Origin of the sequence: Klebsiella sp. WP8-S18-ESBL-06 (assembly GCF_014169755.1) — a bacterium.
GTDB classification, from domain to species: domain Bacteria; phylum Pseudomonadota; class Gammaproteobacteria; order Enterobacterales; family Enterobacteriaceae; genus Kluyvera; species Kluyvera ascorbata_B.
Genome location: NZ_AP022256.1, coordinates 1,440,679 through 1,556,021, shown reverse-complemented (window position 1 = coordinate 1,556,021; position 115,343 = coordinate 1,440,679). Strand labels below are relative to the sequence as shown.

Annotated in this window: 105 protein-coding genes, 7 tRNA genes and 3 pseudogenes (1 of these 115 running past the window's edge); 46 read left to right on the top strand and 69 right to left on the bottom strand. The window is 54.9% G+C overall.

Going from position 1 to position 115,343, the window contains the following annotated elements:
* Positions 1-264 precede the first annotated feature (264 nt).
* The 7 genes from dedD to pdxB all read right to left on the bottom strand — a co-directional run bounded on the left by dedD (position 265) and on the right by pdxB (position 7,079).
* A complete protein-coding gene (gene dedD, locus H7R76_RS07405) occupies positions 265-939 on the bottom strand; it encodes a cell division protein DedD (protein WP_182930240.1) in 675 nt (224 codons plus the stop codon).
* The gene (gene folC / locus H7R76_RS07400; protein ID WP_106924244.1) at positions 929-2,197 is read right to left on the bottom strand and encodes a bifunctional tetrahydrofolate synthase/dihydrofolate synthase; all 1,269 of its coding nucleotides are present in this window, start codon (positions 2,195-2,197) and stop codon (positions 929-931) included. The genes dedD and folC overlap by 11 nt, the downstream gene beginning before the upstream one ends.
* A 70-nt stretch (positions 2,198-2,267) precedes the next feature.
* Complete coding sequence (gene accD, locus H7R76_RS07395) at positions 2,268-3,182, bottom strand: acetyl-CoA carboxylase, carboxyltransferase subunit beta (protein WP_106924243.1); 915 nt, start codon at positions 3,180-3,182, stop codon at positions 2,268-2,270.
* Between the two features lie 196 nt (positions 3,183-3,378).
* Positions 3,379-4,038, bottom strand: coding sequence for a DedA family protein (locus H7R76_RS07390; RefSeq protein WP_106924242.1), 660 nt, complete (start codon positions 4,036-4,038; stop codon positions 3,379-3,381).
* Positions 4,039-4,062: 24 nt separating this feature from the next.
* The gene (truA, locus tag H7R76_RS07385; protein ID WP_106924241.1) at positions 4,063-4,875 is read right to left on the bottom strand and encodes a tRNA pseudouridine(38-40) synthase TruA; all 813 of its coding nucleotides are present in this window, start codon (positions 4,873-4,875) and stop codon (positions 4,063-4,065) included.
* On the bottom strand, positions 4,875-5,888 hold the full coding sequence (locus H7R76_RS07380) for an aspartate-semialdehyde dehydrogenase (protein WP_106924240.1): 1,014 nt from the start codon (positions 5,886-5,888) through the stop codon (positions 4,875-4,877). The genes truA and H7R76_RS07380 overlap by 1 nt, the downstream gene beginning before the upstream one ends.
* A gap of 63 nt (positions 5,889-5,951) precedes the next feature.
* Positions 5,952-7,079, bottom strand: a complete 1,128-nt coding sequence (gene pdxB, locus H7R76_RS07375) for a 4-phosphoerythronate dehydrogenase PdxB (RefSeq protein WP_182967376.1) — start codon at positions 7,077-7,079, stop codon at positions 5,952-5,954.
* Between the two features lie 108 nt (positions 7,080-7,187).
* Here pdxB and flk point away from each other — a divergent pair, with 108 nt between their 5' ends.
* Positions 7,188-8,204 (top strand): flagella biosynthesis regulator Flk, encoded by a 1,017-nt coding sequence (gene flk, locus H7R76_RS07370; protein ID WP_106924238.1) that lies wholly within the window; start codon positions 7,188-7,190, stop codon positions 8,202-8,204.
* On the opposite strand, the gene H7R76_RS07365 is transcribed toward flk, so the two are convergent.
* From H7R76_RS07365 to H7R76_RS07355, 3 genes are all read right to left on the bottom strand, one after another.
* Positions 8,184-8,993: a Cof-type HAD-IIB family hydrolase gene (locus tag H7R76_RS07365; RefSeq protein ID WP_182967374.1), complete on the bottom strand. Its 810-nt coding sequence runs from the start codon at positions 8,991-8,993 to the stop codon at positions 8,184-8,186. The genes flk and H7R76_RS07365 overlap by 21 nt on opposite strands.
* A 76-nt stretch (positions 8,994-9,069) precedes the next feature.
* Positions 9,070-10,401, bottom strand: a complete 1,332-nt coding sequence (locus H7R76_RS07360) for a PTS sugar transporter subunit IIC (protein ID WP_182967372.1) — start codon at positions 10,399-10,401, stop codon at positions 9,070-9,072.
* 39 nt (positions 10,402-10,440) lie between these two features.
* Positions 10,441-10,749, bottom strand: coding sequence for a PTS sugar transporter subunit IIB (locus H7R76_RS07355; protein WP_106924235.1), 309 nt, complete (start codon positions 10,747-10,749; stop codon positions 10,441-10,443).
* Between the two features lie 281 nt (positions 10,750-11,030).
* Between H7R76_RS07355 and H7R76_RS07350 the strand changes: the two genes are divergently transcribed.
* Together H7R76_RS07350 and H7R76_RS07345 are read left to right on the top strand one after the other, a co-directional pair.
* The gene (locus H7R76_RS07350) at positions 11,031-11,999 is read left to right on the top strand and encodes an IS5-like element IS903B family transposase (protein WP_000654804.1); all 969 of its coding nucleotides are present in this window, start codon (positions 11,031-11,033) and stop codon (positions 11,997-11,999) included.
* Positions 11,996-12,748 carry a GntR family transcriptional regulator gene (locus H7R76_RS07345; protein ID WP_182967911.1) on the top strand — a complete coding sequence of 251 codons (753 nt, stop codon included), beginning with the start codon at positions 11,996-11,998 and terminating at the stop codon, positions 12,746-12,748. Before H7R76_RS07350 ends, H7R76_RS07345 begins: the two co-directional genes overlap by 4 nt.
* A 3-nt stretch (positions 12,749-12,751) precedes the next feature.
* Here the strand turns inward: H7R76_RS07345 and H7R76_RS07340 are convergent, their stop codons facing one another.
* Entirely contained in the window at positions 12,752-13,927 is a 1,176-nt protein-coding gene (locus H7R76_RS07340) for an MFS transporter (protein ID WP_106924233.1), read from the bottom strand.
* Between the two features lie 209 nt (positions 13,928-14,136).
* Positions 14,137-15,348: a beta-ketoacyl-ACP synthase I gene (fabB, locus tag H7R76_RS07335; RefSeq protein WP_035895077.1), complete on the bottom strand. Its 1,212-nt coding sequence runs from the start codon at positions 15,346-15,348 to the stop codon at positions 14,137-14,139.
* A gap of 160 nt (positions 15,349-15,508) precedes the next feature.
* Between fabB and mnmC the strand changes: the two genes are divergently transcribed.
* Positions 15,509-17,509 (top strand): bifunctional tRNA (5-methylaminomethyl-2-thiouridine)(34)-methyltransferase MnmC2/FAD-dependent 5-carboxymethylaminomethyl-2-thiouridine(34) oxidoreductase MnmC1, encoded by a 2,001-nt coding sequence (gene mnmC / locus H7R76_RS07330; protein WP_182967370.1) that lies wholly within the window; start codon positions 15,509-15,511, stop codon positions 17,507-17,509.
* 40 nt (positions 17,510-17,549) lie between these two features.
* Here the strand turns inward: mnmC and H7R76_RS07325 are convergent, their stop codons facing one another.
* The 6 genes from H7R76_RS07325 to prmB are packed head-to-tail and all read right to left on the bottom strand — an operon-like array spanning position 17,550 to position 22,096.
* Positions 17,550-17,825, bottom strand: a complete 276-nt coding sequence (locus tag H7R76_RS07325) for a YfcL family protein (protein WP_106924231.1) — start codon at positions 17,823-17,825, stop codon at positions 17,550-17,552.
* Between the two features lie 26 nt (positions 17,826-17,851).
* The gene (locus tag H7R76_RS07320; protein WP_106924230.1) at positions 17,852-18,397 is read right to left on the bottom strand and encodes an elongation factor P hydroxylase; all 546 of its coding nucleotides are present in this window, start codon (positions 18,395-18,397) and stop codon (positions 17,852-17,854) included.
* Complete coding sequence (locus H7R76_RS07315; RefSeq protein WP_106924229.1) at positions 18,397-19,206, bottom strand: sulfite exporter TauE/SafE family protein; 810 nt, start codon at positions 19,204-19,206, stop codon at positions 18,397-18,399. The genes H7R76_RS07320 and H7R76_RS07315 overlap by 1 nt, the downstream gene beginning before the upstream one ends.
* Entirely contained in the window at positions 19,206-20,030 is an 825-nt protein-coding gene (mepA, locus tag H7R76_RS07310; RefSeq protein WP_182967368.1) for a penicillin-insensitive murein endopeptidase, read from the bottom strand. The genes H7R76_RS07315 and mepA overlap by 1 nt, the downstream gene beginning before the upstream one ends.
* A gap of 2 nt (positions 20,031-20,032) precedes the next feature.
* A complete protein-coding gene (aroC, locus tag H7R76_RS07305; protein ID WP_106924227.1) occupies positions 20,033-21,118 on the bottom strand; it encodes a chorismate synthase in 1,086 nt (361 codons plus the stop codon).
* 45 nt (positions 21,119-21,163) lie between these two features.
* A complete protein-coding gene (gene prmB, locus H7R76_RS07300; protein ID WP_106924437.1) occupies positions 21,164-22,096 on the bottom strand; it encodes a 50S ribosomal protein L3 N(5)-glutamine methyltransferase in 933 nt (310 codons plus the stop codon).
* Positions 22,097-22,260: 164 nt separating this feature from the next.
* On the opposite strand from prmB, the gene smrB reads away from it, so the two are divergent.
* Complete coding sequence (gene smrB, locus H7R76_RS07295; protein ID WP_106924226.1) at positions 22,261-22,812, top strand: endonuclease SmrB; 552 nt, start codon at positions 22,261-22,263, stop codon at positions 22,810-22,812.
* A gap of 144 nt (positions 22,813-22,956) precedes the next feature.
* Here smrB and sixA read toward each other — a convergent pair whose 3' ends face one another.
* The 4 genes from sixA to H7R76_RS07275 form a co-directional block, all read right to left on the bottom strand.
* Positions 22,957-23,442 (bottom strand): phosphohistidine phosphatase SixA, encoded by a 486-nt coding sequence (gene sixA, locus H7R76_RS07290; protein WP_106924225.1) that lies wholly within the window; start codon positions 23,440-23,442, stop codon positions 22,957-22,959.
* Positions 23,443-23,629: 187 nt separating this feature from the next.
* Positions 23,630-25,774, bottom strand: a complete 2,145-nt coding sequence (fadJ, locus tag H7R76_RS07285) for a fatty acid oxidation complex subunit alpha FadJ (RefSeq protein ID WP_420258607.1) — start codon at positions 25,772-25,774, stop codon at positions 23,630-23,632.
* 8 nt (positions 25,775-25,782) lie between these two features.
* A complete protein-coding gene (fadI, locus tag H7R76_RS07280) occupies positions 25,783-27,093 on the bottom strand; it encodes an acetyl-CoA C-acyltransferase FadI (RefSeq protein WP_182967364.1) in 1,311 nt (436 codons plus the stop codon).
* A 185-nt stretch (positions 27,094-27,278) separates the two neighbouring features.
* Entirely contained in the window at positions 27,279-27,563 is a 285-nt protein-coding gene (locus H7R76_RS07275) for a YfcZ/YiiS family protein (protein ID WP_106924222.1), read from the bottom strand.
* A 366-nt stretch (positions 27,564-27,929) separates the two neighbouring features.
* Between H7R76_RS07275 and fadL the strand changes: the two genes are divergently transcribed.
* Positions 27,930-29,252 carry a long-chain fatty acid transporter FadL gene (gene fadL / locus H7R76_RS07270; RefSeq protein WP_106924221.1) on the top strand — a complete coding sequence of 441 codons (1,323 nt, stop codon included), beginning with the start codon at positions 27,930-27,932 and terminating at the stop codon, positions 29,250-29,252.
* A 62-nt stretch (positions 29,253-29,314) separates the two neighbouring features.
* On the opposite strand, the gene mlaA is transcribed toward fadL, so the two are convergent.
* Positions 29,315-30,070, bottom strand: a complete 756-nt coding sequence (gene mlaA / locus H7R76_RS07265) for a phospholipid-binding lipoprotein MlaA (protein WP_106924220.1) — start codon at positions 30,068-30,070, stop codon at positions 29,315-29,317.
* A gap of 285 nt (positions 30,071-30,355) precedes the next feature.
* Between mlaA and H7R76_RS07260 the strand changes: the two genes are divergently transcribed.
* Positions 30,356-31,264 (top strand): formate/nitrite transporter family protein, encoded by a 909-nt coding sequence (locus tag H7R76_RS07260; RefSeq protein WP_106924219.1) that lies wholly within the window; start codon positions 30,356-30,358, stop codon positions 31,262-31,264.
* A 75-nt stretch (positions 31,265-31,339) separates the two neighbouring features.
* Positions 31,340-31,414, top strand: a tRNA-Arg gene (locus H7R76_RS07255).
* Positions 31,415-31,763: 349 nt separating this feature from the next.
* Here the strand turns inward: H7R76_RS07255 and H7R76_RS07250 are convergent.
* The 3 genes from H7R76_RS07250 to H7R76_RS07240 all read right to left on the bottom strand — a co-directional run bounded on the left by H7R76_RS07250 (position 31,764) and on the right by H7R76_RS07240 (position 36,105).
* Positions 31,764-32,150, bottom strand: a complete 387-nt coding sequence (locus H7R76_RS07250) for a hypothetical protein (protein ID WP_106924218.1) — start codon at positions 32,148-32,150, stop codon at positions 31,764-31,766.
* Between the two features lie 313 nt (positions 32,151-32,463).
* Positions 32,464-34,608, bottom strand: a complete 2,145-nt coding sequence (gene pqqU / locus H7R76_RS07245; RefSeq protein ID WP_182967362.1) for a TonB-dependent receptor PqqU — start codon at positions 34,606-34,608, stop codon at positions 32,464-32,466.
* Positions 34,609-34,677: 69 nt separating this feature from the next.
* Positions 34,678-36,105 (bottom strand): glucose/sorbosone family PQQ-dependent dehydrogenase, encoded by a 1,428-nt coding sequence (locus H7R76_RS07240; protein WP_106924216.1) that lies wholly within the window; start codon positions 36,103-36,105, stop codon positions 34,678-34,680.
* A gap of 705 nt (positions 36,106-36,810) precedes the next feature.
* Between H7R76_RS07240 and H7R76_RS07235 the strand changes: the two genes are divergently transcribed.
* The gene (locus H7R76_RS07235; protein WP_182967360.1) at positions 36,811-38,337 is read left to right on the top strand and encodes an EAL domain-containing protein; all 1,527 of its coding nucleotides are present in this window, start codon (positions 36,811-36,813) and stop codon (positions 38,335-38,337) included.
* A 65-nt stretch (positions 38,338-38,402) separates the two neighbouring features.
* Here H7R76_RS07235 and yedF read toward each other — a convergent pair whose 3' ends face one another.
* The 5 genes and pseudogenes from yedF to H7R76_RS07210 form a co-directional block, all read right to left on the bottom strand.
* Positions 38,403-38,636, bottom strand: coding sequence for a sulfurtransferase-like selenium metabolism protein YedF (gene yedF, locus H7R76_RS07230; protein ID WP_106924214.1), 234 nt, complete (start codon positions 38,634-38,636; stop codon positions 38,403-38,405).
* Positions 38,633-39,853 carry a selenium metabolism membrane protein YedE/FdhT gene (gene yedE / locus H7R76_RS07225; RefSeq protein ID WP_182967358.1) on the bottom strand — a complete coding sequence of 407 codons (1,221 nt, stop codon included), beginning with the start codon at positions 39,851-39,853 and terminating at the stop codon, positions 38,633-38,635. Before yedE ends, yedF begins: the two co-directional genes overlap by 4 nt.
* A gap of 213 nt (positions 39,854-40,066) precedes the next feature.
* Positions 40,067-40,480 (bottom strand): annotated as a pseudogene (locus H7R76_RS07220) (GGDEF domain-containing protein); the annotation flags it as partial.
* Between the two features lie 152 nt (positions 40,481-40,632).
* Positions 40,633-41,613, bottom strand: coding sequence for an IS5-like element ISKpn26 family transposase (locus H7R76_RS07215; protein WP_182930037.1), 981 nt, complete (start codon positions 41,611-41,613; stop codon positions 40,633-40,635).
* Positions 41,614-41,686: 73 nt separating this feature from the next.
* Positions 41,687-42,652 (bottom strand): annotated as a pseudogene (locus H7R76_RS07210) (protoglobin domain-containing protein); the annotation flags it as partial.
* A 178-nt stretch (positions 42,653-42,830) separates the two neighbouring features.
* Here H7R76_RS07210 and H7R76_RS07205 point away from each other — a divergent pair.
* Complete coding sequence (locus tag H7R76_RS07205) at positions 42,831-43,307, top strand: WbuC family cupin fold metalloprotein (RefSeq protein ID WP_106924211.1); 477 nt, start codon at positions 42,831-42,833, stop codon at positions 43,305-43,307.
* Between the two features lie 56 nt (positions 43,308-43,363).
* Here H7R76_RS07205 and H7R76_RS07200 read toward each other — a convergent pair whose 3' ends face one another.
* From H7R76_RS07200 to H7R76_RS07190, 3 genes are all read right to left on the bottom strand, one after another.
* The gene (locus tag H7R76_RS07200) at positions 43,364-43,702 is read right to left on the bottom strand and encodes a hypothetical protein (protein WP_106924210.1); all 339 of its coding nucleotides are present in this window, start codon (positions 43,700-43,702) and stop codon (positions 43,364-43,366) included.
* Between the two features lie 561 nt (positions 43,703-44,263).
* On the bottom strand, positions 44,264-44,893 hold the full coding sequence (locus H7R76_RS07195) for a helix-turn-helix transcriptional regulator (protein ID WP_024266332.1): 630 nt from the start codon (positions 44,891-44,893) through the stop codon (positions 44,264-44,266).
* A gap of 463 nt (positions 44,894-45,356) precedes the next feature.
* Complete coding sequence (locus H7R76_RS07190; RefSeq protein WP_032489927.1) at positions 45,357-46,232, bottom strand: extended-spectrum class A beta-lactamase CTX-M-13; 876 nt, start codon at positions 46,230-46,232, stop codon at positions 45,357-45,359.
* Positions 46,233-46,740: 508 nt separating this feature from the next.
* Here H7R76_RS07190 and ypdK point away from each other — a divergent pair.
* The gene (gene ypdK, locus H7R76_RS07185) at positions 46,741-46,812 is read left to right on the top strand and encodes a membrane protein YpdK (RefSeq protein WP_100249902.1); all 72 of its coding nucleotides are present in this window, start codon (positions 46,741-46,743) and stop codon (positions 46,810-46,812) included.
* Positions 46,813-46,876: 64 nt separating this feature from the next.
* Here the strand turns inward: ypdK and alaC are convergent, their stop codons facing one another.
* Positions 46,877-48,103, bottom strand: coding sequence for an alanine transaminase (gene alaC, locus H7R76_RS07180; protein ID WP_182967354.1), 1,227 nt, complete (start codon positions 48,101-48,103; stop codon positions 46,877-46,879).
* Between the two features lie 389 nt (positions 48,104-48,492).
* Between alaC and H7R76_RS07175 the strand changes: the two genes are divergently transcribed.
* From H7R76_RS07175 to H7R76_RS07165, 3 genes are read left to right on the top strand one after another with little or no spacing between them, the layout of a single operon-like run.
* Complete coding sequence (locus H7R76_RS07175; RefSeq protein WP_182930230.1) at positions 48,493-50,190, top strand: sensor histidine kinase; 1,698 nt, start codon at positions 48,493-48,495, stop codon at positions 50,188-50,190.
* 12 nt (positions 50,191-50,202) lie between these two features.
* Positions 50,203-50,937: a LytR/AlgR family response regulator transcription factor gene (locus H7R76_RS07170; protein ID WP_106924206.1), complete on the top strand. Its 735-nt coding sequence runs from the start codon at positions 50,203-50,205 to the stop codon at positions 50,935-50,937.
* A 56-nt stretch (positions 50,938-50,993) separates the two neighbouring features.
* Positions 50,994-51,260: a hypothetical protein gene (locus H7R76_RS07165; RefSeq protein WP_106924205.1), complete on the top strand. Its 267-nt coding sequence runs from the start codon at positions 50,994-50,996 to the stop codon at positions 51,258-51,260.
* A 50-nt stretch (positions 51,261-51,310) separates the two neighbouring features.
* Here the strand turns inward: H7R76_RS07165 and glk are convergent, their stop codons facing one another.
* Positions 51,311-52,276, bottom strand: coding sequence for a glucokinase (glk, locus tag H7R76_RS07160; RefSeq protein ID WP_106924204.1), 966 nt, complete (start codon positions 52,274-52,276; stop codon positions 51,311-51,313).
* 245 nt (positions 52,277-52,521) lie between these two features.
* Between glk and H7R76_RS07155 the strand changes: the two genes are divergently transcribed.
* A complete protein-coding gene (locus tag H7R76_RS07155) occupies positions 52,522-53,760 on the top strand; it encodes an ion channel protein (RefSeq protein ID WP_106924203.1) in 1,239 nt (412 codons plus the stop codon).
* Here the strand turns inward: H7R76_RS07155 and H7R76_RS07150 are convergent.
* Positions 53,757-55,415, bottom strand: coding sequence for an alpha-keto acid decarboxylase family protein (locus tag H7R76_RS07150; RefSeq protein WP_182967352.1), 1,659 nt, complete (start codon positions 55,413-55,415; stop codon positions 53,757-53,759). The genes H7R76_RS07155 and H7R76_RS07150 overlap by 4 nt on opposite strands.
* Positions 55,416-55,588: 173 nt before the next feature.
* Here H7R76_RS07150 and mgrA point away from each other — a divergent pair, with 173 nt between their 5' ends.
* From mgrA to H7R76_RS07125, 5 genes are all read left to right on the top strand, one after another.
* Positions 55,589-56,587: an L-glyceraldehyde 3-phosphate reductase gene (gene mgrA, locus H7R76_RS07145; protein WP_182930226.1), complete on the top strand. Its 999-nt coding sequence runs from the start codon at positions 55,589-55,591 to the stop codon at positions 56,585-56,587.
* A 125-nt stretch (positions 56,588-56,712) separates the two neighbouring features.
* A complete protein-coding gene (locus H7R76_RS07140; protein ID WP_106924200.1) occupies positions 56,713-57,033 on the top strand; it encodes a DUF2502 domain-containing protein in 321 nt (106 codons plus the stop codon).
* 209 nt (positions 57,034-57,242) lie between these two features.
* On the top strand, positions 57,243-58,802 hold the full coding sequence (locus H7R76_RS07135) for a PTS transporter subunit EIIC (RefSeq protein WP_106924199.1): 1,560 nt from the start codon (positions 57,243-57,245) through the stop codon (positions 58,800-58,802).
* 17 nt (positions 58,803-58,819) lie between these two features.
* On the top strand, positions 58,820-60,172 hold the full coding sequence (locus tag H7R76_RS07130; RefSeq protein WP_182930224.1) for a class-II fumarase/aspartase family protein: 1,353 nt from the start codon (positions 58,820-58,822) through the stop codon (positions 60,170-60,172).
* The gene (locus H7R76_RS07125) at positions 60,165-61,376 is read left to right on the top strand and encodes an N-acetylglucosamine-6-phosphate deacetylase (RefSeq protein ID WP_182930223.1); all 1,212 of its coding nucleotides are present in this window, start codon (positions 60,165-60,167) and stop codon (positions 61,374-61,376) included. Before H7R76_RS07130 ends, H7R76_RS07125 begins: the two co-directional genes overlap by 8 nt.
* Here H7R76_RS07125 and H7R76_RS07120 read toward each other — a convergent pair.
* Complete coding sequence (locus tag H7R76_RS07120; protein WP_182930222.1) at positions 61,369-62,916, bottom strand: BglG family transcription antiterminator; 1,548 nt, start codon at positions 62,914-62,916, stop codon at positions 61,369-61,371. The two genes, H7R76_RS07125 and H7R76_RS07120, sit on opposite strands and share 8 nt — an antisense overlap.
* 90 nt (positions 62,917-63,006) lie before the next feature.
* Complete coding sequence (locus H7R76_RS07115) at positions 63,007-64,242, bottom strand: Nramp family divalent metal transporter (protein ID WP_182967350.1); 1,236 nt, start codon at positions 64,240-64,242, stop codon at positions 63,007-63,009.
* A 334-nt stretch (positions 64,243-64,576) separates the two neighbouring features.
* Between H7R76_RS07115 and nupC the strand changes: the two genes are divergently transcribed.
* Positions 64,577-65,779 carry a nucleoside permease NupC gene (nupC, locus tag H7R76_RS07110; protein WP_106924194.1) on the top strand — a complete coding sequence of 401 codons (1,203 nt, stop codon included), beginning with the start codon at positions 64,577-64,579 and terminating at the stop codon, positions 65,777-65,779.
* Between the two features lie 35 nt (positions 65,780-65,814).
* Here the strand turns inward: nupC and H7R76_RS07105 are convergent, their stop codons facing one another.
* From H7R76_RS07105 to H7R76_RS07095, 3 genes are all read right to left on the bottom strand, one after another.
* Positions 65,815-68,016 (bottom strand): sensor domain-containing phosphodiesterase, encoded by a 2,202-nt coding sequence (locus H7R76_RS07105; protein WP_106924193.1) that lies wholly within the window; start codon positions 68,014-68,016, stop codon positions 65,815-65,817.
* Positions 68,017-68,202: 186 nt separating this feature from the next.
* Positions 68,203-68,278 (bottom strand) — tRNA-Ala (locus tag H7R76_RS07100).
* A gap of 40 nt (positions 68,279-68,318) precedes the next feature.
* A tRNA-Ala gene (locus tag H7R76_RS07095) sits at positions 68,319-68,394 on the bottom strand.
* A 216-nt stretch (positions 68,395-68,610) separates the two neighbouring features.
* Here H7R76_RS07095 and H7R76_RS07090 point away from each other — a divergent pair.
* On the top strand, positions 68,611-68,958 hold the full coding sequence (locus tag H7R76_RS07090; RefSeq protein WP_106924192.1) for a YfeC-like transcriptional regulator: 348 nt from the start codon (positions 68,611-68,613) through the stop codon (positions 68,956-68,958).
* Between the two features lie 9 nt (positions 68,959-68,967).
* Positions 68,968-69,363, top strand: a complete 396-nt coding sequence (locus H7R76_RS07085; protein ID WP_182967348.1) for a YfeC-like transcriptional regulator — start codon at positions 68,968-68,970, stop codon at positions 69,361-69,363.
* Positions 69,364-69,404: 41 nt separating this feature from the next.
* Here the strand turns inward: H7R76_RS07085 and gltX are convergent, their stop codons facing one another.
* Positions 69,405-70,820: a glutamate--tRNA ligase gene (gene gltX / locus H7R76_RS07080; protein WP_182967345.1), complete on the bottom strand. Its 1,416-nt coding sequence runs from the start codon at positions 70,818-70,820 to the stop codon at positions 69,405-69,407.
* Between the two features lie 248 nt (positions 70,821-71,068).
* Here gltX and H7R76_RS07075 point away from each other — a divergent pair.
* The 4 genes from H7R76_RS07075 (at position 71,069) to H7R76_RS07060 (ending at position 71,468) form a co-directional block, all read left to right on the top strand.
* Positions 71,069-71,144: transfer RNA gene (locus tag H7R76_RS07075), tRNA-Val, on the top strand.
* A 46-nt stretch (positions 71,145-71,190) separates the two neighbouring features.
* Positions 71,191-71,266: transfer RNA gene (locus H7R76_RS07070), tRNA-Val, on the top strand.
* 46 nt (positions 71,267-71,312) lie between these two features.
* Positions 71,313-71,388 (top strand) — tRNA-Val (locus tag H7R76_RS07065).
* Positions 71,389-71,392: 4 nt separating this feature from the next.
* A tRNA-Lys gene (locus tag H7R76_RS07060) sits at positions 71,393-71,468 on the top strand.
* Positions 71,469-71,531: 63 nt separating this feature from the next.
* Here the strand turns inward: H7R76_RS07060 and H7R76_RS07055 are convergent.
* Genes H7R76_RS07055 through xapA form a run of 4 tightly spaced genes read right to left on the bottom strand, consistent with a single transcriptional unit; the run spans position 71,532 to position 74,835 of the window.
* Positions 71,532-72,425, bottom strand: coding sequence for a LysR family transcriptional regulator (locus tag H7R76_RS07055; protein WP_182967909.1), 894 nt, complete (start codon positions 72,423-72,425; stop codon positions 71,532-71,534).
* Between the two features lie 50 nt (positions 72,426-72,475).
* Positions 72,476-72,634, bottom strand: a complete 159-nt coding sequence (locus H7R76_RS07050) for a DUF1427 family protein (protein ID WP_182930219.1) — start codon at positions 72,632-72,634, stop codon at positions 72,476-72,478.
* Positions 72,635-72,691: 57 nt separating this feature from the next.
* Positions 72,692-73,948 (bottom strand): nucleoside permease, encoded by a 1,257-nt coding sequence (locus H7R76_RS07045; RefSeq protein ID WP_106924187.1) that lies wholly within the window; start codon positions 73,946-73,948, stop codon positions 72,692-72,694.
* 53 nt (positions 73,949-74,001) lie between these two features.
* Positions 74,002-74,835: a xanthosine phosphorylase gene (gene xapA, locus H7R76_RS07040; protein WP_182930218.1), complete on the bottom strand. Its 834-nt coding sequence runs from the start codon at positions 74,833-74,835 to the stop codon at positions 74,002-74,004.
* A 229-nt stretch (positions 74,836-75,064) separates the two neighbouring features.
* On the opposite strand from xapA, the gene H7R76_RS07035 reads away from it, so the two are divergent.
* On the top strand, positions 75,065-75,829 hold the full coding sequence (locus H7R76_RS07035; RefSeq protein WP_182967343.1) for a nucleoside-specific channel-forming Tsx family protein: 765 nt from the start codon (positions 75,065-75,067) through the stop codon (positions 75,827-75,829).
* An 81-nt stretch (positions 75,830-75,910) separates the two neighbouring features.
* On the top strand, positions 75,911-76,252 hold the full coding sequence (locus H7R76_RS07030) for a FlxA-like family protein (protein ID WP_106924184.1): 342 nt from the start codon (positions 75,911-75,913) through the stop codon (positions 76,250-76,252).
* Here H7R76_RS07030 and H7R76_RS07025 read toward each other — a convergent pair.
* Positions 76,243-77,169, bottom strand: a complete 927-nt coding sequence (locus tag H7R76_RS07025; protein ID WP_182967341.1) for a LysR family transcriptional regulator — start codon at positions 77,167-77,169, stop codon at positions 76,243-76,245. The two genes, H7R76_RS07030 and H7R76_RS07025, sit on opposite strands and share 10 nt — an antisense overlap.
* A gap of 89 nt (positions 77,170-77,258) precedes the next feature.
* Here H7R76_RS07025 and H7R76_RS07020 point away from each other — a divergent pair, with 89 nt between their 5' ends.
* Positions 77,259-78,248 (top strand): bile acid:sodium symporter family protein, encoded by a 990-nt coding sequence (locus tag H7R76_RS07020; protein ID WP_106924182.1) that lies wholly within the window; start codon positions 77,259-77,261, stop codon positions 78,246-78,248.
* 2 nt (positions 78,249-78,250) lie between these two features.
* Here H7R76_RS07020 and H7R76_RS07015 read toward each other — a convergent pair whose 3' ends face one another.
* From H7R76_RS07015 to zipA, 3 genes are all read right to left on the bottom strand, one after another.
* Positions 78,251-78,463 (bottom strand): DUF3820 family protein, encoded by a 213-nt coding sequence (locus H7R76_RS07015; RefSeq protein WP_106924181.1) that lies wholly within the window; start codon positions 78,461-78,463, stop codon positions 78,251-78,253.
* Between the two features lies 1 nt (position 78,464).
* Positions 78,465-80,480 carry an NAD-dependent DNA ligase LigA gene (gene ligA / locus H7R76_RS07010; protein ID WP_106924180.1) on the bottom strand — a complete coding sequence of 672 codons (2,016 nt, stop codon included), beginning with the start codon at positions 80,478-80,480 and terminating at the stop codon, positions 78,465-78,467.
* A 71-nt stretch (positions 80,481-80,551) separates the two neighbouring features.
* Positions 80,552-81,577, bottom strand: a complete 1,026-nt coding sequence (zipA, locus tag H7R76_RS07005; protein ID WP_182967339.1) for a cell division protein ZipA — start codon at positions 81,575-81,577, stop codon at positions 80,552-80,554.
* A 230-nt stretch (positions 81,578-81,807) separates the two neighbouring features.
* Here zipA and cysZ point away from each other — a divergent pair, with 230 nt between their 5' ends.
* Positions 81,808-82,569, top strand: a complete 762-nt coding sequence (cysZ, locus tag H7R76_RS07000; protein WP_182967337.1) for a sulfate transporter CysZ — start codon at positions 81,808-81,810, stop codon at positions 82,567-82,569.
* Here the strand turns inward: cysZ and H7R76_RS06995 are convergent.
* Positions 82,493-83,362 (bottom strand): helix-turn-helix domain-containing protein, encoded by an 870-nt coding sequence (locus H7R76_RS06995; protein WP_182967335.1) that lies wholly within the window; start codon positions 83,360-83,362, stop codon positions 82,493-82,495. The two genes, cysZ and H7R76_RS06995, sit on opposite strands and share 77 nt — an antisense overlap.
* A 285-nt stretch (positions 83,363-83,647) precedes the next feature.
* Here H7R76_RS06995 and H7R76_RS06990 point away from each other — a divergent pair, with 285 nt between their 5' ends.
* The 5 genes from H7R76_RS06990 to crr all read left to right on the top strand — a co-directional run bounded on the left by H7R76_RS06990 (position 83,648) and on the right by crr (position 89,007).
* Positions 83,648-84,901 carry an oligosaccharide MFS transporter gene (locus tag H7R76_RS06990; protein ID WP_182930215.1) on the top strand — a complete coding sequence of 418 codons (1,254 nt, stop codon included), beginning with the start codon at positions 83,648-83,650 and terminating at the stop codon, positions 84,899-84,901.
* 169 nt (positions 84,902-85,070) lie between these two features.
* Positions 85,071-86,042 carry a cysteine synthase A gene (cysK, locus tag H7R76_RS06985; RefSeq protein ID WP_106924178.1) on the top strand — a complete coding sequence of 324 codons (972 nt, stop codon included), beginning with the start codon at positions 85,071-85,073 and terminating at the stop codon, positions 86,040-86,042.
* 384 nt (positions 86,043-86,426) lie between these two features.
* Positions 86,427-86,684 (top strand): phosphocarrier protein Hpr, encoded by a 258-nt coding sequence (ptsH, locus tag H7R76_RS06980; RefSeq protein WP_002913505.1) that lies wholly within the window; start codon positions 86,427-86,429, stop codon positions 86,682-86,684.
* 45 nt (positions 86,685-86,729) lie between these two features.
* Positions 86,730-88,457, top strand: coding sequence for a phosphoenolpyruvate-protein phosphotransferase PtsI (gene ptsI / locus H7R76_RS06975; protein ID WP_182967333.1), 1,728 nt, complete (start codon positions 86,730-86,732; stop codon positions 88,455-88,457).
* A gap of 40 nt (positions 88,458-88,497) precedes the next feature.
* On the top strand, positions 88,498-89,007 hold the full coding sequence (gene crr / locus H7R76_RS06970; RefSeq protein WP_052282364.1) for a PTS glucose transporter subunit IIA: 510 nt from the start codon (positions 88,498-88,500) through the stop codon (positions 89,005-89,007).
* Between the two features lie 95 nt (positions 89,008-89,102).
* Here crr and H7R76_RS06965 read toward each other — a convergent pair whose 3' ends face one another.
* Together H7R76_RS06965 and pdxK are read right to left on the bottom strand one after the other, a co-directional pair.
* Positions 89,103-89,342, bottom strand: a complete 240-nt coding sequence (locus H7R76_RS06965) for a cytoplasmic protein (RefSeq protein ID WP_106924176.1) — start codon at positions 89,340-89,342, stop codon at positions 89,103-89,105.
* The gene (pdxK, locus tag H7R76_RS06960) at positions 89,342-90,205 is read right to left on the bottom strand and encodes a pyridoxine/pyridoxal/pyridoxamine kinase (RefSeq protein ID WP_182967331.1); all 864 of its coding nucleotides are present in this window, start codon (positions 90,203-90,205) and stop codon (positions 89,342-89,344) included. Before pdxK ends, H7R76_RS06965 begins: the two co-directional genes overlap by 1 nt.
* An 85-nt stretch (positions 90,206-90,290) precedes the next feature.
* Here pdxK and ptsJ point away from each other — a divergent pair, with 85 nt between their 5' ends.
* From ptsJ to H7R76_RS06945, 3 genes are read left to right on the top strand one after another with little or no spacing between them, the layout of a single operon-like run.
* Positions 90,291-91,595: a MocR-like B6 salvage transcription factor PtsJ gene (ptsJ, locus tag H7R76_RS06955; RefSeq protein WP_182967329.1), complete on the top strand. Its 1,305-nt coding sequence runs from the start codon at positions 90,291-90,293 to the stop codon at positions 91,593-91,595.
* A 4-nt stretch (positions 91,596-91,599) separates the two neighbouring features.
* Complete coding sequence (locus tag H7R76_RS06950; RefSeq protein WP_106924173.1) at positions 91,600-92,304, top strand: type 1 glutamine amidotransferase; 705 nt, start codon at positions 91,600-91,602, stop codon at positions 92,302-92,304.
* A 28-nt stretch (positions 92,305-92,332) separates the two neighbouring features.
* A complete protein-coding gene (locus H7R76_RS06945; RefSeq protein WP_182967327.1) occupies positions 92,333-92,734 on the top strand; it encodes a YybH family protein in 402 nt (133 codons plus the stop codon).
* On the opposite strand, the gene cysM is transcribed toward H7R76_RS06945, so the two are convergent.
* The 5 genes from cysM to H7R76_RS06920 all read right to left on the bottom strand — a co-directional run bounded on the left by cysM (position 92,731) and on the right by H7R76_RS06920 (position 97,564).
* Positions 92,731-93,642: a cysteine synthase CysM gene (gene cysM / locus H7R76_RS06940; RefSeq protein ID WP_106924171.1), complete on the bottom strand. Its 912-nt coding sequence runs from the start codon at positions 93,640-93,642 to the stop codon at positions 92,731-92,733. The genes H7R76_RS06945 and cysM overlap by 4 nt on opposite strands.
* Before the next feature lie 113 nt (positions 93,643-93,755).
* Positions 93,756-94,850, bottom strand: a complete 1,095-nt coding sequence (gene cysA, locus H7R76_RS06935) for a sulfate/thiosulfate ABC transporter ATP-binding protein CysA (RefSeq protein ID WP_035897287.1) — start codon at positions 94,848-94,850, stop codon at positions 93,756-93,758.
* Positions 94,840-95,715, bottom strand: coding sequence for a sulfate/thiosulfate ABC transporter permease CysW (gene cysW / locus H7R76_RS06930; protein WP_182967325.1), 876 nt, complete (start codon positions 95,713-95,715; stop codon positions 94,840-94,842). The genes cysA and cysW overlap by 11 nt, the downstream gene beginning before the upstream one ends.
* On the bottom strand, positions 95,715-96,548 hold the full coding sequence (gene cysT / locus H7R76_RS06925; RefSeq protein WP_182967323.1) for a sulfate/thiosulfate ABC transporter permease CysT: 834 nt from the start codon (positions 96,546-96,548) through the stop codon (positions 95,715-95,717). The genes cysW and cysT overlap by 1 nt, the downstream gene beginning before the upstream one ends.
* Complete coding sequence (locus tag H7R76_RS06920; protein WP_106924167.1) at positions 96,548-97,564, bottom strand: sulfate ABC transporter substrate-binding protein; 1,017 nt, start codon at positions 97,562-97,564, stop codon at positions 96,548-96,550. The genes cysT and H7R76_RS06920 overlap by 1 nt, the downstream gene beginning before the upstream one ends.
* 246 nt (positions 97,565-97,810) lie before the next feature.
* On the opposite strand from H7R76_RS06920, the gene yefM reads away from it, so the two are divergent.
* Both yefM and H7R76_RS06910 read left to right on the top strand, forming a co-directional pair.
* Entirely contained in the window at positions 97,811-98,062 is a 252-nt protein-coding gene (gene yefM, locus H7R76_RS06915; protein WP_182967321.1) for a YoeB-YefM toxin-antitoxin system antitoxin YefM, read from the top strand.
* Positions 98,059-98,310 (top strand): annotated as a pseudogene (locus tag H7R76_RS06910) (Txe/YoeB family addiction module toxin); the annotation flags it as partial. The gene yefM and the pseudogene H7R76_RS06910, both read left to right, overlap by 4 nt.
* A 38-nt stretch (positions 98,311-98,348) precedes the next feature.
* Here the strand turns inward: H7R76_RS06910 and H7R76_RS06905 are convergent.
* From H7R76_RS06905 to H7R76_RS06890, 4 genes are all read right to left on the bottom strand, one after another.
* Positions 98,349-99,248: a Dyp-type peroxidase gene (locus tag H7R76_RS06905; RefSeq protein ID WP_106924164.1), complete on the bottom strand. Its 900-nt coding sequence runs from the start codon at positions 99,246-99,248 to the stop codon at positions 98,349-98,351.
* Between the two features lie 97 nt (positions 99,249-99,345).
* Positions 99,346-99,921, bottom strand: coding sequence for an RpoE-regulated lipoprotein (locus H7R76_RS06900; protein WP_182967317.1), 576 nt, complete (start codon positions 99,919-99,921; stop codon positions 99,346-99,348).
* A gap of 61 nt (positions 99,922-99,982) precedes the next feature.
* Positions 99,983-100,432, bottom strand: a complete 450-nt coding sequence (locus H7R76_RS06895; RefSeq protein ID WP_182967315.1) for a DUF2919 domain-containing protein — start codon at positions 100,430-100,432, stop codon at positions 99,983-99,985.
* Positions 100,419-100,844 carry a GNAT family acetyltransferase gene (locus H7R76_RS06890; protein WP_181357945.1) on the bottom strand — a complete coding sequence of 142 codons (426 nt, stop codon included), beginning with the start codon at positions 100,842-100,844 and terminating at the stop codon, positions 100,419-100,421. The genes H7R76_RS06895 and H7R76_RS06890 overlap by 14 nt, the downstream gene beginning before the upstream one ends.
* 213 nt (positions 100,845-101,057) lie before the next feature.
* Here H7R76_RS06890 and amiA point away from each other — a divergent pair, with 213 nt between their 5' ends.
* Entirely contained in the window at positions 101,058-101,927 is an 870-nt protein-coding gene (gene amiA, locus H7R76_RS06885; RefSeq protein ID WP_106924160.1) for an N-acetylmuramoyl-L-alanine amidase AmiA, read from the top strand.
* Positions 101,927-102,826, top strand: a complete 900-nt coding sequence (gene hemF, locus H7R76_RS06880; RefSeq protein ID WP_182967313.1) for an oxygen-dependent coproporphyrinogen oxidase — start codon at positions 101,927-101,929, stop codon at positions 102,824-102,826. The genes amiA and hemF overlap by 1 nt, the downstream gene beginning before the upstream one ends.
* A 35-nt stretch (positions 102,827-102,861) precedes the next feature.
* On the opposite strand, the gene maeB is transcribed toward hemF, so the two are convergent.
* The 4 genes from maeB to aegA form a co-directional block, all read right to left on the bottom strand.
* Positions 102,862-105,141, bottom strand: a complete 2,280-nt coding sequence (gene maeB, locus H7R76_RS06875; RefSeq protein WP_182967311.1) for an NADP-dependent oxaloacetate-decarboxylating malate dehydrogenase — start codon at positions 105,139-105,141, stop codon at positions 102,862-102,864.
* 403 nt (positions 105,142-105,544) lie between these two features.
* On the bottom strand, positions 105,545-106,594 hold the full coding sequence (locus H7R76_RS06870; RefSeq protein ID WP_106924157.1) for a DUF1176 domain-containing protein: 1,050 nt from the start codon (positions 106,592-106,594) through the stop codon (positions 105,545-105,547).
* Positions 106,595-106,699: 105 nt separating this feature from the next.
* Positions 106,700-107,275 (bottom strand): GDP-mannose pyrophosphatase NudK, encoded by a 576-nt coding sequence (gene nudK, locus H7R76_RS06865; protein ID WP_106924156.1) that lies wholly within the window; start codon positions 107,273-107,275, stop codon positions 106,700-106,702.
* Positions 107,276-107,333: 58 nt separating this feature from the next.
* Complete coding sequence (aegA, locus tag H7R76_RS06860) at positions 107,334-109,316, bottom strand: formate-dependent uric acid utilization protein AegA (RefSeq protein ID WP_182967309.1); 1,983 nt, start codon at positions 109,314-109,316, stop codon at positions 107,334-107,336.
* 326 nt (positions 109,317-109,642) lie between these two features.
* Here aegA and acrD point away from each other — a divergent pair, with 326 nt between their 5' ends.
* Complete coding sequence (gene acrD / locus H7R76_RS06855; RefSeq protein WP_182967307.1) at positions 109,643-112,756, top strand: multidrug efflux RND transporter permease AcrD; 3,114 nt, start codon at positions 109,643-109,645, stop codon at positions 112,754-112,756.
* Between the two features lie 158 nt (positions 112,757-112,914).
* Here acrD and ypfM read toward each other — a convergent pair whose 3' ends face one another.
* Both ypfM and H7R76_RS06845 read right to left on the bottom strand, forming a co-directional pair.
* Positions 112,915-112,983: a protein YpfM gene (ypfM, locus tag H7R76_RS25110; RefSeq protein ID WP_227673970.1), complete on the bottom strand. Its 69-nt coding sequence runs from the start codon at positions 112,981-112,983 to the stop codon at positions 112,915-112,917.
* A 123-nt stretch (positions 112,984-113,106) separates the two neighbouring features.
* Positions 113,107-114,087 (bottom strand): IS5-like element ISKpn26 family transposase, encoded by a 981-nt coding sequence (locus H7R76_RS06845; RefSeq protein ID WP_182930037.1) that lies wholly within the window; start codon positions 114,085-114,087, stop codon positions 113,107-113,109.
* A 443-nt stretch (positions 114,088-114,530) separates the two neighbouring features.
* Here H7R76_RS06845 and H7R76_RS06840 point away from each other — a divergent pair, with 443 nt between their 5' ends.
* The gene (locus tag H7R76_RS06840) at positions 114,531-114,890 is read left to right on the top strand and encodes an ArsC family reductase (protein WP_106924153.1); all 360 of its coding nucleotides are present in this window, start codon (positions 114,531-114,533) and stop codon (positions 114,888-114,890) included.
* Between the two features lie 55 nt (positions 114,891-114,945).
* Positions 114,946-115,343 carry the 5' end (the start) of a succinyl-diaminopimelate desuccinylase gene (gene dapE, locus H7R76_RS06835; RefSeq protein ID WP_106924152.1) on the top strand. 730 nt of this gene lie beyond the right edge of the window, so 398 of the gene's 1,128 nt are visible here — the first part of the coding sequence; the start codon lies at positions 114,946-114,948; its stop codon lies beyond the right edge, outside the window.

Below are 115,343 nucleotides of genomic sequence, written 5' to 3'. Positions count from 1 at the left end.
CTACGCCCTGTCATCCAGTTCGGGCGCATTCTAACAGAAAAAGAAAACGTTTGCGTAGGGATTTCCTTCCCAGGCATAAATAAAAAATGGCGCTGAAAAAACATTCAACGCCATCGTTTTTCTGGTCGTTTTCGGCGTTGTCCGGCCCCTCACCCCGACCCTCTCCCCAAAGGGGCGAGAGAGAAAATGGGTGCGAAACCTACCAACGATGCCCTAAGGTCCCTTCTCCCAAAGGAGAGAGTGTGAGGGAAAAAGCCCCACGTCTTAGTTCGGCGTATACCCCATCACCACCCCACTCAGCCCCGACAGCTGCTTCAGCTCACCGAGCGAACCTTTCAGCTTATCTTTCGAGGCGTCCGGGCCAACCAGAATGCGGGTAATTTTACCCTGAACTGGCGTCGAAGGCGACGTATAGGCGTGATAACCTGCGCCGCGCAGGCTGGCCACAATTTCGTTCACCTTATCGGCGTTCTTCAACGCGCCAAGCTGCACCACGTAAGCCTTGCCCACCGGCGCAGCCTTCTCTTCAGGTGCCGCTTTCGGCGGCGCGGTAACAGCCACCTGTTCCGTTACCGGCTGCGGTTTCGGCTTCGGTTTTTCGACCGGCTTCGGTTTCGGCAGTTCGGCGGCCGGCGGGATCTGCTCGAGATCGCCGTTACCGTTCACCGCCAGACGGCTGGAATCAAGCGACGGTGCCGCCGCATCGCCCGCGCGTACCTCTTCCGCGGCGCCTTCCGGCGGCTGAGCAGGCAGCGCCTGCGTTGCCGTCGGCAGCATATCCGGCTCATCGCGATCGCCGGGCTTAGGCACCAGCGGAATGGCCGCAAATTCATCCTGATAATGCTTTTTTTGCCCGTCAAGCAGCCCTGGCAGCACAATGACCCCCAGCGCGACCAACACTATCGTCCCGACAAGACGGTTTTGAAACTTACTTGCCACCGGCTCTCCCCGCGTCCAATACTTCCATCACGTGCGCTACCGTGTGGAACGAACCACACACCAGCACCGTATCTTCCGGCATGGCATCGGCCATCGCCGCATGCCACGCCTGCGCCACGCTGCCATACACGGCACCCGCGCGCAAATGCGCGCGCAGCTGTTCCGCCGTCGCGCCGCGCGGCCCTTCCAGCGGCGCACAGTACCAGCTGTCGACCACGCTTTCCAGACACGCCAGCGTGCCGGCAATGTCCTTATCATGCAGCATACCAATAACCGCCAGCACTCGCCCGGTTTTCGGCAGGGATTTGAGACGCCCGGCAAGGTAGCCTGCGGCATGCGGGTTATGCGCAACGTCGAGAATCACCCGCGGCGCGTACTGGATAGTCTGAAAACGCCCCGGCAGGATCGCGCTGGCGATGCCTTCACGAATCGCCTGCTCGCTCACCGCAAGCCCGCTGGCGCGCAGCGCAGCCAGCGCGGTGGCGGCATTCGGCTGCGGCACGTTAGGCAGCGGCAGATTGCGCAGTTCGCCCTGTGCGTCGCTAAAGGTCCAGCTTTCCGCCTCTACGCTATAGCGCCAGTCCACGTCACGCTGCAGCAGCAATGCGCCCTTTTCGCGCGCCACGTCAGCAATCGTCTGCGGCATCTCCGGCTCGCCGACGACCGCCGGCCGCCCACCGCGGAACACCCCCGCTTTCTCACGGCCGATGCTTTCACGGTCCGGTCCCAGCCAGTCGGTGTGGTCCAGCGCAATGCTGGTCACTACGGCAACGTTAGCATCGACGATGTTAGTCGCATCCAGTCGCCCGCCCAGGCCGACTTCCAGAATGGCCACATCAACCTGTTGCTGCTTGAACAGCCACAGCGCAGACAGCGTGCCGTATTCAAAATAGGTGAGCGATGTTTCGCCGCGCGCCGCTTCAATCGCGGCGAATGATGCCGTATGCGCGCTTTCCGCCAGCTCTTCCCCCTGCACGCGCACGCGCTCGGTATAGCGTACCAGGTGCGGCGAACTGTACACGCCCACTTTATAGCCGGCGGCCATCAGGATGGTTTCCAGCGTCCGGCAGGTGGTGCCTTTGCCGTTGGTGCCCGCGACGGTAAAGACGAACGGCGCCGGTTGCAGCACGTCGAGCGACCCTGCGACCTTGCTGACGCGCGCCAGTCCGAGGTCGATGGTTTTTGAATGGAGGTTTTCCAGATAAGAAAGCCACGTAGCCAGGGGCGACGTGGCCTGAGGAATAGAATGTTTTTCCATGATGCCCGCAACTTTCAACGGTGAATAATAGCAAAAAGGGCAGCGCCACCCGGCCCTGCCCTTTACATCATCAGGCCTCTGGCGCCTGATCCGGTACCGGCGGCACCACCACGCTTTCGCGCGGCGCGTCCGGGTTCGGCGCCGGGAGATTCATCAGCTTCGCCAGAATGCTGGCCAGCTTCAGTCGCATTTCCGGGCGACGCACGATCATGTCGATCGCGCCCTTCTCGATGAGAAACTCACTGCGCTGGAAACCCGGCGGCAGTTTTTCACGCACGGTCTGTTCGATAACACGCGGACCGGCAAAACCGATCAGTGCTTTCGGTTCAGCAATGTTCAGATCGCCCAGCATCGCAAAACTTGCGGAAACGCCGCCCATGGTCGGGTCGGTCAGCACGGAAATATACGGCAAGCCGCGTTCCTGCATTTTCGCCAGCGCAGCGGAGGTTTTCGCCATCTGCATCAGGGACATCAGCGCTTCCTGCATGCGCGCACCGCCGGAGGCAGAGAAGCAGATCAGCGGACAGTTGTCTTCCAGCGCCTGCTCAACGGCACGCACAAAGCGCGCGCCCACGACAGAACCCATTGAACCGCCCATAAAGGAAAATTCAAAGGCCGCGGCGACAACCGGCATATCATGCAGGGTACCCTTCATGACCACCAGCGCGTCTTTCTCACCCGTCTCTTTCTGCGCGGATGCCAGACGGTCTTTATACTTTTTAGAGTCACGGAACTTCAGCACGTCTTTCGGCTCAAGTTCACTGCCCAGTTCTACCAGGGACCCTTCATCCAACAAGCTATGCAGGCGATTACGCGCTGACATACGCATGTGGTGATCGCACTTCGGGCAAACCTCGAGGTTACGCTCCAGCTCGGCGCGATACAAAACCTGACCACAGCTATCGCACTTGGTCCATACCCCTTCCGGGATGCTCGCCTTGCGGGTAGGTGTGATGTTGCTTTTAATTCGTTCAATCCAGCTCATTGATAACCTTTCTGCCTGAACCTGGTCGATGCCAGTTTTGCCATTAAGGGGGCGCGCATAATGCCACTTTTCCCCTTCATAGACCATGAATGTTGCACATTAAAACATAACAGCCCGAAACTTGGCATAAAAAAGTGGTCGAACCGCGAAACATGTCGTAACAGGGCACGGCTGAATCGTGCCCCGCTTGCGTGCGTTATTTTGCCCGTTTTGCCGCTGCGCGGCGGTGGCGAATCACTTCAATAACGCCCGGTAATACGGACAGCACGATGATAGCGACAATCAGCAGCTTCAGGTTTTCCTGAACTACCGGCAGGTCGCCGAACAGATAGCCCGCGTAGGTAAACAGCAGCACCCACAGCAGCGCGCCCGCCACGTTATAGAGCGCAAAATGACGATAGGACATGTGGCCCATTCCCGCCACAAAAGGCGCAAATGTTCTGACGATCGGCACAAATCGCGCCAGAATAATGGTTTTCCCACCATGTTTATCGTAGAAGGCATGGGTCTTATCCAGGTAGCTACGGCGAAAGATCTTCGAGTTCGGGTTGCTGAAGAGCTTCTCACCGAACAAGCGTCCAATGGTGTAGTTTACCGCATCGCCGACAATCGCAGCGATCACCATCAGTACCACCATGACGTGTACGTTGATGTCGTTGGTCGGCAGCGCGGAGAGCGCCCCAGCAACGAACAGCAGCGAATCGCCGGGCAGGAAAGGCGTCACTACCAGCCCCGTTTCGCAGAACAGAATCAGGAACAGAATAGCGTAAACCCAGACGCCGTACTGCGCGACCAGCTCCGCCAGGTGCACATCAATGTGCAGGATAAAATCAATCAAAAAACGGATGAGATCCATATTGTTTAGCCCCAAATGACTACGTTAGTCCGCCAGGAATAGCGGGCCCATCGGCACGGAAGGGAGCGCAAAGTGTGCGGGGTAATCCACCGCCACCAGATACAGCCCTTCCGCTTTCGCCGTTGCTGCGGCAAGCGTCCTGTCTTTTGCCGCCAGCAGTTCTGCAATCCAGCTCTCCGGCTGGTTTCCTGCGCCAACTTCCATCAGGCTGCCAACAATATTCCTTACCATGTGGTGCACAAAGGCGTTCGCTTTGATGTCCACAACAATATAAGCGCCGTAGCGGGTCACGTTGATATGCATGACGTTACGCCACGGCGTGCGCGACTGGCACTGCACCGCCCGAAATGAGGTGAAGTCATTCTCGCCCAGCAGGCTTTGCGCCGCGCGGTGCATCCGCTCAGCATCCAGGGGTTGGTGATAATGCGTCACCCCCTGACCCAGCACCGCCGGACGCAGACGGTGGTTATAAATCACATAGCGGTAGCGGCGCGCCGTCGCGCTGAAACGCGCATGAAAATCGTCGGGCACAGCTTTCACCCAACGCACCGCAATGTCACCAGGTAAATTCGCATTTACGCCCAGCGTCCACGCCGCGTCTTTACGCACGGCGTGAGTTTCAAAGTGCACCACCTGCCCGGTACCGTGAACGCCCGCGTCGGTACGCCCGGCGCAGAAGACGTTTATCGGCTCATTGGCCACCTGCGAGAGGGCTTTTTCAAGTTTTTCCTGCACGCTGCGCACTTCGTTTTGCCGCTGCCAGCCGTAATATTTGCTGCCGTCGTACTCAATGCCCAGCGCAATTCGATAGACCGGCAGTTGCTCCATTTCAGACATCAGTACAGATACTCCAGCACCAGCTTCTCGGCCGTTTTCACCGCCATCAACGCGCCGCCAAAGCGGACGTTATCGGCCACCGACCAGAACTGTACCTGCTCAGGCATACCGTAATCGTTGCGCACACAGCCTACCGACAGATGCGCGCTGCCGGTCGCGTCGCCAACCTGCGTCGGGAATTCCCCCGCTTCCGACAGCACAATATCTTCGCCGCGCGCAAAGGCGTCTCGCGCCTCTTCCGCCGACAGCGGACGCATGGCTTCAAATGTCACCATCTGCGCGTGGCCGTAGAACACCGGCGACTGAATGCAACTGGCGGAAATCATCAGCCCTTCATCCTGCATAATCTTACGCACCTGATCGACAATACGGCGTTCATCACGCACGTTGCCCTCGCGGTCCGGCAGCATCGGCAGCATGTTGAAGGCCAGCTGACGACCGAAGAAATCATCTTCGTCGATAGGAATGCCGTTCAGCAGCTTAGCGCTCTGCCCGGCCAGCGCGTCGACGGCTTTTTTACCGTGCGCAGAGGCGGAAATCAGGCTGGTCACGTTGATGCGCGACAGGCCACCGTCATCAATCAGCGGCTTCAGCGCCGCCAGCAGTTGGCTGGTCTGGCTGTCTGCCACGGCGATGACGTTACGGTTACGATAGTCAGCCAGCACAAACGGGTTCACTTCCGGTACCACCAGCGGCACGTCCGGTTCCAGGGCAAACAGACCGCTAAGGTCGATAACCAGACAACCGGAATTAGTCGCTTCTTCTATATAGGTGGCACTCGCCTCCATACCGGCGACAAAGAACGCCAGCTGCGCCTGCGTCCAGTCAAATTCCGCCGCATCCTGCACTCTGACCGATTTACCGTTGAAACGCAGATGTTCGCCCGCGCTGTCGGCGCGCGCCAGCGCATAGATATCACCCACCGGGAACTGACGTTCAGCAAGGGTTTCAAGCAGGGCTTCGCCTACGGCGCCGGTTGCGCCCAGGATGGCAATATTCCAGCCTTCAGACATGGTGATTTACTCCAGAAAAAAAGCGACCCTGCCGGAGTATCCGGCAGAGGTATTAAGAAGACATTAACAATGTACGGCGTTAAACCCGAGTTTTTGCAGCAGCTCGGCCGCCTCGGCATCATCACACTCCACGGTTAATGATGACCATTCGCGACGCTCAAGGTAATTTTTGCGCAGCTTGTCAAACTCACCCAGGATCCCCGCGACTTTTCGCAGCGGCGCGTCATCGCGGCGCACATCATACACCAAATGCACCAGTCTTTTCAGCGTAGGCTGATCGAGCGGACCGTGCAGGCTGATGTGGCCAAATTCCGGCGCCGGCAGCAGCGATGAGAGCGCCACTTCCTGCGGTTGGCCGATAAACTGGCTGTAGGCTTCGAACACCTGGGTCGTACCGCGCGCTTTGCCCTCGAGCGTGTAGCCCGCAATGTGCGATGTCCCCAGATCGACTTTGTCCAGCAGCGCCAGGTTGAGGTCCGGCTCGGGCTCCCAAACGTCGAGCACTACGCTCAGCTTCTGCCCCTCTTCAAGACATTTCAGCAGCGCGGCGTTATCCACCACCGGGCCACGGCAGGCGTTGATCAAAATCGCGCCCGGCTTCAGGCGACGAATCAGCGCCTCGTCGGCCAGATGCAACGATTTATACGGGCCGTCTTTATACAGCGGCGTGTGGAAGGTCAGTACGTCAGCCTGCGCCACCAGTTCCTCCAGCGGGAGGAAATCGCCCGCGTCGCCGTTATCGGCGCGCGGCGGATCGCAGAGCAGCGTTTTGATACCCAGCGCCGCAAGACGTTTTTGCAGACGGCCGCCGACATTCCCCACGCCGACAATGCCCACGGTACGGTCAGTCAGCGCAAACCCATCGCGCTCGGCCAGCATCAGTAGCGCCGAGAAGACATATTCTACGACCGCGATGGCATTACAGCCCGGCGCGGCGGAGAAACCGATCCCTGCCTGTTTCAACCATGCCTGATCGACATGGTCGGTGCCCGCCGTCGCGGTGCCGACAAATTTGATCGCTTTGTCGCCCAGCAGCGCTTCGTTCACCTTCGTCACGGAACGCACCATCAGGGCATCGGCATCGGTTAACGCCTCGGTCGGGATCGGTCGACCGGGAACGGCGGTAACGTCGCCCAGACGGCTAAAAAGTTCGCGGGCGTAGGGCATATTTTCATCAACAAGGATTTTCACGGTTCAGTACCTGTCTGAGAACGAGAGTAAACCGGGGAAGTGTGCCATAATCTCGCCGCCAGGCATACTTACGCCGGGCATCAGTACTGCAATTGGAAAGGATGAATCATGACGCAACCCATTTCAGGTATGCCCGCGCGCCCTCCGGGGGCCGGCACAACGCCCCTCTCCCCTGCGGGAGAACAGCCGTTGAGTACCCAACAGCGTACGGTGCTGGAACGACTGATCACGCGCTTAATCGCAATGACCTCACAGCAGAATGCCGAGGTTTGGGCGGGCGTGAAGCACGATCTGGGGCTGAAAAACGATACCCCGCTGCAGGCGCGCCACTTTCCCGCCGCCGAGCAGAATCTTAATCAGCGAATCGGCGCTGCCGAACAAAAGCTGAGCACGCGCCAGACGCTATCGCAGCTGACCGAGCTGCTAGGCCAGGGGAATAATCGTCAGGCCGTCAGCGACTACATCCGCCAGCAGTATGGGCAAACCGCCCTTAGCCAACTGACCCCGCAGCAGTTAAAAAACGTGCTGCAGCTGTTACAGCAAAATCAGCTGTCGATTCCGCAGCCGCAGCAGCGGCCGGCCACTGACAGACCGCTCCTGCCGGCCGAGCACAACACGCTGAACCAGCTGGTCACCAAGCTCTCCGCCGCCACAGGGGATTCCAACAAGCTCATCTGGCAATCACTACTGGAACTTTCCGGCGTGAAATCCGGTGACCCGCTGCCGGCGAAACATTTCAACGCGCTGGTCACTCTGCTGCAGGCGAGGCTGACGCTGAGTACGCATCCCGCGCCCACGCTTAACGTCCTGCAGGCTGCGCTCAAGCAGCCGCTGGAGCCACAGGAAGGGCAGCTGCTGCGCGATGTCGCCCAGCAAAACTGGAACGCAACGCCGCAAACGGTGCTAACGCCGGTACAGGTGCAGGAACTGCTGAACCTATTGTTCCTCAAACGCATCGAGCGCGAGCGCGTAGCCCATGCGTACACGCTGGAAGCGCGCGACCTTCAGCCTATTTACGCGCCGTTTGCCCCGGTCATGACTACGCTCAAATCGCTGTCGGCACGCCCGGGTCTGGCAGCCGTCGTGCTGGTGGTTGTCGCCCTGCTACTGTGGCTGCTGCTGTAGATTTAGTATCTGCGCAATGGTTGTCATCACCGCGTCTTCCTCATTGCTGCCGGTGATATACCGCGCGGCCTGTTTGGTTTCGTCAAAGGCGTTACGCATGGCGAAACTCCAGGCGGCGCGCGTCATCAGCTCGATATCATTCAGGCCATCGCCGAACACCATCGTCTCGTCTTTGCTTACCCCCAGCATGCGCTGCAACATCTCCACCGTGTGCCCCTTGTGAACGCCGGCGTCGGCAATATCAATCCACGCGTCTTCCGAAACCACGATATAGGCTTTATCAAAGAACTCAGCCAGGTGCGGTTTGATCTGCGGGCAGCGACCTTTGATATCAAACAGCGAGATTTTAACAAAATCATGCTCCACCGCGTTAAAGTCGTCTATCAGCACCACGTGCGCATAAGACATTTTGACTTTTGCCAGCATTTCCGGCGCAATCGATGCTTTAACATAGGCGCCGTTGGACGTACAGGCGATGATGACGGCTTCGCTGTTCACCGCTTCAAGCGTGGCAATCATCTCCCGACCCAGCGCGTTTTTGATCGGTGATTGATAGACATACTCACCGCCGTGCTTAATGCGCGTGGCGCTATCGCCAAGGATCCAGAAATCCCTCACCTGTTCGCCAAACAGCTCCTCCACCCGCTCACACTGCTTACCGGTGCACAGCGCAAAGGCCACGCCCTGCTGCTGCATCAGTGATTTAATCTGCGTAAAACGTTGGCGGTTGTAATCGCCGCTGCGGTTTAAGAAGGTCCCGTCAAGATCGGTAATAATCAGCTTAATCATGCATTCTCCTTGAAGAGGATAGCCCGCGTTCGCCGAACGCGGGCCGGGGGCAAGCAGAACGACGTGGGCAAAGGCGTTACGCGCTTTCTTCCGCCGCCGCAGACATATTCACTTTGTTCGCGGCAATCACGAACGGCAGGTAGATAAGCGTCGCAACCGCCAGACACAGCACGCCAACAAACAGCGCCATCCAGTTACCGCCGGTGCCGAAGAAGGCTATCAGCGGGCCCGGCGTCGTCCATGGTACCGCGTAGGCAATCGGCGGGATAATCTCCAGCGTGATAAAGAAGTAGCCAATCAGCGCGTTCACAAACGGCACCAGGATAAACGGAATGACCAGAATCGGGTTCAGCACGATCGGCAGACCAAACATGACCGGCTCGTTGATATTGAACAGCCCCGGCACAAAGGCCATTTTCGCCAGGTCACGGTAATCTTTACGGCGAGAGGCTATAAAAATGGCCAGCAGCAGGCCCAGCGTCATCCCCGAACCACCGCAGTTAGCGAAAGCATCGTTGATGCCGGTCCAGGTGATCGGATACGGCGCCCCCCAGGTCGAGCCGTGAGAGGCGGCGTATGACAGATTTTCCAGATTCGCTTCCGAGAAAATCGTTTCGCGAATCGCGGCTACGGTATTTGGCCCGTGAATACCCAGAATCCACAGGAAGTTGGCCACCAGCCCCAGAATCAGCACGGTGAAGATGTTAGTTCCCATATCCTTCAGCGGTGCCTGGATCAGGGTGTAGATCAGATCGTTCAGCCCGTTCGGCGAGATTTTGGACAGCAGGAAGTTCAGCACCGAGAAGAAGATCATCACGAAGAAGATCGGCAGCAGCACCTTGAAAGAGCGCGCAACCGCCGGCGGCACCGCCGCTGGCATGTTGATCGTCACCTTCGGATTGCGCGCCAGTCGACAGAAAATTTCGCTCGACAGCAGCGCCACGATCACCGCCACAAACAGCCCCTGCGGCCCCAGATATTTGGTGGTCAGGTAGGCCTGGCCATCGATAATCACATAGGGGGTATACACCACAAAGAATGCGCCAATCGCCGTCAGGCCGCACAGCAGGTCGTCCTGCTGATAGCTGATCGCCATATTGCGCGCCACAAGGAAGGTAATCAGCACAGCCATAATATTGACCGAACCATTCATCACTGGCGTAAATATTTGCTGGGCATCGGCAAGATTAGGAAACAGCGTGCCAAGGTGTAATATACTGGCAATAAAACCGTCCGGCGACAGGATGGCAAAGTTGATAAGAATAATCAGCGAACTGGCCATCACAATCGGGAATGATAAAATAAATGCATCGCGAATGGCCGAAACGTGTATCTGAGAATTCAATTTAATCGCTACGGGAACGAGGATTTTTTCCATCCCTCGTTCAAATGAATTCATAAACCCCATAATGGTCCCTTAATTTTTTGGAAAAGTTAATTTGAATTATTAATGGAATAACCGTAGCGCCTGTTCTAAAACGGCCTTACCGTCCATCTGGCCGTAGCTTTTCATATCAATAACCGCAACCGGCATTTTCCCCTGAGCAATCGCTTCGATTTCCCGCTGTTGAAAACGGACCTGCGGGCCTAATAAAACCACGTCAACTTCCTGCTTTTTTATCTGCTCTTTGGCTTCGGAAATCGCCAGCGCATAAATCGTCGCGGTAATATTTTCCGCCTCCGCATGTTCACGCATTTTTTTTACCAGCATACTGGTCGACATCCCTGCTGCGCATACCAATAATATATTTTTCATCCAACGTCCTTTTTTAAAACCGAGCCTTAATTGACGATCACTTTAATAATTGTTAATTTCCGTAACCTGTATTCCGATCACAGTTACCCACGCCCAAGATGTTCAATAATCGTGAGATACATGAACGTGTTTAGCAAAAATCATGGAAATAGATTGATAACTATTTGTTTAAAAAGGATTTAAGGAGGTTCAAAAGTGGTATACCAGAACGTCATCAACCTGCTAAAAAACAGATTAAATAGCGCGAGCGGCTTTGTTGAATAAATCGAACTTTTGCTGAGTTGAAGGATCAGATCACGCATCTTCCCGACAACGCAGACCGTTCCGTGGCAAAGCAAAAGTTCAAAATCACCAACTGGCCCACCTACAATAAAGCCCTCATCAACCGTGGCTCCATAACTTTCTGGCTGGATGATGAAGCTATTCAGGCCTGGTATGAGTCAGCAACACCTTCTTCACGAGGCAGACCTCAGCGCTATTCTGACCTTGCCATCACGACTGTGCTGGTCATTAAACGCGTATTCAGGCTGACCCTGCGCGCTGCGCAGGGCTTTATTGATTCCATTTTTTCTCTGATGAACGTTCCGCTACGCTGCCCGGATTACAGCTGTGTCAGCAGGCGGGCAAAGTCGGTTAACGTCAGTTTCAAAACGCCCACCCGGGGTGAAATCGCACACCTGGTAATTGATTCCACCGGGCTGAAGGTCTTCGGTGAAGGCGAGTGGAAAGTCAAAAAGCATGGCCAGGAACGCCGCCGTATCTGGCGTAAGCTGCATCTCGCCGTTGACAGTAAAACACATGAAATCATCTGCGCTGACCTGTCGCTGAACAACGTTACGGACTCAGAGGCCTTCCCCGGGTTAATCCGGCAAACCCACCGGAAAATCAGGTCAGCCGCCGCCGATGGCGCTTACGATACCCGGCTCTGTCACGATGAACTGCGGCGTAAGAAAATCAGCGCGCTTATCCCTCCCCGAAAAGGTGCGGGTTACTGGCCCGGTGAATATGCAGACCGTAACCGTGCAGTGGCTAATCAGCGAATGACCGGGAGTAATGCGCGGTGGAAATGGACAACAGATTACAACCGTCGCTCGATAGCGGAAACGGCGATGTACCGGGTAAAACAGCTGTTCGGGGGTTCACTGACACTGCGTGACTACGATGGTCAGGTTGCAGAGGCTATGGCCCTGGTACGAGCGCTGAACAAAATGACGAAAGCAGGTATGCCTGAAAGCGTGCGTATTGCCTGAAAACACAACCCGCTACGGGGGAGACTTACCCGAAATCTGATTTATTCAACAAAGCCAGCGCGAGCTACAATATTGGCGATCTTCTGCCGTCGGAAAAAGAGCTGGCAGAATTATATGGTGTATCGCGTAATACCTTACGCAAGGCGCTCAAAGCGCTGGAAGAGGAAGGGATGATTGAGCGACGACACGGCTCGGGCACCTATTTACGTAACAAGCACTTTCAGGCCTCAGTAACCCATCTCGACAGCTTTACCGAAATCGCCCGCAACGAAGGCAAAACCCCGACCAGCCAGATTCTCAAATTCGAGCTCCAGCGCGCCTCTGACGACATCGCGACCCACCTGCGGGTCGGCCACGGTGAGCCGGTGTATTATGCCAGGCGGCTACGTTTTATCGACAATATTGCCATGCAGATGGAAGAGACTTGGCTGTCCGCCAGCCGTTTCCCGGACCTGACGATTGCCCATATGAAAAACTCGAAATTCTCGTACCTCGAGAATGAATGCGGCGTGAAGATCCTCGGCTGCTATGAATCTATCCAGCCGATACTACCATCAGCCGAGGTGGCAAAGCTGTTGCACATCAGCACACTAGACCCGATTATTCGCATGCAAACCCAGGCAGTAGACGAGCAGCAACACCCTATTGATTACTCGATTCTCTACACTAATATGTTCGAATTTCAGGTGAAGTATTTTCTGCCGCGTAAAGCGGCGACCGGCCCACGGGAAATGCGGGCCGATCAATAACCGCTATTTACGGAACGACCAAAGCGTCACGACAATCCCCAGCACGGCGGAAATAGCCCCGCCGAGGAACACCGACGGATAGCCGAACGAGGTGGCCAGCATCCCCGCCAGCGGCCCGGAAACGCCGAGCGCAATATCCTGGAAAGCCGCATAGCCGCCGAGCGCCGTTCCACGCACCTGCTGCGGCACGCGCTTGACCACTTCCACGCCCAGCGCCGGAAAAATAAGCGAACAGCCCGCACCGGTCAGCGCCGCGCCGGCCAGCGCAAACCACGCATCGGGCGCCTGCCACAGCAGTAGCAGTCCCACGGCCTCCACCAGCAGCGAGCCAACGGCGACCTTTACGCCGCCCAGGCGATCGGGCATCCAGCCAAACAGAATACGCACCAGCACGAACGTGCCGCCGAATGCCGTCAGCGTGAAACCTGCCATCGACCAGCCTTTGCTCATAAAGTAGAGCGACACGAAGGTACCAATCACCGCGAAGCCCACGCCCTGCAGCGCCAGCCCCACACCGGCCTTCCAGATAAGTCCAATAACGCTGAACAGCGACGGACGTTCGCCCGCCAGCGCCGCGACCTTGCGCACCGAGCCGTTAAACGCCCAGGCCAACAGCGGCAGCATCATCGTCACCCCAGCCAATACCGCAAAACCGTAGCGGTTGTTGATATACAGCCCAAGCGGTGCCCCTGCGGCCAGCGCGCCAAATATCGCCATTCCGTTCCAGGACATCACCTTACCGGACTGCTTTGGCCCCACCAGCCCCATCCCCCATGTCAGGGTACCGGTTAACAGCTGGCTTTCACCAAAACCCAGGATCAAGCGCCCGACGATCAGCAGGCCAAATTTGACCATCGCATCCACCGGCAGCAACGCCGCACCAAGCCAGGCGGCCCCGGCAAACGCGCAGGCGGCCATCCCCTGCAGCGCCGAGCGTTTACCGCCATACTGATCAGCCAATCGTCCCGCGTAGCCACGCGTCAGAACGGTAGCAAAGAACTGAATGCCCACGGCAATGCCCACCATCGTGTTGCCGTAGCCCAATTCCTGATGCACAAATAGCGGAATGACCGGCAGCGGAATGCCGACGGTGAGATAGGTCAGAAACACCGCAAACGCGATGCGAAATAACGACCCGTTCGAAGAAGATGTTGGTTCACTTTGAGTTACTGCTGTCATGCTTTACTCCAGAATGCTGAGTAAGGCGAGGTGCTGTAGCCACGCCCCCTCTACCTGATCATCAGGATTAAGGTGCGTTGGTTGACGTTGAACGCTTACGCATTATCGTGATGATAATGTTGAGCCGCGAGTTTGCCTGTTCTTTCCGTCCGTTGTCAACGCATAAAAAAAAGGAGCCCCGGGGGCTCCTTTTTCCATTCAATGTGAAATTACAGCTTACGCATCACCAGGGTGGCGTTGGTGCCGCCGAAGCCAAAGCTGTTGGACATGACGGTAGTCAGTTCACGCTCGGTCGGTTCGGTCACGATGTTCAGACCAGCGGCCTGCTCGTCCATCTCATCGATGTTAATGCTTGGCGCGATAAAGCCGTGTTCCAGCATCAGCAGAGAGTAGATAGCTTCCTGTACGCCAGCGGCGCCCAGAGAGTGGCCGGTCATGGCTTTGGTTGCAGAAATTGCCGGGCTGTTGTCGCCAAACACTTCCTGAATAGCGCCCAGTTCTTTCACGTCACCTACCGGGGTAGAAGTGCCGTGGGAGTTCAGGTAGTCGATTGGGGTATCAACGCCGTGCATTGCCATCTTCATGCAGCGCACTGCACCTTCACCGGATGGAGCAACCATATCTGCACCATCGGAGGTTGCACCGTAGCCAACGATTTCTGCATAGATATGCGCACCGCGCGCCAGCGCGTGTTCCAGTTCTTCAACCACAACCATACCGCCGCCGCCAGCGATGATGAAACCATCACGGTGTGCGTCATAGGTACGGGATGCTTTTTCTGGCGTGTCGTTGTATTTGGTGGACAGTGCGCCCATCGCGTCGAACTCACAGGCCATTTCCCAGCCCAGCTCTTCGCCGCCGCCAGCAAAAACGATGTCCTGTTTGCCCAGCTGAATCTGTTCAACCGCGTTGCCGATGCAGTGTGCGGAGGTTGCACACGCGGAGCTGATGGAGTAGTTCACACCGTGAATTTTGAACGGCGTTGCCAGGCACGCGGAAACCGCAGAGCCCATCGCTTTGGTTACCACATACGGGCCAACCGCTTTCAGGCCACGCGGGCTACGCATGGCGTCTGCGCCGAATACCTGCGCTTTCGAAGAGCCGCCGGAACCGGCAATCAGGCCCACACGCGGGTTGTTCTGGTAATCTTCTGCCTTCAGGCCGGAGTCTTCAACCGCCTGCTGCATAGAGAGATAAGCGTAGATAGAGGCATCGTTCATGAAACGGACCACTTTGCGATCGATAAGACCCGTGGTGTCCAGTTTGACGTTACCCCATACGTGGCTACGCATACCAGAATCTTTGAACTCTTGAGAGAAAGTGATCCCCGAGCGTCCTTCACGCAGGGATGCCAGGACTTCCTGCTGGTTGCTACCGATGCTGGAAACGATACCCAGGCCAGTAATCACTGCACGTTTCATTCAATACCTCTGTAAGTCATCACTATTTTAAAGTTTCGAGTCGCAAGATAGCGTACACTTGTACGCCGAACAAGTCCGATCAGCAATTTTATGCAGAAATTTGCGCCTGCGGGCACGCATCGTTAAGATCGGCAGACTCCTTGCCGCGCGAGTAACTTACGTGAAACATAACGCCATACAATCCGCCAACCTCGAATTTAACAGTGAGGGTACACCTGTTTCCCGAGATTTTGACGACGTCTATTTCTCCAACGACAACGGTCTGGAAGAGACCCGCTACGTTTTCCTCGGCGGTAACCAGATAGAGGTACGTTTCCCCCAACATCCGCATCCGCTTTTCGTGGTAGCGGAAAGCGGCTTTGGCACCGGCCTCAATTTCCTGACGCTGTGGCAGGCCTTCGACGCATTCCGCCGTCAGCATCCCGATGCTACGCTACAAAGATTACATTTCGTCAGTTTTGAAAAGTACCCACTGAAAGCCGAAGACCTGCGTCTGGCCCACCAGCACTGGCCAGAACTGGCAACCTGGGCCGAGCAGCTTCAGGCGCAGTGGCCTCAGCCGCTGGCGGGCTGTCACCGCCTGTTGCTTGATGACGGTCGCGTGACGCTGGACCTGTGGTTCGGCGACATCAATGCGCTCACGGATACCCTCGACGACAGCTTTAACCAGCAGGTTGACGCCTGGTTCCTCGACGGCTTTGCGCCATCGAAAAACCCGGACATGTGGACGCCGACGCTGTTTGCCGCCATGGCGCGTACCGCGCGGCCGGGCGGCACGCTCGCGACCTTTACCTCCGCAGGCTTTGTGCGTCGCGGTCTACAGGAAGCGGGCTTTACTATGCGTAAAAGCAAAGGCTTTGGGCGCAAGCGTGAAATGCTGATCGGTGAAATGCGTGAGCCGCTGCCGAATGCTGCGCGCGCGCCGTGGTTTGCCCGCACCGGCAGCCAGGTACGCGAAGCGGCTATTATCGGCGGCGGCATCGCCAGCGCCCTGCTCTCGCTGGCGCTGTTGCGCCGCGGCTGGTCGGTCACGCTGTATTGCGCAGACGATGAGCCGGCTCAGGGAGCCTCCGGCAATCGCCAGGGCGCGCTTTATCCACTGCTGAGCGCGCATGATGCCGCGCTGGCGCAGTTCTTCCCGGCGGCGTTTCTGTATGCCCGCCGGCTGTACGATGCGCTGCCAGTGGCTTTCGATCATCAGTGGTGCGGCGTCACGCAGCTGGGGTGGGATGAAAAAAGCGCGCAGAAAATTGCCCAAATGCTGACGCTCGACCTTCCCGCCGATATCGCGCGAGCGGTCAGCGCGCAGGCCGTGCGGGACAGCATCGGCCTGGAGACCGGCTGCGGAGGCATTCAGTATCCGCTCGGCGGCTGGCTTTGCCCGGCTCAGCTCACCGCTGGCGCTTTGGCGCTGGCCCGCCAGCAGGGGCTTAACGCCCACGTTGGCAAAACGCTCAGTGCATTGACCCGTGAGGAATCCGGCTGGCAGCTGGCGTTTAGCGACGGACAAACGGCCACCGCCCCCTGCGTGGTGTTGGCAAACGGTCACAATATCAATCAATTTACGCAAACCGAGACGCTTCCGGTGTACGCCGTCGGCGGCCAGGTGAGCCATATCCCAACCAGCGACAGCCTGGCGAAACTGAACCAGGTCTTGTGCTATGACGGCTACCTGACCCCACAGAACCCGCAGAATCAGCAGCACTGCATTGGCGCCAGCTATCATCGCGGAGCGCGAGAAATGGCGTTTAATGCTGAAGACCAGCAGCATAATCGTCAGCGCTTGATTGACTGCTTCCCGCAGGAAACATGGCCGCTGGAGGTCGACGTTAGCGCTAACGACGCCCGCTGTGGCGTTCGCTGTGCCACGCGCGATCATCTGCCGATGGTCGGTAACGTGCCGGACTACGCCGCCACGCTCGCCGGATATGCCACGCTGCACGAAAGTCCGGAAACGGCGATTTCGGCCCCGGTGTATCCTGAGCTGTTTATGCTGGGGGGGCTGGGGTCGCGCGGGCTGTGTACTGCGCCGTTAAGCGCCGAAGTGCTGGCAGCACAGATGAGCAATGAACCGCTGCCGCTTGACGCGACTACGCTGGCGGGGCTCAATCCAAACCGATTATGGGTGCGAAAACTGCTGAAGGGAAAAGCGGTAAAATAACGCAGAACGTTTGCCCGGCAGCGATACCGGGCAAATGCGCTTAGCGGGCGGCCTGCTGATACAGGTTGTCCCACATGGCTTTGACCAGCGCCTGGTCGCGCGGCGTCAGTTCACCGGCACCAATCGCCGTTTCCAGGCTCTGCGTCACGTTGCGATACAGGGCATCGGCAGAATGCGCTTCGCTTTCTTCAAGCTCGGCAACCGCCAGCGTCAGGTGGCCGCGCAGATAACCGCTGGCAAACAGCTCATCATCGCTGGCGTGCTCCACCATCTCATCAATTAACGCCAGAATGCGTGCTTCAAACTCCGCGATCATCTTCTTTCCTCTTTCTGTAACATGGCTTAGAGATCCTCAGGCCATGGGAAGTGTTCCGCCGTTAGGGTCGGCGTCTGATAATAATCTTGTAATGCCTTGATAAATTTTGCCGGACGCGGCGGGATGCCCTCTTTCAGATAGGTCATGACCTGCGCATGCACGCGTCGCTGAAACACGATGCGGTCCGGCTCGAAATCGCCTTCCAGGTTGTCGCAGCTGACGTTAAACGGAAAGCCCGCCGCCACGCAAAACAGCCAGTCAAACGCCTGCGGTTTCACTTCGACGTCTTCAAACTGCCCTTGGGTCTCGGCGTCGCGCCCGTCCGGGCAGTACCAGTAGCCAAAATCGACCTGCTCACGGCGCGCCTTCCCGGCGATGCACCAGTGGGAAATTTCGTGCAGCGCGCTGGCAAAAAAGCCGTGGGCGAAAACGATACGGTTGTAAGGAACCTCGTCGTCTGCCGGAAGATAGATGGGTTCATCATCGCCTTTAATCAGACGAGTATTAAACTCATCGGCGAAGCAGCTATCAAAGAGCGTTACCAGCTGCTGGTAATCATGCGTTTTGGTCATTAATGCATCCCTAACCACTGAAGGATTTCCTGTCCATGGCTGTCATAGAGCAGCTTGGCGCTCATCACCGCGGAGACCACGACGATCATCGGGCGGATCAGCGCTTGCCCCTTACTCAACACTAAGCGCGAGCCCATGCGCGCGCCAAAAAACTGGCCAATCATCATCACAAAGCCGGTCGCCCAGATAACTTTGCCGCCAATGATAAACAGCAAAAGACCACCGACGTTCGAGGTCGCGTTCAACACCTTGGCGTGCGCGGTGGATTTGGCAAGGTTAAAGCCCATCAACGTCACAAACGCCAGCGCATAAAACGAACCCGCACCGGGGCCGAAGAAGCCATCGTAAAAGCCTACGCAGCCGCCAGCAACCAGCGCAAACGGCAGGCCGTACAGACGGCGCTGACGATCGGCTTCACCCAGCTTTGGCATCAGCAGAAAGTAAAGACCAATGCTGATAACCAGAATGGGCAGGATCTGGCGCAGAATATCGGACTGCACGTGCTGCACCAGCAGCGCACCGGTCATTGAGCCAATGAAGGTCATCAGGATATTCAGCTTCTGATCGGCCAGATTCACCACTTTGCGGCGGACAAAATAGAGCGATGCGGAGAGTGAGCCGCCGCAGGCCTGTAATTTGTTGGTTGCCAGCGCCTGCGCGGGCGGCATGCCCGCTGCCATCAGCGCCGGGACGGTCAGCAAACCGCCGCCGCCGGCCAGTGAATCAATAAAGCCAGCCAGAATGGCAATAAAGAACAGCGCCACCAGCATGAGCGGCTCGACCATAAATAACGCGGAAAAACTGTCCATCAGAGTACGTGTTCATCCAGTAGCGCCTGGCAGGAAGGCGGCAACGGTGGAGGCGTCTTCTTCACAGGTTTGGTGGTGCCAGGTTTTGGCGGTTCGAACCAGCTTTGCAGCTCAGCGCCGCAGCCGTCACCCGCAGGCGGCGGCGCCTGCTCTTCACATTCTAAGCTGTTAGCCGGGCACTTCAGCCGCACGTGCATATGCGCACGGTGCTGGAACCACGGGCGCACTTTATGCAACCAGTCGCGATCGTTGCCCGCTTCCAGGCACAGCTGCTGCTTGATGGCCGGGGTGACGAAAATTCGCGTCACGTCGCGGTCTTCCGCCGCCAGCTTAATCAGTTGGCCAATTTCCGGTTTCCACAGCGTCGGCACAACGCGCTTGCCGTCGGCGCTCACCAAATCCAGCGCCTGCGGTTTCAGCAGCTGTGCTGAACTCCAGCGCGTCTTCGGGAGCTGCAGGAAAATATCGACATCCAGACCACTCTGGTGGCTGGCGTGTCCGCCGTTAAAGCGCCCGCCTGCGGGCATACCCATATCGCCAATCAGCATCGTGCCCATACCCAACTTCTGCACCTGGCCGCCAAGCCGCTGGATAAACTGCACCAGATCCGGGTGGCCAAAATAGCGGCGCTGATCGGTACGCATCACCTGATAGGTGTCAGACTGGAGCGGCAGCGCCTGCGCGCCGACGATACAGCCGTTGGCAAATGCCCCGATAGACTGGGCGCTGCCGGCGATAGGCTGAGTGATTTTCTGCCACGGCGTTGCCGCCAGCGAGGTGCCGCTGGCAAGCAGAGCCAGCAGCGCTATAACGGTTTTTTTCATGTTTACCAGCGTGGAATTGACGTCGTCACATCGGCGTTCTGCGCCCGTTGGCGCATAAAATGATCCATCAGGACAATAGCCAGCATCGCTTCGGCGATCGGCACAGCGCGGATGCCAACACAAGGATCGTGGCGACCTTTGGTGATCATCTCAACTTCCTCGCCAAAGCGGTCGATCGTCTTACCCGGCACGGTGATACTTGATGTCGGTTTCAGCGCAATATTGGCCACAATCTGTTGGCCGCTGCTGATGCCGCCCAAAATACCGCCCGCGTGGTTGCTCTGGAAACCGGCTTTGGTGATTTCATCGCGGTTTTCACTGCCGCGCAGTTTCACCACCTCAAAGCCATCGCCAATCTCTACGCCTTTTACCGCGTTGATGCTCATCAGCGCATGGGCAATATCGGCGTCCAGGCGATCGAATACCGGTTCACCGAGACCCGGCGGGACGCCATCGGCCACGACGGTGACTTTAGCGCCAATTGAGTCGCCTTCTTTTTTGAGGCCGCGCATCAGCTCGTCTAAGGCCTCAATTTTGTCCGGATCCGGGCAGAAGAACGGGTTTTGTTCAACCTGATCCCAGTCCTTAATCGCCAGCGGAATGTCGCCCATCTGAGTCAGACAGCCGCGAATAACGATACCAAACTTCTCGGCAAGGAATTTCTTGGCGATCGCCCCGGCGGCCACGCGCATCGCCGTTTCACGCGCAGAAGAACGCCCACCGCCGCGATAGTCGCGCAGCCCATATTTCTGCTCGTAGGTGTAGTCGGCATGCCCCGGGCGGAAAACGTCTTTAATCGCGCCGTAATCCTGAGAGCGCTGATCGGTGTTTTCAATCAGCAGGCCAATACTGGTGCCGGTGGTCACGCCTTCAAAGACACCGGAGAGGATTTTCACCTGATCCGGCTCGCGGCGTTGCGTGGTGTAGCGCGATGTCCCCGGGCGACGACGATCGAGGTCGTGCTGAAGATCGGCTTCAGTTAACGGAATGCCGGGCGGCACGCCGTCAACGATGCAGCCCAGCGCCAGGCCGTGCGACTCGCCAAAGGTGGTTACGCGAAAGAGTTGTCCAATTGTATTTCCTGCCATCACGACTCCGTTATCGTTGTTCTGCGTTATTGCGTGCTGGATAAATCAGTCTTTGTACTGCGCGAAATGATGCTGCGCGGCTTCAAGCTGCGCTTTAGTCAGCATAAAGACGCCGTCACCGCCGTTGTCAAACTCGAGCCAGGTGAACGGGACATCCGGATATTGGTCCATCAGATGTACCATGCTGTTACCCACTTCACAAATCAGAATGCCGTCGTCGGTGAGATAATCCGGCGCGCAGCCTAAGATACGACGGGTCAGGTGCAGGCCGTCCGAGCCGGAAGCCAGGCCCAGCTCCGGTTCATGGCGATACTCCGACGGCAGGTCAGACATATCTTCTTCATCAACGTAAGGCGGGTTGGTCACGATCAGATCGTATTGCAGCTGCGGCGCGTCACGGAACAGATCGGAGCGAATCGGCGTGACATGATGAATCATACCGTGCTCTTCGATGTTGTATTCGGTGACGGCCAGCGCGTCCACCGAAACATCAATCGCGTCGACTTCCGCTTCCGGGAAGGCATAGGCGCAGGCGATAGCAATGCAGCCGCTGCCGGTGCACATATCGAGAATATGCTGTGGACGATGATTAATCAGGCCGGCGAAGCGATTGTTAATCAGCTCACCAATCGGCGAACGCGGCACCAGAACGCGATCGTCAACGTAGAATTCGTGACCGCAGAACCAGGCTTTGTTCGTCAGGTAGGCGACCGGGATACGCTCGTTGACGCGGCGAATAACGCGCTCAACGATCAGCTGTTTTTCGCTGGTGGTCAGACGCGCGTTGCGCATATCTTCCGGAATATCCAGCGGTAAATACAGGGTCGGCAGAACCAGTTGAACGGCCTCGTCCCACGGGTTGTCGGTGCCGTGCCCGTACCAGATTTCGGCCGCGCTAAAGCGGCTTACCGCCCAGCGCAGCATGTCCTGAATGGTGTGCAGCTCATTGACTGCTTCTTCAACAAAAATCTTATCCACGTTGTCCTCCAGGGCATGCGTCGGGGTAAATTCGGCGGCTAGTTTGCCATGAAGACGGCGATAAATCAGCATTCTTGCGTAGGGCGCGGGGAAAAAAGCGTTTTCGCTGCAGGAAGCACGCTGAAAAGGTAAACTAGGGGAAAAGGCGAATTTGAGAAGAATTGATGAAAAACAAAAACTCACTGAGCGAGGAGGATCAGGCACTCTTCCAGCAGCTGATGACCGGCACGCGTAAAATCAAGCAGGATACGATCGTTCATCGCCCGCAGCGTAAGAAAATCAGCGAAGTGCCACCAAAGCGGCTATTGCAGGAACAGGCGGACAATAGCCACTACTTTTCCGATGAGTTCCAGCCGTTGCTCAACACCAACGGTCCGGTGAAATACGTGCGCCAGGACGTCAGTCATTTTGAGCTGAAGAAACTGCGCCGCGGCGACTACTCGCCGGAGCTGTTCCTCGATCTGCATGGGTTAACCCAAACGCAGGCCAAACAAGAGCTGGGCGCGCTGATTGCCGCCTGCCGCCGGGAGCATGTGTTCTGCGCCTGCGTCATGCACGGCCACGGTAAGCACATTCTCAAACAGCAAACGCCGCTCTGGCTGGCGCAGCACCCGCACGTTATGGCGTTCCATCAGGCATCGAAAGAGTACGGCGGTGACGCCGCGCTGCTGGTGCTGATTGAAGTGGAAGAGTGGCTGCCGCCGGAGCTGCCGTAAGACGCGATGTCGGCCGGATAAAGCAACGTCGCTATGCGGCGTTCTGCGCCCGGTTACCTGATGGCGCTACGCTTATCAGGCCTACAGGCATCAGACCAACGGGGAGTCAGGCATTACCCGGCCACTTAGCCGGGTAATCAGCGGTTAGATCGCTTTCGCCATTTTCAGATTGCACGGGCTCATTTGCCAGTTCAGGACGCCCTGTCCGTTTGCGTCGAGGGTGACGCAGGCAATGGCTGAGGTCGTGAACATCGGCGGGACTTCGCCAGGACACAGTTCGGCGACCAGATAACCGACCAGCGGCAGGTGGGAAATCACCAGTACCGATGATGTGCCTTCGTTCGCCAGAGCCTGGAGATAGGCGCTAACCAGACCGATATCACCGCACGGCGTTAGCTCGGGCAGAACATCCACTTCTTTTGGCAGGTTCATGCACTCCCCTACCACTTCCAGCGTCTGCTCCGCACGCAGATAAGGGCTCACCAGAACGCGACCGATATCCACTTTTTGGTCTTTCAACCAGGTTGCCATCTGACGAGATTCATCACAACCACAGCCGGTGAGAGGACGAACCGAGTCACTGGCTGCATCGAGGGCAGCGTCGCCGTGACGCATAATAAACACTTGCATATTGCACCGCTTTTGTTAACCAGAAGCACCAGCGTCACCCCGAAGGTGACGCGGTAGCCGGGCATTGTGCCTTATCCATTCACTGAATGAAACGCTGATTTTTACCTTACTGGCGTAAGTATAGTCAACATCTGTTTACAAAATAGCCAGAAACCTTGCGATTCATCAGGGTTCACTGACTTTGACATCAGCGCGTGGAATCCGTTTCATCACCAGGCCAAAAGGTCTCCCCGCGTTCCGCACGCTGCATCAGCGCATCGCACGGCATAAAGCGTGGGCCATACTGGCTGGCCAATCGTTGCAGTCGGGCAACCACTTCACCCGCCCCCAGTGAATCCATATAGCGGAGCGGGCCACCGAGGAACGGTGGGAAACCAATGCCAAATACTGCCCCAATGTCGCCGTCGCGCGCGCTGCGGACAATGTTCTCATCCATGCAGCGTGCCGCTTCGTTGAGCATCAGCATCACGCAGCGTTCGGCAATGTGTTCGGCCGAGCAGCGGGCGTTACGCGCCGACATGCCCGGCAAAGCGTAAACGGCAGTATCAACTTGTTTCTTGCTTGTACGCCCTTTTGTGGCATAAAGATAGAAACCCCGGCCATTTTTTCTGCCTTTGCGATCGTCATTCAAAATTGCCTGAATCAGCGTTGCAGGCGCGCTAAAACGTTCCCCGTAGGCCGCTTCCAGCACCGGAAGAATTTTGGTGCCGGTATCAATGCCCACTTCATCCAGCAACTGAATCGGCCCGACCGGGAATCCAAATTTAACCAACGCATTATCAATATCTTCCACGCGCTCGCCGTCGACCAGCATGCGCATGGCTTCGGCAATGTACGGCGCCAGAATGCGGTTAACGTAAAAACCGGCTTTATCCGCGACCACAATCGGCGTTTTTCCCTGTTTCTTCGCGAGCTTCACGGTAGTGGCAATCGTCTGCTCTGACGTGCCCACATGGGGGATAACCTCCACCAGCGGCATTTTTTCAACCGGGCTGAAAAAATGCAGACCGATCACCTGCTCAGGCCGCTGCGCATGGGCAGCAATATCGCCAATGGGCAAAGAAGAGGTATTAGACGCAAAAATGGTGTGCGGCGCGCAGTACTGTTCAATTTCGCCAACCATTTTTTGTTTGAGCGCAAGATCTTCAAATACCGCTTCAATCACCAGATCGCGATGGGCAAACCCTCGGTAGTCGGTACTGCCGGAAATCAACGCCAGCTGCGCATCTCGCTCGGCGGGTTTCATGTGACGACGGCGCACCTTTTGCTCCAGCTGATCCCAGCTGTACTTCAGCGCATGGTTAATACCGTTGGCGTTAATATCTTTGATTCGCACCGGTAGCTTACCTTTAATCGCCGTCACATAGGCAATACCACCGCCCATCAGGCCGCCGCCTAATACGCCGACCGAACGCAGCGGGCCTGCCTCAACGCGAGCGCCGGGATCCTTTTTAATATCGGTGCTGGCAAAGAAAATGCTGCGCAGTGCGCGCGACTGCGGCGTCATCGCCAGTTCGCCAAAGGCACGGGCTTCGGCTTCGTAGCCGCTGCTGGCGCCATGGGCCAGACCGGTTTCAATAACCTGCAAAATTTTATCCGCCGCCGGATAGTTGCCCTGCGTTTTCTGTGCCGTTTTCTTTGCCGCCATACTGAACAGCAGGTGACGACCCAGTGGCCCCGCCAGGATACGCTCGCGCACCGGCAGGCGGCGATGTTCATGGCGCGCTTTACGCACATATTCAGCGGCGGCGTCCAGCAGAATCGAGTGCGGAACCACTTCATCCACCAGCCCTGCTTTCAAGGCCTGACGGGCGCGCAGCTGTTTTCCGGTCAGGATCATGTCCAGCGCAGTACTGACGCCAATCAGGCGCGGCAAACGCTGAGTACCGCCCGATCCCGGCAGCAGGCCGAGCTGAACTTCCGGCAGGCCGAGCACCGTACGGCTGTCGTCTGAGCAGATGCGCGCATGGCAGGCCAGCGCCAGCTCCAGGCCGCCGCCAAGGCAGGCACCGTGGATGGCCGCGACCACCGGGACTGATAGCCCCTGAATTTCCGCCATCACCTGTTGCCCCTGACGCGCCAGCGATTCGGCTTCCTGCGCGCTTTTGCAGCGACCAATCATGTTAATATCGGCCCCGGCGATAAAGTTATCGGGCTTCGCAGAGATAAACACCACGCCCTGCAGCGCTTTGTTATCGCGAATTTGCCGGAGGATAGCGCGCACCTGGCCGCCAAACTCGGCTTTCAGGGTGTTCATCTTTTCATCAGGCACATCAATCGTCACCACCGCCACGTTGTCCGGGCGCACGGTAAAGGTAAATGCGGATTTCATCGCTTCCATTATTCAGCCTCCAGTACCATCGCTGCACCTAATCCGCCCGCCGCACAGGCGGTCACCAGCCCAAAGCCGCCGCCGCGACGGCGCAGTTCATGGAGCGTTTGGGTTATCATGCGCGCACCGGTTGCGGCAAACGGATGGCCGTAGGCGATAGATCCCCCCAGCACGTTGAATTTGCTCTCCTCCACTTCGCCGGTGGCCTGGCTGCGGCCCAGCACCTCGCGAGCGAATTTATCGCTCGCCAGACATTGAATATTGGCCAGCGTCTGCGCGGCAAATGCTTCATGCATATCGATAAGCGTCAGGTCGGCGAACGTTAGCCCGGCGCGATCCAGCGCCAGCGGCGTTGACCAGGCCGGGCCCAGCAGCATGTCCTGCCAGACGTCAATGGCGGTAAAGGCGTAGCTACGCAGATAGCCCAGCGGCGTCAGCCCCAGTTCTTTGGCGCGGGATTCGGTCATCAAGATCACCGCCGCTGCACCGTCGGTCAGCGGCGTACTGTTAGCCGCCGTAACGGTGCCGTGCTGACGGTCAAATGCCGGACGCAGTTTGGCGTAGTCCGCCAGCGTAGAGTTCGCGCGGATATTGTTGTCCTGCTCAAGTGGATTACGGTACGGCGGCGCGTAGGCCGTCATCACCTCGTCGTTCAATTTGCCCGCCGCCCAGGCCTGAGCCGCCAGCAGATGCGAGCGGTTTGCCAGCGCATCCTGCTGTTCGCGAGTAATACCGTAGGTTTTTGCCATCTGCTCGGCGGTGTCCCCCATGCGCAGCCCGGTAGAATACTCGGCTACCGCTGGCGGCACCGGCATCAGGTCGCGCAGACGCAGACGGGAAAAGAGCTTCAGCTTTTGCCCCAGAGTGCGGGCTTTGTTGGCATCCACCAGGGTACGCGCCAGCTTATTGCTGACGCCAATCGGCAGTACGGAAGAGGAGTCGGCGCCGCCGGCGATGCCCGCACGAATCGTGCCTGCCATCAGACTTTCGGCGACGTTAGCAACGGCCTGGAAACTGGTGGCGCAGGCGCGGCTGACGCTGTACGCGTCAGTATGCACGTTCATGCCGGTACCCAGCACAATTTCACGGGCAATGTTGGGTGCGGCCGGCATCTGGACCACCTGACCGAACACCAGTTGTTCAATTAACTCGGGGGGAATTTCGCTACGTGCCAGCATTTCGCCCACCACCATTTTACCTAAATCAACGGCGGGAACGCCGTGATAGGCGGTAGCCTGACGGGCAAACGGGGTACGTAACCCACTGACAATAGCAATGCGATCGCCCTGGCGGGTGATAAGCGGTAACGCCTGACTCATAACTCTCCCCTGTTATCGGAAATCGACCAAGTGGTCTGACCTGATAACATTCTTAACTAATTTTTTACACTTAGCCAATCGGAGAGAGGAAAAATTGCGAGCTAAAACACACTGAGCGATAAAGAAAACGCCCCCGCAGCGTGAGCAACGAGGGCGTGAGCAGAAAGGTCATTCGCCTGGGGCGATTAACGCAGGCCCAGCTGGAAAATCAGGGTTTCGGCTTCACAAGCGAAGACAAAGTCGATATCCAGCTGCACGCCGCCTTCAACGTCTTTGAAGTTTGCGGTAATTTTGCACGGCTCGGACTCAACGCCGCGCGCTTTTTCCGTCAGCGCTGCCAGGGTTTCTTCTGCATCAGCGCGGTTAGCAAAAACGCGGCTGTAAGATGCGGTGCAGTCGGAGTTGTCCATGATGGTACCAACGTCCATGCAGCAGCAAACCGGGGTTTCATCAGCACTACATTTACTCATTGTAGATTTCCTCTGTTTTGCGCACTCAAGGTGCCAGATAAACGATGTGCTTATTTTACGCCCGCCCGTTGCACGCCTCCAGTCGATAATGTGACGAAAGCCGATAAGTGACCGAAATCACAATTAAAAATGATCTAAAACAAATTTCTCACTTCTCCGCCTTTGACCATCCCCGCATTTTTGCCAACCAGATCTCGTTTCAAACAACATCTTAGAAAAAATTAATAAACAATATTGCAACATACCAGCTGGTCAGACCTATACTCTCGTCACTGGTCTGATTTCTCTGTCGTAGTCCAGCCCCTACACTTCGCGCTTCTGTTACTACATGTAACATTGTTTGTATAAAAATAACTCAATGAGGTTATGGTCATGAGCCAGAAAACCCGTTACACGAAGTCTGCTCTTGCTGTCGCAGTGGCACTTGTTTCAACCCAAGCCTGGTCAGCGGGCTTCCAGCTTAATGAATTTTCGTCTTCTGGTCTGGGCCGTGCCTATTCTGGTGAAGGCGCTATCGCCGACGATGCGGGTAACGCCAGCCGTAACCCGGCGCTGATTATGATGTTCGATCGCCCTGCATTTTCTGCCGGTGCGGTTTACATCGATCCTGACGTCAATATTACCGGCAAGTCTCCGGCCACCGGCCGCAGTACCGATGCCGATAACATTGCACCGACCGCGTGGGTTCCTAACGCGCACTTTGTCATGCCGATTAACGAACAGTTTGGTTGGGGCGCGTCTGTTACCTCCAACTACGGCCTGGCAACGGAATTCAACAATAACTACGCGGCCGGCATGTACGGCGGTAAAACCGACCTGCAGACCGTTAACCTGAACCTGAGCGGCGCATACCGTCTGAGCAGCAACTGGAGCTTCGGCCTGGGCTTTGACGCCGTCTATGCGAAAGCCAAAATTGAGCGTTATGCTGGCGAAACCAGCCTGATGTTCCCTGGCGCGACCGGGAAAGCGGTCGGCATTACCGGCGCTGACTCGCAGGTTGCGCATCTGAAAGGCGATGAGTGGGGCTATGGCTGGAACGCAGGTATCCTGTACGAACTGGATAAAAACAACCGTTGGGGCCTGACCTACCGCTCTGAAGTCAAAATTGACTTCGACGGCGACTACAAGAGCTCCATCACCACCCGCGGTAACCAGCTCTTCGCCGCTCGCGGCATTACCGGTCTGCCTTACGGCACCGACGGCAGAACCATCGGCGGTTCTCTGACGCTGAACCTGCCAGAAATGTGGGAAATTTCCGGTTATAACCGCATCGCGCCGCAGTGGGCTATCCACTACAGCATGGCTTACACCAGCTGGAGTCAGTTCCAGGAGCTGAAAGCCACCGGTTCTAACGGTCAGGAACTGTTCTATAAAGACGAGAGCTTTAAAGACGCCTACCGTATCGCACTGGGTACGACCTATTACTACGACAAGAACTGGACCTTCCGTACCGGTATTGCGTTTGATGATAGCCCGGTTCCGGCCAACCATCGCTCAATCTCCATTCCGGACCAGGACCGTTTCTGGCTGAGCGCCGGTACCACCTACGCGTTTAACGACGATGCTTCCATCGACGTGGGCGCATCTTACATGCACGGCCAGAGCGTTACCGTGCAGGAAGGCAACTACACCTTCAAATCTGAAGGTAAAGCCTGGCTGTTCGGTACCAACTTCAACTATCGCTTCTGATAGCTTGTCGGCATAAAAAAGGGGGGAACATCGGTTCCCCCCTTTTTATTGCCATCGATTCGTTACTCAGAATCGATATCTTTTAAATCGTCCTGAATCGCCTGCGCGTTCGGGTTTTCCGCTGGCTTCAGCTTGCCGCCGTTGGCGATAAAGTCGTGCTGCTGGAAGTAGGCTTCACGCACCATAATGTACGGATCGGAAGACTGACGCAGCAGGCCATCGGAGTCGAGGAGCTGCGCGCGCGTTTCCACCCCTTCGACCATCCACTTGCCGATAGACATCGGCCAGGTCAGCCATGAGAGCACTGGATAGGTGGTATCGACCATATCGCCGCCGTCGTCACGCAGCGTAAAGCTGCCGTAGAACGGAAGCTGCAGATACGGGCCATAGCCTACGCCGTAGCTCCCCAGCGTACTGCCGAAACGGTGCGGTTGAACACGCTGCAGTTTCGGGTTTGCAATACCGGCAACATCAATAAAGCCGCCCATACCGAGAAGGGTGTTCAGGAAGAATCGGGTGAAGTGCACCATCCCCTGGTACGGGTCGCCCTGCAGGAAGGAGTTGACCATGATGGCAGGCTCTTCCAGGTTACTGGTGAAGTTACCCAGGCCATTACGCGCCGGCTGCGGAACATAGTCGCGCCACGCCACGGCCACCGGACGCACAACGTACGGATCCAGCACATTAAAGTTGAAGCTGTACATGGTACGGTTAAAACCTTCAAACGGGTCAGAGCGCCCCTGCTGTTCAGTACTGGAACTTGCACAGCCCACCAGCAGTGTTGTTCCGAGCGCAAGCGCCGACAGGCGAAGCTTCATAAATATCTCCCTGGTGATTATGGCCATCACTGATTGCCATCCATGACGGAACCTGGTCGTGTCCGCCTGTTTAGGTGTAAGTGATTGTAACAGCACGCCGACAATGTCTGTATAGCCAATTTCGTTGATCTGATCATAGCCTGGTAAACACCACACTGCGGCGCCTATATTCTAACGGCCCCAAAAAAACAAATATTACCATTTTTGCACTTTCAGAATATATCTACCTCACCGCCTACCGATAGCCGCTACGCTTTAGCGATACCCTTCTTTTTCAGGATCGCCATGATGGATGACCTCAAAGTAGAAAGCGAAGAAAAGCTGAGCGGAGAAAAAATCGAAGTGGATGAGGAACGCCTTCCCTCCCGCGCCATGGCGATTCATGAGCACATTCGTCAGGAAGGCGAAAAAGAGCTGGAGCGCGATGCCATGGCGCTGCTGTGGTCGGCCATTGCCGCCGGCTTGTCGATGGGCGCATCGCTGCTGGCAAAGGGGATTTTCCACGTTGAGCTGACGGGCGTGCCGGGCGGCTTTTTACTCGAGAACCTCGGCTATACCTTCGGCTTTATTATCGTAATTATGGCGCGCCAGCAGCTGTTTACCGAAAACACCGTTACCGCCGTATTGCCGGTGATGCAAAACCTGACAATGAGCAATATCGGCCTGCTGCTGCGCCTTTGGGGCGTGGTGCTGCTCGGCAACCTTATTGGTACCGCCGTCGCCGCGTGGGCATTTGAATATATGCCCATATTTAATGAAGAGACGCGCGATGCTTTTATCAAGATTGGCCTGGATGTCATGAAAAACAGCCCGACGGAAATGTTTGCCAATGCGATTATTTCCGGCTGGCTCATTGCCACAATGGTGTGGATGTTCCCGGCCGCCGGCGCGGCTAAAATCGTGGTGATTATCCTGATGACCTGGCTTATCGCGCTCGGCGATACCACCCACATAGTGGTCGGTTCCGTAGAGATACTCTATCTGGTATTCAACGGTACGCTGCACTGGAGCGACTTTTTCTGGCCTTTCGCCCTCCCCACGCTGGCGGGCAATATCGTTGGCGGCACGTTTATCTTTGCTCTCATGAGCCACGCGCAAATTCGCAACGACATGAGCACCAAACGCAAGCAAGAGGCTCGGTTACGGTCGATGCATGATGCCAAAGAACACAAACATGAGGAAAAACAGCACTAAATGGCGACTGTTTAACCAGTCAGGCGGCACCGCACTTACCCCAGCGGGCAAAAAACGCTATACTCGTGCCGCTTCGTCCCCTTAGTTAAATGGATATAACGAGCCCCTCCTAAGGGCTAGTTGCAGGTTCGATTCCTGCAGGGGACACCATCGCCCCTCTTCAAAAATCCGCCAATCTGCGCAATGAATATCCAACTCAATCCACAAAAGCGCCGATTCGCCTTTGTGCCTGAACGCTGTTAACGATGTGCGATTACCCAATCTCAGGCAAACAGCGTTCCACGCCATAGCATACATAGAGAAAAAGAAGGAAGGATGGCGGGACGTGGGAGAGATCGGCAGCAACACGGTTAATCGCTGCGCAATGCGGTATGACGATGAGGCCGGTATGCCCTAAAAATGAAAGATTACCGCCAAAGCCTGGCCAATAAGTTCGGCAGTACGGAAATGCCCAGGCTCTGCGCAGTTATCCAGCCCCTCCGCCAGCGTCAGGCGGCGGTCAGGACACCGATGAGCAATCTGAACAATAGATAAAAATATCCTCATTAATATCATCAACCCTTCCGGTATCGGCACTTAATATCTGGTCAATATGAAATCGGTCGCTATTGTGAGAGGCTTTATGTCGGGAGCTTATCAGGGCAAATTCTTTATACTTGTTGATGATGATAAAGCTTCGTTTGCCTTTGTGGCTTTCAGGGAAAATTTCCCCATCAACCCCATTTTTTAAAAGATATGCAACATTATTAGCGCCAACTGGCAACGGCGTGATATCACATTGAATTTTATCATTATCGTTACCAATCAACCGTCTCGTTTTTTCCGCGAGGATAAAATCAATTGTTATTTTTGTTACACGATTTAATGAAAGATGATGAATAGCCATATGTCAAACCCTCTCCAGTGAGGCACCGTAAGAGTATATACCTGTTAATATAAAATACCTATTTCTCGACAGATATCACCGGCCGACAAGGCATTGCCTGAAATTAATAGGTACTAATTAAGAAATAGTGAAAACGAATTTCCTGTATGTCGTAAAATGTGGCCGCATCTATTTAACACGTCTCAAACAAGTATTTATATTTTCATACAAAAGCGTTGCCATAAAAACGCAGGACCAGGGATCAACGCCTATCCCATCGCCTTTACCCGCTGCCGGAGCCTCACCTCAATGGCACTCTCCGGCAGCCGTATTGTTACAGTGAATCAAACTGGTAGCTGACCGATAGCCCAACGCCATAGTTACGGCCCGGCGCCGGTTCATAATAGCGTCCGTTGCTCTCGTTGACGATAACAGAGCCGACGTAGCGCTTATCAAACAGGTTATCAACGCGCGTATAGAGGTCGACGGTCCAGTTATCTACCACATATTTATAGCCGGTATTCAGTGCCGTCACCGTATAGGCTGGAGCCTGCTCGCTATTGGCATCGTTGACCTGAATATCGCTCATATAGCGGACTTCAGCGCCAGCGTACCATCCCTCTTCCGGCACCCAGCCAAAGGAGGCATAGGCGCTATTACGTGCAATCCCCGGGATCCGATTGCCGCTCTGAATAGCATCGCCGGCGTTTTCACGGTAGGTCGCATCCAGCAGCGTCCACGCCAGTTTGGCGCGCCAGGCGGGCGCAAATTGCTGATCCCATCCCAGTTCGACCCCGCGGCGGCGCGTCTTGCCCGCGTTCTGATAGGACGTACGGCCATTGTCGCTGGCGGCAACGACAATTTCATTTTTCGTGTCAGTATTGAAGACGCTCAGGCTCGCCATCCCGGTGCCCACCTGCCATTTACTGCCTGCTTCAACGGTGGTGTTAGTGGCCGGTTGCAGAGCAAAGTTAAGCCCGGACTGACCATCGGGACGATAGGACAGCTCGTTAATGGTCGGCGTTTCAAACCCCCTCCCGGCAGAGAGGTAAACGTTCCACTGCGGCGTCATGGCATACTTCAGCGCTGCCGCCGGAAGCCACTTGTGATAGCTCGCTTCGCCGCTATCATCACCATTTTTACCTGCAACATAACGATCGTTGGAATCAAACCATACCGAGCTATAGCGCGCCCCGGCGTCCAGCCCCAGGGCTGAGGTGAGCTGCCAGTGCGTTTGAATGTAGGGATCGAGGTTCCACATCAGGTTACGTTCGTTACGTCGCATATCACCTTTGGTGCCGAGATCGTAAACGCCGTTCTGATAAACAAAGTTCTCATAGCCTTTGCGCTGTTCGGTCATCGTCTCGTAATCAAGGCCGGTGGTGATGGCGTAAGGGATAAAACCGCTGTCATCGTGGTGTGTCCAGCGCGTATCAATCCCCTGATACCGACGCGTCAGATCGATAACCCCGCCGGGGTGAGATTCGCTGCGCTGCTGAACGAAATAGGGAATAGACTGATACTGGACCGTTTCACGGATGCCAGCCCAGGTCATCACGCTAAGATCGTCGCGATCGCTGAGCCCCTGCTGATAGCGCAGGCCAGCCTGAGTCTGTTTGACCGTTTTGCGCGTACGGTACTGCTCACCACGCGGCGCCTGGGCTGGGTTGTCCTTCCATTCTGCGCGGGTTAATCCGCCCGGGTCGTCGGCGGTGATATCAACGCTGTTGAGTTGCAGCGTCAGGTTGCCGGTGTCGTTCAGCTTGACGCCCAGTTTCGCATTCAGCAAATTTTTATGCGCGGCGCTATTATCGCGAAAACCATGGGTCGAGAAGCGGCTGCTGGAAACCGTATAATTGACGTCGCCCGCCTGGGTACCATCGCCAGACGCGCCGCTCGCCTTAAGCCCGGTTCGCCAGCTACCAAAACTGCCGTAATAATTGCTGCTTTCAAGGGTCGTCGGCTGGCGGCCGGTTTCGGTTTCGACATTCACCACCCCGCCAGATGCGTTGCCATACAGCGCCGAGAACGGCCCTCGAAGCACGTCAACGTGTTCAATGGAGCCGATATCGATGTTGGATAATTGCCCTTGCCCGTCAGGCATGGTTGCCGGAATACCATCAACGTAGAGCCGCAGACCGCGAATACCGAAAGTCGAACGCGCGCCGAAGCCGCGGATGGACATCTGTAAATCCTGAGCAAAATTCTGTCGGTTTTGGATCTGCAGGCCGGGCACGTCGGCCAAACCCTCCGACAGGTTTATACGCGGTGCGGCATGGCGCATATCATCACCGTAATCAACGGCGACGGCCGCCGGCGTATCCAGCGCGGACAGCCCTCCATCGGCTGCCGCACTGACGATCATGGTTTGTTCTCCAGCAGAGCTGGCGTCTGAAGAGGCCGTTTGCGCGTAGGCGCAGGAAACCGGGGCCAGGGCGACGGCGGTCGCCAGCCGGGAAAGCTGCAGAGTTAATTTCATGTAGACGTATTGCTATCGAAGGGAAAGGAAATCTGGCGAATACCCGCAGGGTATTCGCCAGTGAGTTGGTTACTTGCCGGTATATTCGAAGACGATAATCGAACCTGGATTGCTCAGGTTATGCGTCGGATGGTTAGACTCATCCATCACGTTACCGAAGTTATCGGTCGCCACGAAGAGCTTACGCGTATCCGGGCTGACGACGACCATGCGGTAGCGGTTAGCGGTGTGGAAGTATTTTGCCACATCACCCTGCACGTTTTTCTTATCGGCATTCAGCAGCACGCGATACAGCGAGCCATTTTTCATTGAGCTCACGATAAGCGAGTTGCGCCAGCTTTTAATCACGCCGTCCGCCGGGTAGTAAGTGACGCTGGACGGTGCGATAGTCGGCCAGCAAATATAGGCTGAATCGCCGCTGCAGCTGGCATCGCTGTAGCTGTAGCCCTGACGGACCGTGAAGAAGGTTTTGATCGGCGCTTTAAAGTCGTCGGCTTTCCATTCGGTTTCTTTCTGTACAGGAACCCCGGCTGGAATATGGTTCGGATCCCATTTCAGCGACGGGCAATTTTCTGCTTTGGAATAGTTCGCATAGACGTAAGCCTGATCGTCCTGGAAACCTGCAACGTGCGGCCAACCGTAGTTGCCGCCGGGCTCAAGGATATTCAGCTCATCATCCGATGAAGGCCCCTGCTCGGAGGAATAAAGCGTATTGCCAACGAAGACCAGTCCCTGCGGGTTACGGTGACCATAGGTAAACAGGTGACTTTTAATGCCGTGGATCACCGGGTTATCTTCCGGAATTGAGCCGTCAATATTCAGGCGCAACACTTTACCGGCATAAGCGGAATAGTCTTTATTTTTCAGCTCGGCTTCAGTCGGAATACGCTGGGCATCGATCGGTTTGCAGAAATTAGCGCCCTGATTATGTCCTTGCTCACCAATGGTGTAATAAAGTTTACCGTCAGGTCCAAAACGCAGGCGCCCACCGTTGTGATCGTTTCCTGCCGGGAAGCCGGCGAGAATTTCTTTTTCATTCCCCAGTTTTTGGGTTTTTTCGTCATATTCCAGACGGACAATTTTGGCGTGTTCCTGATCCCCGTCCATATAGGTATAAGCGGTATAGACGTAATTATTGCCGCCGGCTTTCATAAATTCAGGCGATAACGCCAGGCCGAGTACGCCTTCATGCTGCGGGCCAATATGCACACCGCTCAGCGTAATCGCGACTTTTTTCTCACCGGTTTTGGGGTTAATACGATCGATAGCAGCAGCTTTACGTTCAGTGACCCACAGGTAACCATCCGGGCCCCATACCATATCCCACGGCGCATCAAGACCGCTGACCAGCACGTGTGCAGAGAAAGGTTCTGCCGTCTGGACTTCAGGATGTTTAGCTGAGTCGGCGTGCGTCGTTTTCGCTGCATAGGAAACGCCACACAGGGCAATGGATAACGCGACAGCCTGGCTAATGCGTTTTGTTCGAGTATTAAACATTATTCACTCCATACCATATGAAATAATCTCATCATTTCTGAGATTACCGGGATAGAACAACTATTGTCGTCTCGAAATATTTTGTCAAATTATGAAAAGTTTTCTTAAAAGTTATCGTAAGTAACATACTATGGGTAAAATTTAATTTAGCAAAAAACACTGTCAATAAACCCAGTGCTTTATCAATAAACTTAAGGCAAATTAAATCCTCTCACACAAAACCATAGATATTACCTATCATCATTTTTTTCTACTCGATTTTTTTAATGAAGTTGTTTAATTTTTTTTGTGCTTCTTTCACGCATAAAAAATGCCCAAAATGAATATACTTACCATCAGGCAAAAAAATCGGCGCTATTGTTTTACCTTTGTTTTAATCATTAACATTTTATCAATCTGTCATCTGATACTGAATCATAGCGGCCAACAGCCCTCCCCGCTCTTCTTTTGGCTAAAATTACATCAGCTCCAGCGAATAGCACTCAGCCTATTTCAAAATACTCTGCCGTTTTGTTGAACAATATAATGACCGATGTAACTATTTTCAGTTTAATGCTAATCACGATAATTAATAGAAGATGATGCCTTCGTTTATGGTGTAACAAATAATTACCCAAAATCCTATAAATCACATAATAAAACCATGTTACTCTTACTCGCGTTAAAAACTTGCTGATATAAGTTTCCCCATCGGAGTTTTATTAAATGGATTTTGCCATTAAAAGGATGTACATGCCGTTAATTGTTGCATGCTGCATTTTCACATTTTTAGTTTGCATGCTATTTATTCAGGCAGGCCATATTGTCAGCATAGAAAAAAAGCGTAAGGCGGAGTCCGTTCTGGATTATGCTGAAAGCATCCTGGATGAGGCCCGGTTGGCGGCACAAGAAATGTCCGGACTTGTAGAAAGTACTTGTACTGAGTTAATCAAAAATGAACTGGATAATATTGTTGCAGGCTACCCACATTTGCACTCGATGGTTATTACCGGCCCAAAAGGGATAAGGTGTTCCTCCCTGAGCGGTGAATTTCTACCCGACGCCTCCCACAGAAATACGGCAACTCAAGCCCTTGCTCTGCATACTTTCCATGATCCTGGAAATCGCCATACTCAACCCCTTCTGGTTAAAACATTCCACGGTCACAACGGCATGATATTAGATATCGCCATCAGCGGTATTTTTTTGAAAAATAATCTGAAAACGGATGCTTCAGGATATCCTCTGTATCTTCAGATTGGCGACATGCAGCTTAGCGCCAGCGGCGAGATTTCGCCGGTAAAATCCGTTGGCCACAGCCTGCATCACAGCTCCAGTAGAGAAAGCTCACTATCAATATTCTACAGTTCCGCGCTGGGGCTATCGCTGATCAGCGCATTATTGATGTTTCCGTTTACGCTATCGGCATCTTTAATACTATCAATACTGTCGGGTTTGGCTTATTACCTGATTATAAAAAAGACAAATACTCCCGGAAATGACCTATTAGCTGCCATTAAAAATGGTGACATAAAAACGTTCTATCAGCCGATAGTCAATGCTGCTGACGGTGAGATTGTGGGTTTTGAAGCACTGTGCCGCTGGTATCACCCGTCAGAAGGTATTATTTCACCGAACCTCTTCATTCCCATGGCCGAAAAAAGCGGGCTGATCGTACGTTTAACGCAATATCAACTCAACCAGATTAGCCGCGATCTCATCACACTTTCGCCGGGCATGAACCGTCCTTTTCATATCAGCGTGAATTTTAGCCAACGCCACTGTGCCGCAGGTACCTTTATTCATGACTGTAAGGCTTTTATACGTAAGATCGCCACCTTCAAAGTAACGCTGATTATTGAAATTACCGAGCGCCATCCCATGCTATTCACCGATGTACAAATGAAAAAATTTGCATGGTTAAAACAAAATGGGGTCCAACTATCGCTGGATGATTTCGGCACCGGTTACTCTAATCTTGAGTATATTTCAGAATTGATACCCGATTATCTGAAAATAGACCGAATGTTCGTAAATTCTATCGGCAGCGGCAATACTGTTCTATTGGACTGCGTGACGGAAATGGTCGACAAGCTCGGTATTAAAGCGATTGCCGAAGGTGTAGAGAATATCAGTCAGGCAAGATATCTCCAGGACCGTGGCGTACAGTCTCAGCAAGGTTATTATTGGTATCATCCGATGGATTTTACGACTTTATTGCAAACGCTCTCAGGAAAAACACGTCAACGGTAGACGCCTTCTCTGTTGTGACCCACCGCTGCCATCTTGCCGCCCTATCGGGCGGCAAGGCTGACCGCTTATTTTTGGATCAAATAGCGGATCGTCGGACCATCTTGCTGGATATCCAGCACGGTATAGCCATGGTTGCGAGCATCTAGCGGAATATTATTGATCGACTGCGGGCAGTCGCTGACAACTTCCAGAATCTCCCCTTTTTTCAACTGTGGCATCGCTTCCAGCGTTGCCACTGCCGGATACGGGCAGGGCTCACCCACCATATCAAGACGGTAATCCGGTACGATAGTACTCATGCATTCTCCTTCGTCACAACGCCCGTCGCCGTGCGCGTTAACTCACGCCGGAAGAAACGTTTCTCCCAGCCAATAATCAGCAAAAGAGCGGCCAGCAGCAGCGCGTAGGTGACCAGCAGACCGCCCAACGGGCCAAAGGTCGTCAGCAGGTTCACTTTATCCCAATGGGTGGCCAGCGATGGCGCAAGATCGTCCCAGAAATAGGCCAGAATTGTCGACCCGAGGACGTTGCCAAGCCCAACCCACCAGTAGTACACCTGCCCTTCTACGGCCCGATACATCCAGCCGGTTTCACAGCCACCGGCCAGCACGATGCCGAAACCGAACAGCAGCCCGCCGATGACCGCATTCGGGCCCGCCCACATAATTTTCGGCGCAACGCCGAGCTGGACATAGCTAAAGATACCAATGGCACTCGCCGCCATACCAAAGATGATCGCTTTTGCCATTTGGGTGCGGCCGGTGATCCACAGATCGCGGAAAGCAGAGGTAAAGCAAATTTGCGCACGTTCAATCAGCAGGCCAAACCCCACGCCAAACAGCATGGCCAGCCCAAGCTTCGGATGATCGAACGCGGTCAGCAGCGCCCAGCCCAGCATGCCGATAAACACCAGCATTCCCAGACGAAAGCGGCGACGCGCGCGGTCGGGCTGCTGAGTGAGCGGTGAAGCCGCTGAGACTTTCTGAATATTGACCGGAATACGGAATAGCGGCAGCAGGGTAAAGCGCGCGCCGAACCACGAGCCAAGCGCGGTCGCCAGCGCAAAGAACCAGGCATGAAGCGAGAACTGCGGGATCCCGGTGAAGAAGGCTGCCAGATTACAGCCCATCGCCAGTCGCGCGCCAAAGCCGGCAATCATACCGCCAACAATGGCCTGAAAAATGCGAATACGGCTACGCGGCAAACGCAGCTTGACGTTATTGGCCCACAGCGCCGCCGCAAAACAGCCGCCGAACATGCCCATAATCATCATACCGTCAACGCGGGTTAACGGTGTTCCTTCAAGACCAATCAGCTTGTAATAACCCCAGGTTTCACTGTGAACGCCAACCAGCTGTAATAGCTGCCCGCCCCAACGCGTAAATTCGCCGGTGACGGCCCAGAATGTGCCGGTAATACCAAAATAGTAGGTTGAGAGAATCCCTGCGGCGATAACCGCCGGGACAGGCGACCAGAATTTGATCAGATATGCCTGTTTAAAATGTTGCCATGTCATGAATGTGAGCCTCTGAACTCAGAAGGTATATTGTGCGCAGGTGGCGGCACAGAAGCGCTGAATTATAGCGGCTGTCGATGACAGAATAATTGAAAAAACAAGAAAAGGTCGATTCGATCAATTTGAAGAGATACGGGTGAAATAAGCCTTAATTTAAAGGGGGCTTTCACCCGTGCTGATGCGTATCGCCAGGGGCCTCTTTACGCGTATGCGCTATGGCTGGCTCGCCTGCCATAATTCAACGCAGTTGCGGCCACGTTTTTTGGCCTGATACAGCGCCTGATCGGCCTGTTGAATCAGACGTTCGTAGTCAGGGTGGCCGGTAAACATCGCCGCACCGATCGACAAAGAGAGCGGAATATCATTGCCGTCGGGGGCAGCAATTTTTGTTTTTTCAACACGGCTACGAATACGCTCTGCGGTACGTAAAGTGTCAATCTGGGTCGCTTCCGTCAGCACGATAACAAACTCATCGCCGCCATAGCGGAAAACGTAATCGTTGCTGCGTACGTTGTCATAAAAGACCTGCGATACTTTGCGTAAAATCTCATCCCCCGTACTGTGCCCCCACGTATCATTGATTTGTTTAAACTTATCAACATCAATAACCAGTACCGACAGCGGAGTGCTAAGGAAGGTGCGAATAAGCAGGTCATTTCTTCCAAAGCTGACTCGCTGATTAAAATTTCGCGGATCTGGGCCGATTTTTTTCCCGCAAACACATCGAATCAGCCTATTTAGGCTATTTTTTCCGCCATTTCTGGCGTTATTTCCGGTTTTTAGTGAGATCTCTCCCACTGACGTATCATTTGGTCCACCCGAAACAGGTTGGCCAGGGTGAATAACATCGCCAGTTGGTTATCATTTTTCAGCAGCCCCTTGTATCTGGCTTTCACGAAGCCGAACTGCCGCTTGATGATGCGAAACGGGTGCTCCACCTTGGCACGGATGCTGGCTTTCATGTATTCGATGTTGATGGCCGTTTTGTTCTTGCGCGGATGCTGCTTCAAGGTTTTTACCTTGCCGGGACGCTCGGCGATCAGCCAGTCCACATCCACCTCGGCCAGCTCCTCGCGCTGTGGCGCTCCTTGGTAGCCGGCATCGGCTGAGACAAATTGCTCCTCTCCATGAAGCAGATTACTCAGCTGATTGAGGTCATGCTCGTTGGCCGCGGTGGTGACTAGGCTGTGGGTCAGGCCACTCTTGGCATCGACACCAATGTGGGCCTTCATGCCAAAGTGCCACTGATTGCCTTTCTTGGTCTGATGCATCTCCGGATCGCGTTGCTGCTCTTTGTTCTTGGTAGAGCTGGGTGCCTCAATGATGGTGGCATCCACCAAAGTGCCTTGGGTCATCATGACGCCTGCTTCGGCCAGCCAGCGATTGATGGTCTTGAACAATTGACGGGCCAGTTGATGCTGCTCGAGCAGGTGGCGGAAATTCATGATGGTGGTGCGATCCGGCAGGGCGCTATCCAGGGATAATCGGGCAAACAGGCGCATGGAGGCGATTTCGTACAGGGCATCTTCCATGGCACCGTCGCTCAGGTTGTACCAATGCTGCATGCAGTGAATACGCAGCATGGTCTCCAGCGGATAGGGCCGTCGGCCATTGCCCGCCTTGGGATAAAACGGCTCGATGACAGCGGTCATATTCTGCCATGGCAGAATATGCTCCATGCGGGAGAGGAAAATCTCTTTTCGGGTCTGACGGCGCTTAGTGCTGAATTCACTATCGGCGAAGGTGAGTTGATGGCTCATGATGTCCCTCTGGGATGCGCTCCGGATGAACATGATGATCTCATATCAGGAACTTGTTCGCACCTTCCCTAACGCGATTGGCGTGAGAGATTTCGCGCTTAAAAATAGTCGGCATAAAGCGCCGGTTCAGCAGCTTAGTTAATACGTCCACGCCAACTTCATGACGCGAGACTTCTTCAAACAGTTCGCGCAGCAGCGCGATGATTTGCGACACCGAGCTGCGCAGCTGCAATAAGAACTTATTGCGCTGGGCTTTATCATCGATAGGGGGGGTGGCGGCGTTAATCGCATGAATCACACCGTCAAAATCCTGCATCAGACGCGCAATATGCCCGACTTCCGCAATACCGCTAAAATAGTGGCGGCCTTTATGATTAAACCACAGACCAAAATCCGACTGGTTCAACGGCAGGCTGTTCCCCAGGTCGGCATCCAGCACCACCTTGTAGATAATGTCGATTTCCCAGGCCAACAGAGTCGCAATCTGCCGCTCTTTTTCTTCTTCGGCATTTTCCAGCAATGAGAACATGCGGTAATTCTCATCCTCTTTGGCCTGGCTGTTTTCGCTGAAGGAAAAGGTCCGCGACATGACTTCCATCGCCAGGTCGATGCTGTGAATCGAGAAATGATAAATCTGCAGCTTATCTGCCGAAGGCTGTGAACCGTGAATGATGACCGGATAGAGAATTTTCTTTAATACCCGAAAACCCATTTCAACCACTTCCACCGGAATACCGATGCGGGCATGCACTTCTGCCACCGCGTGCTGCATCTTCAGCAGGCGATCGATATCCGCCACTTCGCAGGACAGAACTTCCACAATCCATTTTTCCAGCGCGCGTTTTAGCTGCCGCTCTACCTGCTCGTTACTCAGAAACTCTTCGGCATGAGGGTCGATCAGCACCGTTTTATAGAATTCGGCGCTCAGCGCCTGCGCGCTGTCTGCCGCGATCTCTGCCGCCTGCTGTCGAATGTGAGGTTCAGTTTGCTCAAGCAGCAATAGCCACTCGCTTTTCATTCTTTGTAGATACATCTGCACGGGCAACATCCTCACAATATAAAATCATTAACAATCGAATAACTTGTTCAACAACTATGGCCTGAGTTGCGATAAGACACAAGATGCTACGCCGCAGACTCCCCCTTCACTTGCTCGCCGCGTTCTGGCAATCTGGCCGCCTTGCGACTTCGCAGATTCATCAATAAGGCCACGCCGAATGAAACAGATTACCCGCGACGATATGCACCAACAAAGCGCCGCCGCCGCACAGTCACCTCGCCTGCGTGCGCATCGCAATTTCCACCCGCAGCTGAGCGACCCCGTACAACGGCTGGCCATCGCCATGGAGCCAGGAACCTACGTGCGCCCGCACCGCCATCCGCATACCTTTGAACTGCTGCTGCCACTGAGCGGACGGTTCGTGGTGCTTAATTTTGATGACCAGGGTACGGTGACTGAGCGCGCGGTGCTGGGCGAATCCTGTACGGTGCTGGAAATGGCGCCCGGCACCTGGCATGCGGTGCTGTCGCTGGATAACGGTGGGATCATTTTTGAAGTCAAACAAGGGGCTTATCAGCCCGTCGCCGAAGAAGACTACGCGCCATGGGCTCCGGCGGAAGGAGAAGCCGGTACGGCAGAGCTGATGGCGTGGTATGCGCAGGCGCAAATTGGCGATCGCCGCGCGGCGAGCTAACCGTCGGCAAAAAAAGCCCGCGAGCGCTCGCGGGCTAATCATTCAGTCAACCTCGTTCAGCGCAGACCCAGATGTTCTCTATTTCTTTGCTGAATATACTCTTCCGTAGCGGCCAAGCCATTAATGCGGCCAAACGCAGCCAGTAGATAGACCACCGCCGATTGCTGTAACGTCATTTTGTCCCGCTCGTCTACCACACCGCTCGCCAGGCTCCACGTGCTGGCCGCCTGCTGGCAAAGCGTGCTGACGGACTCCGGAGACAAATATTTTCGTTCATCAATCTCTTGTAATAACCTGCGAAATGCCGCGTCACGCTGGGCCTCCTCGCCGTGGTCGAAAATGATATCCATAATAGCATCCATCATGATGCGCAACTCTTCAGCGTAAATAGTCATAGCGTTCTCGATACGGCAGCACAGTCAACCTTTATAGAAACCGGCGAAGTGGTTTCAATGGTGGTGGGGCCATTGAGAGTGATGGTAGCGACCTCATTAGCATTATTTACCGGAGCGTTCGCACGCCCCCTATTCCTGCTGCTTTGATATTGGTCTGATGGTTTACCGTCACGTTATTATCTCTGCCGGCACGTTCCCGACCAGGGTTAATACCGTCGGCTAACCAGCCTGAAGTATTAACGGTCAGATCGTTAAATTTATCGTTTTCGCCAATCAAATACAGACTCCCGTTTTTCAGCCCACCTGAAGCTCCCCCTGTCGCCCTGGTGGTAATAATTGCCTTATCGTACGTAGCGGGTAAAATCCTGACCGTTACCGTTTACAGAGCCGTAGTAATAAACTGTATAGTTCGCATTGAACGTATTCTCTTGCACGGGGCTGCAAACGCTAAAATCCGGCAACATGCGTATTCAACCGCTTTATGCATTAATATTTAACTGTAGGCCCTTCTCACGGCAAAGTGATAACAATGAAAAGGGCCATCAATCAGTTTAAAATCGCTTATAACGAATGTGAGAATCGGAAAAGGGTATTGATATCGGCCCCCATTTTCTTTTCCGCACGGCGCTTTGCAGCATAGATAGTACGAATATCGACATTGAGTTCATCAGCCAGTTGCAGACAACCGTCTCCGGAAATCAATGCGCTTAAGACAGCAAACTCCAGTTCAGAGAGTGACTCTCCGCCAAAGAAGGCGTCGCGCTGATAGATAAATCTCTTTTTTAACTTTTCACAGGCCAGCGTCAGCCGATCTTGCTGATAGATAACAAGAAAAATATCTTTAGAATGCTTAAACCAGTAATTAGCCAATGGTTTAAGGTATTTATCACAAACGATAACAATTTTTAATTTCGTTTCAATTAAATAATCTATCCAACGTTCGTTAGTAAAAAAACGCAAATGGCTGATAGAAAAATCGACAAAAATACAGCCTAAATATAGATTATTATAATTTTGTTTGAGGAGCCCCTCCATAATCCCCAGAGAAAAATAGCCACTCCCTTCTGGCCAGGTACAAAAACAATAGTCCTGGCAAAACGAAACGCGCAATGAGGCATTTGGTTTTAATTCACATTGAGAAGGGCAACTCATACAGTTGATTCTTCCGTAATCATAAATTAGTGACTTCATTGTCCCCCTCCTTATCCATGATCGAATAATTTCACTGCCATAAAATGATGTCAATATTCTTTTGGAGGCCCAACAACTCTATTGGCCGGATTAAAACAATATTCTTACAAGCCATCCAAAGGGTGGAAAAACAACCATGCGGAAATAAAGAGGAAAAACAGCGGAAGAATAACTTCCGGCGGAAACGATGAGAAAACTGCAAATGTAAATCAGATAATTACAATAAAAAGAATGAGTCATGTGACTAATCACAATGAAGACTATTCAAAATAAAATAATTTACTTCCATTACTTTGCGGATTTGTTTTTTGGGGGAGGTAATACTTTTGACTTAAAAAGGTCTTAAGGCCATCGAAAAGAATGATATTAATAATCATACAAAAAGCTGAAGATGTATATCAAGAAAAGCTTTTACGGATATATAAATAGAAAGTGGGGCACCGTAGCGCCCCATTATGGAGAGTTACAGCCCTTCGGCGATGATTCTCGCCGCTGAAGCCAGCACATCGCGGCGGCTCTCTGCGTTCTGTTGCGGCTGGGTAAAATAGGTCACCAGAACCAGCGGCGCACGACCCTGCGGCCAGATCACCGCAATATCATTGGTGGTGCCGTAGTCGCCGCTGCCGGTCTTATCACCCACAGTCCACGACGTCGGTAAGCCGGCCCGAATGCTGGCTGCGCCGGTCGTATTGCCTTTGAGCCACGTCACCAACTGCGCCCGCTGGGTTTCGCCCAGCGCATGACCCAGCGTAAGCTGACGCAACGTCTGCGCCATCGCCCGCGGCGTGGTGGTGTCTCTCGGGTCGCCGGGAATGGCGGTATTCAGCGTAGGTTCAGTGCGATCCAGACGAAACGTCTCATCGCCGATCTCGCGGGCAAAAGCCGTCACGCCTCCCGGGCCACCGAGCTGGGCAATCAATTTGTTCATGGCGGTATTGTCGCTGTACTGCAACGCGGCCGCGCTCAGTTCTGCCAGCGTCATTGTGCCGTTGACGTGTTTTTCGGCAATCGGATTGTAGTTAACCAGATCGGCAGGCTTGATCTCGACAGGCTGATTAAGCAGCTGCTTTTGCGTTTCACTCTGCTTAAGCACCGCCGCGGCCGCCATAACTTTACTGGTACTGCACATTGGAAAGCGTTCATCACCGCGATAAAGCACCTGCGTATTATCTTTGGTATCGATGAGCGCGACGCCCAGCCGCCCTCCGCTGCTTTTCTCCAGCGCCGCCAGCTTTTGCTGCACCGCACTCGTCTGCGCATAAAGCGGCGCGCTGCCCAGCAGCAGCGGAATGCACGCCGCCGCCGCGAACATCATCCGTTGCATTCTCTTTGTCACCATCTCAAACTCCCAATACGGTCAATCCGTGTTACATCAGTATTCATTAAAAGGTCGAACTGAAAAGCAAAACGCCGCGATTTTTCTGTCGCGCCTCGCCGTGAATCACTCGGGCACGCGAGATGACAGCTAAAACGACAAGCGCAGGATGATAACCCACCGTTAAGGAAACAGCAGAAACGTATTTTCGGATTATCGCCAGAAAAATAGACGTAAAATCAATGGGGTTAAAGACCCAAAAGACGCGTCGCCAGAACGAAATTTATTACCGTATGAAATTAAAGTGTCGTCGAATCACGACAGTCGTAAGTAACTAAAAATTAATAAAAAAATCCCTCTTGTTTCCCTCATTTTTTAGGCGTACATTAGCGCCATCTGGAGCACAACAGCACAGAATTCTGAGGTGATGCCAACCGCGAAAGACGTCCGTTTTTTTCGTCGGTTGTTACCAACTCGCAGTAACACCACCGTTCATGAATGCGTAGAAACCGAATACGCGGAGAGATGAGTCGTGAAATATTTCTTTATGGGCATTTCCTTTATGGTCATCGTTTTTGCCGGTACATTTGCCCTGATGATCTAGCTGATAAAAATGCAAAAAAAACAGGAGCCATTCGGCTCCTGTTTGCATTTCTACGCACGGGACATTACCCGGCAGGCTTATGCTCTGACGGCAGCAGGCCGTCGGCGCGGAACATGGCTTTAATCCCACGAACGGCCTGTCGAATACGGTCGCGATTCTCTATCAAGGCAAAGCGCACGTGAGTGTCACCGTAGTCGCCAAAACCGATACCCGGCGAAACGCACACTTTGGCCTCTTGCAGCAGCTTCTTCGCAAACTCCAGCGATCCCATCGCCGCATACTGATCGGGAATTTTAGCCCAAACGTACATCGACGCCTTCGGCATCTCCACCATCCAGCCCGCTTCATGTAGCCCTTTCACCAGCACGTCACGGCGACGCTTATACTGTGCGGCAATATCGCGCACGCACTGCTGCTCCCCTTCTAACGCGGCAATTGCCGCCACCTGCAGCGGGGTAAAGGTACCGTAGTCGTGATAGCTCTTAATCCGCGCCAGCGCGTTGACCAGCGTTTTATTACCCACCATAAAGCCGATGCGCCAGCCCGCCATGTTATAGCTTTTCGACAGCGTAAAGAACTCGACCGCAACGTCGCGTGCGCCCGGTACCTGCATGATTGACGGTGCCTTCCAGCCGTCGTAAACGATATCAGCGTAGGCCAGGTCGTGAACGACCAGCACATCGTAACGCTTCGCCAGCGCCACAACCTTCTCAAAAAACTCGAGCTCAACGCACTGGGCGGTAGGATTGGACGGGAAGCCCAGGATCATCATCTTTGGCTTCGGATAGCTTTCACGAATTGCGCGCTCAAGCTCGTTGAAAAAGTCGACGCCTTCCACCAGCGGCACGGAGCGCACCTGAGCGCCGGCGATCACCGCGCCGTAAATATGAATCGGGTAGCTGGGATTCGGGACCAGAACCGTATCGCCATGATCGAGGGTTGCCAGCATCAGGTGCGCCAGCCCCTCTTTTGAACCAATGGTGACGATCGCTTCACTTTCCGGGTCAATCTCCACGTCATAGCGTTCCTGGTACCAGCGTGAAATAGCGCGACGCAGGCGCGGGATGCCGCGTGAAGTGGAATAGCCGTGCGTATCAGGGCGCTGGGCCACGGTGCACAGCTTTTCGACAATGTGCGGCGGCGTGGCGCCGTCCGGGTTCCCCATGCTGAAATCGATAATATCTTCGCCGCGCCGACGCGCAGCCATCTTCAGTTCAGCGGTAATGTTAAAAACGTACGGGGGTAAGCGATCGATACGCGTGAAACGGCGTTCAGGACTGGATTCAGCCATAGGCTCCTCAGGATTACGTTAGCGCCCGAACCGTTCGAGCGACGCTGCCACCGATGTGGCATGAACAGAAAATAACCTGAATAAAATGGCCCTGTCGAGGGGGTAAGTAAAAAAATGTTACGCGATATAAAAGGGGAACGCTTTGAAACAGAATACTTTCAATCGCGGCGGGTATCGCTCAAAACAGAACAAAATAATAACAATATGTTTTCCATTGTTTTTCTTTTCTCGCGCGTAACGCAGGCAAAATTTCGCGATCTCTTCTCGTTGAATGCCTTTGTCTATCAATCCCCTTTTAAAATTAAGGTTTATCCCTATTCTGCGTACCGCTGGCCATCTGCCGCCGGGTTACTTATCATAAGATTTTACTGAAATCATTCGGCGCCCCCATGCACGAAATATTCGATATGCTGCTCGCGGTCTACGATCGGGCCGCGTTAATGCTGATTTGCCTTTTTTTCCTGATCCGCATCCGTCTGTTCCGCGAACTGCTGCACAAAACCGCCCACACGCCGAAAGAGCTGCTGGCGGTCACGGTCATTTTCTCGCTGTTCGCTATTTTCAGCACCTGGTCCGGCGTGCCGGTGGAGGGCTCGCTGGTTAACGTGCGCATCATCGCGGTCATGTCGGGCGGGATCCTTTTCGGCCCGTGGGTTGGCGCTATCGTGGGGGTGATTGCCGGGATCCACCGCTACATGATTGACGCCGGCGGCGTCACCGCCGTGCCGTGTTTTATCACCAGTATTATTGCCGGGATCCTGTCGGGGCTGATTAACCGCCGGGTGCCAAAAGAGCTGCACTGGAAGGTGGGGATTCTGGGCGGTATGCTGTGCGAAACGCTGACCATGATTCTGGTTATCGTATGGGCTCCGAGCATCGCGCTCGGCGTCGATATTGTGTCGAAAATCGGCATTCCGATGATCGCCGGCAGCGTCTGTATCGGCTTTATCGTCCTGCTGGTGCAGAGCGTTGAGGGTGAAAAAGAAGCCAGCGCCGCACGCCAGGCCAAGCTAGCGCTGGATATTGCGAACAAAACGCTGCCGCTGTTTCGCCAGATCAACAGCGATACCCTGCGACAGATTTGCGACATCATTCGCCAGGATATCCACGCCGATGCGGTGGCCATCACCAATACCGAACGGGTGCTGGCCTACGTGGGCGTGGGGGAAGATAACTACCACAACAACGACGACTCCATCAGCCCGACCACCCGCCAGGCAATTAACAGCGGTGAAATCGTGATTAAAAACAACGATGAAGCCTACCGCACGCCGGAAATTCACTCGATGCTGGTGATTCCGTTATCGGAGAAAGGCGTCATCACCGGGACGCTCAAAATCTACTACTGCCACGCGCACCAGATCACTTCATCGTTACAGGAGATGGCCATCGGCCTGTCGCAAATTATTTCCACCCAGCTTGAAGTGTCGCGCGCCGAGCAGCTACGCGAAATGGCAAATAAGGCAGAGCTGCGCGCGCTGCAAAGCAAGATTAATCCTCATTTCCTGTTTAACGCGCTGAACGCCATTTCGTCATCTATCCGCCTCAATCCGGACACCGCAAGGCAGCTGATTTTTAATCTGTCGCGCTATCTGCGCTATAACATTGAATTAAAAGACGATGAGCAGATTGATATTCGCCGTGAGCTGTACCAGATAAAGGACTATATCGCCATTGAGCAGGCCCGCTTCGGCGATAAGCTGACGGTTATCTACGATATTGACGACGAAGTGAACTGTCTGATCCCCAGTCTGCTGATCCAGCCGCTGGTGGAAAATGCCATCGTACACGGTATCCAGCGCAGCAAAGGCAAAGGCGTCGTGACTATCAGCATCACCGAGTCCGGCAACCGCGTGCGTATCAGCGTGCGTGATACCGGCCCGGGTATTGACCCGATGGTCGTGGCGCGCGTGGAAGCCAACGAAATGCCGGGCAATAAAATCGGCCTGCTTAACGTCCATCACCGGGTCAAGCTGCTGTACGGCGAAGGGCTGCACATTCGCCGCCTCGACCCGGGAACAGAAATTGCGTTCTATATTCCTAACCAGCGCACGCCCGTCCCGGCGGCCGCCACATTACTGCCCTAACGCGGAGGACATATGAAAGTCATCATTGTGGAAGATGAATTCCTGGCGCAACAGGAGCTGACCTGGCTGATTCAACAGCACAGCCAGATGGAGATAGTCGGGACCTTTGACGACGGCCTGGACGTGCTGAAGTTCTTGCAGCACAACAAAGTGGACGCCATTTTTCTCGACATCAACATTCCCTCTCTGGACGGCGTGCTGCTGGCGCAGAACATCAACCAGTTTGCCCACAAGCCGTTTATTGTGTTTATTACCGCGTGGAAGGAACACGCGGTAGAGGCCTTCGAGCTGGAGGCATTCGACTATATTCTCAAACCGTATCAGGAGTCGCGCATCGTTAGCATGCTGCAAAAGCTGGAATCGGCCTGGCAGCAGCAGGCGGGCAGCAGTCTCAACACGGGCAGCGCGGCGCGCGAAAATGACACCATCAACCTGATTAAAGATGAGCGCATCATCGTGACGCCGATTAACGACATTTATTACGCCGAAGCGCACGAGAAAATGACCTTTGTCTACACCAAGCGCGAGTCATACGTGATGCCGATGAACATCACCGAATTTTGCAGCAAGTTGCCGGGCAGCCATTTCTTTCGCTGCCACCGCTCATTCTGCGTGAATCTGAATAAAATTCGCGAAATAGAGCCGTGGTTTAATAACACCTACATTCTGCGCCTGCGCGATCTGGAGTTCCAGGTGCCGGTCAGCCGCAGCAAGGTGAAAGAGTTCCGGCAGATAATGCATCTGTAGTGCCCAGGTTGCCGCTAAAGCAGGGGTAGGCGCGTCAAAAATTCAGGAGCGAACGAATGAAAATCTCACTTAAACTTGAGGATGGCAGCACGCAGGCACTGGATGTCGCCACCGTGACAATAACCCTCAGCAACGGCGAAACGTTGGAAATCAGCGCCGAAAATAGCCGACGCCCGGCGCATCTTTGCGAGGGGATTACCGTCTGGGGAGGAAAAATGCCAACAGAGCAGGATTCGCTTGAGGAGCTGAAAGCATCAACGCGCGCGCTGGGTATTTACCCGCTGGCCGCCAACACGCTGCACCTGTTTCCGCTCAAAAAATAGCGCCGGCTGGCGCACGCGTATCACCCCGCGTGCGCCGCACGGCGGCGGGATTACAGCACCTGGCCCAACGTCTGGCGCAGATGCGCGCCGGAACCCAGCAGGCCCGGATTATCATGCACAATCAGGTATACCGGGATCGGATGCACATAATCTTTGAAACGACCTTTGTCCTCAAACCCGCCGCGGAAACCGGAGGCTTTAAAGAACTCCAGGAAACGCGGCACGATACCGCCCGCGATGTATACGCCGCCAAAGGTGCCCAGCGTTAACGCCAGGTTACCGCCGAAGCGCCCCATGATGACGCAGAACAGCGACAGCGCGCGACGGCAGTCGGTGCAGCTATCGGCGAGCGCGCGTTCGGTAATGTCTTTCGGCTGATAGTTTTCCGGCAGTCGGTTGTCAGACTTCACGATGGCCCGGTACAGATTCACCAGCCCCGGTCCGGAGAGCACGCGCTCGGCGGAGACGTGGCCAATTTCTTCGCGCAGCACTTCGAGGATAATCCCCTCTTCTTCGCTGTTTGGCGAAAAATCAACGTGCCCACCTTCACCAGGCAGGCTCACCCAGCGCTTATCGACATGCACCAGATGCGCAACGCCAAGCCCGGTGCCCGCGCCGTACACGGCAATAGGCTTACCTTCTACCGGCTCGCTGCCGCCGAACTGGATCAGATGCTCTTTTTTCAGCATCGGGATTGCCATCGACACTGCGGTGAAATCATTGATGATTTCCAGATGCGCAAACCCGAGGTTCTTTTTCATCTCGGCGATAGAGAATTGCCAGGTATGGTTGGTCATCGCCACCCAGTCACCGGTGATAGGGCAGGCAATCGCGATACAGCCGTCTTCGACCGACACGTTATGCTCGTCGAGATAGACGCGGACAACGGCTTCCAGGCTGGGGTAATCCAGGCCGGAATAGGTCTTCGCCTGAGAAATCTCTCCGCTGGCAACATCGCACAATGCCAGACGCGCATTGGTGCCCCCCACATCCCCCACTAAAGCAAACTTTGTCATTCCGTTACGGCTCCGCTAAAGTCAGAATAAATCTTTGCCACACTGTAAATTCAAGGCGCGTTAACAACAACGACGTTTGCGTGAGCGCCCCTGGATTATCGATCCAGGTCACATTTTTTGCGTATTTTTTAGCAGGTATAGAACGGGATAATCTGTAGGGCCGTATCGTTTCAGCCTCATTTACGCTGAACGTCAACGGCGGACAATGCAAAGTCGTCCCAGCATTTAGCCAAAAGGATATAAACATGCTCCACCCGCGAGCCCGAACGATGTTGCTGCTCTCCATCCCTGCGGTCTTGATTGGCATCGCCTCCAGCCTGATTCTGATAGTGGTGATGAAAATCGCTGCGCTGCTCCAGCAGGTGCTGTGGAGCAGCCTGCCCACCGCCTTCGGCATGGACATAACCTCGCCGCTATGGATTATCCTGATGCTAACGCTCACCGGCGTCGCCGTGGGGCTGGTCATTCGCTATAGTCCGGGCCATGCCGGTCCGGATCCGGCCTGCGAGCCGCTGATCGGCGCTGCCGTACCCGCAGCGCACCTGCCCGGGCTGCTGATCGCCCTGATCCTCGGCCTGGCCGGCGGCGTGAGCCTGGGACCAGAGCATCCGATTATGTCAGTCAATATTGCGCTGGCCGTGACGCTGGGAGCGCGCTTTTTCCCACGGGTCAGCTCGCTCGACTGGACGATTCTCGCCGCCGCCGGAACCATCGGCGCGCTGTTCGGCACGCCGGTCGCCGCTGCGCTGATCTTCTCTCAGACCCTCACCAGCAGCAACGATGCTCCGCTATGGGATCGCCTTTTTGCCCCACTGCTGGCCGCGGCCGCCGGGGCATTGACCACCGGCCTGTTTTTCCAACCGCATTTTTCGCTCGCCATTGAGCACTATCAGACGATGCGCATCGTCGATATCTTCAGCGGCGCGATTGTCACCCTCTTTGCTATCGCCATCGGTATGGTCGCGGTCTGGTGTCTGCCGCATCTCCACGCCCTGATGCATCGCCTGAAGCATCCGGTGCTCATCCTCGGGGCGGGCGGTTTACTTTTGGGGGTCATTGGCACTCTCGGCGGCCCTATCACGTTGTTTAAAGGGCTGGATGAAATGCAGCGCCTGACGGGCGGGCTGGACTTTGACGCGGGCGACTACCTGCTGTTCGCCCTGTGTAAACTGGCTGCTCTGGTGGTGGCTGCCGCCTGTGGCTTCCGCGGCGGGCGTATCTTCCCGGCGGTCTTTGTTGCCGTCGCACTGGGCTTGATGCTGCACGCGCACGTTGAAGCCGTACCGGCGGCCATTACCGTCTCGTGCGCCATTCTGGGGCTGGTGCTGGTAGTGACGCGCGATGCCTGGCTCAGCCTGTTTATGGCCGCCGTGGTGGTACCGGACACCACCCTGCTGCCGCTGCTGTGTATCGTGATGCTCCCTGCCTGGCTGCTGCTGGCGGGGAAACCCACAATGATGGTACCGCGCAGACGCAAAGATTAACGGCCGCTGTTGCGCGCTTCCAGCGCGTCGGTGACCGCTTTGAGCAGCGGCGGGATGTCCATTTTAGGCAGCATCACCTCCAGCAGCGTCAGCCTGTCGCCGTGTGCAGCGCGCGTCAGCGCATCATTTAGCTGCGTCACGTTGCTCACCTTCGCGCATTCGGCCTGGCAGTCGAGGTTAAGCGCCTGCGGCAACTGGGTCCAGTTCCACAGGCTGATATCGTTATACCGCTGTTCCGGCCCGTGGATCGCCCGCTCGACGGTGTAGCCTTCGTTATTCAACAGCAGAATCAGCGGCCGCTGGCCGTCGCGCAGCATGGAACTCAGCTCTTGGACGGTGAGCTGCGCCGCGCCGTCGCCCACCACCAGCACCACGCGCCTTTTCGGCCGCGCCGTTTGCGCGCCAAATGCGGCGGGCAGCGTAAACCCAATCGATCCCCACAGCGGCTGCACAATGACGCTAGCGCCCACCGGCAACGTCAGCGCCGCGATGCCAAAGGCCGCCGTTCCTTGGTCACCCAACAGAATATCGTGCGGCTGAAGGTGTTTTTGCAGCGTTTGCCAGAAACGGCGCTGGGTTAAGGCGCCGCTCTCCTGCGCCACGGGCGCTGATGCCCGCAACGGAGAGGTTTGCCATGGCGCGAGCGTATCGCTCAACGTCATCAGCGCCTTCATCGCCGACAGCATCCCGATACCGCTAAACCAGCGCTGGCCCACTCGTGCGGCAAACGGCTGTATTTCAATCGATTTTTCGACTGCAATTCGGTGAGTAAACCCGGCGGTAATGGTGTCGGTAAAACAGGTGCCGATGCAAAGGATCGCCTCCGCATCCTCAATCGCTTCGCGGGTCTGCGGCAGGCTTGCTCCGCCGCTATACGTACCCACAAATCCCGGCTGCTGTTCGTTAAACAGCCCCTTCCCCATCAGCAACGTAGCGTGCGGAATCGGCCGCGCGGCCATCCACTGGTTGAGCATCGGCTGAAGCCCAAAGCGCAGCGCCAGCACATCCGCCAGTAACGAGACCCGCTGACGCCCTTCCAGCAGCTTGCGTGCGTAATCGACAAACGCGCTTAACTGCGCCGGATCCGGCTCCGCCACCGCCGCGCTGAGAGCGTTTACAGGACGCGATGTCGTCAGCGCGGCCACATCGGCAGGCAACAGCAGGTAACCCGGTCGACGCTGCTGAATGACGGCCTGCAGCACGCGGTCGATCTCCTGGCAAGCGTTGCGGGCAGTCAGTACGCCCTGCGCCACGGAAATCGGCGCACTCATCTGGCGGAAGTGGTCAAAATCGCCATCGCCCAGCGTATGGTGCAGGCACTCGCGGCGCTGCTGCGCACCGGTACAGGGTGCCCCCACGATATGCAGCAACGGCACATATTCGGCAAAGCTGCCCGCCACGCCGTTCAGCGCGCTGATTTCCCCTACGCCGTAGGTCGTGAGCAACGCACCGCAGCCCTGCATCCGCGCATAGCCATCGGCGGCGTAGGCGGCATTCAGTTCATTAGTACAGCCCACCCAGCGAAGGGTACGGTGGGCAATGACATGGTCGAGAAACTGGAGATTATAGTCCCCCGGAACGCCAAACAGGTGGTCGACGCCGCAGTCGGCAAGGCGGTCAAGCAGATAATCTGCCACGGTATAGGACGCTGTCATCGTACAACTCCTTCAGCCGGTGATTTCTTTTGAGTATTGAAGAAGTGTTAACCCTGTCCAGTATTGATAAGAAAGTCGTCTGGAAAGCAAATTTTACAGATTTCAGCAGTGTACGAGCTAATGGACATTCGCTAGTGTAAGCGTATACACAAACGGAAATTCCGGAGGACACAATGGTTTATCAGGCAAATCCCGCGCGTTATGAAACCATGACGTTTCAACGCTGCGGTAACAGCGGCCTCAAGCTTCCCGCCGTTTCGCTGGGGCTGTGGCACAATTTCGGCGATGAAACGCGGGTAGAAAACAGCCGTCAGCTACTGCGCCACGCGTTCGATCTTGGCATCACCCATTTTGATCTCGCCAACAACTACGGGCCGCCTCCCGGCTCGGCAGAGAGCAACTTCGGCCGTATTCTGCGCGAAGACTTTCTCCCCTATCGCGACGAGCTGATTATTTCTAGCAAAGCGGGCTACACCATGTGGGAAGGCCCCTACGGTGATTGGGGCTCGCGTAAGTATCTGATTTCAAGCCTCGACCAGAGCCTTAAGCGGATGGGACTTGAGTATGTTGATATTTTCTATCACCACCGCCCGGACCCGGAGACGCCGCTTGTGGAAACCATGCGCGCGCTGGATCATCTCGTTCGCCAGGGGAAAGCGCTGTACGTTGGGCTTTCCAACTACCCAGCGGAACTTGCGCGTCAGGCCATTGCGATCCTGAACGATCTGGGCACGCCGTGCCTTATCCACCAGCCCAAATATTCCATGCTGGAACGCGCCGCGGAAAACGGGCTGCTGACGGTGCTGGAGCAAGAGGGCGTCGGTTGCATTGCGTTCTCACCGCTGGCCGGTGGACAGTTAACCGACCGCTATCTGCACGGCATCCCGGCTGATTCTCGTGCCGCCAGCGGCAGCGTATTCCTTAAGCCAGAACAGCTAACCGACAGCAAGCTCGACGCCGTGCGTCGCCTGAACGCACTGGCGGAAAAACGCGGGCAGAAACTGTCGCAGATGGCGCTGGCATGGGTGCTGCGCCAGCAGGCGGTGACCTCGGTATTGATTGGCGCGAGCAAGGTGGCGCAGCTGGAGGATGCAGTGAATATGCTGGCAAACCGCCATTTCAGCGCCGAAGAGTGCGCAGAAATTGACGCCATTTTGCACAGTATAAAATAACAGCGATTTTAGCAAAAAATGCTCTCTCCTGGCGGTTTAAGAGTTAACCCAATAATTCTGGTGTTTACCGAATTGTAATATTGCGTTAACAGGCCTTTCTGGCCACGATCGTATAGGAGAGAAGTATGTTCAGGTCACTGATTCTGGCGGCAGTGTTGTTAGCATCGGCCCCGATGTTTGCTAATGCTGGTGAAATCACCCTGCTGCCATCCATAAAATTACAAATTGGCGATCGCGATAATTACGGTAACTACTGGGATGGCGGCCGCTGGCGCGATCGTGATTACTGGCATAAGCACTGGTATCGCCACGATAACGGCTGGCACCGCGGCTGGGACAACCGTAAAGCGTACGATCGCGGCTATCGTGACGGCTGGGGCGATCGCGATGACCGTCGCGGCCCGGGGCGCGGACATGGTCACGGCCATGGCCACGGGCACCGTTAATCTGGCAGCCAATCCATGATATCAATGCCGGCGCGGCCCTTCGAGCTGCGTCGGCTTCTCCTCCTCGTCATCGTTACCGTAATGAAATAAACGCCCTTCGGCTCTTTTATGGGCAAATCCTGCGCTTCTTATTTCTCAGCATTTGCCCTTGAGCAAAAAAATCCTGCCAGTATCTTATCGTCAAGATATTTCACGTCAGGATTAACATCATGAATGCTAATTTTAAAAATGAAATTCAGACATTCGGTCGTTCACTTCTGTTACCTATCGCCGTACTCGCGCCCGTTGGAATGATCATGGGAATTAGTTCGGCGCTTGGCCAGAGCTATATGATCGAGAAACTGCCCTTCTTAGGTAATGATATTTTCAAGGCCGTTTTATCCTCTCTGGGTTTAATCAGCAGCGTCGTTTTTAATAATATCCCATTATTATTTGCGATGGGCGTGGCCTACGGCATGTCAAAAAAAGAAAAGGGAATTGCAGTATTTGCCTCGGTGGTCGCTTATCTGACCCTGCTTATTGCCATGCACGTGCATCTGAAGCTGGCGGGGACGCTGGCGAAAAGCGATCTTTCGTTAGTCGGACAGGGGATGGTACTGGGCGTACAAACGCTGAAGATCGAAGCGCTGGGCGGCATTATCGCCGGTTTGCTGGCAGCAAAAATTACCGACCGCTTCTACCGTCTGCAGCTTCCGCTCGCGTTTGCCTTCTTCAGCGGTAAAAAATCGGTGGCTATCCTGGCGATCGCCTTCGCGATCCCGGTCGGTCTGATCATTCCGTTTATCTGGGATCTGTTTACCGCAGGTATGCGCGCCGTATCGACCATCATGATGGCCCCGGATATTGGCGCAGGCATCTACATGACGCTAAACCGCCTGCTGATTCCGTTCGGTCTGCATCATGTGCTGAGCTCGACGGTGCGCTTCACCGCGGCCGGTGGCACTTATCTGATTGACGGTCAAACCTACGTTGGCATTTTGCCCGCGATGAATAAGATCCTCTTTGAGCTTGGGCCATCGCATCCAGCCTGGAAAGAGTACATGCCCACCCTCACCAGCTATCTCGCCTCCTCCCAGATGCTGACCACGCTATTCCGCGTGCCGGCTATTGGCCTGGCGATGTATCACATGGCTTATTTTAAGAATAAGAAATTTGCCAAAGGGATGATTCTGACGGTTGTGCTCACGGCCATGCTTGGAAATATCACCGAGCCGCTGGAGTTCTCCTTCCTGTTTATTGCGCCGAAGCTGTTTATTGTCTATGCGGTGCTGTGCGGTCTACTCACTATTCCGCTGCAAATGCTGGACGTTTCCATCGGCTATATTCGCGGTACCATTTTTGACTTTGGCATTTTCGGCCTGATGTACGAGAACACACATTGGGTTAGTTTAATTCTCCTGGGCATTGTGAACTTCGTTGTCTTTTATTTCGTGTTCCGCTTTGCGATTAGTAAGTTTGATATTAAAACGCCGGGACGCGAAAGTGAAATTGCTGACAGCACCCTGCTGAATAATAAGGAATACGATAAGGTCGCCGCCATGGTCATTGATGGACTCGGCGGGCGGGACAATATCAAGCGCGTCGAAAACTGCGTTTCTCGTCTGCGTATCGATTTGCAGGATCAAAAGAAAATCAACATGGACGTGCTCAAAGAATCCGGTTCTCTGGGGACCTTTATCCCCTCAAGTAACCATGTCCATGTGGTCTTTGGCCCACACGTTGAATTTGTTCGCAATGCGGTCGACGACCGTCTTGTCGGCGCCAAATAAGCAACCAGGAGGCGAAAATGCGCGCACTGTATGACTCCAAAAGTAAAACGATTGATGACCGTGGAATGAAAACCCTGCTCGGCCAGCAGGCGCGGGTGCAGTCCTGGCTGGACGTCGAAGCCGCGCTGGCGCTGGCGCAGGCCGAGCACGGAATGATTCCCGCCCAGGCGGCGGAGAATATTGCCGCAAACTGTCGTGTCGAGAATATCGACCTGGTCGAAATGGAGCGCCTACTGCGCGAAATTGGCCACGGCTTCGTGCCGGTGATTAAAGTGCTCGTCAAAGCCTGCGACAGCGAAAGCGGTAAGTATGTCCATTACGGCGTGACCACGCAGAATATTCAGCAAACCGCCCAGCTGTATCTGGCGAAGCAATTTAATGCCGTGCTGCAATGCTTTCTCAACGATATTCTGCACAACCTGGCCAGCATGGCCCGCGAACATCACGCCACGCTGATGGCCGGGCGCACCCATGGAAAGCACGCACTGCCCATCACCTGGGGATACAAGGCCGCCGTGTGGATTGACGAGCTGCTGAGCGCGCGGGAGCGTATGCAGGAGGCCGAAAAACGCGTCTTTACCGTGATGATGGGCGGCGCCGTTGGCGCTTTCCATGCGACGGGCGAAACCGGCCGCCGGGTGCAGGAAAGCGTTGCACAAAAGCTCGGAATGCGGGCCATGGCAATCCCTTCTCGCAACTCACGCGTGTATCGCACCGAGTACATCAGCAATCTTTGCCTGCTCGCCACGACCCTGCACAAAATTGCCGAAGAGGTTTATCAGACCTCCAGCGAAGAGTTTGGTGAAGTGTCTGAAGCCTTCACCAAAGGCACCGTGGGCAGCAGCACGATGCCGCAGAAGGTTAATCCGAAGCTGGCAAAAGGGATCATCGCCAACGCGCAAAAGCTCTACTCCGTGCATACCTCCTGCCTGTACGTCAGCCCGCGGCCGTTTGAAGCGGACAGTTCGGCCTATTTTATTTTCGACGGAAATATTCAGGAGAGCATGGAATGCATCGCCGAGATAGTGATGCGCGCCGAAGAGCTCACCCGAACGCTGGTCATCAACGCCGATCGTATGCAACAGAACGTACAGCTGACGCACGGCCTGATTAACAGCGAAAAAATCATGATGCATCTGGTCGAAAAGCTGGGTAAAGACGCCGCTCACGAACGCGTATACCAGTTGGCGATGCGCAGCACGCATGAAGGTATCCCCTACGGTGAAGTCCTGCGTCACGATCCGGTCATTCGTCAGAACTTCAGCGATGCGGAGATCGATGCGCTTATTGACCCCGCGCACTACATTGGGCTGTGCTCAGAGATGGCGCTTGAAACCGCCGCGCGCGTACTGGAGGCCAAAGGTGACTGACCCCCTGCTGTCGTTTGCCAGCGAACGCATCGTCACCCCGGATGGGATCCGCGCCGGCTATCTGCACGTCAGCGGCGGAAAAATTGTCGGTATGGATGACGTGCCGCGTGGAGACGTCATCGATTACCGTGACGCTATGCTGATGCCAGGCTTTGTCGATATTCACGTACACGGCTGGGGCCGAGGCTCCTTTGCCTGGAAAGGCGAGACTCGCTCGCTGCGCGCCATGAGCCAGGACCTGGTGCACGCGGGGGTGACCGCCTGGCTTGCCACATCCGCCACCCAGCCGGAAGACTTTTTGCTGACCAGCCTGGCCAACGCCGCGGCCTGGATAGCACAGGCAACGCCCGTTGACGGCGCGGAGGCGGTGGGCATCCACATGGAAGGCCCCTACATTAACCCTAAATTTATCGGTATGCAGCGTCTGGACTGCGTTCAGCCTCCGAGCATTGCCGGTTTTGAACGCTATCAGCAGGCGGCAGGCGGCCATGTGCGCCTGATGACGCTGGCGCCTGAATTGCCCGGAGCGCTGGATCTGATTCGCCATTTGCACCAGGCCGGTGTCACCATCTCAGCTGGCCACACCGACGCGACCTTTGACGAAATTGGCCTGGCCATCGACGCGGGGCTGAATCATTTTACCCATGCATTCAGTGCCATGCGTGGGTTACACCACCGTGAGCCCGGCGTGGTCGGCGCGCTGATGTATTACGAAGACACCTTTGCCGAAGTTGCCAAGCAGAGCGGTATTACCCTACGTCCGGAGGTGTTCGATATTCTCTACCGGCTGAAAAAGGATCGTCGGCTAGTCATGATGAGTGACTGTCTGGGCTACGTCGATTTTCCGGAAGGCTTCGAGTTTCACCACTATTTACGCCAGGAAACCTTTCGCATCCGCCAGCACGCGCTGGAGATCACCAACGACCACGGCTGTACGCGCACGATTCATGCCGAGGACTGGCCGGCCGTTTGTACGCTGGAGATGAGTTTCCTTGATTCGGTGAAGAACGTGGTCAAACGACTGGAGCACGGCTGGGTATCAGCGGCACAGGTTGCCTGCCTCAACCCGGCAATCCTGGCCGGCGTAGCCGACAGAAAGGGCAGCCTTAGCGTCGGTAAGGATGCCGATATTCTGGTGCTGGATGCCGAGGAAACGCTGCGTGAAGTGTGGTGCCGGGGCGTTCGTCAGCCGCAGGTTAAATAAACACATCACCGTACTGTTGCTCGAGAAAGCGCTTCAAAGCCTGCGGGCTCATTCCCTGTACCTGCTGCACGAACGCGTCAGCAGGTATTTTTTTGCGTGCCGGGCTTAATCCCTGCTCACGCAACAGCTGGAAATCATCCTGCGTCAGGTAGAAATTCACTTTCACATACGCCAGCTGAGCATGACGCAAATGGCTGGCAATTTTATTGGTAAACGCAATCAGCAGGTCGAACGGCTGCTGCTGCAGTTGAGCAAGTTCATTGATATTGACGCAGCCGAGAATATCAATGTGAAACCGGGAAAGCAGCACTTCTTTGAAATAGCCGACTTTGCTTTCCGAGGAGTTAGTCACAATGATCACCCGCTTTTTAGCGTCACTAACGACCCGATTCTTTAACTCATGTTTTTTAATGATCAGGACCAGCGTCGCCAGATGAATCGGTGAGAATGACGTCTGCCAGCCGCGCTCAATCTTCTCCAGCGACCGCTGCACGAGGTGCCACAGATCAGGGTAACGACGCTGAACATCATGCAGTTTTTTATCATCAAACCAGAGGTGCAGTTTGTTCTGGATAATGGCCGCGTAGAGAAAATGGTAAATTTCTTCAAACCAGGCATCGTGGTTATATATCGCAGCGTTCAGCCCGCGAGACATGACTTCACAGGCCTGTTTCACATGAGGAATCAGCCGGGAGTCGTACAGCGTAAAGGGCCGCCAGGTAAAGGTTAGCGAGGCAATAAGCATATCCAGTGCGGTATTTTCATTGCGATCGGCCAGCACTCCGTAGGCATAGGTCGTCAAAAAGGTGGTGGCTGAACTATCGGTCATGCGCAGCCCGCGCTTCATTCGCTGCAGCGCGAGGCTAAGGTAAACCAACAAATACTTTCGCCCGTTGTAGCCAAGCCGCGTCATCGGGCTGACCAGCCGCTCATAGTACTCAGCCGCCAGGGTAATTTCATGCGCGCAGCCGTGGAGAAATTGTTCAGCAATGGAGCGGTTGATCGGTTCGTTAGCCTGATGCGCGATCAGCCGGTTTCCCTCACCTATCTCAACGGTTTTGAGAATCGACATGCAGGCAGCCAGGCGCAGGCGAAATTCGTCGCCCACCAGCTGTGACCCTTTGCGCGGAATGCTCAGCAGCGTTAGCCCGCTCTCCTGTACCCGGCTGAGCATCAGCGGGTTATCGTTTTTCACCGTCCCTGCGCTAACGTTGAATTTTTTATAGTACTCGTTTTTATTGACGACATCGTTCAGACACAGCGCAACGAAAAGATCCTGGACTCGCTCCTCGCCGGTGGTGAGATAGCGGTTAAAACGTACGCGCTGTAAAAACTGAATATACTCGCTGTAACCAATACGGGTGGTAATGAATGGATTATCAAGGTGAATCTGAACCTCTTCCGGCAGCAGCTCATTCAGCTCTTTCATGGTGCGTTTGAGCGTGGAGAGGGTTTTGCCAAAGCGCAGCACCGCGCGATCGACCGCCAGCGGGCTGTTATCCTGTAGATATTTTAAAAAGGAGAGATCAAAAGAGTTCATTAGCGTTCGCTGCTGTTTGGCGCAAAGCCCAGCTTAGCGAAAAAATCGCTGGCAAACCGTGACCTGTAGCGGGTCACGGTAAGCGGAACGTTAATTAAACAGTGTGCCTATCAGCAGCCAGCCGTTGAGCGCCACCACGACGGCCACAATGGCCCAGCCAATGCGCTTAATCCAGCGGGTATTCACCAGTTCCCCCATCAGCTTGCCGTCGCTGGTAAAAATCAGCAGCGGCACCAGTGCCAGCGCAATACCGAAACTGAGCAGTACCTGACTCATCACCAGAATTCGCGTCGGGTCCAGCCCCATCAGGATGACGATAAACGAAGGTAACATGGTGATGGTCCGTCGGAACCACAGGGGGATGTGGAAGCGAATAAAGCCCTGCATGACAACCTGTCCGGCCAGCGTGCCCACGACCGTAGACGATAAGCCGGCGGCAATCAGGCTAAGACCAAAAATCGTTGCCGCCGCGTGACTCAGCAGGGGTTCCAGCGTTAAATAGGCCTGATCGAGATCGGTAATACCGGTATGCCCGTGGAAGTGGAACGCCGCCGCAGCGGTGGCCATCATCGCCAGATTGACGAAACCAGCGATGGTCATAGCGATGGCAACATCCCAGCGCGTGGCCTGGTAGCGCTCTTTGGCGGTGCCGCCGTGCAGATGCTGAGTCAGCGAGGAATGTAAATAAATCACGTGCGGCATGATGGTCGCCCCCAGCACGCCTGCCGCCAGGTAGACCGCCTCGCCGTTCGGCAGCGATGGCAGAATCATGCCTTTGGCCAGCGGCGCCAGCGCGGGCTGAGAGAAAATCAGCTCCACAATATACGCCGCTGCGACGAACAGCAGCAGACCACCAATCACTTTTTCCAGCGGTTTTTGCCCGCGACGCTGCAGCATCAGAATCAGGAAGGTGGCGATACCGGTCAATACCGCGCCTTGTAAAAGAGAAATGCCGAGGATCAGCTTAAAGCCGATCGCCGCGCCGATAAATTCGGCCAGATCGGTCGCCATGGCGATAATTTCCGCCTGTACCCAGTAAAACCACACGACCGGACGCGGATAATGGTCACGAATCTGCTCTGCGAGGTTTTTGCCGGTCGCAATGCCAAGCTTCGCTGACAGCACCTGAATCAGCATCGCCATCAGGTTTGCCCAGACCACCACCCACAGCAGCTGGTAGCCGAAGCTGGCGCCCGCCTGAATATTGGTCGCAAAGTTACCCGGATCGATATAGCCGATCGCGGCAATAAATGCCGGCCCCATCAGCGCGAGTCGCATACGGCGCGCGGTGCGACAACGATTTGTTTCAATCCGACTGTTTGTCATTCTCTGCCTCAAAAACATAGCCTTTGCTATGTTTTAAGCTAACACAATGAGAATGATTATCAAGTTCATTTGGGAAGGTGATAATGATTACTCTGATAGCCGGAACCAATAGCCAGACTGGAGGTTAGGAAGGTTTGGTATACGCTTTACAAGAGAGTAGTACAACATGGAAACTTTTCATACATTTACTTAACATCACAAAAATGCATGATTGATCACTAATTTTGAGTTTGCTCACAGGTTCTGAATATAGTGAGAGACAGATCTCGTTTTATTTAACTGTGTTACATAGAATGTGCACGAAAATTTAACCCGCCTCATGTTTGGAGCAAATATGGACCGCGTCTTGCATTTTATTCTCGCGCTCGTGGTGGTTGGGATTCTGGCCCTGCTGGTCAGTTCCAACCGCAAACAGATTCGCATTCGTTACGTTATCCAGCTACTGGTCATTGAAGTGCTGCTGGCATGGTTCTTCCTGAACTCCGATATCGGTCTGGGTTTTGTAAGAGGCTTCTCCGAGATGTTCGAAAAACTTCTCGGCTTTGCTAACGAAGGGACCAACTTCGTCTTTGGTAGCATGAACGACAAAGGTCTGGCGTTCTTCTTCCTGAAGGTCCTGTGCCCTATCGTCTTCATCTCCGCGCTGATCGGTATTCTGCAGCATATCCGCATCCTGCCGATTATCATTCGCGCCATTGGTACCGTGCTGTCTAAAGTCAACGGTATGGGCAAACTGGAGTCGTTCAACGCCGTCAGCTCTCTGATTCTGGGCCAGTCTGAAAACTTCATCGCCTATAAAGACATCCTGGGTAAAATGTCCCGCAACCGCATGTACACCATGGCGGCCACGGCGATGTCTACCGTTTCCATGTCTATCGTTGGCGCCTACATGACCATGCTGGAGCCGAAGTATGTTGTTGCGGCGCTGGTACTGAACATGTTCAGCACCTTTATCGTACTGTCGCTGATCAACCCGTACCGCGTGGATGCCAGCGAAGAAAACATTCAGATGTCCAACCTGCACGAAGGCCAGAGCTTCTTCGAAATGCTGGGTGAATACATTCTGGCAGGCTTCAAAGTTGCGATTATCGTTGCTGCTATGCTGATCGGCTTCATCGCCCTGATCGCCGCCCTGAACGCCCTGTTCGCGACCGTCACCGGTTGGTTCGGCTACAGCATCTCCTTCCAGGGTATTCTGGGCTACATCTTCTATCCGGTTGCCTGGATCATGGGTGTACCGGCTAGCGAATCCCTGCAGGTCGGCAGCATCATGGCCACCAAGCTGGTATCCAACGAATTCGTTGCGATGATGGATCTGCAGAAAATTGCCGCAGACCTCTCTCCGCGCGCGGTGGGCATCATCTCCGTCTTCCTGGTGTCCTTCGCCAACTTCTCTTCCATCGGTATCATTGCGGGTGCGATTAAAGGCCTGAACGAAGAGCAGGGCAACGTGGTGTCCCGCTTCGGCCTGAAGCTGGTTTACGGTTCTACGCTGGTGAGCGTGCTGTCTGCTTCTATCGCCGCGCTGGTGCTGTAACGCGACGCTTGAGCATCACAGGGCCTGTAACGTTGTTACAGGCCCTTTTTTTTGTTTTCAAGCTGCCACAGCGGGCGAGGTTTATCAATCAGGTACCCCTGCATGTAGTGCACGCCAAGGCGCGACAGCAGCGCTTGCTGCTCTTCTGTTTCCACATACTCTGCCACCACCGACAGATTGCGCACCTTCGCCAGCTCGCAAATAGAACGGATGATCATTGCGTCCATCGGGTTATTCAGAACATCACGCACGAAGCAGCCGTCAATCTTGATGATATCGGCTTCCAGACGCTTCAGGCGTTCATAGTTGGCGTAGCCGGTGCCGAAGTCATCAATCGCAATCAGGCAACCAAACTGGCGCAGCTGCTGGATGTTGGCCACGCTAACGTCAGAATTAGAGAAAGCCTGCTCTTCGGTAATCTCAATAATGATGCGCTTCACGTCGACGCGATAGCGGCGGAACAGCGCGATGATTTCAGCCGCGCTGCCCTTCTGCATAAGCGTGTAGGGCATCAAATTTACCGAGAAGCTCATTCCCGGAAGATCGTCGAGCGAGCTGAACAAATACTCGAGCACCTGCATATCGAAGCGCTTGCTGAGGTTGAACTGGGCCAGCACGGGAATAAACTTATCCGGCGTCACAACCCCGCTGGCGTCGACGAGACGGCTTAAAATTTCGTAATACCCTTCCCCCGACGGCTTTCTGATCGGCTGGGCGTAGAGGACAAAGCCGCCCCAGTCCAGCGCGTTTTTAACCCGATTCAACAACACCACCCGTTCGCTATTCTGATCGAAGGCTTCAACGTGGCCGTTATCCAGCTTCAGTATTTGGTTTCCCTCATCGGCCTGCTCCACCAGCCAGCTCAGCTGGCCCAGCAGATGGTGCAAGTTTTTATCCCGGGGATGCACCGGCGACCAGGAAATGGCGTACTCAAGGTTCAGCACCGCATTGTTCCAATGGATTTCCTTGTTACTCAGAAAATCAATCAGATGATTCAGTCGCGCTTTGGTATCCGGGCCGTTCAGCACCAGAAGCAGCTCATTGCCCGGCAGCTGGAACAGCTTTTCTTCATGGCATAAGAGCGGCTGTAAAACCTGAGTAATGCTGCGTTTGCACTGAATACGCATAGTCATGCCATAGTGGCGGCTGAGAAAATCCAGGTTGCCGATATGCAAGCAACAGATGCTGACGGAACCCGCTCGCGGTTTCATCATGTATTCTTCCAGCGCGCGCAGGTTCGGCAGGCCGGTTATCGGATCCTGCATGGCCTGAGCCTGCCACATTGACTGCAGCCTCTGGCTGCGGTGGTATACCTGTAGCAGATAGAGCAGACATACCGTAAAGGAGATCAGCGATGAGAGTATGAAGGCCAGAGAGTACTGGGTCTGTATGCCGTGAAGGAAGTTTTTGTTGTACATCACCAACAGGAAGGCGGACACCGTCCAGGTCAACACAACCAGGGGATAGGCCAACTGGCTGATGCCAAAAGAGAAAAAGATAAATATGGCCGGTACCAGATAACCCGCAAAATAATAGTCGCCGAACGGCGCACACAGGAATACCAACATTCCGACCAGGCTAATAAACCAGCAAGTAATAAATATCCTATTCCTGAGATCGGTATAGCAAACAATATTCCTGCGCCAGAATGATCTGGCATAGCGCGGGTTGAGGCACATTCTGAATGGATAATAAAAAAGGCGTGTAAAAATCAGCGATGCGCAAACCAGCCCTTGTATATCAACGATAGTATAAATAACTGATGTTATATTAAAATAACTGTACATTAATTCCGGGATAAAAATTATCTCGCCGGTAACATACATCAAAATCTTGGCCATTATCGGGGCAGAAAAGCCTAACAAAAAGACATTCAAGCCGATGTTTTTTATAGGAATTCCATGTCTCCACCGACGACCTAGAGAATAGCGTAAAATAAGGCAACAAAGGCAAACTGCGGCCAACTGACAGAATAGCAATGTTAATGAATAAAAAGGGGATAAATGCAGTTGCCAATAGTTAGTAACGGTAAAGCCAAGCGCTAGTGGCGCAATAGCATGGCGACCAAAAAGCATAATCAGGGCAATCATTACGCCTAGTGGTAGCCAGGCCAGATATACAGAATGCCCGTCATAAAATGCGGTTGGGGAGATATATCTGGATAATGGAATAGCCACCAGGCTCATTATCAGAGCCAGGCAGAATTTCCTAAGTGGGGTACTCCTGATGACCGTCATGCGTATCTGCCGATATCCTTTATCGTACGTAGTTTGACTCTTTGAATATTAGGGGCGCGAATTTATTGGCGCAAGCGTAAGCGATGAAATCCTGATCTGTACCGGTCTTTTAAAAGAGGAACGCTGTATTTTTGTACATACAGGAGATAAAAAAAACCCCCGCCATCAGGCGAGGGTTTCAAATTTTGGTGGAGCTAAGCGGGATCGAACCGCTGACCTCTTGCATGCCATGCAAGCGCTCTCCCAGCTGAGCTATAGCCCCACAGCGCCTTTACGTTCCAAAACCTGATGGGAGCAGGATTTGGTGGAGCTAAGCGGGATCGAACCGCTGACCTCTTGCATGCCATGCAAGCGCTCTCCCAGCTGAGCTATAGCCCCAACGTAAAGCTGTCGTGTTGACGGGCGGCATAATATGAATTCCCTCGCACAGTGTCAACGGCAAAATTCGCTAACAGCATCTAACCGCTGAAAAAGCAGACAAACGGGCCGTTTTCCACGCTCGCTCGCAAACAGGAGTTATCCGTGTCACGTTTTCATATAAAACGATGCTATAACATGAACCTGTAATTCCCACACAGCAACTCAGGAAATAGCATGCTCAAGGAACGAATGACGCCGGAGGAGATCGCCCACCTGACGGGCTATAGCCGCCAGACCATCAACAAATGGGTACGAAAAGAAGGATGGAAAACATCTCCCCGCCCTGGCGTTCAGGGCGGCAAAGCCAGACTTGTACACGTTGACGAGGACGTCGTTGAGTTCATCCATAGCGCTCAGCGCGCCGCAGAGACCACCGCCCCCTACGCAACCGACAATCCTTTCCATACGCTGCTGCTCACGCTGGTAGATGAAATGACCGAGTCGGAACAGAAACAGCTGACCTCGCTGCTGCTTCGGGAAGGGATCAGCGGTTTATTACAACGTTTAGAAATTCGTGGTTAAGCCCTCGTGATGAAAACACTTCCCGCCAAAATGTCGACTGAAGAGCTGGCCGAACGCACCGGTATGACCCGGCAGACCATCAATCGCTGGATTCGCGAACAAGGCTGGCGCACCGAACCGATACCGGGCATTAAAGGCGGCCGCGCGCGGCTGATTTTTATGAGCCAGGAAGTGCGGGACTATCTTGCCAATATTCCCGCACTGCGCCACATGATGACGACCAACCAGATAGATGAGCCCACGCCCGGCTACAGCGCAAAAGCATCCGAGGTGGTGTGGCAGCAGATTGCCGACGTGCTGCAAAATATGACGCCGGTGGAACAACAGCGTCTGCACCGGCTGCTAGCGCGTGAAGGAATATGCGGATTTCTGTCGCGACTCGGGTTGAGCGACAACGAGACGTAAAAAAAGCGGGTTTCCCCGCTTTTTTTGTGCCCGAAGGTCTCTTACTGCTGGCTTTCACGCTCGGCGATAAAGCCCAGAGCCTTATTGATACGCTCAATACTGCGAGACTGACCGATAGCATGTACGGTCACATCCAGCGCAGGAGACTGGCCAGCCCCGGTGACAGCAACGCGCAGCGGCATGCCCACTTTACCCATCCCCACTTCCAGCTCATCGGCCGTCGCCTGAATGGCATGGTGCACGTTTTCCGCCGTCCACTCGGTGATAGCGGCAATTTTGTCGCGCACCACTTCCAGCGGCTGACGAGCAACCGGACGCAGGTGTTTTTTCGCCGCATCGGCATCAAATTCGCTGAAGTCTTCATAGAAGTAACGGCAGCTCTGCGCCATCTCTTTGAGCGTTTTGCAGCGCTCGCCGAGCAGTTTCACCAGCTCGCACAGCTGCGGGCCAACGCGGGTATCAATATTTTCCTGCTCAATGTGCCACTGCAGATGCGTTGCCACATATTCCGGTGCCAGCGTATTGATATAGTGATGGTTCAGCCACTGCAGTTTTTCGGTGTTAAACGCACTAGCCGATTTGCTAACCGCATTCAGAGAGAAGAATTCAATCATCTCTTCACGGCTGAAGATTTCCTGATCGCCATGGGACCAGCCCAGGCGCACCAGATAGTTCAGCAGCGCTTCCGGCAGGTAGCCGTCATCACGATATTGCATCACGCTTACCGCGCCGTGACGTTTAGACAGTTTTTTGCCGTCGTCGCCGTTGATCATTGAAACATGCGCATACATCGGCACCGGCGCATTCAGCGCTTTAAGGATGTTGATTTGGCGCGGGGTGTTGTTGATATGATCTTCACCACGGATCACGTGGGTGATTTCCATATCCCAGTCATCGACGACAACGCAGAAGTTGTAGGTCGGAGAGCCGTCGGTACGACGGATGATCAGATCGTCCAGTTCCTGGTTGCTGAACTCGATCGGCCCACGGATCTGGTCGTCAAAAATAACAGACCCTTCCTGCGGGTTAGCAAAACGCACGACGCACGGTTCATCAGCGGCATGATGCTCATGACCATGGCGGCAGCGGCCGTCATAACGCGGCTTCTCGCCTTTTGCCATCTGCTCTTCACGCAGGGCGTCCAGACGCTCTTTAGAGCAATAGCATTTATACGCCGTGCCCGCTTCCAGCATTTCGTCAATCACCGCATTGTAGCGATCGAAACGTTTAGTCTGGTAGTACGGGCCTTCATCCCACTCCAGATTCAGCCAGTTCATACCATCCATAATGGCTTCAATGGCTTCCGGGTTTGAGCGCTCAAGATCGGTGTCTTCAATACGCAGCACAAACTCACCGTCGTGGTTACGTGCAAAAAGCCAGGAATAAAGAGCAGTACGAGCACCGCCGACGTGCAGATAGCCGGTCGGGCTAGGCGCGAAGCGAGTTTTGATTTTCATGAAATGGCCTTACGTTTATAAAGATGCCGACAACCGGCAAATCCTGGAAATAAAAGTGGGCAATATTCTATCACTCCCATTCGGTTGTTCCCACCGCAAGCGCATGCTTTGCATTTTTTGCATACAATTCATACAACATAGCGTATTTTGCGATCGCATTGATTAATTTTACGACGAACGAACAAATTCTTTAGAAAAGGCGTTGACTCATTTTCAACTCTCCCTATAATGCGACTCCACACAGCGGGGGGTGATTAGCTCAGCTGGGAGAGCACCTCCCTTACAAGGAGGGGGTCGGCGGTTCGATCCCGTCATCACCCACCAACTACTTTATGTAGTCTCCGCCGTGTAAAGCAAGAAATTGAGAAGTGGGTGATTAGCTCAGCTGGGAGAGCACCTCCCTTACAAGGAGGGGGTCGGCGGTTCGATCCCGTCATCACCCACCACTTTCTCGCCAGCTGGATTTCTTGTTAAAATGTGAAGTACCGAAGTGGGTGATTAGCTCAGCTGGGAGAGCACCTCCCTTACAAGGAGGGGGTCGGCGGTTCGATCCCGTCATCACCCACCACTTCGGGTCGTTAGCTCAGTTGGTAGAGCAGTTGACTTTTAATCAATTGGTCGCAGGTTCGAATCCTGCACGACCCACCAATGTAAAAAAGCGCCCTAAAGGCGCTTTTTTGCTATCTGCGATTTACCCGCAATTATCAGCGATTAACAACCTTCCTGCATAAATGTTGCAATCAGCTTGCTCAGCACAGGCGTAACCTGCTGATGCTCATACACCAGGTAGAGATCTGCCGCTATCCGCTCTTCCAGCGGCCGAAACACCACGCCGGGCCAGTTCATTTGTGCATAGCTGTCAGCCATTAATGTAATCCCCATCCCCATGCTGATCATCGCCAGCACCGTTTGCGGTTCGACCACTTCACGAACGATCATTGGGGTAAAGCCCGCTTTCTGACAGACAATCTGCAAAAAGGCCCAATCGGAATGTACCGACGGCAGCGTCACGAAGTACTCATTGCGCAAGGCGTCTAACGGAACGCGATCGCAGGCTGCCAGGAGGTGATCTTCCGGCATAGCCACCAGGAACGATGCTTCATACAGGCGCTGGGCAGAAAAGCGCTCTGGCAATGCCGTCGCCATCCGCCAGATCCCGGCGTCCAGCTCGCGCCTCTCCAGCAGTGCCATTTGCAGCCCCGGCGACTTTTCACGGAATATCACATCAACATTGGGGTTTTCCTTTAAAAACCGATGCATCATCGGCCGCATTCGCCCCCACATCGCCGTGCCAACCACGCCCAGTTCAATTCGCCCTGCCTCGCCACGACCAATCTTTTCAACCCGTGCCAGCGCCTGATTGGTGCTTTCGATTAAGCGTCTTGACTCCTCCATCAGCACCTTGCCGGCGTGCGTGAGCGCTACGCTGCGAGAATGCCGCACAAACAGTAGCGTACCGAGCTGCTGTTCAAGCTCTTTGATATGAATACTGAGCGGAGGCTGCGACATATTTAAACGCACTGCGGCTCGGCCAAAATGCAGCTCTTCCGCCACGGCGATAAAATAGCGTAATAATTTAAGATCGATACGGTGCTCACGTCCCATCACTATTACGCTCCATAATGGCTATTTGAAGGATTAACTTACCACACCCCTCAGTGAAAAATAAACCTGACGGCCAGATAGCCAAAATACATAAATACAATTGATAAAACACCGGGAAGCACATTTGGCGCAGGAATAGGTAAGCGGCAAAGCGTAAACAGCGCACCAATACCGAACCCAATACCGGATGACATAATAATATCTTTCACAACGATTCCTTGTAGTTAAATAATCGCTGGCGACAATCCCCACCAGCGATGAGTTAATTAATGCGCCACCGATGCCGAGGATATTTTCTCCGGCTCGTGTTTATATCTGAAGAAAATAGCGAAGATCACCGCCAGTGCTAATGCGTAGGCAGCAAAGACCAACCAAATGGTTTGCCAATCTTTCACGCCATCGACGGAGAAATAATCTACCGCCATGCCGCTTAAGAGTGACCCCACCCACGCGCCGACACCGTTCACCATGGTCATAAACAGCCCCTGGGCGCTGGCGCGAATATGTGCCCCCACTTCCTGTTCAACAAATACGGAACCGGAAATATTGAAGAAATCGAACGCACAGCCATACACAATCATCGACATCAGCAGCAGAACAAAGCCCATCGGCGACGGGTCGCCAAAGGCAAAAAAGCCAAACCGCAGCGTCCATGCCACCATGCTCATTAGCATGACGGTTTTAATGCCAAAGCGCTTGAGGAAGAACGGAATCGTCAGAATAAACCCGACCTCCGCCATCTGAGAAACTGAAAGCAGGATGGAAGGATACTTAACTACAAAACTGTCGACGAATTCAGGATTACGGGCAAAATCATGCAGGAATGGGTTACCGAACACGTTGGTAATCTGCAGCACCGCGCCCAGCATCATGGCGAATAAAAAGAACAGCGCCATGCGCGGATCTTTAAACAGCACAAACGCATCCAGCCCCAGTTTGCTGGCAAGCGTGGTGGCCACTTTCTTCTCAGCCGTGGGAATTTTCGGCAACGTGAACGCATACAGCGTCAGCAATACCGACGCCCCGGAAGCGATATAAAGCTGCACATTGCTCAGTTCAAGATGTAGCAGGCTGACCGACCACATGGCCACAATAAAACCGAGGGTCCCGAACACGCGAATCGGCGGGAAACGGGTCACCGGATCCAATCCCGCCTGCGCCAGGCAGGAGTACGACACGCTATTCGACAGCGCAATGGTCGGCATAAACGCCATCGCGTTAACCAGCATCACCCAGAACATGGTGTCAGCATCGGTGACCGATGCGGCGTAAAACAGCACCCCGGCACACACCAGATGACACAACATATACGCACGTTCCGCACGCAGCCATTTATCGGCAATAATGCCCATAATTCCCGGCATAATAATTGCCGCCAGCCCTTTAGAGCTGTACACCATCCCCACGTTAGCACCGGTAAAATGTAACGTATTGATCATGTAAGAACCCAGGGTGACCAGCCAGCTTCCCCAGATAAAATACTGTAAAAACGACATGATTTTTAAGCGAGACGTAATGTCCATCATCATTTCCTTGTCGTAGCATCAGGCCCCCGAAAGGGCCTTGTCATCGGCTATCAGGCCAGTTTGCGTAAGAATCCGCAGATAAGATTGATAAAGTTCTGGCGGGACAGTTCGGCAGCGGCCAGCGTCTGCGCGTGTGACAATTTCACATCGCTCAGCCCTTCCGCCATATTAGTAATGGCGGAAACCGCCACCACCTTCAGCCCGCAGTGGCGCGCGGCGATCACTTCCGGCACCACCGACATCCCCACCACATCGCCGCCGATGATTTGCATCATGCGAATTTCAGCCGCCGTTTCAAAATTTGGCCCCGGGTAGGAGACAAACACGCCTTCGCTCAGCGGGAAGCCCTCTTCCTTTGCAACGGTCTGGAGCAACGCGCGATAGTCTGCGTCGTAGGCGTTCGCCAATGAGAAGAATCGTTCGCCAAAGCGCTCATCATTTGGCCCCACCATCGGCGTGCCCGGCATGGTGTTGATATGGTCTTTCAGCGCCACCAGCTCGCCTGCCCCCACTTCCGGGCGCAGAGAACCCGCCGCATTGGTGCAAAATAGCAGCTCGCAGCCCAACAGCTTGAACGTACGCACAGCGTCGGTCATGATGCGCATCCCGCGGCCTTCGTAGAAGTGGCCACGCCCCTTCATACACGCCACCGGTACGCCCGCCAGCGTGCCGAGCACCAGTTCTCCCGCGTGGCCATGCACGGTACTCACCGGGAAGCCGGGTAATTTTTCATAAGAAATGGCAACGGCGTCTTCAATTTGCTCAGCCAGCGCCCCTAACCCGGAACCTAATATAAACGCCACTCGCGGCGTAAAGCCCGGCTTGTAACGGTGAATAATATCAACGCAGTACTGCGGGTTATTTGAAAAATGAGGATGGGTCATAGCTATCCTTAAACAGTGTGAACAGAACATGAAATAATTCACTGTTTATAGCGATACTTATATGGAACTAACCAATACTATTTATTCTCACAATCGATAGTAATTTTAAATCAATCGGAACTTATATTCTGCAAGTATTAATTCAGCGTAAAAACAGTATTGGTAATGGGCCAGGTTTAACAATACAAATGGCATGTTTTTATTATTCCTAAAAATAGAGAAATTAACAATGAACAATAAACGCATTATTCTTGCCATTACCTCTCTGCTTTTACTTCCCGCCGCGTCTCATGCCGAATTTAAAGGCGGATTCACCGATATTGGTTTGCATTATCTTGATTGGTCAAACCGAACCACGGAGAAATCGAGTAATAAGTCGCATAAAGATGACTTTGGCTATCTTGAACTGGAAGGCGGCGCCAATTTCAGCTGGGGCGAAATGTACGGTTTCTTCGATTGGGAAAATTTTTATAACAACCGTCACGATAAACCCGGCAGCGAACAGCGTTATACGTTTAAAAACACCAACCGCATTTATCTGGGCGATACCGGGCTGAATCTCTATCTCCACGTCTACGGGACCTATGGCTCACCGAACCGGGTCAATTTCCACGACGATATGTTCCTCTACGGCCTTGGCTACAACTTTACCGGCAACGGTTATTGGTTTAAGCCGTTTATTGCTAAACGCTATACCGATCAGACCTACTACACCGGTGATAATGGCTACGTGGCCGGGTGGGTTGCCGGGTACAGCTTTATGCTCGGCCATGAGAAATTCACCGTCACCAACTGGAACGAATACGAATTTGATCGGGATCCAAGCTATGCGGCCGGTAACGGCGGTAAGGAAGGGCTGAACGGCGCGCTGGCGGTATGGTGGAACGCAACAGCCCATCTGACCACCGGTATTCAATACCGCTACGCGGACGATAAGCTCGGCGAAAGCTGGTATCAGGACGCTATCATCTACTCGGTAAAATTCAATTTCTAATGCTCAAATGCGGGAAGCAATGCTCAAGCTTCCCGCTAGCAGGCCGATATTGGTTATATTTCCCTTTATAAGGCCTCGATCATGACCACTATCAGCACAACTTCCATCGCAGCGCTGAAAGCCACCACCAGCTCCGCCGCGCCGGAAGGTAACGATGCCGCATCGCAGATGGCGCGTATCACCCAACAGATTGTGAAGCTCACCCAGCAGCTAAAAGAAATCGCCGACGGCAGCGGGAGCACCGAAGAAAAACAAAAGCGGGCGGAAATGATTCAGGAGCAGATTACCATGCTGGAAGCACAGCTGGCGCAGCTGCAGCGCCAGCAGGCGGAAAAGGAACAAGAAAAACAGGAAGCCTCTGCCGCCCCCGTCACCGGCATCAATAAGCCCAGCGACGACCGTCAAATCGATATCTATATCTGATACAGCGGCTCCTGAGCGCGGTTATCCATCAGCAGCTGGCTCTGCTCACGCACCACGTCCCACAGCGCCTGGGCGGCCGTCGAGAGCGAGCGATTTTTTCGCCGCGCCAGCATCAGCTGACGCTCTACCCCTGGGGTCAGTCGCTTCACAACCAGCGGGCTCCCCTCAGGTAACGGCAGCGCCAGCGCGGGGATAATGCTAATACCAATACCGGCGGTCACCATCGGGAACAGCGTTGCCGGGTGGCCAATTTCCTGCACGATATCGGCTTCAATATCATGCAGGCGCAGCGCGGCATCAATCAGCATTCGGCTGCCCGAGGCGTAGTCCTGCAGCACCAGCTTCGCCCCCTGTAGCGCCTGCCAGCTCACGCTCGGCAGCCCAGCAAACGGATGATCGCCGCGGCACAACAGGAAAAACGGTTCCGACAGCACGGCTTCGCACTGTAAATCCCCCACAACGCCCGGATCGATAACGATGCCAAAATCCACCTCGCCCTGGCGGATGCTCTCCAGTACCCACTGCTGCGGTCGGTCATGCAGCACAAAGTGAATATCCGGATAGCGGCGATTGCTTTGGGCAATGCATTGCGGAATAAGATGCGCCGAGATGGTCTGGCTTGCCGCCACGCGCACCGTCCCGCTAAGCTGCTGACCAATACGCCCGGCTTCACGCAGCGTGCTATGCAGCTCATCCAGCAGGCGCTCAAGCCGCTGCGCCAGCTGCTGCCCCGCTTCGGTTAGCACCACTTCGCGCGTGGTGCGGTCGAGCAGACGCACGCCGGTCTGATGCTCCAGTTCCTTTACGCTATGGCTAACCGCCGACTGGCTGAGGCCAATGATCTCCCCCGCCCGACTAAAGCTTTTCGCCTGCGCAACCGTCACAAACACCTTTAACTGCCGAAGAGAGTAATTCATCTTTTTTATTCATTAATGGATGCAATAAATCAATTTTATTTCTCAACAATAAAAAAGCAAAATAGCATCATCGATCTTCAGGAGTCTTTATGAAACTTTTCCGCATTTTAGATCCGTTTACGCTTACTCTTATCGCCGTCGTCCTGCTCGCCACCTTCTTTCCCGCGCGCGGCGATTTCGTACCATTTTTCGAGAATTTAACCACCGCCGCCATCGCGCTGCTGTTCTTCATGCACGGTGCCAAGCTATCGCGTGAATCAATTATTGCCGGCGGCAGCCACTGGCGACTGCACCTGTGGGTGATGTGCAGTACGTTTGTGGTCTTCCCGGTGCTCGGCGTACTGTTCGCCTGGTGGGCGCCCATTAACGTCGATCCGGCACTCTATTCAGGCTTCCTGTATCTCTGCATACTGCCTGCAACCGTGCAATCGGCCATTGCCTTCACGTCACTGGCGGGCGGTAACGTAGCTGCCGCCGTCTGTTCTGCGTCCGCCTCTAGTCTGCTGGGGATTTTCCTGTCGCCGCTATTGGTCGGCCTGGTGATGAATGTTCACGGCGCCGGCGGCAGTCTCGAGCAGGTGGGCAAAATTATGCTGCAGCTGCTGCTGCCGTTTGTGCTTGGCCATCTCTCCCGCCCCTGGACTGCCGCATTTGTCAGCAAACACAAAAAATGGATCGCCAAAACCGACCAGACGTCAATTTTACTGGTGGTTTACTCCGCCTTCAGTGAAGCGGTGGTTAACGGGATCTGGCACAAAGTCGGTCTGGGGTCGCTGCTGTTTATCGTCGTGGTCAGTATCGTGCTGCTGGCGGTGGTGATTCTGATCAATACCGTGGTTGCCCGCCGTCTGGGCTTCAATAAAGCCGATGAAATTACGATTGTTTTCTGCGGTTCGAAAAAGAGTCTGGCCAACGGCATTCCGATGGCCAATATTCTCTTCCCGACGTCAATTCTGGGGATGATGGTGCTGCCGCTAATGATCTTCCATCAGATTCAGCTGATGACCTGCGCGGTGCTGGCGCGCCGCTACAAAGCGCAGACCGAAAAACTGCAGGCCAAAGAGCAGGCCCGCGTTTAAGGCTAGCGTTTAAGGGGCTGCACCAGTTGGGTCAGCCCCTCGGTTTTAATCAACAGCGTCAGCTGCATCAGCTCGCCAAGATGGCCCGCCGGAAACTGATCCTTGCGGGCAAACCACAGCAGATACTCCTCCGGCACGTCGATTAAACGTCGGCCTTTATACTTGCCGAACGGCATCTCGGTGTTGGCAATCTCAATCAGCTGCGCTTTATCCACGTCACACTCCTAGCAGCCGCAGCATTTCCGCTTCATCAATCACCGCGATGCCAAGCTCCTGCGCTTTGGCCAGCTTCGAGCCTGCCGCTTCGCCGGCAATCACCAGGTCGGTTTTCTTTGATACGCTGCCCGCCACCTTCGCGCCCAGCTCGACCAGCCGTGCTTTGGCGTCATCACGGGACATCTGGCTCAGACTGCCGGTCAGCACCACGGTTTTACCTGCAAACGGGCTGTCTATCTCTTCAACGTTGATTGCCACCGGCGCAGGCCAGCTGACGCCTTCTTTCAGCAACTGTTCAATGACTTCGCGGTTGCTCGCTTCGGCAAAGAAGTTAAACACGTGGTTAGCCACCACGACGCCGACGTCCGGCACTTTTTGCAGCTCGTCAATCGACGCGGCCTCCAGCGCATCCAACGTACCAAAATAGGCCGCTAGCCCTGCGGCAGTGGCTTCACCCACTTCACGAATGCCGAGCGCATAGAGGAAACGGGCAAATGTCGTTTGCTTCGCCTTTTCCAGCGCATTCACCACGTTCTGCGCCGACTTGGGCCCCATGCGGTCCAGGCCGGTCAGTTTGCCTGCCGTTAAGGTAAACAGGTCGGCTGGCGTATGGACGTACTCTTTTTCCACCAGTTGATCGATGATTTTATCCCCCATGCCGTCCACGTCGAGAGCGCGGCGAGAGACAAAATGCTTCAGCGACTCTTTGCGCTGCGCACCGCAGATCAGGCCGCCGGTGCAGCGCGCCACCGCTTCCCCCTCTACGCGTTCAACGTCGGAGTGACACACCGGGCAGTGGGTCGGGAAGACAATTTCCTGCGTGTCATCAGGGCGCTCAGAAACCACCACGTTGACCACCTGCGGAATAACGTCCCCAGCGCGACGAATCACCACTTTATCGCCGATACGCAGCCCCAGCCGCGCAATTTCATCAGCGTTGTGCAGCGTGGCGTTGCTGACCAGCACGCCCGCCACCTGGACCGGCTCAAGCCGTGCAACCGGCGTAATCGCGCCGGTGCGCCCGACCTGGAATTCAACGTCGCGAACAAAGGTCATCTGCTCCTGGGCCGGGAACTTGAACGCGACCGCCCAGCGAGGGGCGCGGGCAACGAAGCCCAGCTGTTCCTGAAGCGCCAGCGAGTTGACCTTGATCACCACGCCATCAATATCAAAGCCCAGCGTTGGGCGATCTTCTTCAACTTTATGGTAGTAAGCGAGCACTTCCTCCGGCGAATCGCAGAGCGTCACGCGGTCGCTCACCGGCAGGCCCCACGCTTTAAACTGCATCAGGCGACCCAGATGGGTATCCGGCAGCTCGCCGCCTTCCAGCACGCCGACGCCATAGCAAAAGAAAGTAAGCGGTCGCTTCGCGGTAATGCGCGGGTCCAGCTGGCGCAGCGAACCGGCCGCCGCGTTACGCGGGTTGGCAAACACCTTGCTGCCGGTCCGGCGGGCGTCTTCGTTGATCTTTTCGAACCCGGCCTGCGGCAGGAACACTTCGCCGCGGACTTCCAGCCGCGCCGGAATGTTGTCGCCGTGCAGCTTCAGCGGGATCGCACGGATGGTACGCACGTTAGAGGTAATGTCCTCCCCGGTAGTGCCATCACCGCGCGTGGCGGCGCTGACCAGCACGCCGTTTTCATAAAGAATGCTCACCGCCAGCCCGTCGAGCTTCAGTTCACAGCACCAGGTCAGCTTGTCGCTGCTGTTGAGGCGGTCCTGCACGCGTTTGTTGAAGGCGAGGAAACTCTCTTCATCAAACACGTTATCCAGCGACAGCATCGGCACTTCATGACGAATCTGGCTAAAGGCGCCCAGCGGCTCAGCGCCGACGCGCTGGGTCGGTGAGTCAGCGGTAACTAACTGCGGATGCTGCGCTTCCAGCTCGCGCAGCTCGCGCATCAGGCGGTCGTACTCGGCGTCCGGTAGCTCCGGCGCATCCAGAACGTGGTACAGATATTCATGATGGCGAAGCGTCGCTCGCAGTTCATTCAGTCGTTGTTCTATAGATTGCATATCACACCATCAATGATAAAAAACCCCCGACAGGCGGGGGTTCAGGAGGGGTTGAAAACGCACGCGCCGAATCAGGCGTTGGCGTCTTTCACTTCGCGAATACGATCCTGATACTCGCGCAGCTTTTGCGGGGTCATCATCCGACGCTGATCGTCGAGCACCACGCCACCGACTTCATCGGCAATATACTGTGCCGACTGGAGCATCAGCTTAAAGTTTTGCAGCTCGTCACCGTAGCCCGGCACCTGCATGAAGATAGTCACGCCTGGCGTTTGCATATCGCTCATGTTGTCCGGATCAAACGTCCCCGGCTTGAGCATATTCGCCAGGCTAAACAGCGCCGGGCCGCTCCCGTCCGGGCTGAGATGGCGATGGAAGATGTTCATATCGCCAAACTTGAATCCGGCCTGTTGAATGCTGTTGAGCAGCAGTTCACCGTTAATGTATGAGCCCTGGTGAGCGGACACGTTCATGACGATGACCGTCTCTTTGCGCTCCGGCTTAACCGGTTCGGCGGGTTCTGGCGCTGGCTGTGCAACCGGTTCTGGCTGCGGCGACTGCACCGGCTGCGGCTGGGCCGTCGGCGCTGCTACCGGCGCGGCAACGTGCGGCTGCGGAGCAACAGGCTGAGGCTGGTGTACCGGCGGCACGGGCTGCGGTTGTTCGACAACCGGCGGGCGCACGGGCTGCTGCACAGGCTGCGGCGGTGTAACCGGCGCGTGCGGAGCAGGCTGATAAGGCTGTTGAACGGGCGGCTGCGGTACCGGCTCTTGCGGACGCACAGGCTGCTGAGGAGCCTGTCGCTCGTAAGGCGGCTGGTACTGGTGTTGAGGCGCGTGACGAGGGGCTTCATGCTCCCCAGCGGCCCCAGGGGCGTGATTAACCTTGTGGACACGAACTTCACCCACGCCTTCAACATTGTCATCAACGTCGTCTTCCGACTCATCGTCGACATCGCGAGACTTCATACGCTTGATTGGGCGATCGCGGAACATCGAGGAACGCTCTTTACGGCTCGTCCAGAAACCATGAACCAGTAAAGCGAGTATGGCGATCGCGCCAACAATGATTAATATCAGACGCAAATCCTGCATCATTATATTCTCTGTTGTTCTAACACCTTGCCACCACGGCAAACATTTACTCACTAAGAGTATTTGCCCATCACGTCAAGTGCAAGTGTGCACATGACATTCACCGCAGAAAGATGCGTTAAATCGTACTTTTTGCTTGTTTTTCGAACATTTCTTAACTGGTGATTGTCCAACAACTCGCTAATATAGTGTCGTCTTTTCAATGTAGTCAGACAAAGGAGCTTCACCTGACCATGATTTCATCGTCCACCCCTGCCGCACGCAGCGGCGTTTACTATTTCTCTCAGGGCTGGAAACTGATCGGCTTGCCGGGCATTCGCCGATTCGTCATCTTACCGCTGTTGGTCAATATTGTGCTGATGGGCGGCGCCTTCTGGTGGCTGTTCAGCAAGCTGGAGAGCTGGATCCCCTCGCTGATGGGGCGTATTCCCGACTGGCTGCAGTGGCTGAGCTATCTGCTTTGGCCGGTGATCGTGATTTCAATTCTGCTGGTTTTCGGCTATTTCTTCTCAACCATCGCCAACTGGATAGCCGCGCCGTTTAACGGTCTGCTGGCCGAGCAGTTAGAGGCGCGCTTAACCGGCGCCACCCCGCCGGACACCGGTATTGTCGGTATTATGAAAGACCTGCCCCGCATCATGAAACGCGAATGGCAAAAGCTGGCGTGGTATCTACCGCGCGCGATTGTGCTGCTGCTGCTGTACTTCATTCCTGGCGTCGGCCAGACGGTCGCGCCGGTGCTGTGGTTCCTGTTCAGCGCCTGGATGCTGGCGATTCAGTACTGCGACTATCCGTTCGATAACCACAAGGTACCGTTTAAAACTATGCGTGAAGCGCTGCGCACCCGTAAGGTCACTAACATGCAGTTTGGCGCGCTGACCAGCCTGTTCACCCTGATCCCGGTGCTTAACCTGGTGATTATTCCGGTGGCGATTTGCGGCGCGACGGCGATGTGGGTGGACTGCTATCGCGATAAACACGCGATGTGGAAGTAAGCGCCTGCTGTCGCAGACAAGCGCCGAGATGGCTGGCATCATAAAAGTGACAGTACTCGGCAATATCCCGCAGCGAATGAACGCCTTGCTGCATTAAAAACCGGGCATGACGCAGCCGCAGGGCAATTAAATACTGCTGCGGCGTCATCCCGGTTCGTTGTTTAAAACGGCGCTGGAAGGTGCGAAGCGTGAGTGAAAAGCGGTCCGCCAGCGTTGACCACTCCACCTTTAATTGCCAGTGGCTGTCTACCCACGACATCGCCAGGCACACCCGCTCATCGACGCTGAGATCGCCATACGCCGTCTGGCAATAGCGCGGCAGCTGGGCCAGCAAACGCAGCAAAAAGGTCTCCTGCAGCGCGCTACGCAATGGGCCACTCTCACCGCCATCGCTCATTTCGGCGCAGGCAAATGCATTAAGTTCCCTCACGACCTTCATCCAGCCGGGCGTCGCCATATGCCACAGCTGCGGTTCCGACTCTTCAAACAGCGACGCGATACGACTATCAAACCAGTTTAACTGACCTAGCGGTACGTGCAGCAGATTAATGGCGCTGTTCTCGTGCATGTCAGTAAAGGCGTGGCGATCTTCGGCGCGCAGCGCCATAAATGAACCGGCGCGCATAAACCAGGGTGAGCCGTTGACGATATGGGTCATCGTACCGGAGAGCAAAAAGAGTATTTCGTGATAATCGTGGTCATGCTCTGGATAGGAAATACCCGGCAACCAATACTGCACGCAAACCCGGTCGCTGGGGCGATTAAATACGTGGGATTGTTGTAAAGTTTGCATGGTTATTTCCTGAACCATTGCCAGAGTAGCGAAATTAAAACGCTGATGATTGCCTTGTCAAATACCTTATTTTATAGTGGGGGATAATTTAAAAATAATGGCTAAAAATTGAGTTTTATTGCCCTCTCAAGGCGATAAAAAAATTCACATATTCATTCTGTGAGGGACAACACAGCCTCTAAGGATAAAAACGACAAGGTGGCCAGAAGATGGCAATCAGATAAAAGTCTGCAAACGCTATTCAGGCTAACGTAGCGCTGTCATTTCGCAATGGAGTGGAATTATATGGTCAGCATGATAAATAAGCAGGCTTATATCAGAATAAGTCTCTGTCTCTTTGTTTTCTATTTTGCATGGTCCACCAGCTGGTCGTTTCTGGCGATCTGGCTGGCCGATAACGTGGGGCTGAACAGTGAAAAGATTGGCTTTGCGCTCTCAATCAACGCCCTGTTTGCGCTGGCGATGAAGCCCGTCTGCGGCTACATCATGGACAAGCTCGGTCTGGGCAAGCACCTGCTGGTCATCGTGACCCTCGCCTCGGTGCTGGCAGCCCCCTTTTTCATTTGGGTGTACCAGCCGCTGCTTGGCGTTAACCTGGTTGCCGGTATGCTGGTTGGCGCACTGTATCTCTCCTTCGCTTATCTGGCCGGCGTGCTGGTGTTTGAATCCTACGCCGATCGCTATAGCCGCGCCTGGTCCTTTGAGTTTGGCCGCGTGCGCATGTGGGGATCGATGGGCTGGGCGGTGGCGTCGCTGTTTGCCGGGCAGCTGTTTAACCTATCTCCGCACTATAATTTCTGCGTCACATCGCTGGCCTGCATCGTGTTGCTCATGCTGCTCGGCATGTTAAAAACGCAGGGCGACGGTATCGACTGGCAGGCGGTTAACTCAGGCCAAAAAGCACCGGTCAATAAAACCGACGTCAAAATGCTCTTTACCCAAAGTGGGTTCTGGATCCTGATGCTGTTTTACGGCGGAATTATCTGGATGATGCAGAGCGCAGAACAACAGTTTCCGCGTTATTTTGTCAGTTTCTTTGACGACCATAAACAGGGTAATGCGATGCTCGGCTATATGGGCTCAGTGCAATCCGCCGCCGAATTCATTTTAATGTTTTCCATTCCCTGGCTGATTAATAAAGTCGGCGCCCGTAATGGTCTCTTGTTAGCGGGTTTTGTTATTGGATTGCGGTTGGTGGTTTCCGCGCTGGCGACTCACGCGTGGATGATTGCCATTATTAAACCGTTCTACGGTCTGGAGATGGCGCTGCTATTGGTATCAATCTTTAAATATCTTTCTCTCTATTTCGATAAGCGCTTAACCGGAACCGTTTATATGGTGCTGGGCTGTTTTAACTATTTAGGTATTGCGCTTATCAACCCCATTGCCGGGATGCTATACGACCGCTACGGCTTCGCCAAAACCTATCTGGTGATGGGCATCATAGCGTGGGTGATTACCCTTATCGGCATCCAGGTGCTGGGTAAAGGCCGCTATGGACACACCTCAACGACTCCGCTCTCCGCCACGCAGGGCTAACGCGCACCACGCCTCATCCCTATGGATGAGGCTTATACCTTGCCTTATTCCATCCCGCTTGCCATTATTTCCCTTCAGTATATAGATATGCGAAATCCTTACTTCCGCAGAATCTTTAAGCAGGTATGCTGGTCCAGTACCCCAAATTTCATACAGTTAAGGACAGGCCATGAGTAAGATTTTTGAAGATAACTCCCTGACTATCGGTCATACGCCGCTGGTACGACTGAACCGCATCGGTAACGGGCGCATTCTGGCAAAGGTTGAATCACGTAACCCGAGCTTCAGCGTCAAATGCCGTATCGGTGCCAATATGATTTGGGATGCCGAAAAACGTGGCGTTCTTAAGCCGGGCGTTGAACTGGTTGAACCCACCAGCGGTAATACGGGTATCGCTCTGGCCTACGTCGCCGCCGCTCGCGGTTACAAACTGACGCTGACCATGCCGGAAACCATGAGTATTGAACGCCGTAAGCTGCTGAAAGCGCTGGGCGCCAATCTGGTGCTGACCGAAGGTGCGAAAGGCATGAAGGGCGCAATCCAGAAAGCGGAAGAGATCGTCGCCAGCAATCCGGAAAAATACCTGTTGCTGCAACAGTTCAGCAACCCGGCGAACCCGGAAATCCACGAAAAGACCACCGGCCCGGAAATCTGGGAAGATACCGACGGCCAGGTTGACGTATTCATTGCAGGCGTCGGCACCGGCGGTACTCTTACCGGCGTCACGCGTTATATTAAAGGCACCAAGGGCAAAACGGATCTCATCTCCGTGGCCGTTGAACCAACCGATTCTCCGGTCATCGCGCAGGCGCTGGCAGGTGAAGAGCTGAAGCCTGGCCCACACAAGATCCAGGGAATCGGCGCGGGCTTCATTCCCGGCAACCTCGATCTGAAACTGATCGACAAAGTGGTCGCCATCACCAATGAAGAAGCCATTTCTACCGCACGTCGTCTGATGGAAGAAGAAGGTATTCTGGCCGGTATCTCTTCCGGTGCTGCCGTTGCCGCCGCGCTGAAACTTCAGGAAGATGAAACCTTTACCAATAAGAATATTGTGGTTATCCTACCGTCTTCGGGTGAACGCTATTTGAGCACCGCGTTATTTGCAGATCTCTTCACCGAGAAAGAACTGCAACAGTAATGCCAGTGCGTTAAAATCGTGTAAAAAAGCACCCAGCCGGGTGCTTTTTTGTGGCGTACGTCAAACTTTTACCCCCCCTGGCATTGCTTCACCTCCTTAGGTCTGGTATTTAACCATCATATTTATTTTGAGCAGCGAAATTATTCATTACAGGTTTTCCTGTGCTGAATCGATTTTATGATTTGGTTCAAATCCTGCTTTCGCGGCATAATGTTTAATGATAAGCGAAACGTCAAAGGCCAGAAGCGTCTGCGTCGGAAGGTTTGTCGCCGATGGTAGCGCTGATTTGTGGACGTCGCTTGAATTGAGTAATACAGGCTAAAGTCTAGCCACCAGGCTAGACTTTAGTTCCACAACACTAAACCTATAAGTTGGGGAAATATAATGTTCCAGCAAGAAGTTACCATTACCGCTCCGAACGGTCTGCATACCCGCCCTGCTGCTCAGTTTGTTAAAGAAGCGAAAGGCTTCACTTCTGAGATCACTGTGACCTCCAACGGCAAAAGCGCTAGCGCGAAAAGCCTGTTCAAACTGCAAACTCTGGGCCTGACTCAGGGTACCGTTGTTACCCTGTCCGCAGAAGGTGAAGACGAGCAGAAAGCAGTTGAGCATCTGGTTAAACTGATGGCTGAACTCGAGTAAGTTCAACGAGTTCTTTTAAATATCAGTCACAAGTAAGGTAGGGTTATGATTTCAGGCATTTTAGCATCCCCGGGTATCGCTTTCGGTAAAGCATTGCTGCTGAAAGAAGATGAAATTGTCATCGACCGGAAGAAAATTTCTGCCGATAAGGTTGAGCAGGAAGTTGAGCGTTTTCTGAGCGGTCGTTCTAAAGCGTCCGCGCAGCTCGAAGCTATCAAAACTAAAGCTGGCGAAACTTTCGGTGAAGAAAAAGAAGCCATCTTCGAAGGGCATATCATGCTGCTCGAAGATGAGGAGCTGGAGCAGGAAATCATAGCCCTGATTAAAGATAAGAACATGACGGCTGATGCAGCTGCGCATGAAGTTATCGAAGGTCAGGCGACTGCCCTGGAAGAACTGGATGATGAATACCTGAAAGAACGTGCGGCTGACGTACGTGACATCGGTAAGCGCCTGCTGCGCAACATCCTGGGTCTGGCGATTATTGACCTGAGCGCGATTCAGGACGAAGTTATCCTGGTTGCCGCAGACCTGACGCCGTCTGAAACCGCACAGCTGAACCTGAAGAAGGTGCTGGGCTTTATCACTGACGTCGGTGGCCGTACTTCCCACACCTCCATCATGGCACGTTCCCTGGAACTGCCGGCAATCGTGGGTACCGGCAGCGTCACCACTCAGGTGAAAAATGGCGACTATCTGATTCTGGATGCCGTAAACAATCTGGTTTACGTCAACCCAACAAACGAAGAAATTGAAAAACTTCGCGCTGTACAGGAACAGGTTGCCTCCGAGAAAGCCGAACTGGCAAAACTGAAAGATCTGCCGGCAATCACCCTTGATGGCCACCAGGTTGAAGTTTGCGCCAACATCGGTACCGTGCGTGATATCGACGGTGCTGAGCGTAACGGCGCGGAAGGCGTAGGCCTGTACCGCACTGAATTCCTGTTCATGGACCGCGATGCGCTGCCGACTGAAGAAGAGCAGTTTGCCGCGTACAAAGCCGTTGCTGAAGCCTGTGGCTCTCAGGCGGTCATCGTCCGCACCATGGACATCGGTGGCGACAAAGAGCTGCCGTACATGAACTTCCCGAAAGAAGAGAACCCGTTCCTGGGCTGGCGTGCCGTGCGTATCGCAATGGATCGTAAAGAGATCCTGCGTGACCAGGTTCGCGCAATCCTGCGTGCTTCTGCTTTCGGTAAGCTGCGTATTATGTTCCCGATGATCATCTCTGTTGAAGAAGTGCGCGCACTGAAGAAAGAGATTGAAATCTACAAGGTGGAACTGCGTAGCGAAGGTAAAGCATTTGACGAATCCATTGAGATCGGTGTGATGGTGGAAACCCCAGCCGCAGCGACCATTGCGCGTCATTTAGCCAAAGAAGTTGATTTCTTTAGTATCGGTACCAATGATTTAACGCAGTATACTCTGGCAGTTGACCGTGGTAATGATATGATTTCACATCTTTACCAGCCGATGTCACCGTCTGTCCTCACTTTGATCAAGCAAGTTATTGATGCTTCTCATGCTGAAGGCAAATGGACTGGCATGTGTGGTGAGCTTGCAGGCGACGAACGTGCTACACTTCTGTTGCTGGGGATGGGTCTGGACGAATTCTCTATGAGCGCCATTTCTATCCCGCGCATTAAGAAGATTATCCGTAACACGAACTTCGAAGATGCGAAGGTATTAGCAGAGCAAGCGCTTGCTCAACCGACCACAGACGAACTGCTGGCGTTGGTGAACAAGTTCATTGAAGAAAAAACAATCTGCTAATCCACGAGACGCGGCCCAAATTACTGCTTAGGAGAAGATCATGGGTTTGTTCGATAAATTGAAATCTCTGGTTTCTGATGACAAAAAAGACACAGGAACAATTGAGATTATTGCACCGCTCTCTGGCGAGATCGTCAACATCGAAGACGTGCCGGACGTAGTGTTTGCTGAGAAAATCGTTGGTGATGGCATTGCTATCAAACCAACCGGCAACAAAATGGTTGCGCCGGTTGACGGCACCATTGGTAAAATCTTTGAAACCAACCACGCTTTCTCTATCGAATCCGATAGCGGCATCGAGCTGTTCGTTCACTTCGGTATCGACACCGTTGAACTGAAAGGTGAAGGTTTCAAACGTATCGCAGAAGAAGGCCAGCGCGTTAAAGTTGGCGACACTGTGATTGAGTTCGATCTGGCCCTGCTGGAAGAGAAAGCGAAGTCTACCCTGACTCCGGTTGTTATCTCCAACATGGACGAGATCAAAGAGCTGACCAAACTTTCTGGCAGCGTAACCGTTGGTGAAACCCCGGTTATCCGCATCAAGAAGTAATGCTTGCTGCATAAAAAATGGCGCCGATTGGCGCCATTTTTTTGTCCGCAGGCCGGAGCGGGCGCTTACGCCACCATCCGGCCACCAGCCGCAGCCTACAGCGCCGAGGTTACCGGGCGAAAACAGGGCTCGTGCATCAGGACTTTCATCCCATCCGGGCCGCTTTCCAGCACCCGACGTTCGGAATCGGACACCCACAGCTCGCACTGATACCCTCCGGTAACGCCGAATACTGCCCGCGCCACGCAAGCATCTTCCAGCGCATCCTTGCCGCTGGTATCAAAATGCCCCACCAGCCGACCATTATGGCGTACAACCAGACGATAGCGCTTCATCACGCCTCCCCTGCCGGTGGCAGAATTAACTCATCGCAGCCGCACGTTTGCGTCCAGCGCATCACTTCCAGAACCCGCTGCGCGGCATCGTGTGCGGCATCAGAAAGCGATTTTTTCTGCACTATGCCGCTGATAAGCTCCGCACAGAACAGATCGCCGGTGCCCTTAAGGTCCGTTTCCAGACGTGGGTGATCGATGACCGCCGTCGATTCCGCCGTCACCACCACTACGGTAATGTTATCGGCCGTCTGGGCCGGCGCGCTGGTGATCACTACCCATTTCAGGCTGTCAGAAAGCAGCGACTGCGCGGCGGCTATCGCCTCGCTCAGCGTGCCGCAAGGCTTACCGCTCAGCATTTCCAGCTCGAATACGTTGGGCGTTAACCCCTGCGCCAGCGGCAGCAGATGAGTGCGATAGGCTTGCGGAATTTCCGCTTTGACGTAGACCCCGCTGTCGACGTCGCCTATCACCGGGTCAACCAGAATGCAGATATCCGGATGGGTGATCTGTACCGTTTTTAGCCACTCCGCCAGCAGTGCAATCTGCTCCGCGCTGCCCATATAGCCGGTGGTGACCGCTTTCAGCTCGCGCAAGGCATCACGCTCATTCAGCGCCTGGAGGTACCCACCGAACCACTCGCCGGGGATAATCCCGCCGTAAAACGTGTCGTAGTGCGGCGTATTGCTAAACAGCACCGTCGGCACGGCGGTCACCCGCAGACCGTGGGCCTTGATCGCCGGGACGGCAATACTGTTGCCGACGCTGCCGTAGACCACCAGAGACTGCACGGCCACGATGTCCGTTTGCAGCGCACGGTGCGTATCGTGGAACAGCACCGACTGTATTTCACTATCCTGCCCCATCTCCTTCTCCTTATGACTCTGGACAGCGGGCTGGCGCCTCACTATTATCGTCATATGCTAAAATTCATTTTGTCATAGGTCAATAATGATCGACGGAAAAAGCGCCAGTGAAATTTTTGACAGTATTCGCCAGCATATCACCAGCGGACAGTTGGCGAAGGGGGAAACGCTGCCGCCCGTGCGTTTCCTGGCGATGCGTCTGGGCGTTAACCGCAATACGGTTGCCGCCGCCTATAAAAGACTGGTGACCTCCGGGCTGGCGCTTAGCCTTGGCCGCAACGGCACGGTGATTAAAGCCACGCCAACGCCGGTAGCGCTGGAAGGTGGCAACCCGCATACCCCGCTCACCGATCTCTCCGGCGGCAATCCTGCCGCGGATAAATTACCGGATTTGGGTCGTTATCTATCACACATTAGCCGAACGCCGCGCCTGTATGGCGATGCGCCGGTATCACCCGCGCTGTATGACTGGGCCCAGAGCTGGATGCAAGAGGCGATACCCACGGCGGGCGAAATAGATCTGACCAACGGTGCCGTCGATGCCATCGAACGCCTGCTGAGCGCTCATCTGCTGCCCGGCGATAGCGTCGCCGTGGAAGACCCCTGCTTCCTCAGTAGCATCAGCATGCTACGGTACAGCGGTTTTCACGCCAGCCCGGTTACCATCGACAGCGAAGGGATGCAGGCGGACGCCCTGGAACGTGCGCTCGCCGCCGGCGCTCGCGCAGTGATCCTGACACCACGCGCCCATAACCCCACCGGCTACAGCCTCAGCGCGGCACGAGCCGCCGCTATCCGCCAGGTGCTCAGCCGCTACCCGCAGGCGCTGGTTATCGTCGATGACCACTTTGCGCTTCTTTCGGCAGCCGACTGGCACCCCGTGCTTACGTCGGATACCCGACACTGGGCGGTGATTCGATCGATGTCCAAAGCGCTGGGTCCGGATCTGCGCCTGGCCTTTGTTGCCAGCGATACGGCCACGTCGGCGAAGCTGCGGCTGCGGCTCAACGCCGGCAGCCAGTGGGTAAGTCATCTGCTACAAGATTTAGTCTACGCCTGCCTGACGGATGAGGCGTTCCCACAACAGCAGGCGCTGGCTCGTCAGTTTTACGCCAGCCAACAACAAAAGCTGGCACGGGCGCTACGCAGCCGTGGCATTGAAAATGCGCCCCCCGGTGATGGTCTGAACCTGTGGCTTCCGCTCCCCGCCGCCAGCCAGACAGCGGCGTTTTCGCTGGCAAAATCAGGCTGGCTGGTGCGTGAAGGCGAGGCGTTTGGCGTCAGTGCCCCTGCGCATGGACTGCGTATTACCATTTCTACACTTAGCGATAACGACATCACCCGACTAGCGGCCGATATTCATCAGGCGCTTAGCCTCTATCAGGAGTAAAACAGTGCGAGTCCATTTTGTTATTCACGAATCGTTTGAATCTGCGGGCGCTTACCTGCCGTGGGCCGAGTCGCGCGGCCATGAGATCAGTTGGACGCACGTCTATAACCATGAGCGCGTCCCCGCCAACGCCGATGGTTTTGACATGCTTGTCGTCTTTGGCGGCCCTCAGTCGCCGCGCACAACGCTCGCCGAATGCGCTTACTTCGATTCCAAAGCCGAACAGCAGCTCATTCGTCAGGCCATTGACGCCGGGCGCACGGTGGTCGGCATTTGCCTCGGTTCGCAGCTGATTGGCGAAGCCTTGGGTGCGGCCGTAGGCCAGAGTCCGGAAAAAGAGATTGGTCACTACCCGATAACCCTCACCGAGGCTGCGCTTCAACACCCGCTGTTCAACCATTTCGGTTCGCCGCTCACCGTCGGCCATTGGCACAACGACATGCCGGGGCTGACCGATAGCACGGTCGTTCTGGCCACCAGCGCCGGCTGCCCGCGCCAGATAGTGCAATATACCGATAAGGTGTATGGCTTCCAGTGCCATATGGAGTTTACCGCCGACGCGGTTGAAGGATTGATTCAGCACTCCCAACAGGAGCTGGATGAAGCCAAAGGTAAGCCGTATATCCGTAGCGTCGATGAGATGCGCGCCTATGACTATCGCGAAATGAATGAGAAGCTATGGGGATTTCTTGATAAGTTGACGCAGTAACCCACCACCAATGCGTTAAGGAGAAGACATGCCAGCGTCATCGCTTAAAGCGGTTATCGAAGCCTGCGACCGCGCCATCTCGCAGGAAGACTACGCCACGCTGATGGAATATTACGCCGAGGACGCCACGCTGGTGGTGAAACCCGGCATGATGGTCAGCGGGAAAGAAAACATTCGCAAAGCGTTTATTGCCATCGCCGATTATTTTCAGCATCGACTGACGGTGACGCAAGGCAGGATGGAGATTATCGAAGGCGGCGATAACGCGCTGGTGATCATGGAGACCCGGCTGGATATTGCTCAGGAAAACGGTGAAACAACGCAGGTCACGCGCCGCGCGACCTACGTATTTCGCCAGCAGGCAGGGCGTTGGCTGTGTACGGTAGATAACTCGTACGGCACCGACCTGCTGGACAGCACGGCGACTTAAATCCCCGCCCCCTGGCTGAAGTGTTCTTCACCAAATACCCCGGTAGACAGATAGCGATCGCCGCGATCGCAGATGATCGCTACCACTACCGCACCCGGGTTTTGCTCGGCCACGCGAATCGCGCCCGCCACCGCGCCGCCGGAACTCACGCCGCAGAACACGCCTTCTTTCACCGCCAGCGCGCGCATGGTGTTTTCCGCGTCGTTCTGGTGAATATCCAACACCTGGTCAACCAGGCTGGCGTTAAAAATCCCCGGCATATATTCCGCTGGCCAGCGACGAATACCGGGAATGCTGCTGCCCTCTTCCGGCTGCAGGCCAACGATAGTGACCGCTTTTTCCTGTTCACGTAAAAAACGTGACACGCCGGTAATCGTACCGGTGGTGCCCATACTGGAGACAAAGTGGCTGATACGCCCTTCCGTCTGCCGCCAGATTTCCGGACCGGTCGTGGTGTAATGCGCGTACGGGTTATCCGGGTTGTTGAACTGATCTAACAGCTTGCCTTCGCCTCGCTGGGCCATGTCCAGCGCTAAATCACGCGCCCCCTCCATGCCCTGCTCCTTGGTGACCAGAATCAGCTCAGCACCGTAGGCACGCATCGCCGCACGGCGTTCCTGGCTCATATTGTCCGGCATCAGCAGCTTCATCTGATAACCTTTCAGCGCGGCGATCATTGCCAGCGCAATGCCGGTGTTGCCGCTCGTTGCCTCAATCAACACGTCGCCCGGCTTAATCTCGCCACGCTTTTCCGCCTCGACAATCATCGACAGCGCGGCCCGATCCTTCACCGACCCGGCGGGATTGTTGCCTTCCAGTTTGACCCAAATTTCACTGCCGTTATCCGGCCCCAGACGTTGTAATTTGACCAGCGGCGTGTTGCCGATCGTTTGTTCTAATGTATTCACTTCTGCTGTCCAATAAAAAGCCCGGCTGCGTTTCGCTTACCGGGCCTGTCAATATTGTTTTGTAGGCCGGGTAAGCGTAGCGCCACCCGGCAAAACCACGTGCGATTAAGCTATCAGGCCGTTTCTGCCAGAGCAAGCGTCTCATGGGACTCAATACGCTGGTCACCATGATAGAGGCGTGCATTCTGCAAGCCCACAAACAGACGATCGCCACGCAGCGGCGCATCGTCCCCGCGCATCACCACCGTTAACGGCTCGTGATACCACCCCAGAGGCTGGACAACTAATTGGGTGTAGTGACCTTTCGGGCTGGCTTCCAGTACCTGAACCGGCAGCGGGGAATCGAGGCTGGTACGGCGGCTCACATCCACTTCCCACGGGCGCAGGAACAGATCTACCGGCCCCTGATAAGACGGCGTATAGCCCAGCGGCCAGCGGTGCGCGCCAACGTGGAACTGCCCGCCGCGAATGGTCCCCTGCAGACGGTTCACTTCGCCCATAAACTCCAGCACGAAGCGGGTGGCTGGCTCGCGCCAAACCTGATCCGGCTCATCGGCCTGTTCGATATTACCCTGGCTCATCACCACCACGCGGTTGGCGACTTCCATCGCTTCTTCCTGATCGTGGGTGACGAAGACGCTGGTGAATTTCAGCTCTTCATGCAGCTGACGCAGCCAGCGACGCAGCTCTTTACGTACCTGCGCATCCAGCGCACCGAACGGTTCGTCGAGCAGTAAAATCTGTGGCTCCACCGCCAGCGCACGAGCCAGCGCCACGCGCTGTTTTTGTCCGCCAGAAAGCTGTGCCGGATAGCGGTCTGCCAGATGAGCAAGCTGCACCATCTCCAGCAGTTTGGTGACTTTTGCTTTAATGGTCGCGGCGTTTGGACGCTCGCGGCGCGGCAGCACCGTCAGGCCAAAGGCGATGTTGTCGAACACCGTCATATGGCGGAACAGCGCGTAGTGCTGGAATACAAACCCCACTTTACGATCGCGCGCGTGCAGGCGGCTGACGTCGGTGCCGTGGAAGCGAATATGCCCGCTGGTCTGGTGCTCCAGCCCGGCAATAATGCGCAGCAGCGTGGTTTTCCCGGAACCGGACGGCCCCAGCAGCGCGACCATCTGGCCGGAAGGGATATCCAGAGAGATATCATTCAGCACCTGGGTGCGACCAAAAGACTTCTTAATATTGGCAATCTCAATGCTCATGATTTCCCTCCTGTTGCGCGCGTTTTTCCTGATTATGCAAACGCCACTGCAACGCACTCTTTAAAAATAAGGTCAGAATCGCCATCAGGGTCAGCAGCGCCGCGGCGGTAAAAGAACCGACGGTGTTGTAGTCCTGCTCCAGCAGTTCAATCTGTAACGGTAACGACAGGGTCTCGCCGCGAATCGAGCCGGAGACCACCGACACCGCGCCAAACTCACCGATAGCACGAGCGTTGGTCAGCACCACACCGTACAGCAGCGCCCAGCGAATATTTGGCAGCGTAACGCGTTTAAACATCTGCCAGCCGGAGGCACCGAGCAGCACCGCCGCTTCGTCTTCCTGACTGCCCTGGCTCAGCATTACCGGTACCAATTCACGAACCACGAACGGGCAGGTCACAAAGATGGTGACCAGCACCATGCCCGGCCAGGCAAACATAATTTGCAGGTTATGCGCTTCCAGCCAGCCGCCGAGTGGGCCGTTGGAACCGTAAAACAGCAGATAAACCAAACCCGCGACGACCGGCGAGACGGCAAACGGGATATCCAGCAGCGTCAACAGCAGCTGGCGCCCCGGGAAGTTAAAGCGCGTCACCAACCATGCCAGCAGCACGCCGAACACCAGGTTTACCGGCACGGTAATCAGCGCAATCATCACCGTCAGCCAGATGGCGTGCAGCATGTCCGGGTCGGCCAGGTTTTGCAGCACCGGCATCAGCCCTTTGCTGAACGCCTGGACGAAGATATAGATCATCGGCACCAGCAGGATAAAGGCCGAAACCAGCATCCCGGTACCAATCAGAAACCATTTACCGCAGTTGATGCGGGGTGCGTCATAGCGCTTCAATTGAGTAACTTCCGCCATTAGTGACCTACCACACGTCGACCAAAGCGACTTTGCAAGGTATTGATGGAGAACAGCAGCAGCAGAGAGGCCGCGAGGATAACCGACGCAATCGCGCTCGCCGCTGGATAATCAAACTCCTGCAGGCGAATAAAGATCATCAGCGAGGTCACTTCCGTCTTCCAGGCAATGTTCCCGGCGATAAAAATTACCGCACCAAACTCGCCAAGGCTGCGGGTGAACGACAGCGCGACGCCCGCCACCAGCGCCGGGGAAAGTTCCGGCAGCACCACTTTACGGAAGCTCTGCCAGCGCGTCGCGCCCAGCGTTTCCGCCGCTTCTTCATATTCAGGGCCTAACTCTTCCAGCACCGGCTGTACGGTACGCACCACGAACGGGATGCTGGTGAACGCCATCGCCACCGCAATGCCGAGCCAGGTGTAGGTCACTTTGATATCAAACTTCGCCAGCCACTCGCCGTAGAAGCCGTTCACCGAGAACAGCGACGCCAGCGTCAGGCCCGCCACCGCCGTTGGCAGCGCAAACGGCAGATCCATCAGCGCGTCCAGCAGCGTACGGCCCGGAAAACGGTAGCGGGTTAACACCCACGCCATCAGCAGGCCGAACACGCCGTTAAAAATCGAGGCCGCAAACGCCGACAGCAGCGTCACTTTGTAGGCCGCCACCACCTGCGGGTTGGTAATCACGTCCCAGTACTGCGACCAGCTCATCTGCGCCAGTTGCATCACCAGCGCGCTCAGCGGCAGCAGCAGAATTAAACAAACAAACAGCAGACTGGTGCCAAGGCTCAGGGTAAAGCCCGGCAGCACGCGTCTGGAAGAAACAGCAAACATTACTTACGCCCCGCCGCTAACAGCTTGTCTAACTCACCACCGCTGGCGAAATGCGTTTTCATCACTTCAGGCCAGGCGCCAAATTTGTCTTCCACGCGGAACAGTTCGGTCTGCGGGAATTTGTCTTTCAGCTTGTCCATCACCTGCGGGTTGTTCACGCGGTAGTAGTAGTCGGTGATGATGGTCTGCGCCTGCGGGCTATACAGATAGTTCAGGTAGGCTTTCGCCGCCTTCTCGGTACCGTTGGCCTTAACGTTTTTATCGACCCAGGCGACCGGGAACTCCGCCAGAATGTTGACCTTCGGCACCACCACTTCGAAGCCCTGATCTTCATACTGCTTACGGATGTTGTTCACTTCCGATTCGAAGGTGATCAGCACGTCGCCCAGACCACGCTCCACGAAAGTGGTGGTCGCGCCACGGCCGCCGGTATCAAACACTTCGACATTTTTCAGGAACTGGGTCATAAACTGCTGCGTTTTGGCTTTATCGCCGCCGTCAGCCTGATCCGCCGCGCCCCACGCCGCCAGATAGGTATAGCGCGCGTTACCGGAGGTTTTCGGGTTCGGGAAAATCAGCTTCACGTCCGGGCGCACCAGGTCGTTCCAGCTATGAACATTTTTCGGGTTGCCCTTACGGACCAGGAACGCCATGGTCGAGTAGAACGGCGAGCTGTTGTTCGGTAAACGCGCCTGCCAGTCCGCCGGAATCAGGTTGCCTTTATCATGCAGAATCTGCACATCGGTCACCTGGTTATAAGTTACAACGTCTGCTTTTAAGCCCTGCAAAATAGCCAGCGCCTGCTTGGAAGAACCGGCGTGTGACTGCTTAATCGTCAGCTTGTCACCCGCGTTGTCCTTCGCCCACTGCTGTTCAAACGGCGTATTCAGGGCGGCGAACAGCTCACGGGAGACGTCATAAGAGCTGTTTAGCAGCTCCGTCGCCTGTGCTTGTGCCACCAGCAGCATTGAAGCGGCCAGCGCCAGGTATCTTTTTTTCAGTAACGTCATAGCCATTGCGCACCCTATCGTTTGGAGACTCTCTGAGCACCAGTGTATTTATAACGGAGACCAAAGGAGTAACGGTTTTATATACCGTTTGGTGATTTGGAAGTTGAAAAGGGAATAAGGATTTTTAACATGCCAGGAATATCTGGATAACGACTCGCAAAAGCATTATCAACGGCTTGTTCGGGCTGTTAATCCAGGGTCAAATACCCACACATATACAATGGACATATGTGACATCATCAGGAGAGTGCCATGAGAATAATCAGCGATAGCGAAGCCCGGCAAAACCTATCCACAACGCTACGGCAAGTAACGGAAGATCGCGCCCCTATTATCATCACCCAACAAAACGGTAAGGCATGCGTGCTGATGTCGCTCGAAGAATACCGTTCGCTGGAAGAAACCGCTTATCTGATGCGATCACCCGCAAATGCCGGACGACTCATGGATGCGATTGAGGAGCTAAAAACTGGAAAAGGTATCCAAAGGGATTTGATGGAGTGAAACTTATCTGGTCAGCACAGGCATGGGACGATTATCTGTACTGGCAAGATACGGATAAGAGCATGATAAAAAAGATAAACGAGCTTATCAGGGCGATTAAACGCACGCCCTTTGTCGGCAAAGGTAAGCCAGAACCGCTGAAATTTGATCTGGCGGGATTTTGGTCCCGCCGGATCACATTAGAGCATCGACTTGTCTACAAACTTGATAACGATGCTCTACTGGTTGCGGCATGCCGGTATCACCATCAGACGGCCCGTTTTATGGCATCTGAAGAGAATGCACCTTACAACGCCACTAACTTATCCAGCGAAGGCGCAAAGTAATACCCACCGGTCACCGGCTTAGTAAAGCGCAGCATCGCATCGCGCTTACCGTCGGTGTCGCCAAACATGCTCAGCAGCTGCTGCTCAATGTTATGCAGACGCGCGCAGTACGCGCAGAAGTACAGGCCGTGGGTACCGCTCGCCGTACCATAAGGCAGGCTCTGACGCACAATTTTCAGCCCTTTGCCGTCTTCTTTCAGGTCAACGCGGGTCAGGTGAGAAGTTTCCGGGCGATCGTCGCCGTCGATCTCTTCGTTGGCTTCTTTGGTACGGCCAATCATCATTTCCTGATCCGGCACGCTCATGCGGTTAAGCTGCTTGAGGTTGTGCTCCCAGCGCTGTACGAACACGTAGCTGCCGCCCGCATCAACGCCGTCTTTAATCACGGCCACTTCGCGGCGCGTTTCTTCACCCGCCGGGTTCTCGGTGCCATCAACGAAACCGCTCAGGTCACGTTCTTCAACCCAGCGGAAACCGTGTACTTCTTCCTGCACGTCCAGGGAATCACCGAACGCCGCCAGTGCAGCCTGAGCAACGGAAAAGTTCACGTCGTGGCGCAGCGACAAAATGTGGATAAGCACATCAAATTGCGTGGAGGGTGCAAGTCCTTTACCGTACGGAGGGAAATCTTTCAGCTCTTCTGCACCCACGCCGCCGCTCAGCTCGCGCCAGGTGTTGTGGCCAAACGCGACAACCGCGCCTAAATGGGCTTCCGGGAATTTATCCTGAAACGCCGCCAGCTTTTCGGCAAAAATTTTGCTGCCGGCACGCAGGGCGTTAACGTCCCCTTTAACATTGGCTTCAATCCAAATCGCCGCGCGGCAATGTTCCGGCAAAATGCCGCTCTGAACCTGAGACATCGCTCCTCCTGAAATAAAATGCCACGACATCGTGGCATAGAAAAACCTTACACATTGTACCCGCTTTTCGACGCAGCGGGTCAATTTGCCGACAAAATTAGCGCCGCCAGATTATTTTTGACAGCGTCCAGTTTTTCAACGCATCGTCCGGCGGCATTAGCCCCTGCGGCCCCTGCCAGGTGCCGGAGAACTGGTAACTAATGTGCTGGCTCTCTTTTGCTTTACATTCCACCACGTTACTCTCGTCGTCAACTGCAGGTGCACAGTTGCCGAAGGCTTTATCGTAAATGGCGTTAAACGCTGCGCCGACCTTCACGCCGTCGGCGGCTTCAACGCTGTCATCCAGGACGTCAACCCGGCTGACGCTGCCGCCGTCGCCGTTAATCACCATCGCCAGCTTGTCACCGCGCAGCGCTTCAAAGTAGTGAACAATATTGCCCTGGTGCGCCTTCATGCCGCTTCGAATACGATAGCTGCTGCCCAATGCGTCGCTAATGGCCTGTTCGTTCAGCGCCGTGGTTCCGCCAATCCCGCCCACGCCCTGCTCGGTGATACCGGCCGAAGAGCCAAACCAGTTCCACGGGTAGGCCGCCGACCAGTTAACCGACGACAGCGTTGAGCAGCCGGTCAACGCCAGCGGCAGTGCATAGAAGAATAAACGCAGCGATTTCATTGATACTTCCTATAAATTCAAGTCAGGCCTGTTGGAGTCCAGTAAACGCAAAAAGTGCCGTTTATTCTGTGACCTCGCGAAAACAGGCGCGTAAACGGCGATTGCTCAGCAGCCACCACAGGGCATAGATATCCAGCAAAAACAGGCTTAACCCAACGCCGGACAACGCCTCACCGCTGAGCCACAGCCACGGCTGCCACAGCAGCAGGATAATCTGCGACACGATTAACGCCGGATGCAGCCATCGCCATAATCGCGGGTAGACGTGGCGCCGCCCGCTAAGCAGAAACGCCAGTACGGCCGGTACGCCGGGCAGCAGGCCAATCCAGAAAAGCGAGTGGTCAGGATAGAACAGATTGAGCAAGGCATCGCCCTGATCGCGTGAGGCGCCGGCCATCAGGAACAGCACCCACGTCCGCGCCTGTAACAACAGCAGGCACCAGAACAAAAACGGCAGTCGCAGGCGGCCCTGCGGATCGTAGTCGGCGGGCGAGAAATCAGTACTCTTCATCTTCGATCAGACGTTTTCCTAAGCTTTGCACATCGGCATGTTCATAGCCCAGACGCTCGTACATGCCCAGCACGACGTCGTTTTCCTCACGCACCATAATGTGAATTTTCGGGCAGCCGCGGGCAATGAGCTTTTTCTCAAGACGATTGAGCAGCGCGTTAGCAATACCGCGGCCGCGGTATTCCGGGTGAACGCCAAGATAATAAGCTGAACCACGATGACCGTCGTAGCCGCCCATAATGGTACCGACCACTTCACCGTTGACCTCCGCCACCAGGAACAGGCTGACGTCATGGTTTACCTTACGTTCGATATCCATCTCAGGATCGTTCCATGGTCGCAGCAGATCGCATCGCTCCCATAGAGTGATGACCTCTTCAAAGTCCGACTGGCGAAAAACGCGTATCTCCATGGTATTGCCCGCCTTTTCAGGTTCAAAAACAGTGATTATGGCGTGAACGGCCAATTTAGCCAATATCTGGCGCGGCACAGTGAAAAAAATGGCATAATAAGGTACAGACACGTATTGAAATGAAAAGTAAAACAATTCTCATCACGAACTGTCGTAACGAAGATCGCGATACGATATAACATATAGATTCTTGTTTTTACAACTCAGGCCGGAATGAGCACTTTTAAACCATTAAAAATACTGACTTCGCGCCGCCAGGTGCTGAAAGCCGGATTGGCTGCGCTCACGCTGTCAGGGATAGCTTCCCACGCGGCAGCAAAAGACACCACCTTAAAAACCAGCAATGGTCACAGTAAGCCGGCGAAAAAAACATCAAGCCGTCGGCTGGTGATGCTGGATCCAGGCCACGGCGGTATTGATACCGGCGCAATCGGCCATAACGGTTCGAAAGAAAAGCATGTGGTGCTGGCGATTGCCAAAAACGTTCGCGCTATTCTGCAGAAAAACGGCATCGATGCTCGGCTGACCCGCTCGGGCGATACCTTTATTCCGCTGTACGATCGGGTTGAAATCGCCCATAAGCACGGCGCAGATTTGTTTATGTCAATTCACGCAGATGGTTTTACTAACCCCTCTGCCGCAGGCGCGTCGGTCTTCGCCCTCTCCAACCGCGGGGCCAGTAGCGCAATGGCAAAGTATCTGTCGGACCGTGAAAACGCCGCTGATGAGCTGGCGGGCAAGAAGGCCAAAGACAAAGACCATCTTCTGCAGCAGGTGCTGTTCGATCTGGTACAAACCGATACCATCAAAAACAGCCTGACGCTCGGCTCGCACGTGCTGAAGAAAATTAAGCCAGTGCACAAGCTGCACAGCCGCAGCACCGAGCAGGCGGCATTTGTGGTTCTGAAGTCGCCGTCGATTCCCTCCGTGCTGGTCGAAACCTCCTTTATTACCAACCCGGCCGAAGAGAAGCTGCTGGGCACCACGGCATTTCGACAAAAAATCGCCGATGCTATCGCTTCGGGTATCATCAGCTACTTCCACTGGTTCGATAACCAGAAAGCCCACGCGAAGCGACGCTGATGACCATTAACGTCGATCAGGTTAAAGCCTTTCTGCTCGGGCTACAGGACGAGATATGCCGCCAGCTTGCACAGCTCGACGGCGGCGTATTTATTGAAGATAGCTGGCAGCGCGATGCCGGCGGCGGCGGCCGTAGCCGGGTGCTACGCGACGGCGCCGTCTTTGAACAGGCTGGCGTCAATTTCTCCCACGTACACGGCGACGCGATGCCCGCCTCCGCAACGGCGCACCGCCCGGAGCTTGCCGGGCGCAGCTTCGAGGCCATGGGCGTATCGCTGGTCGTTCACCCGCGTAATCCGTATGTGCCGACAAGCCATGCCAACGTGCGTTTCTTTATTGCCGAAAAACCGGGTACTGAGCCAGTGTGGTGGTTCGGCGGCGGCTTCGATTTAACCCCTTACTACGGTTTTGATGAAGACGCCGTGCACTGGCACACCGTCGCGCGCGACCTGTGCCAGCCGTTTGGCGATGACGTCTATCCGCGTTATAAAAAGTGGTGTGACGACTACTTCTATCTTAAGCACCGCCAGGAGCAGCGCGGCATTGGCGGCCTGTTCTTTGACGATCTGAATACGCCAGACTTTGCCCACTGCTTCGCCTTTATGCAGGCGGTAGGAAACGGCTTTACCGACGCCTACCTGCCCATCGTCGAGCGTCGCAAAGCAATGACTTATGGCGAGCGCGAACGCGATTTCCAGCTCTACCGCCGCGGGCGCTACGTTGAGTTCAATCTGGTGTGGGACAGAGGCACGCTGTTCGGCCTGCAGACCGGCGGGCGCACGGAGTCCATTCTGATGTCGATGCCGCCGCTGGTGCGCTGGGAGTATAACTATCAGCCGGAAGACGGCAGCCCGGAAGCGGCGCTGAGCGAGTTTATTAAGGTCAAAGACTGGATCTAAGATGAAAAGGCCCCGGAATTCCGGGGCCTTTTATTTTACAGCGGCTGAGTCTGCGCTTCGACCACCGCCAACGCCACCATGTTGACGATACGGCGTACGGAAGCGATCGGCGTCAGGATGTGCACCGGCTTCGACACGCCCATCAGCACCGGCCCAACGGTCACCCCTTCCGAACTGGAGACTCGCAGCAGGTTATAGCTGATACGCGCGGCTTCCATATTCGGCATCACCAGTATATTCGCCGAGCCTTTCAGCGGGCTGTCCGGCATACGGTCGTTGCGGATGCTTTCGACCAGCGCGGCATCGCCGTGCATTTCGCCGTCAATCATCAGCTCCGGCGCGCGCGCCTTCACCAGCTCCAGCGCGTCACGCATTTTGCTGGCCGACGGGCAATCGGAAGAGCCAAAGTTGGAATGCGACAGCAGCGCCACGCGCGGTTCAATACCGAAACGACGCACGCTTTCCGCCGCCATCAGGGCGATTTCGGCGATCTGCTCCGGCGTAGGATCGTTATTGACGTAGGTATCGGCAATAAAGGTGTTGCCGCTCGGCAGCAGCAGCGCGTTCATTGCTCCGGCGGTATGTACGCCGTCACGGTAGCCAAACAGCGGTTTCACGGCGCTGAAGTGCTCATGGTAGTCACCGATGGTGCCGCAGATCATACCGTCGGCTTCCCCGCGCAGTACCATAATCGAGCCGATAGCCGTGGTGTTACTGCGCATCTCGCGCTGCGCCTGTTCCTGAGTGATGCCGCGGCGCTTCATCAGGCTGTAGTATTCCTGCCAGTACTCCTTAAAGCGCGGGTCGGATTCGTTATTGACGATTTCAAAGTCAACGCCCGGTTTAATTTGCAGCCCCAGCTTCTGAATACGCATTTCAATCACGCTCGGGCGACCAATCAGAATCGGCTTTGCCAGCCCCAGAGTGATCAGCTCCTGCGTCGCGTGCAGCACGCGGGTATCTTCCCCTTCCGCCAGCACGATGCGCTTCGGCTCTTTGCGCGCCTGCGAGAAGATAGGCTTCATAAACAGGTTGGTTTTATAGACGAACTCGCTCAGTTTTTCGATGTAGGCATCGAAATCAGCAATCGGGCGCGTCGCGACGCCAGAGTCCATCGCCGCCTTAGCAACGGCCGGGGCGATCTTCACGATCAGGCGCGGATCGAACGGTTTAGGAATGATGTATTCCGCGCCAAAGCTCAGATCCTGATCGCCGTAGGCGGAAGCCACCACTTCACTCTGCTCGGCATGGGCCAGCTCGGCGATAGCGTGAACGGCCGCCAGCTTCATCTCTTCGTTGATGGCCGTCGCGCCGACGTCCAGCGCGCCGCGGAAGATGAACGGGAAGCACAGGACGTTGTTAACCTGGTTCGGGTAGTCGGAACGGCCGGTACAGATGATGGCGTCCGGGCGCACTTCTTTGGCCAGCGGCGGCAGTATTTCCGGTTCCGGGTTCGCCAGCGCAAGGATCATCGGCGCGCGGGCCATCTTCTTCACCATCTCCTGGGTCAGCACTTTCGGGCCAGAGCAGCCAAGGAAGATATCCGCGTCGGCAATCACATCGTCCAGCGAGCGTTTGCCATTATCTTTCACCGCATAAGCCGCCTTGGTTTCCGCCATGTTCGGCTCTCGGCCTTCGTAGATAACGCCTTTGGAGTCGCAGACCACAATGTTGTGTTTCTGCATCCCCAGCGCCACCAGCAGGTTCATACAGGCAATCGCTGCGGCGCCAGCGCCGGAAACCACCATGCGAACATCGGAGATATTTTTCTCCACCACGCGCAGGCCGTTAAGAATAGCGGCGGTACTGATAATCGCCGTGCCGTGCTGGTCGTCGTGGAACACCGGAATGTTCATACGTTCGCGCAGCTGCTGCTCAATGTAGAAGCATTCCGGCGCTTTAATGTCTTCGAGGTTGATGCCGCCAAAGGTCGGCTCCAGCGCCGCCACCACGTCGATAAATTTGTCCGGATTAGTCTCATCCACTTCGATATCGAAAACGTCAATACCGGCGAACTTCTTGAACAAAACGCCCTTACCTTCCATCACCGGCTTACCGGCCAGCGCGCCAATATTGCCGAGGCCGAGCACCGCGGTGCCGTTTGACACCACCGCCACCAGGTTGCCACGCGCGGTATATTTGTAGGCCGCCAGCGGGTCTTTTTCAATTTCAAGACACGGTGCGGCAACGCCCGGCGAATAGGCCAGCGCAAGGTCGCGTTGGGTGGCTAACGGCTTGGTGGGAGAGACCTGAATTTTACCTGGAATGGGGAATTCATGGAAATCGAGGGCACTTTGTTTTAATTGGTCGTCCATTTAGGGTTCCTTTCACGTATCGAACTAAAAGGGTGAAGCGCAATTACGTCCTGATGCACTCCCGAAGGGAAGCGCCTAGTATCGCCTGTGGCCGCCCGGTAAACTTTGAAGGCCGCCATACTCTTGCGAACACGCCTGTCTTTGTTATCTATTTATGTCTGACATGTTATCAAGTATCGATAGTAAGATCATGATTTCCAGATATGCTTTTTTGTTATGCCAGCCATAACCTAATGGCTATGGGCAAAGCGTCTGGCCATTTCCTGGCATCATCATGCCTCACCGCGATAATGTTCAGCCATCATCCTGAATAGCTAAATTAATCATTACGTTGATAGGCTAGACGCACGAGGATATAGGGGGAATGCGCCGTCATCAGGCGGCGCAGAGGAAGGGAAAAATGTTAGCCGGAAACCCACTGTGTTGCCCAGGCGTCTGGCCCCTGCCAGTTATCACACTGCGGCTGCGCGGCGTAGCGCACCAGGCGAAAACGCTGGCCGTCGTAGCGCCAGCGCGTTTGTACACCGCAGTCGGCAAGGCCGCGGCCTTTTTCAAGCGTCACCAGCTCGCGGCTTTTTTCGTTGTACGTGAGATTGACCAGCTCAATATCACGCCCTTCGCTGCCGGAAGGCACAAACGGCAGACGCAGGCGAATCGGCGTCGTCACAAACGGTTTTTTTCGCGACACCAGCCAGGCACGGTAGAAGGTGTTATAAGCGCCAGACTCGCAGCTGGTCATGATCAGCGCCTTATCATCGGTCAGCGCCGTCACCCACACTTCACGACGCAGGGGGTCGAGTGAACACTGCACGTTGTTCATCCGCCAGGTGGCAAAATCCAGCAGGTCGTTGTACTCATCATGACCCAACGGCGTCGGCGCGGCATTCACTTTTGCCACCGCCTTAAGCGCCGGCGCGGGCGGCACGCTGAGCGGGGGCTCGTCGCCTTTTCTTACCCACGCGGTTTCATTGCCCACCCGTTTTTGGCGCGCGTCGATAAACAGCAGTGCCGCCTTCAACCCCTGCAATGAAATGACCTGAACGCCCCTCGCCAGGGTCATCGCGTGGGCATCCTGAATCAGCTGCAGGAAAGCATCGATCGTGGCGCTATCGCCGGTCGTCAACAGCTTCGGCTGAACTTTCCATCGTTCACCATTCAGCTTCAGCGGCTTACCGTCAAGCAGCAACCGCGGTTCAATCGCCGGTACGGTCGCCACCGGATTAACCAGCCCGCCCAGCTCAATGCGCAGCTGCGCATCGGTATGCGCCCCGGCGCTACGGCTTAACGTCATCACCAGCCCATAGTGCAGGCCTACGTTGCGGGTCACGCAGAAATTTTGATTATTGCAGGTGACTAACCAATCGGAGAAAAGCTGCTGCGCCGGCGCCGCCCACGTCGACGACGTCGGGAGCCACCCGATGCAGAAGATAAAAAGGAAAACGCGGTAACGCATGGACGGTACAACCCCAGAAGAAAAAAGCATCAACTTACCGGGGCTATCCTGGATGACGAAGCGGCAACCCTCAATCGGATTTATCGGATTGAGCTACAGGCAAAATTACGCCATCAGGCCGGATGCATGAAGATACTGAAGTAAAATCACCGTCTTACCGTCGCAAATTTCGCCGCTGCGCACCTTTTCCAGCGCCTGGGAAAACGGCAGTTCCAGCACGTCAATATCTTCATCATCGACCCCGCCGCCGGCGTTATCGCGCAGGCGGTCATCGTATTGCGCGATAAAGAAATGGATGATTTCGGTCACGCCGCCCGGCGACATATACAGTTGAAAGACCTTACGTACGTGACTCACCTGGTAGCCAGTCTCTTCGATGGCCTCTTTGCGGATGCAGGTTTCCGGATCGTCGTCGTCGAGCAGCCCGGCGCAGGCTTCAATCAGCATACCGTCGGCATTGCCGTTCACCCAGGTTGCCACGCGGAACTGGCGCACCAGCACCACGCTCTTTTTTTGGCTGTTGTACAGCAGCACCGTCGCGCCGTTGCCGCGATCGTAAACTTCACGCTTATGGCGCACGACCGTACCGTTTTTCTGCGTTAAATCGTAGGTAATATTGCGCAGGACAAAGTAGTTGTCAGAGAGGATTTGATCTTTGATGACGTTGATATTAAGGGACATGTGGGCTCCACGGCGATAACGCTTTCGCGCCATATTACGCCGTGAAGCCCGGGTATCGTCAATGCGCGCGAGTCACTTTTACGCCCAGCCAGTCGAGGATCCCCTGCGCCGCATGGCGCCCTTCCGCCATGGCCGTCACCACCAGGTCGGCCCCGCGCACCGCATCGCCGCCGGCAAAAATTTTGGGGTTCGAGGTCTGATAGCGATAGCGCGAATGCACGTTCGCACGAATGCGTCCCCAGTCGTCCACCTCAACGCCCTGCGCGTTCAGCCATGGCATGCTGTGCGGATGGAAACCAAACGCCATGATCACCGCATCTGCAGGCATCACAAACTCGCTGCCGGGAATGGGTGTCGGGCGGCGACGCCCCTGGCCGTCCGGTTCGCCGAGCTGAGTCCGCAGGAAGCGCACGCCGCACACGCGGCCGCTGGTATCCAGTTCAAGGGTCACGGGCTGGACGTTGAATTCAAACTCGGCCCCCTCTTCCTTAGCGTTTTTGACCTCTTTTTTCGAACCCGGCATGTTGGCTTCATCGCGACGATAGGCGCAGGTCACTTTTTCTGCCCCGTGACGCAGTGCGGTACGCACGCAGTCCATCGCCGTATCACCGCCGCCGAGCACGACCACGTTCAGCCCCTGGGTGTTGATATACGGTTCATCAGGTAACTCGCCGAGCCCCATCACCTGCTTGGTGTTGGCAATCAGGAACGGCAGCGCGTCATACACGCCGGGCGTGTCCTCATTCGGCAAGTTGGCCTTCATGGAACGATAGGTCCCCACGCCGACGAACACTGCGTCGTAGTCATTCAGCAGCGTGTCCAGCGTGATGTCTACGCCAATCTCGCAGTTCAGCTCAAAGCGGATACCCATCTCGGTGAAAATTTCACGGCGGCGGGCCATCAGCGATTTATCCAGCTTGAACGCCGGAATGCCAAAGGTCAGCAGGCCGCCGATTTCCGGATGGCGATCGAATACCACCGGCTCAACGCCCTGGCGCACCAGAATATCGGCACACGCCAGCCCCGCAGGCCCGGCACCGATAATCGCCACCCGCTTGCCGCTGCTGACAACATTGCCGATATCCGGCCGCCAGCCTTTGGCCAGCGCACGATCGGAGATATAGCGTTCAATATTACCGATGGTCACTGCACCGTGTTCGTCACGGATAGTACAAGCCCCTTCGCAGAGTCGGTCCTGCGGGCAAACGCGGCCGGTAATCTCCGGCAGCGGGTTGGTCTGATGCGACAACTCCACCGCCGCATCGATATCGCCAGCGTTCACCCGCGCAATCCACTGTGGAATATGGTTGTGCAGCGGGCAGGTCCATTCGCAGACGCTGTGCTCGCCGCAGCTCAGGCAGCGCGAGGAGGCCTGCTGAGCCTGATCTTCACGCAGCGGCAAATAGATTTCGCCAAAACCGGTTTTACGTTCCGCCAGGTTGAGTTTATCAGCTTCGCCGCGCGCGGGCGTTTGCGCCATCTGCTGCACCTTGCTGCGCTGCGCGATGGGCGCTACGGCCCGGGTATCGCCATGCCACGGCTGCGCTTCGCGACAGGCCGTCTGCAGACGACGGGTGCGGGCAATCTCAGTTAACTGCTGGCTGGTCATCAGCTGCAGCGCGTCTGCCGGACAGTTTTCCACGCAGGCCGGTCCACCCGGACGTGTCTGACAAAGGTCACATTTGTGCGCGGTGGCTTTGACACGGCCATCGGCTGCGGGCGCCAGGACTATCTGCATGGTGCCAAACGGGCAAGCGACGGCGCAGGATTTACAGCCAATACACTTTGCCTGATCGACCTGGATGGCGTCATCGACCTGACGAATGGCGCCATTCGGGCAGCTGCGGGCGCAGGGGGCGTCCTCACAATGATGGCAGGTCGCAGCGCCACGTTGTTGATTCATTTTGACGACCGTGATGCGCGGCAAAAACTGCGCGACGTCGAGCACATGTTGCTCATCGTTATGCGACATCACACAGGCCACTTCACATGCTCTACATCCAATACATTTTTGGCTATCCACCCGAATAAAACGGTTCATACTCTCTCAGCCTATGGTTATAAAACCTTATATTTATAAGCCCTATTTATTAGCCGAGGAGCTACCGTACAGGCAATGTCCATTTGTCCAGAATTCGCGACTATTTGTCGGTTAGCTGTGGCAGATCAAAAAATTTCATCTTAAATGAAATTACGTTTCATTGGCTTTAAGCCGCTTACGTCATGCTATGCAAAGCTTTCGTAAAAGCGGCATGATAATTTACATTATCTCCTTTTTTTCTCCACGATTGCTGAGAGCCTTACGGCTACAGTGTTTCTCGCAATTCTGTACGTAAAAAAAATGAACAACACGAGGTTTGGATCCTGATGGCGAATTTCTTCATCGATCGCCCCATTTTTGCCTGGGTGCTGGCAATTCTGCTATGCCTTACCGGGGCCCTGGCGATTTTTTCTTTACCGGTAGAGCAATACCCCGACCTCGCTCCTCCCAACGTTCGCGTGACGGCGAACTATCCCGGCGCGTCCGCGCAAACGCTGGAGAATACCGTAACGCAGGTTCTCGAGCAGAATATGACCGGCATCGATAACCTGATGTATATGTCATCCCAGAGCAGCGCCACCGGTCAGGCCAGCATTACCCTCAGTTTCGTCGCCGGTACCAACCCGGATGAAGCGGTACAGCAGGTGCAAAACCAGCTACAAACCGCGATGAACAAACTCCCGCAGGCGGTACAAAATCAGGGCGTAACGGTACGTAAAACCGGGGATACCAATATTCTGACCATCGCCTTCGTCTCTACCGATGGCAGCATGGATAAGCAAGATATTTCCGACTATGTCGCCAGTAACATTCAGGATCCGCTTAGCCGCGTCGACGGCGTGGGCGATATTGACGCCTACGGTTCCCAATACTCCATGCGTATTTGGCTCGACCCGGCCAAGCTCAATAGCTATCAGATGACGGCTGCCGACGTTACCAGCGCGATTAAATCCCAGAACGCGCAGATTGCCGTCGGGCAGCTAGGCGGCACGCCGTCGGTTGATAAACAGGCGCTGAACGCAACCATCAACGCCCAGTCTCTGCTGCAAACGCCGCAGCAGTTCCGTAATATCACGCTGCGCGTCAATCAGGACGGTTCAGAAGTGACGCTGGGCGACGTCGCCACCGTCGAAATGGGCGCCGAAAAGTATGACTACCTTAGCCGCTACAACCGTAACCCGGCCTCTGGTCTGGGGATTAAGCTTGCCTCCGGGGCTAACGAAATGGCCACCGCCGAGCGCGTGATTCAGCGTCTGGATGAACTGAAGGCCTACTTCCCGCACGGGCTGGAATACAAAGTCGCTTACGAAACCACCTCCTTCGTGAAGGCGTCGATTAAAGACGTGGTGAAAACGCTGCTGGAAGCCATTCTGCTCGTGTTCCTGGTCATGTATCTGTTCTTACAGAACTTCCGTGCAACGCTGATTCCAACCATCGCCGTGCCGGTGGTGCTGATGGGAACCTTCTCGGTGCTGTACGCCTGTGGCTACAGTATTAACACCCTGACGATGTTCGCCATGGTGCTCGCCATCGGCCTGCTGGTAGATGACGCCATCGTGGTGGTAGAAAACGTTGAGCGTATCATGAGCACCGAAGGGCTCTCGCCAAGGCAGGCCACGCGAAAATCAATGGGCCAGATTCAGGGGGCGCTGGTCGGTATCGCCATGGTGCTGTCGGCCGTGTTTATTCCGATGGCCTTCTTCGGCGGTACCACCGGGGCTATCTATCGCCAGTTTTCCATTACGATCGTTTCGGCCATGGTGCTGTCGGTGCTGGTGGCGATGATCCTTACGCCCGCGTTGTGCGCCACTCTCCTTAAGCCTGTACATAAAGGCGAAACCCACGGCACGAAAGGTTTCTTCGGCTGGTTCAACCGCAGCTTCGACGCCAGCGCGCGTCGCTATGAATCCGGCGTAGCGAAAATTCTGCATCGCAGCGTACGCTGGATGCTGATTTACGTCGTGCTCCTCGGCGGAATGGTGTTCCTGTTCCTGCGTCTGCCCTCTTCTTTCCTGCCGCTGGAAGACCGCGGAATGTTTACCACCTCGGTACAGCTACCCAGCGGTGCAACCCAGCAGCAGACGCTGAAGGTGGTTGAGAAAGTCGAAGACTACTTCTTTAAAAATGAGCCGGACAACGTTACCTCTATCTTTGCGACCATCGGCTCCGGCCCGGGTGGTAACGGCCAGAACGTGGCGCGTATGTTTGTGCGCCTGAAAGATTGGGACCAGCGCGACAGCACTACCGGCACCTCATTTGCCATTATCGAGCGCGCCACCAAAGCGCTCAACAAAATCAAGGAAGCGCGCGTCTACGCCAGTAGCCCACCGGCCATCAGCGGCCTGGGCAGTTCCGCAGGCTTCGATATGGAGCTTCAGGACCACGGCGGCGCCGGACACGACGCGCTGATGGCGGCACGCGACAAGCTGCTTGAGCTGGCGGGCCAGGACCCGCAGCTGACCCGCGTGCGCCATAACGGCCTCGACGACAGCCCGCAGCTGCAAATCGATATCGATCAACGCAAAGCGCAGGCGCTAGGCGTCTCTATCGACGACATCAACGACACGCTGCAAACCGCATGGGGCTCAAGCTACGTGAATGACTTTATGGATCGCGGGCGCGTGAAGAAAGTCTACGTGCAGGCCGCGGCGAAATACCGCATGCTGCCGGACGATATCAACCTGTGGTATGTGCGCAACAGCGCGGGCCAGATGGTGCCCTTCTCCGCCTTCGCCACCTCTCTCTGGGAAACGGGCTCACCGCGTCTGGAACGCTATAACGGCTATTCGGCGGTAGAGATTGTCGGCGAAGCCGCGCCGGGCGTCAGCACCGGTACGGCAATGGATGTCATGGAGAATCTGGTGCAGCAGCTGCCTTCCGGCTTTGGCCTGGAATGGACGGCGATGTCTTACCAGGAACGCCTCTCCGGCGCGCAGGCGCCGGCGCTGTACGCTATTTCACTGCTGGTGGTGTTCCTGTGTCTGGCGGCGCTGTATGAAAGCTGGTCGGTGCCATTCTCGGTGATGCTGGTTGTCCCGCTGGGAGTTATCGGCGCGCTGCTGGCCACCTGGATGCGCGGCCTGGAGAACGACGTCTACTTCCAGGTAGGGCTCCTGACCGTCATCGGGCTCTCGGCAAAGAACGCCATCCTGATTGTTGAATTTGCCAACGAAATGAACCAGAAAGGCGAAGACCTGATGTCGGCAACGCTCGAAGCCTGCCGCCAGCGTCTGCGCCCGATTCTGATGACGTCGCTGGCATTTATCTTCGGCGTGCTGCCAATGGCGCTCACCACCGGCGCGGGCTCAGGCGGCCAGCACGCGGTAGGCACCGGCGTAGTTGGCGGGATGATATCCGCCACGGTGCTGGCTATCTTCTTCGTGCCGCTGTTCTTTGTGCTGGTGCGTCGACGCTTCCCGCTGAAAGAAAAGCAGGAATAAGTCCTCAGCCCCTCGCAGGAGGGGTTCACGCAGCCACAAAAAAAGGCGACACAGGATGTCGCCTTTTATCTTTATGTGATGCTTATACTCTGTACTGCAAACAACACCGTCTTGGTTATTGAAAGAACACAGCGCCTTGTCACTCACATTGCTGAAAATTATTTACGAAGCATCACTTCGATAAAATCTTTCCAGTTCCCTAGGGAAGGTGCGAATAAGCAGGTCATTTCTTCCAAAGCTGACTCGCTGATTAAAATTTCGCGGATCTGGGCCGATTTTTTTCCCGCAAACACATCGAATCAGCCTATTTAGGCTATTTTTTCCGCCATTTCTGGCGTTATTTCCGGTTTTTAGTGAGATCTCTCCCACTGACGTATCATTTGGTCCACCCGAAACAGGTTGGCCAGGGTGAATAACATCGCCAGTTGGTTATCATTTTTCAGCAGCCCCTTGTATCTGGCTTTCACGAAGCCGAACTGCCGCTTGATGATGCGAAACGGGTGCTCCACCTTGGCACGGATGCTGGCTTTCATGTATTCGATGTTGATGGCCGTTTTGTTCTTGCGCGGATGCTGCTTCAAGGTTTTTACCTTGCCGGGACGCTCGGCGATCAGCCAGTCCACATCCACCTCGGCCAGCTCCTCGCGCTGTGGCGCTCCTTGGTAGCCGGCATCGGCTGAGACAAATTGCTCCTCTCCATGAAGCAGATTACTCAGCTGATTGAGGTCATGCTCGTTGGCCGCGGTGGTGACTAGGCTGTGGGTCAGGCCACTCTTGGCATCGACACCAATGTGGGCCTTCATGCCAAAGTGCCACTGATTGCCTTTCTTGGTCTGATGCATCTCCGGATCGCGTTGCTGCTCTTTGTTCTTGGTAGAGCTGGGTGCCTCAATGATGGTGGCATCCACCAAAGTGCCTTGGGTCATCATGACGCCTGCTTCGGCCAGCCAGCGATTGATGGTCTTGAACAATTGACGGGCCAGTTGATGCTGCTCGAGCAGGTGGCGGAAATTCATGATGGTGGTGCGATCCGGCAGGGCGCTATCCAGGGATAATCGGGCAAACAGGCGCATGGAGGCGATTTCGTACAGGGCATCTTCCATGGCACCGTCGCTCAGGTTGTACCAATGCTGCATGCAGTGAATACGCAGCATGGTCTCCAGCGGATAGGGCCGTCGGCCATTGCCCGCCTTGGGATAAAACGGCTCGATGACAGCGGTCATATTCTGCCATGGCAGAATATGCTCCATGCGGGAGAGGAAAATCTCTTTTCGGGTCTGACGGCGCTTAGTGCTGAATTCACTATCGGCGAAGGTGAGTTGATGGCTCATGATGTCCCTCTGGGATGCGCTCCGGATGAACATGATGATCTCATATCAGGAACTTGTTCGCACCTTCCCTAGTTCACGTTCGATCATAACTACCTCTCTTATTATTATGCGTATTTTACGTACTGTCGTATGACCTGTGAATACGGTTAATCCGATTACTTTAATTGCCGCTGCCAACATTTGTTTACTGCTTGAAGCCACTATGGGCCGGAATGTGGACATTTAATGTGACGGACAGCAATATTCTGAAATAGTTATCGAAGTGTGAATGTTATGATAAAAATTTACGCTATGTCAAAGCAAATCATCTGCGACTTTCTGCGTAATTAGCGCAATAAACTGCATGATTTTTAGCCAATTTGCGGCAGCAAAATTAAAACAGGCAGCCGCCGGAATTCCGTGTATATTCGAGTCCCTAAAACCGGTTGATATAAAGGTGGAACATGACCATCCTCTATGGAATAAAAAACTGCGACACGATAAAAAAAGCCCGTCGTTGGCTGGATGACCACCAGGTTGAATATCGTTTCCACGACTACCGCGTCGACGGTCTGACGCCAGAACTGCTGGCGTCCTTTATTGCCGAACTCGGCTGGCAAGCGCTGCTGAATACGCGCGGTACGACCTGGCGTAAGCTGGACGAGCAGGTTCGTGCGGGGATCGACAACGCCGATGCCGCCGCCGCGCTAATGCTGGAAATGCCGGCAATCATCAAACGCCCATTGCTCTACGCGCCCGCACAGCCTATGCTGCTGGGTTTTAGTGACGCCAGCTATGGTCAGTGGCTCGCGCAGACGCGTTAACGCCGTCGCCCGTTTTGACTTTTTGCAGATAACGAACAATAACGAGGTTTAGTTTATGTCTTGCCCAGTCATTGAGCTGGCTCAGCAGCTTATTCGCCGCCCTTCTCTTAGCCCGGATGACGCGGGCTGTCAGGCATTAATGATTGAACGCCTGCGCGCAATCGGGTTTACCGTTGAACCGATGGATTTTGGCGATACCCAGAACTTCTGGGCATGGCGCGGCAAAGGGGAAACCCTGGCGTTTGCTGGCCACACCGATGTGGTACCCGCCGGCGACGCCGACCGTTGGATTAATCCGCCGTTCGAACCTACGATTCGCGACGGAATGCTGTTTGGTCGCGGCGCGGCCGACATGAAAGGCTCGCTGGCTGCGATGGTAGTTGCCGCCGAACGGTTTGTCGCCCAGCATCCAAACCATCAAGGCCGCCTGGCGTTCCTCATCACCTCCGATGA

Coding starts and splice junctions, on each gene's coding strand:
- folC (WP_106924244.1), bottom strand. CDS start 2,197: ATGGAAAAACATTCTATTCCTCAGGCCACGTCGCCCCTGGCTACGTGG.
- accD (WP_106924243.1), bottom strand. CDS start 3,182: ATGAGCTGGATTGAACGAATTAAAAGCAACATCACACCTACCCGCAAG.
- H7R76_RS07390 (WP_106924242.1), bottom strand. CDS start 4,038: ATGGATCTCATCCGTTTTTTGATTGATTTTATCCTGCACATTGATGTG.
- truA (WP_106924241.1), bottom strand. CDS start 4,875: ATGTCTGAAATGGAGCAACTGCCGGTCTATCGAATTGCGCTGGGCATT.
- H7R76_RS07380 (WP_106924240.1), bottom strand. CDS start 5,888: ATGTCTGAAGGCTGGAATATTGCCATCCTGGGCGCAACCGGCGCCGTA.
- flk (WP_106924238.1), top strand. CDS start 7,188: ATGACGCAACCCATTTCAGGTATGCCCGCGCGCCCTCCGGGGGCCGGC.
- H7R76_RS07365 (WP_182967374.1), bottom strand. CDS start 8,993: ATGATTAAGCTGATTATTACCGATCTTGACGGGACCTTCTTAAACCGC.
- H7R76_RS07360 (WP_182967372.1), bottom strand. CDS start 10,401: ATGGGGTTTATGAATTCATTTGAACGAGGGATGGAAAAAATCCTCGTT.
- H7R76_RS07355 (WP_106924235.1), bottom strand. CDS start 10,749: ATGAAAAATATATTATTGGTATGCGCAGCAGGGATGTCGACCAGTATG.
- H7R76_RS07340 (WP_106924233.1), bottom strand. CDS start 13,927: ATGACAGCAGTAACTCAAAGTGAACCAACATCTTCTTCGAACGGGTCG.
- fabB (WP_035895077.1), bottom strand. CDS start 15,348: ATGAAACGTGCAGTGATTACTGGCCTGGGTATCGTTTCCAGCATCGGT.
- H7R76_RS07325 (WP_106924231.1), bottom strand. CDS start 17,825: ATGATCGCGGAGTTTGAAGCACGCATTCTGGCGTTAATTGATGAGATG.
- H7R76_RS07320 (WP_106924230.1), bottom strand. CDS start 18,397: ATGACCAAAACGCATGATTACCAGCAGCTGGTAACGCTCTTTGATAGC.
- H7R76_RS07315 (WP_106924229.1), bottom strand. CDS start 19,206: ATGGACAGTTTTTCCGCGTTATTTATGGTCGAGCCGCTCATGCTGGTG.
- mepA (WP_182967368.1), bottom strand. CDS start 20,030: ATGAAAAAAACCGTTATAGCGCTGCTGGCTCTGCTTGCCAGCGGCACC.
- aroC (WP_106924227.1), bottom strand. CDS start 21,118: ATGGCAGGAAATACAATTGGACAACTCTTTCGCGTAACCACCTTTGGC.
- smrB (WP_106924226.1), top strand. CDS start 22,261: ATGAAAAACAAAAACTCACTGAGCGAGGAGGATCAGGCACTCTTCCAG.
- sixA (WP_106924225.1), bottom strand. CDS start 23,442: ATGCAAGTGTTTATTATGCGTCACGGCGACGCTGCCCTCGATGCAGCC.
- fadJ (WP_420258607.1), bottom strand. CDS start 25,774: ATGAAATCCGCATTTACCTTTACCGTGCGCCCGGACAACGTGGCGGTG.
- fadI (WP_182967364.1), bottom strand. CDS start 27,093: ATGAGTCAGGCGTTACCGCTTATCACCCGCCAGGGCGATCGCATTGCT.
- H7R76_RS07275 (WP_106924222.1), bottom strand. CDS start 27,563: ATGAGTAAATGTAGTGCTGATGAAACCCCGGTTTGCTGCTGCATGGAC.
- fadL (WP_106924221.1), top strand. CDS start 27,930: ATGGTCATGAGCCAGAAAACCCGTTACACGAAGTCTGCTCTTGCTGTC.
- mlaA (WP_106924220.1), bottom strand. CDS start 30,070: ATGAAGCTTCGCCTGTCGGCGCTTGCGCTCGGAACAACACTGCTGGTG.
- H7R76_RS07260 (WP_106924219.1), top strand. CDS start 30,356: ATGATGGATGACCTCAAAGTAGAAAGCGAAGAAAAGCTGAGCGGAGAA.
- H7R76_RS07250 (WP_106924218.1), bottom strand. CDS start 32,150: ATGGCTATTCATCATCTTTCATTAAATCGTGTAACAAAAATAACAATT.
- pqqU (WP_182967362.1), bottom strand. CDS start 34,608: ATGAAATTAACTCTGCAGCTTTCCCGGCTGGCGACCGCCGTCGCCCTG.
- H7R76_RS07240 (WP_106924216.1), bottom strand. CDS start 36,105: ATGTTTAATACTCGAACAAAACGCATTAGCCAGGCTGTCGCGTTATCC.
- H7R76_RS07235 (WP_182967360.1), top strand. CDS start 36,811: ATGGATTTTGCCATTAAAAGGATGTACATGCCGTTAATTGTTGCATGC.
- yedF (WP_106924214.1), bottom strand. CDS start 38,636: ATGAGTACTATCGTACCGGATTACCGTCTTGATATGGTGGGTGAGCCC.
- yedE (WP_182967358.1), bottom strand. CDS start 39,853: ATGACATGGCAACATTTTAAACAGGCATATCTGATCAAATTCTGGTCG.
- H7R76_RS07215 (WP_182930037.1), bottom strand. CDS start 41,613: ATGAGCCATCAACTCACCTTCGCCGATAGTGAATTCAGCACTAAGCGC.
- H7R76_RS07205 (WP_106924211.1), top strand. CDS start 42,831: ATGAAACAGATTACCCGCGACGATATGCACCAACAAAGCGCCGCCGCC.
- H7R76_RS07200 (WP_106924210.1), bottom strand. CDS start 43,702: ATGACTATTTACGCTGAAGAGTTGCGCATCATGATGGATGCTATTATG.
- H7R76_RS07195 (WP_024266332.1), bottom strand. CDS start 44,893: ATGAAGTCACTAATTTATGATTACGGAAGAATCAACTGTATGAGTTGC.
- H7R76_RS07190 (WP_032489927.1), bottom strand. CDS start 46,232: ATGGTGACAAAGAGAATGCAACGGATGATGTTCGCGGCGGCGGCGTGC.
- alaC (WP_182967354.1), bottom strand. CDS start 48,103: ATGGCTGAATCCAGTCCTGAACGCCGTTTCACGCGTATCGATCGCTTA.
- H7R76_RS07175 (WP_182930230.1), top strand. CDS start 48,493: ATGCACGAAATATTCGATATGCTGCTCGCGGTCTACGATCGGGCCGCG.
- H7R76_RS07170 (WP_106924206.1), top strand. CDS start 50,203: ATGAAAGTCATCATTGTGGAAGATGAATTCCTGGCGCAACAGGAGCTG.
- H7R76_RS07165 (WP_106924205.1), top strand. CDS start 50,994: ATGAAAATCTCACTTAAACTTGAGGATGGCAGCACGCAGGCACTGGAT.
- glk (WP_106924204.1), bottom strand. CDS start 52,276: ATGACAAAGTTTGCTTTAGTGGGGGATGTGGGGGGCACCAATGCGCGT.
- H7R76_RS07155 (WP_106924203.1), top strand. CDS start 52,522: ATGCTCCACCCGCGAGCCCGAACGATGTTGCTGCTCTCCATCCCTGCG.
- H7R76_RS07150 (WP_182967352.1), bottom strand. CDS start 55,415: ATGACAGCGTCCTATACCGTGGCAGATTATCTGCTTGACCGCCTTGCC.
- mgrA (WP_182930226.1), top strand. CDS start 55,589: ATGGTTTATCAGGCAAATCCCGCGCGTTATGAAACCATGACGTTTCAA.
- H7R76_RS07140 (WP_106924200.1), top strand. CDS start 56,713: ATGTTCAGGTCACTGATTCTGGCGGCAGTGTTGTTAGCATCGGCCCCG.
- H7R76_RS07135 (WP_106924199.1), top strand. CDS start 57,243: ATGAATGCTAATTTTAAAAATGAAATTCAGACATTCGGTCGTTCACTT.
- H7R76_RS07130 (WP_182930224.1), top strand. CDS start 58,820: ATGCGCGCACTGTATGACTCCAAAAGTAAAACGATTGATGACCGTGGA.
- H7R76_RS07120 (WP_182930222.1), bottom strand. CDS start 62,916: ATGAACTCTTTTGATCTCTCCTTTTTAAAATATCTACAGGATAACAGC.
- H7R76_RS07115 (WP_182967350.1), bottom strand. CDS start 64,242: ATGACAAACAGTCGGATTGAAACAAATCGTTGTCGCACCGCGCGCCGT.
- nupC (WP_106924194.1), top strand. CDS start 64,577: ATGGACCGCGTCTTGCATTTTATTCTCGCGCTCGTGGTGGTTGGGATT.
- H7R76_RS07105 (WP_106924193.1), bottom strand. CDS start 68,016: ATGACGGTCATCAGGAGTACCCCACTTAGGAAATTCTGCCTGGCTCTG.
- H7R76_RS07090 (WP_106924192.1), top strand. CDS start 68,611: ATGCTCAAGGAACGAATGACGCCGGAGGAGATCGCCCACCTGACGGGC.
- H7R76_RS07085 (WP_182967348.1), top strand. CDS start 68,968: ATGAAAACACTTCCCGCCAAAATGTCGACTGAAGAGCTGGCCGAACGC.
- gltX (WP_182967345.1), bottom strand. CDS start 70,820: ATGAAAATCAAAACTCGCTTCGCGCCTAGCCCGACCGGCTATCTGCAC.
- H7R76_RS07055 (WP_182967909.1), bottom strand. CDS start 72,425: ATGGGACGTGAGCACCGTATCGATCTTAAATTATTACGCTATTTTATC.
- H7R76_RS07045 (WP_106924187.1), bottom strand. CDS start 73,948: ATGGACATTACGTCTCGCTTAAAAATCATGTCGTTTTTACAGTATTTT.
- xapA (WP_182930218.1), bottom strand. CDS start 74,835: ATGACCCATCCTCATTTTTCAAATAACCCGCAGTACTGCGTTGATATT.
- H7R76_RS07035 (WP_182967343.1), top strand. CDS start 75,065: ATGAACAATAAACGCATTATTCTTGCCATTACCTCTCTGCTTTTACTT.
- H7R76_RS07030 (WP_106924184.1), top strand. CDS start 75,911: ATGACCACTATCAGCACAACTTCCATCGCAGCGCTGAAAGCCACCACC.
- H7R76_RS07025 (WP_182967341.1), bottom strand. CDS start 77,169: ATGAATTACTCTCTTCGGCAGTTAAAGGTGTTTGTGACGGTTGCGCAG.
- H7R76_RS07020 (WP_106924182.1), top strand. CDS start 77,259: ATGAAACTTTTCCGCATTTTAGATCCGTTTACGCTTACTCTTATCGCC.
- ligA (WP_106924180.1), bottom strand. CDS start 80,480: ATGCAATCTATAGAACAACGACTGAATGAACTGCGAGCGACGCTTCGC.
- zipA (WP_182967339.1), bottom strand. CDS start 81,577: ATGATGCAGGATTTGCGTCTGATATTAATCATTGTTGGCGCGATCGCC.
- cysZ (WP_182967337.1), top strand. CDS start 81,808: ATGATTTCATCGTCCACCCCTGCCGCACGCAGCGGCGTTTACTATTTC.
- H7R76_RS06995 (WP_182967335.1), bottom strand. CDS start 83,362: ATGCAAACTTTACAACAATCCCACGTATTTAATCGCCCCAGCGACCGG.
- H7R76_RS06990 (WP_182930215.1), top strand. CDS start 83,648: ATGGTCAGCATGATAAATAAGCAGGCTTATATCAGAATAAGTCTCTGT.
- cysK (WP_106924178.1), top strand. CDS start 85,071: ATGAGTAAGATTTTTGAAGATAACTCCCTGACTATCGGTCATACGCCG.
- ptsH (WP_002913505.1), top strand. CDS start 86,427: ATGTTCCAGCAAGAAGTTACCATTACCGCTCCGAACGGTCTGCATACC.
- ptsI (WP_182967333.1), top strand. CDS start 86,730: ATGATTTCAGGCATTTTAGCATCCCCGGGTATCGCTTTCGGTAAAGCA.
- crr (WP_052282364.1), top strand. CDS start 88,498: ATGGGTTTGTTCGATAAATTGAAATCTCTGGTTTCTGATGACAAAAAA.
- H7R76_RS06965 (WP_106924176.1), bottom strand. CDS start 89,342: ATGAAGCGCTATCGTCTGGTTGTACGCCATAATGGTCGGCTGGTGGGG.
- pdxK (WP_182967331.1), bottom strand. CDS start 90,205: ATGGGGCAGGATAGTGAAATACAGTCGGTGCTGTTCCACGATACGCAC.
- ptsJ (WP_182967329.1), top strand. CDS start 90,291: ATGATCGACGGAAAAAGCGCCAGTGAAATTTTTGACAGTATTCGCCAG.
- H7R76_RS06945 (WP_182967327.1), top strand. CDS start 92,333: ATGCCAGCGTCATCGCTTAAAGCGGTTATCGAAGCCTGCGACCGCGCC.
- cysA (WP_035897287.1), bottom strand. CDS start 94,850: ATGAGCATTGAGATTGCCAATATTAAGAAGTCTTTTGGTCGCACCCAG.
- cysW (WP_182967325.1), bottom strand. CDS start 95,715: ATGGCGGAAGTTACTCAATTGAAGCGCTATGACGCACCCCGCATCAAC.
- cysT (WP_182967323.1), bottom strand. CDS start 96,548: ATGTTTGCTGTTTCTTCCAGACGCGTGCTGCCGGGCTTTACCCTGAGC.
- H7R76_RS06920 (WP_106924167.1), bottom strand. CDS start 97,564: ATGGCTATGACGTTACTGAAAAAAAGATACCTGGCGCTGGCCGCTTCA.
- yefM (WP_182967321.1), top strand. CDS start 97,811: ATGAGAATAATCAGCGATAGCGAAGCCCGGCAAAACCTATCCACAACG.
- H7R76_RS06905 (WP_106924164.1), bottom strand. CDS start 99,248: ATGTCTCAGGTTCAGAGCGGCATTTTGCCGGAACATTGCCGCGCGGCG.
- H7R76_RS06900 (WP_182967317.1), bottom strand. CDS start 99,921: ATGAAATCGCTGCGTTTATTCTTCTATGCACTGCCGCTGGCGTTGACC.
- H7R76_RS06895 (WP_182967315.1), bottom strand. CDS start 100,432: ATGAAGAGTACTGATTTCTCGCCCGCCGACTACGATCCGCAGGGCCGC.
- H7R76_RS06890 (WP_181357945.1), bottom strand. CDS start 100,844: ATGGAGATACGCGTTTTTCGCCAGTCGGACTTTGAAGAGGTCATCACT.
- amiA (WP_106924160.1), top strand. CDS start 101,058: ATGAGCACTTTTAAACCATTAAAAATACTGACTTCGCGCCGCCAGGTG.
- hemF (WP_182967313.1), top strand. CDS start 101,927: ATGACCATTAACGTCGATCAGGTTAAAGCCTTTCTGCTCGGGCTACAG.
- maeB (WP_182967311.1), bottom strand. CDS start 105,141: ATGGACGACCAATTAAAACAAAGTGCCCTCGATTTCCATGAATTCCCC.
- H7R76_RS06870 (WP_106924157.1), bottom strand. CDS start 106,594: ATGCGTTACCGCGTTTTCCTTTTTATCTTCTGCATCGGGTGGCTCCCG.
- nudK (WP_106924156.1), bottom strand. CDS start 107,275: ATGTCCCTTAATATCAACGTCATCAAAGATCAAATCCTCTCTGACAAC.
- aegA (WP_182967309.1), bottom strand. CDS start 109,316: ATGAACCGTTTTATTCGGGTGGATAGCCAAAAATGTATTGGATGTAGA.
- acrD (WP_182967307.1), top strand. CDS start 109,643: ATGGCGAATTTCTTCATCGATCGCCCCATTTTTGCCTGGGTGCTGGCA.
- H7R76_RS06845 (WP_182930037.1), bottom strand. CDS start 114,087: ATGAGCCATCAACTCACCTTCGCCGATAGTGAATTCAGCACTAAGCGC.
- H7R76_RS06840 (WP_106924153.1), top strand. CDS start 114,531: ATGACCATCCTCTATGGAATAAAAAACTGCGACACGATAAAAAAAGCC.